This window comes from Idiomarina solivarensis, from assembly GCF_033052755.1.
In the GTDB taxonomy this organism is placed as follows: Bacteria; Pseudomonadota; Gammaproteobacteria; order Enterobacterales; family Alteromonadaceae; genus Idiomarina.
This window is the reverse complement of record NZ_JAVFHZ010000004.1, coordinates 57,672-172,666: the sequence shown is the minus strand read 5'-3', so window position 1 is coordinate 172,666 and position 114,995 is coordinate 57,672. Positions and strand designations below refer to the sequence as shown.

The 114,995-nt window shown below is 48.2% G+C and carries 106 protein-coding genes and 1 riboswitch (2 of these 107 cut by a window edge); of the genes, 65 read left to right on the top strand and 41 right to left on the bottom strand.

The window, feature by feature from the left end:
• The 18 genes from RBK99_RS08385 to RBK99_RS08300 form a co-directional block, all read left to right on the top strand.
• On the top strand, nucleotides 1-496 hold the 3' portion of the coding sequence (locus tag RBK99_RS08385) for an AMP-binding protein (protein WP_317504152.1). It extends 857 nt beyond the left edge of the window; only the last 496 of its 1,353 coding nucleotides appear in the window; the start codon falls outside the window, past its left edge; it ends in the stop codon at nucleotides 494-496.
• Nucleotides 497-504: 8 nt separating this feature from the next.
• The gene (locus RBK99_RS08380) at nucleotides 505-861 is read left to right on the top strand and encodes an ApeI family dehydratase (RefSeq protein ID WP_317504151.1); all 357 of its coding nucleotides are present in this window, start codon (nucleotides 505-507) and stop codon (nucleotides 859-861) included.
• Between the two features lies 1 nt (nucleotide 862).
• Entirely contained in the window at nucleotides 863-1,603 is a 741-nt protein-coding gene (locus RBK99_RS08375) for a glycosyltransferase family 2 protein (RefSeq protein ID WP_317504150.1), read from the top strand.
• Nucleotides 1,604-1,605: 2 nt separating this feature from the next.
• Complete coding sequence (locus RBK99_RS08370) at nucleotides 1,606-2,550, top strand: lysophospholipid acyltransferase family protein (RefSeq protein WP_317504149.1); 945 nt, start codon at nucleotides 1,606-1,608, stop codon at nucleotides 2,548-2,550.
• Nucleotide 2,551: 1 nt separating this feature from the next.
• The gene (locus tag RBK99_RS08365) at nucleotides 2,552-4,099 is read left to right on the top strand and encodes an HAL/PAL/TAL family ammonia-lyase (RefSeq protein WP_317504148.1); all 1,548 of its coding nucleotides are present in this window, start codon (nucleotides 2,552-2,554) and stop codon (nucleotides 4,097-4,099) included.
• Nucleotides 4,096-4,506, top strand: coding sequence for an acyl-CoA thioesterase (locus RBK99_RS08360; RefSeq protein WP_317504147.1), 411 nt, complete (start codon nucleotides 4,096-4,098; stop codon nucleotides 4,504-4,506). The genes RBK99_RS08365 and RBK99_RS08360 overlap by 4 nt, the downstream gene beginning before the upstream one ends.
• Nucleotides 4,503-5,033 carry a LolA family protein gene (locus RBK99_RS08355; RefSeq protein WP_317504146.1) on the top strand — a complete coding sequence of 177 codons (531 nt, stop codon included), beginning with the start codon at nucleotides 4,503-4,505 and terminating at the stop codon, nucleotides 5,031-5,033. Before RBK99_RS08360 ends, RBK99_RS08355 begins: the two co-directional genes overlap by 4 nt.
• Nucleotides 5,034-5,039: 6 nt before the next feature.
• Nucleotides 5,040-7,268 carry an MMPL family transporter gene (locus tag RBK99_RS08350; protein WP_317504145.1) on the top strand — a complete coding sequence of 743 codons (2,229 nt, stop codon included), beginning with the start codon at nucleotides 5,040-5,042 and terminating at the stop codon, nucleotides 7,266-7,268.
• Nucleotides 7,269-7,279: 11 nt separating this feature from the next.
• Nucleotides 7,280-8,515, top strand: coding sequence for an NAD(P)/FAD-dependent oxidoreductase (locus tag RBK99_RS08345; RefSeq protein ID WP_317504144.1), 1,236 nt, complete (start codon nucleotides 7,280-7,282; stop codon nucleotides 8,513-8,515).
• Nucleotides 8,506-9,099 (top strand): DUF3261 domain-containing protein, encoded by a 594-nt coding sequence (locus RBK99_RS08340; RefSeq protein ID WP_317504143.1) that lies wholly within the window; start codon nucleotides 8,506-8,508, stop codon nucleotides 9,097-9,099. The genes RBK99_RS08345 and RBK99_RS08340 overlap by 10 nt, the downstream gene beginning before the upstream one ends.
• Entirely contained in the window at nucleotides 9,080-10,282 is a 1,203-nt protein-coding gene (locus RBK99_RS08335) for a beta-ketoacyl-ACP synthase (protein ID WP_317504142.1), read from the top strand. The genes RBK99_RS08340 and RBK99_RS08335 overlap by 20 nt, the downstream gene beginning before the upstream one ends.
• Nucleotides 10,272-10,727: a hotdog family protein gene (locus tag RBK99_RS08330; RefSeq protein WP_317504141.1), complete on the top strand. Its 456-nt coding sequence runs from the start codon at nucleotides 10,272-10,274 to the stop codon at nucleotides 10,725-10,727. Before RBK99_RS08335 ends, RBK99_RS08330 begins: the two co-directional genes overlap by 11 nt.
• Before the next feature lie 16 nt (nucleotides 10,728-10,743).
• Nucleotides 10,744-11,472: a 3-oxoacyl-ACP reductase FabG gene (gene fabG / locus RBK99_RS08325; RefSeq protein ID WP_317504290.1), complete on the top strand. Its 729-nt coding sequence runs from the start codon at nucleotides 10,744-10,746 to the stop codon at nucleotides 11,470-11,472.
• Nucleotides 11,472-12,710 (top strand): beta-ketoacyl-ACP synthase, encoded by a 1,239-nt coding sequence (locus tag RBK99_RS08320; protein WP_317504140.1) that lies wholly within the window; start codon nucleotides 11,472-11,474, stop codon nucleotides 12,708-12,710. The genes fabG and RBK99_RS08320 overlap by 1 nt, the downstream gene beginning before the upstream one ends.
• 14 nt (nucleotides 12,711-12,724) lie before the next feature.
• The gene (locus tag RBK99_RS08315) at nucleotides 12,725-13,162 is read left to right on the top strand and encodes an excinuclease ABC subunit A (protein ID WP_317504139.1); all 438 of its coding nucleotides are present in this window, start codon (nucleotides 12,725-12,727) and stop codon (nucleotides 13,160-13,162) included.
• A gap of 11 nt (nucleotides 13,163-13,173) precedes the next feature.
• The gene (locus RBK99_RS08310) at nucleotides 13,174-15,312 is read left to right on the top strand and encodes a prolyl oligopeptidase family serine peptidase (protein ID WP_317504138.1); all 2,139 of its coding nucleotides are present in this window, start codon (nucleotides 13,174-13,176) and stop codon (nucleotides 15,310-15,312) included.
• Between the two features lie 133 nt (nucleotides 15,313-15,445).
• Complete coding sequence (locus RBK99_RS08305) at nucleotides 15,446-16,360, top strand: SPFH domain-containing protein (protein WP_317504137.1); 915 nt, start codon at nucleotides 15,446-15,448, stop codon at nucleotides 16,358-16,360.
• A complete protein-coding gene (locus tag RBK99_RS08300) occupies nucleotides 16,353-17,555 on the top strand; it encodes an EAL and HDOD domain-containing protein (RefSeq protein ID WP_317504136.1) in 1,203 nt (400 codons plus the stop codon). The genes RBK99_RS08305 and RBK99_RS08300 overlap by 8 nt, the downstream gene beginning before the upstream one ends.
• Here the strand turns inward: RBK99_RS08300 and RBK99_RS08295 are convergent.
• The 7 genes from RBK99_RS08295 to sufB are packed head-to-tail and all read right to left on the bottom strand — an operon-like array spanning nucleotide 17,552 to nucleotide 23,604.
• Entirely contained in the window at nucleotides 17,552-17,971 is a 420-nt protein-coding gene (locus RBK99_RS08295; RefSeq protein ID WP_317504135.1) for a SufE family protein, read from the bottom strand. The two genes, RBK99_RS08300 and RBK99_RS08295, sit on opposite strands and share 4 nt — an antisense overlap.
• A gap of 43 nt (nucleotides 17,972-18,014) precedes the next feature.
• Nucleotides 18,015-18,548, bottom strand: coding sequence for a putative Fe-S cluster assembly protein SufT (gene sufT, locus RBK99_RS08290; RefSeq protein ID WP_317504134.1), 534 nt, complete (start codon nucleotides 18,546-18,548; stop codon nucleotides 18,015-18,017).
• Between the two features lie 14 nt (nucleotides 18,549-18,562).
• Nucleotides 18,563-18,922: a HesB/IscA family protein gene (locus RBK99_RS08285; RefSeq protein ID WP_317504133.1), complete on the bottom strand. Its 360-nt coding sequence runs from the start codon at nucleotides 18,920-18,922 to the stop codon at nucleotides 18,563-18,565.
• A 16-nt stretch (nucleotides 18,923-18,938) separates the two neighbouring features.
• On the bottom strand, nucleotides 18,939-20,156 hold the full coding sequence (locus RBK99_RS08280; protein WP_317504132.1) for an aminotransferase class V-fold PLP-dependent enzyme: 1,218 nt from the start codon (nucleotides 20,154-20,156) through the stop codon (nucleotides 18,939-18,941).
• Nucleotides 20,153-21,403 carry a Fe-S cluster assembly protein SufD gene (sufD, locus tag RBK99_RS08275; protein ID WP_317504131.1) on the bottom strand — a complete coding sequence of 417 codons (1,251 nt, stop codon included), beginning with the start codon at nucleotides 21,401-21,403 and terminating at the stop codon, nucleotides 20,153-20,155. The genes RBK99_RS08280 and sufD overlap by 4 nt, the downstream gene beginning before the upstream one ends.
• Nucleotides 21,400-22,164: a Fe-S cluster assembly ATPase SufC gene (sufC, locus tag RBK99_RS08270; protein ID WP_317504130.1), complete on the bottom strand. Its 765-nt coding sequence runs from the start codon at nucleotides 22,162-22,164 to the stop codon at nucleotides 21,400-21,402. The genes sufD and sufC overlap by 4 nt, the downstream gene beginning before the upstream one ends.
• A gap of 3 nt (nucleotides 22,165-22,167) precedes the next feature.
• Nucleotides 22,168-23,604: a Fe-S cluster assembly protein SufB gene (gene sufB / locus RBK99_RS08265; protein WP_317504129.1), complete on the bottom strand. Its 1,437-nt coding sequence runs from the start codon at nucleotides 23,602-23,604 to the stop codon at nucleotides 22,168-22,170.
• 346 nt (nucleotides 23,605-23,950) lie between these two features.
• On the opposite strand from sufB, the gene RBK99_RS08260 reads away from it, so the two are divergent.
• Nucleotides 23,951-24,598, top strand: a complete 648-nt coding sequence (locus RBK99_RS08260) for a response regulator transcription factor (RefSeq protein ID WP_317504128.1) — start codon at nucleotides 23,951-23,953, stop codon at nucleotides 24,596-24,598.
• A gap of 7 nt (nucleotides 24,599-24,605) precedes the next feature.
• On the opposite strand, the gene RBK99_RS08255 is transcribed toward RBK99_RS08260, so the two are convergent.
• The 5 genes from RBK99_RS08255 to RBK99_RS08235 are packed head-to-tail and all read right to left on the bottom strand — an operon-like array spanning nucleotide 24,606 to nucleotide 28,114.
• Nucleotides 24,606-25,361 carry a CsgG/HfaB family protein gene (locus RBK99_RS08255; RefSeq protein ID WP_317504127.1) on the bottom strand — a complete coding sequence of 252 codons (756 nt, stop codon included), beginning with the start codon at nucleotides 25,359-25,361 and terminating at the stop codon, nucleotides 24,606-24,608.
• A gap of 14 nt (nucleotides 25,362-25,375) precedes the next feature.
• Complete coding sequence (locus RBK99_RS08250) at nucleotides 25,376-25,759, bottom strand: curli assembly protein CsgF (RefSeq protein ID WP_317504126.1); 384 nt, start codon at nucleotides 25,757-25,759, stop codon at nucleotides 25,376-25,378.
• Between the two features lie 11 nt (nucleotides 25,760-25,770).
• On the bottom strand, nucleotides 25,771-26,148 hold the full coding sequence (locus tag RBK99_RS08245) for a curli production assembly/transport protein CsgE (protein WP_317504125.1): 378 nt from the start codon (nucleotides 26,146-26,148) through the stop codon (nucleotides 25,771-25,773).
• Nucleotides 26,149-26,194: 46 nt separating this feature from the next.
• Nucleotides 26,195-27,682: a hypothetical protein gene (locus tag RBK99_RS08240; protein WP_317504124.1), complete on the bottom strand. Its 1,488-nt coding sequence runs from the start codon at nucleotides 27,680-27,682 to the stop codon at nucleotides 26,195-26,197.
• A 24-nt stretch (nucleotides 27,683-27,706) separates the two neighbouring features.
• Entirely contained in the window at nucleotides 27,707-28,114 is a 408-nt protein-coding gene (locus RBK99_RS08235) for a curlin subunit CsgB (protein ID WP_317504123.1), read from the bottom strand.
• Between the two features lie 316 nt (nucleotides 28,115-28,430).
• On the opposite strand from RBK99_RS08235, the gene RBK99_RS08230 reads away from it, so the two are divergent.
• Both RBK99_RS08230 and RBK99_RS08225 read left to right on the top strand, forming a co-directional pair.
• A complete protein-coding gene (locus tag RBK99_RS08230; RefSeq protein WP_317504122.1) occupies nucleotides 28,431-30,965 on the top strand; it encodes a S8 family serine peptidase in 2,535 nt (844 codons plus the stop codon).
• 81 nt (nucleotides 30,966-31,046) lie between these two features.
• Entirely contained in the window at nucleotides 31,047-31,526 is a 480-nt protein-coding gene (locus tag RBK99_RS08225) for a type II secretion system protein (RefSeq protein WP_317504121.1), read from the top strand.
• Between the two features lie 36 nt (nucleotides 31,527-31,562).
• On the opposite strand, the gene RBK99_RS08220 is transcribed toward RBK99_RS08225, so the two are convergent.
• Nucleotides 31,563-32,573 carry an isopenicillin N synthase family dioxygenase gene (locus RBK99_RS08220; RefSeq protein ID WP_317504120.1) on the bottom strand — a complete coding sequence of 337 codons (1,011 nt, stop codon included), beginning with the start codon at nucleotides 32,571-32,573 and terminating at the stop codon, nucleotides 31,563-31,565.
• Between the two features lie 151 nt (nucleotides 32,574-32,724).
• Between RBK99_RS08220 and RBK99_RS08215 the strand changes: the two genes are divergently transcribed.
• Nucleotides 32,725-33,441 carry a YebC/PmpR family DNA-binding transcriptional regulator gene (locus RBK99_RS08215; RefSeq protein WP_317504119.1) on the top strand — a complete coding sequence of 239 codons (717 nt, stop codon included), beginning with the start codon at nucleotides 32,725-32,727 and terminating at the stop codon, nucleotides 33,439-33,441.
• 73 nt (nucleotides 33,442-33,514) lie between these two features.
• Nucleotides 33,515-34,213 (top strand): OmpW/AlkL family protein, encoded by a 699-nt coding sequence (locus tag RBK99_RS08210; protein ID WP_317504118.1) that lies wholly within the window; start codon nucleotides 33,515-33,517, stop codon nucleotides 34,211-34,213.
• Nucleotides 34,214-34,257: 44 nt separating this feature from the next.
• On the opposite strand, the gene RBK99_RS08205 is transcribed toward RBK99_RS08210, so the two are convergent.
• The 5 genes from RBK99_RS08205 to RBK99_RS08185 are packed head-to-tail and all read right to left on the bottom strand — an operon-like array spanning nucleotide 34,258 to nucleotide 39,341.
• A complete protein-coding gene (locus tag RBK99_RS08205) occupies nucleotides 34,258-34,569 on the bottom strand; it encodes an ArsR/SmtB family transcription factor (RefSeq protein WP_317504117.1) in 312 nt (103 codons plus the stop codon).
• Between the two features lie 7 nt (nucleotides 34,570-34,576).
• The gene (locus RBK99_RS08200; protein ID WP_317504116.1) at nucleotides 34,577-34,795 is read right to left on the bottom strand and encodes a YgaP family membrane protein; all 219 of its coding nucleotides are present in this window, start codon (nucleotides 34,793-34,795) and stop codon (nucleotides 34,577-34,579) included.
• A 24-nt stretch (nucleotides 34,796-34,819) separates the two neighbouring features.
• Nucleotides 34,820-36,025: a hypothetical protein gene (locus RBK99_RS08195; protein WP_317504115.1), complete on the bottom strand. Its 1,206-nt coding sequence runs from the start codon at nucleotides 36,023-36,025 to the stop codon at nucleotides 34,820-34,822.
• On the bottom strand, nucleotides 36,025-36,828 hold the full coding sequence (locus tag RBK99_RS08190; RefSeq protein WP_317504114.1) for an outer membrane lipoprotein-sorting protein: 804 nt from the start codon (nucleotides 36,826-36,828) through the stop codon (nucleotides 36,025-36,027). Before RBK99_RS08190 ends, RBK99_RS08195 begins: the two co-directional genes overlap by 1 nt.
• On the bottom strand, nucleotides 36,825-39,341 hold the full coding sequence (locus RBK99_RS08185; RefSeq protein ID WP_317504113.1) for an efflux RND transporter permease subunit: 2,517 nt from the start codon (nucleotides 39,339-39,341) through the stop codon (nucleotides 36,825-36,827). Before RBK99_RS08185 ends, RBK99_RS08190 begins: the two co-directional genes overlap by 4 nt.
• A 97-nt stretch (nucleotides 39,342-39,438) precedes the next feature.
• On the opposite strand from RBK99_RS08185, the gene deoD reads away from it, so the two are divergent.
• Together deoD and RBK99_RS08175 are read left to right on the top strand one after the other, a co-directional pair.
• Nucleotides 39,439-40,149, top strand: coding sequence for a purine-nucleoside phosphorylase (gene deoD, locus RBK99_RS08180; RefSeq protein WP_317504112.1), 711 nt, complete (start codon nucleotides 39,439-39,441; stop codon nucleotides 40,147-40,149).
• Nucleotides 40,150-40,267: 118 nt separating this feature from the next.
• Nucleotides 40,268-42,694, top strand: coding sequence for a bacteriohemerythrin (locus RBK99_RS08175; protein WP_317504111.1), 2,427 nt, complete (start codon nucleotides 40,268-40,270; stop codon nucleotides 42,692-42,694).
• 11 nt (nucleotides 42,695-42,705) lie between these two features.
• On the opposite strand, the gene RBK99_RS08170 is transcribed toward RBK99_RS08175, so the two are convergent.
• The 6 genes from RBK99_RS08170 to RBK99_RS08145 all read right to left on the bottom strand — a co-directional run bounded on the left by RBK99_RS08170 (nucleotide 42,706) and on the right by RBK99_RS08145 (nucleotide 49,363).
• A complete protein-coding gene (locus RBK99_RS08170) occupies nucleotides 42,706-43,707 on the bottom strand; it encodes a malonyl CoA-ACP transacylase (RefSeq protein WP_317504110.1) in 1,002 nt (333 codons plus the stop codon).
• The gene (locus RBK99_RS08165) at nucleotides 43,704-45,890 is read right to left on the bottom strand and encodes a thiamine pyrophosphate-dependent enzyme (protein WP_317504109.1); all 2,187 of its coding nucleotides are present in this window, start codon (nucleotides 45,888-45,890) and stop codon (nucleotides 43,704-43,706) included. The genes RBK99_RS08170 and RBK99_RS08165 overlap by 4 nt, the downstream gene beginning before the upstream one ends.
• Before the next feature lie 14 nt (nucleotides 45,891-45,904).
• On the bottom strand, nucleotides 45,905-47,077 hold the full coding sequence (locus tag RBK99_RS08160; protein ID WP_317504108.1) for an acyl-CoA dehydrogenase: 1,173 nt from the start codon (nucleotides 47,075-47,077) through the stop codon (nucleotides 45,905-45,907).
• 19 nt (nucleotides 47,078-47,096) lie between these two features.
• A complete protein-coding gene (locus tag RBK99_RS08155) occupies nucleotides 47,097-47,786 on the bottom strand; it encodes a helix-turn-helix domain-containing protein (protein ID WP_317504107.1) in 690 nt (229 codons plus the stop codon).
• Between the two features lie 84 nt (nucleotides 47,787-47,870).
• Nucleotides 47,871-48,068 (bottom strand): 4Fe-4S binding protein, encoded by a 198-nt coding sequence (locus RBK99_RS08150; RefSeq protein WP_317504106.1) that lies wholly within the window; start codon nucleotides 48,066-48,068, stop codon nucleotides 47,871-47,873.
• Complete coding sequence (locus tag RBK99_RS08145) at nucleotides 48,065-49,363, bottom strand: peptidase U32 family protein (protein ID WP_317504105.1); 1,299 nt, start codon at nucleotides 49,361-49,363, stop codon at nucleotides 48,065-48,067. Before RBK99_RS08145 ends, RBK99_RS08150 begins: the two co-directional genes overlap by 4 nt.
• Nucleotides 49,364-49,519: 156 nt before the next feature.
• Nucleotides 49,520-49,660: riboswitch (molybdenum cofactor riboswitch) on the top strand.
• Here RBK99_RS08145 and moaA point away from each other — a divergent pair.
• The 9 genes from moaA (at nucleotide 49,649) to modC (ending at nucleotide 55,411) form a co-directional block, all read left to right on the top strand.
• Nucleotides 49,649-50,626, top strand: coding sequence for a GTP 3',8-cyclase MoaA (gene moaA / locus RBK99_RS08140; RefSeq protein WP_317504104.1), 978 nt, complete (start codon nucleotides 49,649-49,651; stop codon nucleotides 50,624-50,626). (Overlaps the previous riboswitch by 12 nt.)
• A 1-nt stretch (nucleotide 50,627) precedes the next feature.
• Complete coding sequence (gene mobA, locus RBK99_RS08135; protein WP_317504103.1) at nucleotides 50,628-51,203, top strand: molybdenum cofactor guanylyltransferase; 576 nt, start codon at nucleotides 50,628-50,630, stop codon at nucleotides 51,201-51,203.
• Nucleotides 51,190-51,696, top strand: a complete 507-nt coding sequence (locus RBK99_RS08130; protein ID WP_317504102.1) for a molybdenum cofactor synthesis domain-containing protein — start codon at nucleotides 51,190-51,192, stop codon at nucleotides 51,694-51,696. Before mobA ends, RBK99_RS08130 begins: the two co-directional genes overlap by 14 nt.
• Before the next feature lie 9 nt (nucleotides 51,697-51,705).
• A complete protein-coding gene (gene moaC, locus RBK99_RS08125) occupies nucleotides 51,706-52,194 on the top strand; it encodes a cyclic pyranopterin monophosphate synthase MoaC (protein WP_317504101.1) in 489 nt (162 codons plus the stop codon).
• A complete protein-coding gene (locus tag RBK99_RS08120) occupies nucleotides 52,191-52,436 on the top strand; it encodes a MoaD/ThiS family protein (RefSeq protein WP_317504100.1) in 246 nt (81 codons plus the stop codon). Before moaC ends, RBK99_RS08120 begins: the two co-directional genes overlap by 4 nt.
• 9 nt (nucleotides 52,437-52,445) lie before the next feature.
• Entirely contained in the window at nucleotides 52,446-52,904 is a 459-nt protein-coding gene (gene moaE / locus RBK99_RS08115; protein WP_317504099.1) for a molybdopterin synthase catalytic subunit MoaE, read from the top strand.
• Entirely contained in the window at nucleotides 52,886-53,647 is a 762-nt protein-coding gene (gene modA, locus RBK99_RS08110; RefSeq protein WP_317504098.1) for a molybdate ABC transporter substrate-binding protein, read from the top strand. The genes moaE and modA overlap by 19 nt, the downstream gene beginning before the upstream one ends.
• On the top strand, nucleotides 53,640-54,323 hold the full coding sequence (gene modB / locus RBK99_RS08105; protein WP_317504097.1) for a molybdate ABC transporter permease subunit: 684 nt from the start codon (nucleotides 53,640-53,642) through the stop codon (nucleotides 54,321-54,323). Before modA ends, modB begins: the two co-directional genes overlap by 8 nt.
• The gene (modC, locus tag RBK99_RS08100; RefSeq protein WP_317504096.1) at nucleotides 54,317-55,411 is read left to right on the top strand and encodes a molybdenum ABC transporter ATP-binding protein; all 1,095 of its coding nucleotides are present in this window, start codon (nucleotides 54,317-54,319) and stop codon (nucleotides 55,409-55,411) included. The genes modB and modC overlap by 7 nt, the downstream gene beginning before the upstream one ends.
• Here modC and RBK99_RS08095 read toward each other — a convergent pair.
• The 3 genes from RBK99_RS08095 to narL form a co-directional block, all read right to left on the bottom strand.
• Nucleotides 55,401-56,996 carry a thiamine pyrophosphate-binding protein gene (locus RBK99_RS08095; RefSeq protein ID WP_317504095.1) on the bottom strand — a complete coding sequence of 532 codons (1,596 nt, stop codon included), beginning with the start codon at nucleotides 56,994-56,996 and terminating at the stop codon, nucleotides 55,401-55,403. The genes modC and RBK99_RS08095 overlap by 11 nt on opposite strands.
• Before the next feature lie 65 nt (nucleotides 56,997-57,061).
• Nucleotides 57,062-58,291 (bottom strand): molybdopterin molybdotransferase MoeA, encoded by a 1,230-nt coding sequence (moeA, locus tag RBK99_RS08090; protein ID WP_317504094.1) that lies wholly within the window; start codon nucleotides 58,289-58,291, stop codon nucleotides 57,062-57,064.
• A gap of 2 nt (nucleotides 58,292-58,293) precedes the next feature.
• Nucleotides 58,294-58,941 (bottom strand): two-component system response regulator NarL, encoded by a 648-nt coding sequence (gene narL, locus RBK99_RS08085; protein WP_317504093.1) that lies wholly within the window; start codon nucleotides 58,939-58,941, stop codon nucleotides 58,294-58,296.
• A 222-nt stretch (nucleotides 58,942-59,163) separates the two neighbouring features.
• Here narL and RBK99_RS08080 point away from each other — a divergent pair, with 222 nt between their 5' ends.
• On the top strand, nucleotides 59,164-60,495 hold the full coding sequence (locus tag RBK99_RS08080) for an MFS transporter (RefSeq protein WP_317504092.1): 1,332 nt from the start codon (nucleotides 59,164-59,166) through the stop codon (nucleotides 60,493-60,495).
• 6 nt (nucleotides 60,496-60,501) lie between these two features.
• On the opposite strand, the gene RBK99_RS08075 is transcribed toward RBK99_RS08080, so the two are convergent.
• Nucleotides 60,502-62,298 carry an ATP-binding protein gene (locus RBK99_RS08075; RefSeq protein WP_317504091.1) on the bottom strand — a complete coding sequence of 599 codons (1,797 nt, stop codon included), beginning with the start codon at nucleotides 62,296-62,298 and terminating at the stop codon, nucleotides 60,502-60,504.
• Between the two features lie 313 nt (nucleotides 62,299-62,611).
• On the opposite strand from RBK99_RS08075, the gene RBK99_RS08070 reads away from it, so the two are divergent.
• The 6 genes from RBK99_RS08070 to tmpT all read left to right on the top strand — a co-directional run bounded on the left by RBK99_RS08070 (nucleotide 62,612) and on the right by tmpT (nucleotide 70,862).
• Nucleotides 62,612-66,331 (top strand): nitrate reductase subunit alpha, encoded by a 3,720-nt coding sequence (locus tag RBK99_RS08070; protein WP_317504090.1) that lies wholly within the window; start codon nucleotides 62,612-62,614, stop codon nucleotides 66,329-66,331.
• Nucleotides 66,332-66,351: 20 nt separating this feature from the next.
• The gene (gene narH, locus RBK99_RS08065; protein WP_317504089.1) at nucleotides 66,352-67,887 is read left to right on the top strand and encodes a nitrate reductase subunit beta; all 1,536 of its coding nucleotides are present in this window, start codon (nucleotides 66,352-66,354) and stop codon (nucleotides 67,885-67,887) included.
• A 5-nt stretch (nucleotides 67,888-67,892) separates the two neighbouring features.
• The gene (narJ, locus tag RBK99_RS08060; protein WP_317504088.1) at nucleotides 67,893-68,621 is read left to right on the top strand and encodes a nitrate reductase molybdenum cofactor assembly chaperone; all 729 of its coding nucleotides are present in this window, start codon (nucleotides 67,893-67,895) and stop codon (nucleotides 68,619-68,621) included.
• A gap of 10 nt (nucleotides 68,622-68,631) precedes the next feature.
• Nucleotides 68,632-69,354: a respiratory nitrate reductase subunit gamma gene (gene narI / locus RBK99_RS08055; RefSeq protein ID WP_317504087.1), complete on the top strand. Its 723-nt coding sequence runs from the start codon at nucleotides 68,632-68,634 to the stop codon at nucleotides 69,352-69,354.
• A gap of 38 nt (nucleotides 69,355-69,392) precedes the next feature.
• Nucleotides 69,393-70,160, top strand: a complete 768-nt coding sequence (locus RBK99_RS08050; RefSeq protein ID WP_317504086.1) for a peptidylprolyl isomerase — start codon at nucleotides 69,393-69,395, stop codon at nucleotides 70,158-70,160.
• Nucleotides 70,161-70,223: 63 nt separating this feature from the next.
• Complete coding sequence (tmpT, locus tag RBK99_RS08045; RefSeq protein ID WP_317504085.1) at nucleotides 70,224-70,862, top strand: thiopurine S-methyltransferase; 639 nt, start codon at nucleotides 70,224-70,226, stop codon at nucleotides 70,860-70,862.
• Here the strand turns inward: tmpT and RBK99_RS08040 are convergent.
• The 3 genes from RBK99_RS08040 to RBK99_RS08030 form a co-directional block, all read right to left on the bottom strand.
• Nucleotides 70,859-71,134 (bottom strand): hypothetical protein, encoded by a 276-nt coding sequence (locus RBK99_RS08040; protein WP_317504084.1) that lies wholly within the window; start codon nucleotides 71,132-71,134, stop codon nucleotides 70,859-70,861. The genes tmpT and RBK99_RS08040 overlap by 4 nt on opposite strands.
• Nucleotides 71,131-72,240, bottom strand: a complete 1,110-nt coding sequence (locus RBK99_RS08035) for a methyl-accepting chemotaxis protein (protein ID WP_317504083.1) — start codon at nucleotides 72,238-72,240, stop codon at nucleotides 71,131-71,133. Before RBK99_RS08035 ends, RBK99_RS08040 begins: the two co-directional genes overlap by 4 nt.
• A 61-nt stretch (nucleotides 72,241-72,301) precedes the next feature.
• Nucleotides 72,302-74,542, bottom strand: a complete 2,241-nt coding sequence (locus RBK99_RS08030; protein ID WP_317504082.1) for a nitric-oxide reductase large subunit — start codon at nucleotides 74,540-74,542, stop codon at nucleotides 72,302-72,304.
• Nucleotides 74,543-74,915: 373 nt separating this feature from the next.
• Between RBK99_RS08030 and nrdG the strand changes: the two genes are divergently transcribed.
• From nrdG to nhaD (RBK99_RS08005), 5 genes are all read left to right on the top strand, one after another.
• The gene (gene nrdG, locus RBK99_RS08025; protein WP_317504081.1) at nucleotides 74,916-75,389 is read left to right on the top strand and encodes an anaerobic ribonucleoside-triphosphate reductase activating protein; all 474 of its coding nucleotides are present in this window, start codon (nucleotides 74,916-74,918) and stop codon (nucleotides 75,387-75,389) included.
• A gap of 2 nt (nucleotides 75,390-75,391) precedes the next feature.
• Nucleotides 75,392-77,230, top strand: coding sequence for an anaerobic ribonucleoside-triphosphate reductase (gene nrdD / locus RBK99_RS08020; RefSeq protein ID WP_317504080.1), 1,839 nt, complete (start codon nucleotides 75,392-75,394; stop codon nucleotides 77,228-77,230).
• Between the two features lie 109 nt (nucleotides 77,231-77,339).
• Nucleotides 77,340-77,744, top strand: coding sequence for a ribonucleotide reductase subunit alpha (locus tag RBK99_RS08015; protein ID WP_317504079.1), 405 nt, complete (start codon nucleotides 77,340-77,342; stop codon nucleotides 77,742-77,744).
• 24 nt (nucleotides 77,745-77,768) lie between these two features.
• Nucleotides 77,769-79,202: a sodium:proton antiporter NhaD gene (gene nhaD, locus RBK99_RS08010; protein WP_317504078.1), complete on the top strand. Its 1,434-nt coding sequence runs from the start codon at nucleotides 77,769-77,771 to the stop codon at nucleotides 79,200-79,202.
• Nucleotides 79,203-79,583: 381 nt separating this feature from the next.
• Nucleotides 79,584-81,017, top strand: a complete 1,434-nt coding sequence (gene nhaD / locus RBK99_RS08005) for a sodium:proton antiporter NhaD (RefSeq protein ID WP_317504077.1) — start codon at nucleotides 79,584-79,586, stop codon at nucleotides 81,015-81,017.
• Nucleotides 81,018-81,410: 393 nt separating this feature from the next.
• Here the strand turns inward: nhaD (RBK99_RS08005) and hemN are convergent, their stop codons facing one another.
• Nucleotides 81,411-82,772 carry an oxygen-independent coproporphyrinogen III oxidase gene (hemN, locus tag RBK99_RS08000; protein ID WP_317504076.1) on the bottom strand — a complete coding sequence of 454 codons (1,362 nt, stop codon included), beginning with the start codon at nucleotides 82,770-82,772 and terminating at the stop codon, nucleotides 81,411-81,413.
• A gap of 34 nt (nucleotides 82,773-82,806) precedes the next feature.
• Nucleotides 82,807-83,304 carry a ubiquinone anaerobic biosynthesis accessory factor UbiT gene (gene ubiT / locus RBK99_RS07995; protein ID WP_317504075.1) on the bottom strand — a complete coding sequence of 166 codons (498 nt, stop codon included), beginning with the start codon at nucleotides 83,302-83,304 and terminating at the stop codon, nucleotides 82,807-82,809.
• Between the two features lie 94 nt (nucleotides 83,305-83,398).
• Here ubiT and ubiU point away from each other — a divergent pair, with 94 nt between their 5' ends.
• From ubiU to mog, 3 genes are read left to right on the top strand one after another with little or no spacing between them, the layout of a single operon-like run.
• Complete coding sequence (gene ubiU, locus RBK99_RS07990; protein WP_317504074.1) at nucleotides 83,399-84,391, top strand: ubiquinone anaerobic biosynthesis protein UbiU; 993 nt, start codon at nucleotides 83,399-83,401, stop codon at nucleotides 84,389-84,391.
• Between the two features lie 5 nt (nucleotides 84,392-84,396).
• Complete coding sequence (locus RBK99_RS07985; RefSeq protein WP_317504073.1) at nucleotides 84,397-85,269, top strand: U32 family peptidase; 873 nt, start codon at nucleotides 84,397-84,399, stop codon at nucleotides 85,267-85,269.
• A 23-nt stretch (nucleotides 85,270-85,292) separates the two neighbouring features.
• A complete protein-coding gene (gene mog, locus RBK99_RS07980) occupies nucleotides 85,293-85,832 on the top strand; it encodes a molybdopterin adenylyltransferase (RefSeq protein WP_317504072.1) in 540 nt (179 codons plus the stop codon).
• On the opposite strand, the gene RBK99_RS07975 is transcribed toward mog, so the two are convergent.
• Nucleotides 85,833-86,864, bottom strand: a complete 1,032-nt coding sequence (locus RBK99_RS07975) for a tellurite resistance/C4-dicarboxylate transporter family protein (protein ID WP_317504071.1) — start codon at nucleotides 86,862-86,864, stop codon at nucleotides 85,833-85,835.
• Between the two features lie 27 nt (nucleotides 86,865-86,891).
• On the bottom strand, nucleotides 86,892-89,561 hold the full coding sequence (locus tag RBK99_RS07970) for a nitrate/nitrite transporter (RefSeq protein WP_317504070.1): 2,670 nt from the start codon (nucleotides 89,559-89,561) through the stop codon (nucleotides 86,892-86,894).
• A 311-nt stretch (nucleotides 89,562-89,872) separates the two neighbouring features.
• Between RBK99_RS07970 and RBK99_RS07965 the strand changes: the two genes are divergently transcribed.
• Nucleotides 89,873-91,075 (top strand): NnrS family protein, encoded by a 1,203-nt coding sequence (locus RBK99_RS07965; RefSeq protein WP_317504289.1) that lies wholly within the window; start codon nucleotides 89,873-89,875, stop codon nucleotides 91,073-91,075.
• On the opposite strand, the gene RBK99_RS07960 is transcribed toward RBK99_RS07965, so the two are convergent.
• Genes RBK99_RS07960 through norR form a run of 3 tightly spaced genes read right to left on the bottom strand, consistent with a single transcriptional unit; the run spans nucleotide 91,072 to nucleotide 93,769 of the window.
• Complete coding sequence (locus RBK99_RS07960; RefSeq protein ID WP_317504069.1) at nucleotides 91,072-91,827, bottom strand: HesA/MoeB/ThiF family protein; 756 nt, start codon at nucleotides 91,825-91,827, stop codon at nucleotides 91,072-91,074. The two genes, RBK99_RS07965 and RBK99_RS07960, sit on opposite strands and share 4 nt — an antisense overlap.
• On the bottom strand, nucleotides 91,824-92,228 hold the full coding sequence (locus RBK99_RS07955; protein WP_317504068.1) for a YbaN family protein: 405 nt from the start codon (nucleotides 92,226-92,228) through the stop codon (nucleotides 91,824-91,826). Before RBK99_RS07955 ends, RBK99_RS07960 begins: the two co-directional genes overlap by 4 nt.
• Nucleotides 92,225-93,769, bottom strand: coding sequence for a nitric oxide reductase transcriptional regulator NorR (gene norR, locus RBK99_RS07950; protein ID WP_317504067.1), 1,545 nt, complete (start codon nucleotides 93,767-93,769; stop codon nucleotides 92,225-92,227). The genes RBK99_RS07955 and norR overlap by 4 nt, the downstream gene beginning before the upstream one ends.
• Before the next feature lie 185 nt (nucleotides 93,770-93,954).
• Between norR and RBK99_RS07945 the strand changes: the two genes are divergently transcribed.
• The 6 genes from RBK99_RS07945 to RBK99_RS07920 all read left to right on the top strand — a co-directional run bounded on the left by RBK99_RS07945 (nucleotide 93,955) and on the right by RBK99_RS07920 (nucleotide 101,833).
• Entirely contained in the window at nucleotides 93,955-94,494 is a 540-nt protein-coding gene (locus RBK99_RS07945) for a hemerythrin domain-containing protein (protein ID WP_317504066.1), read from the top strand.
• A gap of 222 nt (nucleotides 94,495-94,716) precedes the next feature.
• Nucleotides 94,717-97,380, top strand: coding sequence for a M14 family zinc carboxypeptidase (locus tag RBK99_RS07940; protein ID WP_317504065.1), 2,664 nt, complete (start codon nucleotides 94,717-94,719; stop codon nucleotides 97,378-97,380).
• A gap of 9 nt (nucleotides 97,381-97,389) precedes the next feature.
• Complete coding sequence (locus RBK99_RS07935; protein WP_317504064.1) at nucleotides 97,390-98,052, top strand: potassium channel family protein; 663 nt, start codon at nucleotides 97,390-97,392, stop codon at nucleotides 98,050-98,052.
• Nucleotides 98,049-99,419 carry a TrkH family potassium uptake protein gene (locus RBK99_RS07930; RefSeq protein ID WP_317504063.1) on the top strand — a complete coding sequence of 457 codons (1,371 nt, stop codon included), beginning with the start codon at nucleotides 98,049-98,051 and terminating at the stop codon, nucleotides 99,417-99,419. The genes RBK99_RS07935 and RBK99_RS07930 overlap by 4 nt, the downstream gene beginning before the upstream one ends.
• A gap of 58 nt (nucleotides 99,420-99,477) precedes the next feature.
• Complete coding sequence (locus RBK99_RS07925; RefSeq protein WP_317504062.1) at nucleotides 99,478-101,370, top strand: methyl-accepting chemotaxis protein; 1,893 nt, start codon at nucleotides 99,478-99,480, stop codon at nucleotides 101,368-101,370.
• 25 nt (nucleotides 101,371-101,395) lie between these two features.
• On the top strand, nucleotides 101,396-101,833 hold the full coding sequence (locus tag RBK99_RS07920; protein WP_317504061.1) for a DUF4399 domain-containing protein: 438 nt from the start codon (nucleotides 101,396-101,398) through the stop codon (nucleotides 101,831-101,833).
• Here the strand turns inward: RBK99_RS07920 and dinB are convergent.
• Nucleotides 101,830-102,900 carry a DNA polymerase IV gene (gene dinB, locus RBK99_RS07915; RefSeq protein WP_317504060.1) on the bottom strand — a complete coding sequence of 357 codons (1,071 nt, stop codon included), beginning with the start codon at nucleotides 102,898-102,900 and terminating at the stop codon, nucleotides 101,830-101,832. The genes RBK99_RS07920 and dinB overlap by 4 nt on opposite strands.
• An 84-nt stretch (nucleotides 102,901-102,984) precedes the next feature.
• Here dinB and RBK99_RS07910 point away from each other — a divergent pair, with 84 nt between their 5' ends.
• A complete protein-coding gene (locus RBK99_RS07910; protein ID WP_411161974.1) occupies nucleotides 102,985-103,413 on the top strand; it encodes a c-type cytochrome in 429 nt (142 codons plus the stop codon).
• A gap of 217 nt (nucleotides 103,414-103,630) precedes the next feature.
• Nucleotides 103,631-106,231, top strand: a complete 2,601-nt coding sequence (locus RBK99_RS07905; RefSeq protein ID WP_317504058.1) for a sensor domain-containing phosphodiesterase — start codon at nucleotides 103,631-103,633, stop codon at nucleotides 106,229-106,231.
• Between the two features lie 8 nt (nucleotides 106,232-106,239).
• On the opposite strand, the gene rep is transcribed toward RBK99_RS07905, so the two are convergent.
• Nucleotides 106,240-108,246 (bottom strand): DNA helicase Rep, encoded by a 2,007-nt coding sequence (gene rep / locus RBK99_RS07900; protein WP_317504057.1) that lies wholly within the window; start codon nucleotides 108,244-108,246, stop codon nucleotides 106,240-106,242.
• Between the two features lie 110 nt (nucleotides 108,247-108,356).
• On the opposite strand from rep, the gene RBK99_RS07895 reads away from it, so the two are divergent.
• From RBK99_RS07895 to RBK99_RS07885, 3 genes are all read left to right on the top strand, one after another.
• The gene (locus tag RBK99_RS07895) at nucleotides 108,357-108,602 is read left to right on the top strand and encodes an accessory factor UbiK family protein (RefSeq protein ID WP_317504056.1); all 246 of its coding nucleotides are present in this window, start codon (nucleotides 108,357-108,359) and stop codon (nucleotides 108,600-108,602) included.
• A gap of 9 nt (nucleotides 108,603-108,611) precedes the next feature.
• A complete protein-coding gene (locus RBK99_RS07890) occupies nucleotides 108,612-109,352 on the top strand; it encodes a ferredoxin--NADP reductase (protein ID WP_317504055.1) in 741 nt (246 codons plus the stop codon).
• 105 nt (nucleotides 109,353-109,457) lie between these two features.
• Complete coding sequence (locus RBK99_RS07885) at nucleotides 109,458-111,002, top strand: YifB family Mg chelatase-like AAA ATPase (protein WP_317504054.1); 1,545 nt, start codon at nucleotides 109,458-109,460, stop codon at nucleotides 111,000-111,002.
• 104 nt (nucleotides 111,003-111,106) lie between these two features.
• Here RBK99_RS07885 and ltaE read toward each other — a convergent pair whose 3' ends face one another.
• Nucleotides 111,107-112,120: a low-specificity L-threonine aldolase gene (ltaE, locus tag RBK99_RS07880; RefSeq protein WP_317504053.1), complete on the bottom strand. Its 1,014-nt coding sequence runs from the start codon at nucleotides 112,118-112,120 to the stop codon at nucleotides 111,107-111,109.
• A 129-nt stretch (nucleotides 112,121-112,249) separates the two neighbouring features.
• On the opposite strand from ltaE, the gene RBK99_RS07875 reads away from it, so the two are divergent.
• The 4 genes from RBK99_RS07875 to RBK99_RS07860 all read left to right on the top strand — a co-directional run.
• The gene (locus RBK99_RS07875; protein ID WP_317504052.1) at nucleotides 112,250-113,215 is read left to right on the top strand and encodes a PLP-dependent cysteine synthase family protein; all 966 of its coding nucleotides are present in this window, start codon (nucleotides 112,250-112,252) and stop codon (nucleotides 113,213-113,215) included.
• A gap of 29 nt (nucleotides 113,216-113,244) precedes the next feature.
• Nucleotides 113,245-114,417, top strand: a complete 1,173-nt coding sequence (locus RBK99_RS07870) for a cystathionine gamma-synthase (RefSeq protein WP_317504051.1) — start codon at nucleotides 113,245-113,247, stop codon at nucleotides 114,415-114,417.
• 201 nt (nucleotides 114,418-114,618) lie between these two features.
• Nucleotides 114,619-114,849, top strand: a complete 231-nt coding sequence (locus RBK99_RS07865) for a hypothetical protein (protein WP_317504050.1) — start codon at nucleotides 114,619-114,621, stop codon at nucleotides 114,847-114,849.
• 18 nt (nucleotides 114,850-114,867) lie between these two features.
• Nucleotides 114,868-114,995 carry the beginning of a VOC family protein gene (locus tag RBK99_RS07860; protein ID WP_317504049.1) on the top strand. The gene runs 304 nt beyond the window's last position, so only the first 128 of its 432 coding nucleotides appear in the window; its start codon is at nucleotides 114,868-114,870; its stop codon lies beyond the right edge, outside the window.

Sequence of the window (114,995 nt, the reverse complement as noted above, 5' to 3'; positions counted from 1 at the left end):
GGATAGCTTTACGCCTTTAGCCGGCGTTAACGTGAGTTGCGATGAAAACGGAAAGCTGGTTATTCAGTCGCCTTATCTTAATAACGCTAAGTCTTCTTATCTTACGGAAGATAAGGTTGAGCTTGAGGAACAGGGTGGCTTTCAACTGCTGGGACGTCAGGATCGGATTGCGAAGATTGCTGAAAAGCGGGTCTCATTAAACGAAGTTGAGGCGTTTGCGCTACGCCACGACTGGGTTGAGTCCGCAAAGGTCTGCGTGTTGCATAGCCCACGAGTTGAGTTGGGTCTGGTGTTGGTTTTAACGCCGAAAGGGAATGCTGAGCTAAATAGCCTGGGGCGGTTTAAAGCGCGACAGGAACTTCGTCACCATTTACTGCAGCGGTTCGATAAAGTGGTGGTACCTAAGCGTTTTCGCTACCGACAGCAGTTGCCGTACAATGACGCAGGAAAGATAACACAGGCCGATTTAATAGCGTTGTTCGAAAAGGATAAGTAAGGGCATTAATGCAGATTCATTTACCAGATTTTAGTCAGCTTTGTGAAAGCCGGAACGAGAATGATAAGCCGGTGCTAAAGGGCCTGTTCACATTGGCTTCTGACTGTGTTTATTTACAGGGGCATTTTCCGTCAGCACCTATTCTGCCGGGGGTTGCCCAACTGGAGTGGGTGGTTCAGCTGGCGGCCCGCTATTGGTCGACACCAACATCAATTCAGCGTATAGAAGTATTAAAGTTTAATGACATGATTTTACCTAATGCGACAGTCAGTCTTCTGATTGAAAGAAAACGCGACGACTGTCTTATCTTTAAATACACAGACGGTGATAAAGCATTGTCGTCCGGGCGCCTGGTAATAAATTAATATGTCCCAGTATTGTTTTCTTATTCCTATTTATAATCATGATAAGACCATTACGGCGACCATTGAAAGGCTGCTGCCTTATGAGCTTCCTATCATTATTGTTGATGACGGTTCAAATATCCATACCAAGGAGGTTCTGGCCATCTTGGCGGAAGAGCATAAGTCGCTTATCTTGTTGTACACATTACCTGAAAACAGGGGTAAAGGTGGTGCAGTTATGGCTGGGTTTCAGGTGGCTACTGAAGAAGGCTTTACCCACGCGTTGCAAATAGACGCTGACGGCCAGCACGACAGTGACGATATTCCAAAGTTCTTAGCCTTGTCTGAAGAACATCCGGGGGCGTTAATCAGTGGTCACCCTCAGTACGATGAAAGTATGCCAACCAGCCGACGCATTGGCCGCAAGATCACCCACTTTTGGGTGCATATCGAAACCTTATCGATGCAAATAAAAGATACAATGTGCGGCTTCAGGGTTTATCCGTTGTACCAGACGGTCGGCGTAATAAAGAACGGGCACATTGGCACACGCATGGATTTCGATATTGATATTATGGTTCGTTTATTTTGGGCTGGCACGCCGGTTCTATTTATCCCGACGAACGTGATTTACCCTCAAGGGGGGCAGTCACATTTCCGGGCTTTGCAGGACAACGTAAAAATTTCCTGGCTACACACCCGTTTATTTTTTGGCATGTTGCCGCGCATCCCTGTTTTGTTGTTTCGTAAATTCAGGACCTGAAGATGAGCGATAAGCACTGGGCGAAAAAAAAAGAGCGAGGAAGTTATTGGGGCATAGTGATTGTACTAAGAGCCTATCAATATGGTGGTCACTGGCTTATGCGCTTAGTTCTGGCTCCCGTCATCACCTATTTTTTCCTGACCGGAGGTACAGCTCGCAGAGCCTCATTGAATTTTTTGCAACGGGTACATCGATTTGCGCCACAGCAATCGCCTTTTGCCAAAACGCCTGGCTGGCGTCACAGTTGGTATCACTTTTGGCAATTTGGTCTGCACGCTTTAGCAAAAATTGATGCCTGGGTTGGAAGAGTTTCTAAAAGTCAGGTGCGAAACTGCGGTGATACTCACTTTGATGAGTTAGAAAAACAGCCACAGGGCGGCATTCTTATTGGTAGCCACTTGGGTAACCTGGAAGTTGCGCGGGCGCTGGCTTCCAAAAAATATACCCGGCGCATGAATGTGCTGGTGTTTACTCATCATGCACAGTCGTTTAATCGGGCTCTGAAAGAAGTGAATCCAAAGGTCGATATTGACCTAATTCAAGTGACCGAAATTGATATGGGTCTGACCATACTGCTGAAAGAGCGTATTGAACAAGGTGAGTTTGTGGTCATTGTGGGCGATCGTACTTCGGTGACTCAGCCCGGACAGACAGTTGAACAAGACTTTTTGGGTGAACCGGCTGATTTTGCCTTAGGCCCGTGGATATTAGCCAGTGTGCTAGAATGTCCTGTCTACTTTTTATTCTGCTTAAAAAACCCCGATGACGGACATTACGATTTGTATTTGAACTTTGCGTGTCAGCAGTTAAAACTGCCCCGTAAAAGCCGCAGAGAGGCTCTGCAACCGGTGCTGAAAGCCTACAGCGAAACAATGGAAAAATTAGCGATACGTTACCCGTATCAGTGGTTTAACTTTTTTGATTTTTGGAAAAAGGACAGTCAGTAGTATGACAACATCGATTATAGCCTTTGGTGGTCGCTCGCTGACCATTGAAGATGTGGTAGAGATAGCTAATGGCAACGCGCGGGTGGCCTTAAGTGATGCCCCCGAGTTTGTCGAAAAAGTCGATGCCGGTGTCCGTTTTCTGGATGAATTACTCGAGCAGGATGGCGTTATTTACGGGGTGACTACCGGCTATGGCGACAGCTGTACGGTATCGGTGCCGGAAAACCTGGTTAACGAGTTACCGATTCACCTTACGCGTTTTCACGGCTGTGGGCTGGGTGATATCTTTGACGAACAGGAAACCCGGGCCATTTTGGCGACCCGTCTGAGTTCTCTCGCACAAGGGTATTCGGGTGTCAGCTGGGAGCTATTGGAACGTTTGGTGCTTATGCTGAACGAAAACATGCTACCGCTTATTCCAAAAGAAGGCAGTGTAGGCGCCAGCGGTGATTTAACGCCGCTATCCTACATTGCTGGTGCGTTGATTGGTGAGCGTGATGTGCGCTTTCGCAATAAGGTCATGAACAGCGCAGAAGCGTTTCAGCTGCTGGATATGCCGGTTCATAAGCTGCGGCCAAAAGAAGGCCTGGCCATTATGAATGGCACTGCGGTAATGACCGCGTTGGCGTGTTTGGCGTGGGACCGGGCAGAGTATCTGACGCGGTTGTCGAGTAAAATTACCTCGCTGGCCAGCATCGCGCTGGACGGCAACAGCAACCACTTTGACGACTTACTGTTTGCGGTGAAGCCACACAAGGGGCAGCAGCAGGTGGCCAGCTGGATCCAGCGGGATTTGAACCATGTTAAGCACCCGAGAAACTCCTCACGCCTGCAGGACCGCTACTCTATTCGCTGCGCACCTCATATTATCGGTGTACTGAAAGACAGCCTGCCGTGGTTTAAAGACACTATAGAAAACGAACTTAATAGCGCGAATGACAACCCAATTATTGACGGGCTGGGCGAGCACGTCTTGCATGGCGGGCATTTTTACGGTGGCCATATCGCGATGGTTATGGACTCAATGAAGACCGCGGTGGCGAACCTGGCGGACCTGCACGATCGACAAATGGCGCTGTTGATGGATACCAAAATGAATCACGGTTTGCCGGCAAATTTGTCTGCAGCTGAAGGGCAACGTAAGGCGATTAACCATGGCTTTAAAGCGGTTCAAATTGGTTGCTCTGCCTGGACTGCCGAGGCGTTAAAACTGACTATGCCGGCCAGTGTTTTTTCACGCTCAACCGAGTGCCATAACCAGGACAAAGTGAGCATGGGAACCATTGCTGCCCGTGACTGTATCCGTATTCTTGAGTTAACTGAGCAAGTCGTGGTGTCGACCTTGCTGGCAGCTTATCAGGGAGTTGAGTTACGCCAGCAAACCGCAGCTCAACCGATGAGTCTGGCCTCAGGTGTGTCTGAAATAATGGAAAGTGTGGCTGAACAGTTTGATCTGCTGACGGAAGACCGTCCGCTGGAACCCGAACTGCGTTATTGGCTTACCCAGTTACGGTCAAAAGTCTGGAACTTGTATCAGGAGCCAGCATGAAACAGGCCAGCTTAATCATTGATGTTCCTTTTTTCGATGTCGACGCGATGCAGGTTGTCTGGCACGGACACTATATAAAGTACATCGAAATGGCGCGCAGCGAGTTATTACGCACCTTTGACTATGACTACCCAACCATGGAAGCCAACGGGCATTTATGGCCGATTGTGGATCTTCGCCTAAAGTACGTTGCGTCAGCAACTTACGGACAACACATTCGGGTCACTGCGATCCTAGTGGAGTGGGAGCACCGATTAAAAATAAACTATGAAATTCGCGGTGTTGAAAGCGGTGAATTGCTGACTAAAGCCACCAGTGTTCAGGTGGCAGTGTGCAAAGAAACACGTGAGATGCTGTTTGAGTCCCCCGACATTGTCTTTGAAAAACTGGGAGTGGAACGCTCATGAACCGCATTCTTGCTGTTCTATTTTTATTCGCGGTTTCATTGGCTTCGGCAGCCGAAGATAAGCTGACGACACAAGCGTTAGCGGCTCTTGCGCAACAGTCTGAGCCCTTACCGGTGTCGCTGCAGTTCCAACAAAAAAAGCACTTGTCCGGTCTGCCCCGGGTTTTGGTGAGTTCGGGGCAGTTGGATATTAGTAAAGATGAAATCATCTGGACAACCGAGCATCCGCAACAACAGCAGTTACGCATCAACCGTCAGGGTATCTTTGAACAAGGCAGCGACACGTCTATCAGTGGCAGCGAAACGGTTGCGATGCTGTTATTAGCGATTTTGCAGCAAGATGATGTGGTGCTTAAGCGGCTGTTTAAATTGTCCTTAAAACAGAACTGTGTGGTGATGACTCCAAAAGAAGAGGCATTAGGCAGTGTGATTGAAAAAATACACAGTTGCGGAACTGACAGCGTTGAGCTGGTGACGCTATTTGAACAAAGCGGCAACACCACCCGTATTGAGCTCAGCAAAAGGTAATATCAGATGATTCGTGCGCGAAGTTGGATAAAAGCTCGACTGTTGCTGGTCGCTGTTTTTTTTGTCGGTATTGCGGCGGCCCTTTTCATGCAGCTATCGAATACTCAGTGGAGCAGCAGTCTGGCGGATGCTTTACCTAATGAGGTATCCGACTTACAGCGCAGCTATTTAAACAGCCAGCAGCCGAGTGCGCAGCAACTTTTGCTGGGGTTTGAGTCGACACAATATTCTGAAGCTGAAATCCTGAGTGTTGTGCAGGAGCAATTAAACGTACTGCTCAATGCCGAGCCGACGATCCAACTGGCTGCAATGACAAACCCTAAGGCGGTGCTGTCCTTTTACCAGCAGCAGGCAGGGCGTTTAGCAACCCCCAATGACAGAGAAGCGCTCGCGAGCGTAAACTACGAAAAGCTGATACGCAGCGCAGAAGAAACCTTACAAAGCCCAACCCCTATTCTAATGCCATTGCAGCAGGATCCCTTGTTGTTGACGCAGCGCTTTGTGCAACAGTTACCTGACCTGATGCCGGGGTATAAAAGCCGCGATGGTCTATACACGCGGACGGCTAATGACATCCACCAGGTACTCCTGCCGCTGAGAATTGCCGGTGATGCGTTAAGTGTGACTCAGTCCGGGCAGTCAGTCCGGGTTCTTAATGCCTTTATCGATAAGGTTGGTGCGCAGTTGCCGGGCATTAATGTGTACCGCAGCGGGCTACTTTTTCATTCCGATGCGGCGGCGAAGCAGGCCAAACAAGAAATGACCTGGTTTGGCGGGTTATCGTTACTGCTGGTGTTGCTGTTACTACTCTGGGTGTTTCGCTCCGGGCAGCAGTTATTTTACACGTTGTTGTTGTTGGGAGTGTCTGCAGCCACCGGACTATTGGTCACATTATTGTTAAGTTCCCGGCCCCATGTGCTGATGTTAGTGTTCGCGACCAGCTTTATCGGGTTATGCATTGACTATGTTATTCATGGCTTTATTGCCCGTAGCTATGGAGCCAAGGCCTGGTCAGCATTGAAACCGGCTTTATGGCTAAGCGGTTTAACCACTATTGTCGGGTATTTGTTGCTGTTGCTGTTGCCACTTCCGTTGCTGCAGCAATTGGGCATTTTTATGGCCGCGGCTTTATTCACCGCAATTGTTCTGGTGTTGATGACGTTACCCTGGTTACCGCAGCCTCACGAAGCAACCCCTGGCTGGCAGCAATTTTGCCTTAGTATGACGATGCTTTATCGTCAAATGAGGCAGCCAACTACAACCCAATGGTTGAGCGTGATGTCGCTGACAACAGTGGGGCTGTTGGTCTGGTCTTTTACGGCGAATGACAATATCCGCCTACTGGCCAGTTCCCCGGACTCTTTATTGCAACAGGAAGAGCACCTGCGAAAAACGACCGACTTTTACTTGCAGCCCGATGTTATTCTGGTGGCAGGGGATACTCCTCAGCAAGCACTTGAGCGCACCGGTGAGCTACGTAGCGTTAACGGAAGCATTAGCCTGTATGACTACGTATTGCCTGTATCGACGCAACAAGAACTGCTGCAAAACCAGCAATTATTATTTAAAAGCCAGGCCGGGCAGGACTACCTTCAATGGCTGGGTATTGAGCAACCAGCCTTAGCCAATGACCCGCAACAACATCCATTACAGCACCAGTTTTTGTACCCAACAGACCAGGGTTGGATGAGTGTTGTCCGGCTGAAGCAGCCGTTTAATTCGGAAGATATTAGCGAAAGCCAGGGCCAAGTGGAGCACTTTAACCCTATTGAGCACGCCTCAAATGCGCTGACTGAGTATCGTCACTCCATGCAGTTATGGTTAGTGGCCTTGCTGGTTATTGCTTTGCCCATATTGGCGCTATTTTTACGTTCTCAGCAGGGTAACAGGCAGGGTTTTGAAGCCGCCTGGCAGGTGAGCTGTGTCATGACGTTGTCCGTGTCTACCTCTTTGCTACTAGCGCAGTTGATACAACCTCTGAACCTGTTTCACTTCATTGGAGCCATGTTTGTGCTCGTGCTCAGTATTGATTATGGCGTCTTTTGCGCCGGCCGAATGAGACGTGAACATGCGTTACAGGCAATTTACTTATCTGCTTTCACTACTATGGTAGCTTTTGGCGCGTTAAGCCTCAGTTCAACGCCTGCCATTGCTGCTTTTGGAATTATAGTGCTCATTGGGGTGTTGATGAGCGCTCTGTTCAGCCCGTTGATAATAGAGTCGCCGGATAGCTAAGGAAAGGAATCATGCAGGAATCGGTTTATGATGTCGTCATTATTGGTGCGGGGCCAGCAGGAGCAACTGCCGCGGCAATGCTGGCTAAGGCCGGGAAACGTGTGCTGGTGGTTGAGAAACAGCAGTTTCCCCGATTTTCCATCGGGGAAAGCTTACTGCCGCAATGTATGACTTTTATTGAAGAGGCGGGCTTACTGGATGCCGTGCTGGAGAACGCCGAGCGCTTGGGGTTCCAGTACAAAGCAGGCGCTGCCTTTTATCATAACGGCAATAAAGTCGACTTCGACTTTCGTAAGAAATCCAGCGCTGGTCCGGGCACCACTTATCAGGTAAAACGTGAGCACTTTGATCAACTGCTGGCGCAGGGAGCCGCAGAGAAAGGTGCTGAAATAAGGCATGGCGTCGCTCTGGAGGCCATTGATTTTAGCGACCCTGACGCGGTCAAATTGCATTTATCCAGTGCTGCCGGAGAATATGAAGCAAAGGCACGGTTTGTATTAGACGCCAGTGGCTTTGGACGCGTATTGCCTCGATTATTATCGCTAGAGTCGCCGTCGGATTTCCCGGTGAGACAAGCGGTTTTCTGCCATATAAAATCGGATCTCACCGGCGGAGAGTTTGACCGAACAAAAATTCTTATTACGGTGCATCCAACCTATCCCGACGTCTGGTATTGGCTCATTCCTTTTGCGGATGGCACAGCGAGTATTGGTGTGGTTGGCTCCGCTGACTACTTTGATGAGAATGACAGTGAAAAGGAAGCGTTGTGGAAGCTGGTCGCCGAAGAGCCGTATTTGCTTGAGATACTGGGAGACTACAGGGTCATTCGCGATGAACAGCGCATTACCGGCTATTCGGCCAATGTTAATCGTTTATTCGGGGAGCGTTATGCGCTTTTAGGTAACGCGGGTGAATTCCTGGATCCGGTCTTCTCTTCGGGCGTGACCATTGCAATGCAGTCTTCATCACTTGCTGTACCGCTGGTACTAAAAGAGCTGAATAACCAACCTCAGGACTGGCAGCGCCAATACAGTGACCCCTTACGTGTGGGTATTACAACCTTTCGTACTTTTGTAAAGGGTTGGTATGATACACGCTTTCAGGATGTCATTTTCTATCCAAACCAGCAACAACAGGTGAAAGAGATGATTTGCTCTATTTTGGCGGGTTATGCGTGGGACACGAATAATCCCTATGTTCAAAACAGTGAGCGGCGTTTAAACGTATTGGCGGAGCTATGCGGTTAGTCTCCCCCAAAGGCGTTACTGCGCTATTTCTGATCATGATAGTAGCCGGTTGTCAGTCTTTGGGCGGGCAGTCAGTTCAGGTGCCGGTTGCCGAAGGGCACTATCAGCTGCAGTACAGCTGGCCGAAAGCACCAGTACAGTTATGGCAGAAGGTGGAATGGCAAAAAGGAGAAGAACAGCGCACGTTTATGGTGTCGTCTGTTTTTGAGAGTGATCGCTTACTACTGGTTGCTCTGTCTCCTTTGGGTTACGAATTGTTTCGAAGCGGATTGAGTAACGCCAACGGGCTCACCTTTAAGGGCAGTAAAGTATTTAATGACTCGCGCCTGGCATTGCAGGTTTGGTCGGACTTACAGCTGGCGTTATGGCCACTTAAGAGCATTAACGCGAATTTGACCGGTGCGACTCTGCAAGCCTCTCAGAGTCGTCGTGAGATATGGCATAATGGTCAGTTGTTATGGTCATCCACTAATGAAAACAGGAATTTGCAGCGGGTGATTCAGAATAATCCAATGGGGTATCAATTGACAATAACCACCCTTGAGCACGAGCGATTAAAAACTGATGACAGTAACATTAAGTGAGCCCGGCGCGGTTTGCGCGCTTGGCCATAATTGTGAAACGTTATGGCGGGCGGCGCTCGCTGGGGATCAAGCCGGCCTGAAAGCGTCAGCCTTCGTCACTAATGACGGCACGTCGCTCTTTGCTGGCTCAGTAGCCGACTCAGTGCTGCCCGTTATTGATAGCCTGCCGGAAGCCATGCGCACTCGCAATAATCAGTTGGCCGTGGCAGCGTTAAAACAAATTGAGCAACCACTGCAGGCACTGATCCAGAAGGTAGGCTCTGATCGTGTTGCGGTGGTACTGGGCACCAGTACCTCTGGTATCGCCTCGGGCGAAGAAGCGCTGGCACACGATGAGACAGAGGGTGGCTTACCCGGCTCGTTTTACTATTCAATGCAAGAAATGCTGGCGCCCGCAGAATGCATCGCTACCTTAATGGGTATCACCGGGCCCGTTTACAGTATTTCTACGGCGTGCTCATCCAGTGCACGAACGTTTATGAGCGCACGCTCTTTGTTGCGACTGGGAGTTGTTGACGCGGTTGTGGTGGGTGGTGTTGATTCGCTTTGCCAGCTGACCTTAAACGGCTTTAAAGCGCTTGAGTCTACGTCTGCGGGTCGATGCAACCCCTTCAGTGCGAACCGGGACGGCATTACCATTGGAGAAGCTGCCGGACTTTTTATTGCAACCCGTGCGGAAGATAAGTTGCAAAGCTCGGCAGTGACCTTAACGGGCGCTTGTGCGACCTCAGACGCTCACCACATGTCTGCACCACATCCACAGGGGCGAGGAGCTCTGGGTGCGATGCAGGGCGCATTGGCGGATGCCGGAGTGACGGCTGAGCAACTGAGCTATATTAATTTGCATGGTACGGCCACACCGCTGAACGACCAGATGGAAGCTTATGCGGTGAATGAGCTAGGCGCCGCTAAGGTGCCGGCAAGTTCTACAAAGGCGCTCACGGGCCACACTTTAGGCGCTGCAGGCGCTATCGAAGCGGTATTTTGCTGGCTGGCGCTGGCGAAACAGAACGGATTACCGAAACACGTCTGGGACGGAGTAAAAGATTCTGAGATGGTGGATATTAACTTGTATGAAGGCGGTTTAGCTCACGCTATTGAACATTGTCTAAGCAACTCCTTTGCGTTTGGCGGCAACAATGTGTCTCTCGTTTTTAGTCGGAGGAATCCGCATGGCGCATAATTTAGATGAGCTTATAAAGCACCAGCCCCCAATGCGGCTGATTGATGAACTCTGTTGGGCAGAGCCTGGTAAAGGGCATTGCCAACTGACCGTCAGTAGCGACAACTTGTTTTACAGTGAGCGGTATCAGGGGCTACCAGCCCATGTCGGTATTGAACTCATGGCGCAAAGTATTGCGGCTATTGCTGGCTATCAACATAAAGCAGAAGGCGGAGAAATTAAGTTGGGCTTCTTACTGGGAAGCCGCAAATATCAGTGCGATGTTGACAGCTTTAAACTGGGTGAACAATACGATGTTTTTGTTGAAGAGCTGCATGCGGAGTCTTCAGGACTCAGTGTTTTTGAGTGTGACATTCGACACTGCAGTGAAGTAGTAGCAAAGGCCAGGCTGAACGTTTATCAGCCACCTGATGAAAGTGCTTTTATAGAGGAAAACTATGGTTAAACGTAAGGTTAAACCTATGACTGAACGCGTGCTTGTCACCGGTTCTGGTAAAGGAATTGGTCGGGCAATAGCTCTGCAATTGGCAAAAGACGGTTTTGATTTAGCCATTCACTGTCGTTCCGATAAAGCATCGGCTGAGCAAGTCGTTCAAGAAATTCGCGATTTAGGCCAGCAGGCATCTTTGCTAGTGTTTGATGTAAGCGACCGTGACGCCGCACGAACTGTAATTGAAAACGACATTGCAGACAATGGTGCTTATTACGGCGCGGTTTGTAACGCAGGCATTACCCGCGACGGTGCTTTTCCATCGTTGACCGAAGACGACTGGGACAGTGTGCTGCAAACCAACCTGGGTGGCTTCTATAACGTATTGCACCCACTCATTATGCCCATGATTCAGCAACGTCGTGGCGGCCGCGTGGTCACCATTGCATCGGTTTCCGGTATTGCCGGCAATCGGGGCCAGGTCAATTACAGTGCGTCCAAAGGTGGTGTTATTGCTGCTACAAAAGCGTTGTCGCTGGAATTAGCCAAACGCAAAATTACGGTTAACTGTGTGGCTCCCGGTCTCATCGAAACGGATATGACCGGAGGGCTTGAGCATGAAAAAGAGATTTTATCGATGATCCCCATGCGCCGTGCGGGTAAGCCCGAGGAAGTTGCCGGTTTGGTTGGTTATTTGTTTCAGCCCTCAGCAGCGTACATTACGCGTCAGGTTTTCTCGGTCAATGGTGGGTTGGTGTAATGAAGCGTGTGGTGGTAACAGGCATGGGCTGTTTGACGGCCTTCGGCGATAACTGGGCAAGCTTTCGGGCCCGGCTGGAAAGCGGCAAGAATGCCGTTGTTACTATGCCGGAATGGGAGCGTTTTGAAGGGCTTAACACCCGTCTGGCTGCCCCTATTCAGCCGGCTTTTAAAAAGCCGTCACATTACTCCCGCAAAGCAGTGCGCTCCATGAGTAATGTCAGCTTGATGGCGACCCGAGCGACTGAGCTGGCGTTAACCGATGCCGGGTTGCTGGATCACCCCTGCATTAGCGATGGTAACTGTGGCGTGGCCTATGGCTCTTCGACCGGCGACACTGATCAGATGAAAATTTTTGGCAATATGCTGGAAAACGGCGATATGACCGGGTTGAATGCCACTACGTATATTAAAAGCATGGGCCATACCACTGCTGTGAATTTGGGTGTCTTTTATGGTGTTAAAGGGCGGGTGCATACCACCAGTTCTGCTTGCACGTCGGCCTCTCAAGGCCTGGGGTACGCTTATGAGGCTATTCGTTACGGCCATCAAAAAGTGATGATAGCGGGCGGAGCAGAAGCGTTATGTCCTTCGGAAGCGGTGGTCTTCGACACGTTGTACGCGACCAGTACCTGCAATGATACGCCTGAAAACACCCCCAAGCCGTTTGATAAAAACCGTGATGGACTGGTTATTGGTGAGGGTGCAGGCACCTTTATTCTCGAAGAGCTGGATCATGCGTTAGACCGGGGGGCAACAATATACGCTGAGCTTATTGGTTTTGGCACCAATTCTGATGGCGCTCACGTGACTCAACCTACCGCGGAGACCATGGCGGTGGCGATGCAATTAGCGTTAAAGCAAGCACAGATTGAACCAAACACTGTCGGTTACGTGAATGCGCATGGCACGGCAACCGACAGAGGTGATGTCGCGGAATCGAACGCGACTGCAAGCGTATTTAAACGTGCGGTACCGATCAGTTCTCTGAAAAGTTATCTGGGTCATACTTTGGGTGCTTGCGGCACGATTGAAGCCTGGGCCAGCATTAATATGATGCGGGAGAACCGTTTCGCGCCGACATTGAATCTGACTGAGGTTGACCCGGAATGTGGTGATCTGGACTACATTACCGGGCAAGCGCGTGAACTGAATACAGACTATGTCATGACCAATAATTTTGCCTTTGGCGGCATAAACACGTCATTGATTTTTAAACGTTGGAATCACTCTAAATAATAAGGAAATAAGAAATGAAAAAGCTGTTTATTACTGCTGCCGTGTTACTAAGTTCAATGTTGTCACTGCAAGTTGAAGCGCGCGATGACCTGTTAACTCTGGAATTAAAGCCGGTTATGGAAAGCAGTAAAGCGAAAGAGGCACTGCTGGATGTGCCGGTTTACTTTGCCGGTCAGTCACACCCGGAAGTGACTGACTCAATGGGTGTTGTGACCACCAGCCGTAAAACCAACGCGTTAAATAAGTCGGACCGTGAAGCCTGTGAGTGGGTATTATTGTCTGCACTTAAAGTGTTGCAAGACAGTGCTCGTGATAACGGTTACGATGCTGTCATCAATATTAAATCGAACTATGAACATAATGAATTCAGTAGTGCTGAAGAATTTCAGTGTGGCGCAGGCTTTCTAATGGCAGGTGTCGCCTTAAAAGGTGAAGTAGTTAAGTTCAAATAAGGATAATAACAATGAAATATCTACTGGGAGCGGTAGCCGTCAGTTTGCTGACCGCCTGCTCACAAAATGTTAAAACAGAACAAGAGGCGAATACGCAATCTATGTCGTATCCGGAAACGCGTAAAGGTGATGTGACTGATACTTATTTTGGTACTGAAGTAGCAGACCCGTATCGCTGGTTAGAAGATGATCGCAGCGAAGAGACCGAAAACTGGGTTGAAGCGCAGAATGAAGTCACTTTTGCACATCTTGAGTCCATTCCTTATCGCGAGAAGATAGAAAAGCGTCTGACCGAATTATGGAACTACGAAAAAATCAGCGCACCGTTTAAAGAGGGTGACTACACCTACTTTTACAAAAACGACGGTTTGCAGGATCAGTACGTAGTGTACCGTAAAAAAGGTGATGAAGAGCCGGAAGTGTTTCTGGATCCTAATACGTTTAGTGAAGACGGCACCACTTCGCTGGCACAGCTGACTTTTTCTGATGATGGGTCGTTAGCGGCGTATTCAATCTCAGAAGGGGGTAGCGACTGGCGTAAAATCATTGTGATTGATGCCGAAACCAAGGAGCGTTTAGAAGATCCTTTAGTGGATGTGAAGTTTAGCGGCATTTCCTGGGTGGGTAACGAAGGCTTTTATTACTCTAGCTATGATAAGCCAGAGGGCAGTGAGCTGTCGGCTAAAACGGACCAGCATAAACTGTATTACCACGAGCTGGGCACCGACCAGTCTGAAGATAAGTTAGTGTTTGGCGGAACTGAGGCTGAGAAGCATCGCTACGTTGGTGGTTATGTCACCGATGACGACCGTTACCTGGTGATTTCAGCGGCAAACTCAACTTCTGGTAATAAACTTTTTATAAAAGACCTGACCGATGAAGACAGTGAGCTGGTTACTATTCTTGACCACACCGATTCTGACACTCGTGTACTGGATAACGATGGTTCAAAACTTTACTTGGTGACCAACTTAGATGCGCCAAATCAGCGTGTTGTGACGGTCGATGCCGGCAACCCAACTCCTGACAACTGGCAGGACTTTATTGCCGAAACTGAGAACGTGTTGAGTGTCTCAACGGGCGCGGGTTACATCTTTGCCGAGTATATGGTGGATGCGGTATCTAAGGTAGAGCAGTATGGCTACAACGGCGATATGGTGCGCGAAGTGCAGTTGCCCGGAGTAGGAAGTATTGGCGGCTTTTCTGGTAAAAAGAAAGCAGAAGATCTGTATTACACCTTTACTAACTACAGTACGCCATCAACGATTTATCAATTCGACCCGGATACCGGTAGCTCGGAAGTGTACGCTAAGTCGGGTGCCGATTTTGATTCTGAAAACTATGAATCAAAGCAGGTGTTCTACACCTCGAAAGACGGCACTAAAGTGCCCATGATCATCACCTACAAAAAGGGCACTAAGCTTGATGGCTCAAACCCAACCATTCTATATGGTTATGGTGGTTTCAATATTAGCCTGACACCATCGTTCAGTATCGCTAATGCCGCTTGGTTAGAAATGGGTGGTGTTTATGCGGTTGCTAACCTTCGTGGTGGTGGTGAGTACGGTAAAGACTGGCATAAAGCCGGCACTAAGATGCAAAAGCAGAACGTTTTTGATGACTTTATTGCCGCGGCTGAGTACTTGATTGATAAAGACTATACGTCACCGGAGCGGTTGGCCATTCGTGGCGGCTCGAATGGTGGTTTGTTGGTGGGTGCAGTAATGACTCAACGACCAGAGCTGTTTGCGGTTGCTTTACCTGCAGTGGGTGTTCTGGACATGCTGCGCTATCACACCTTCACTGCTGGCGCTGGCTGGGCATATGACTACGGCACAGCGAACGACAGCAAAGAAATGTTTGAATACTTGCTCGGCTATTCGCCAGTTCACAACGTGAAAGAAGGCGTTGCTTATCCGGCTACTCTGATCACTACCGGTGACCACGATGACCGTGTAGTGCCTGCGCATTCCTTTAAGTTTGCTGCGCAGCTTCAGGACAAAGCCGGGGGGAATAATCCTCAGCTTATCCGTATTGAAACCAACGCAGGGCATGGTGCGGGTACGCCCGTCTCAAAAACCATTGAGCAGTATTCCGATATCTTCGGCTTCACCCTGTATCACATGGGGTTTGAACAACTTCCCGAATAATCTCTGAAACGCAAAGGCTTTGCTATTGACTGGCTAGCCTTTGCGTGATTTTTCAGCAACTTTTTTCTCTTCCTGTTAATCTATATCCCCTTCGTTTCTCGTAATGAGAGCATTGCGTTAAAAGGATCGAATAATGACGAGCGACTTTAATATTATGTGGGCCGTGGCAGCTGTGATTGTCGTACTGTTGCTCATTGCGTCAGTGCGTATTGTGCCTCAACAAAACGTTTACCTGATCGAGTTATTTGGGCGCTATCGTCGGATGCTGGCTCCGGGCCTTAACTTTATTATTCCGCTTATTGAGCAAGTGGCTCATAAGCAATCAATGAGAACGCGTCAGCTTGACGTGGACGTGGAAACAAAGACAAATGATAATGTATTCGTCGTTGTCAGGGTTTCCGTGCAGTATCGAGTTAGCAATGAAGAAGCGGTTTATAATGCGTTTTATCAGCTGGAAAACCCCGAGTGGCAGATGCAGTCTTATGTATTTGATACGGTGCGCGCTCAAATTCCAAAGCAAAACCTGGACGCCGTTTTCGATAATAAAGATTCAATTTCCAAGGATGTTAAAGCTCAATTGCGAGATACCATGGAAGAGTATGGATTCGAAATTATCGCCTCATTGGTCACTGATATTGACCCAGATCAGTCAGTTAAAGATTCGATGAATCAAATTAATGCAGCGGAACGCGAGCGTCGCGCGGCCGAGCACAAGGCTGAAGCCGAGAAGATTATGCTAGTGAAGCAGGCCGAAGCGGATAAAGAATCTAAAATCTTGCAAGGTCAGGGTATCGCGGGTCAACGCTTAGCTATTGCCGAAGGCTTACGCGATTCCATTGCTATGGTCACCGATCAAGCAAATGATATAACCTCGAAAGATGTTATAGATTTGCTGAAGTTTACTAACTATGTCGATGTATTGGGCTCATTTGACACGGCCGGCAGTAAAGTCATTATGTTGCCGCAGCCGACAGGCCAGCTGGATTCATTATCATCCGATATTCTGAGTGCGATGGAAGCTGCTAAAGACAGTAAAAAAGATGCGTGAAACCTTTCCGTTACTGGCGGCTCAACCAATTTACGATCGCAAGAACCGATTTTATGCGGTTGAACTGCTTTATCGTAGTGCATTGAATTTGACGGCCGAAACCGTTGGAGACACGGCTGCGACCAGTGAAGTGGTCTTTAACCTGTGCGCCGGCATAACCACTCAGACAGAGCAGTACGATGCCACCGCGTTTATCAATGTGTCTACTGACTTTCTGATTTCTCAAAGCTTCCTGCCGATAGAACCCGACAAGGTGGTTATTGAGTTAGTCGAGCGCATTAAGCCGACCAGAGCAGTGATTAATGCGGTTGCGCGCTGGTACGAGAAAGGCTTTAGGTTTGCACTGGACGACTTCGAGTTCGACCCTGCCTGGGAACCTTTGCTGAAATATGCGTCATACATCAAAGTGGACGTATCGACCTTAACCCTGGAGCAGGCTAAAGCCTTTAAGCAAAAGCTGAGCGGATTCAAAGGGAAATGGTTGGCGGAGCGTGTCGAGGACGAAGTCACTAAGGACGCTTATGAGGCTTTGGGCTTTGAGTTGTTTCAAGGTTATTACTTTGCAAAACCAAAAGTGATTTACGGTACACGGCTGGAACCGTCTTCGTTGCAACTGGCCAAGGTGTTGTCCCTGTGTTTTGAAGATGAGCCAGACCTAACCGAACTGTCGAACGTGATATCGGAAGACCCTAAGCTCTCCGTCAGTTTACTGAAAATAGTGAACAGCCCGTTATACCCCACCGCAAGTCCTATCACCCGGGTTAAAGACGTCATTATGCGGTTGGGTATCGAGAAGCTCCGCCGGTGGATAGCGCTAATTGGCTCGGTATCGGCCAGTAGCCCTGAGGCGTCGCGTATGGTCTTAGTGCGGGCGCAAATGTGTTACGAACTGGCAAGAAGGCAGAACTCTCCTGATTTGGATCCGGATCAATGCTATTTCGTTGGTTTACTTTCTGGTATCGATATTATGTTAGGCGTGGATAAAGCGTGCTTTTTTGAAAAATTACCGTTGTCTGAAGAAACTAAAGCGGCGGTTGATAACTGTGCGGGTCCAATGGGAAGGTGCTTAAATATTGCGCTTAAACTGGAGCGGTTTATACAGATGAAAGAGCGGCTCGATAAAATTGAACCGCGTTTATTGGGCACTTACAACACCGTTTCCACTGATGTGCAGGAGCTGTTTAATACTCTCTAAGGTTGGGCTTGACGGGCTTTTGCTAGTTGCTGAACTTTCGCGACTATCGCTCGTAAACCATTGCCGCGGGTGGGTGTAATATGGTTTTCTAAATCCAGCTGAGCAAAGTAGTTATCGATATCAAACGCGAGTATCTGCTCCGGTGTTTTGTCATGGTAAGCGGCCATGACCAGCGTTAATAGACCCTGAACAATCACCGCGTCGCTATCCACATGCAGCAATAGCTTTCCGTCTTTTTCTTCACTAATAAGCCATACGTTACTTTGGCAACCCCGCACCAGATACTCATCTTTGTGCTGACTTTCCGGTAGGCCAGGCAGAGCTTTACCTAAATCAATGATGTATTGGTAGCGTTGCTCCCAATCGTCTAAGAACTCTAAATCATCAATGATTTCATCCGTACTGGGTAAATTCATGCTGGCAATAACCTTCAGTTGCTAATTAAAACGATAACTAATATTAAAAGAAAACACCGGCTTCAAGTTGAGCTTCTTCGCTCATCATGTCGCGCGACCAGGGGGGGTCAAAAACCAAATCAACGTTCACGTTTTTAACGTGAGGCACTAAAGAAACACGATACTCAACATCACCGACTAATACTGGTCCCATGCCACAGCCTGGAGCAGTAAGCGTCATATCAATAGTCACGACATGAGAGTCCTGATCAATCTCCACTTTGTAGATAAGCCCGAGCGACACTAGATTAATTGGAATTTCCGGATCGTAGATGGTTTCTAATGCATCCCAAACTTGCTGCTCAGAGATCTGCCCATCCGTCGGTGCTTCAAAGTCGAGCTTTTCCGGTTTACGGCCGATGGCATCAGCGTCAGTACCGTCAATGCGCAGCATATTCCCCTGAAAAGTAACCGTATAATTACCACCTAAATCCTGGGTGATATTAACAAACTCACCTTTAGGAATAACTTTGGGTTCACCCGTTGGTACGCGGCGCGCTTTAACTTCACGGGTGGTAGACACCATTTTCTGCTGCATAATCTAAAGTTCCGTTACTGCACGTTGAAGCTTTCGCCGCAACCACACTCATTGACAACATTCGGGTTGTTAAATTTTACAACGCCGTTGATCCCTTCTTTTACGTAATCAATTTCGGTATTACGCACCAGTTCGAGTGCATTAGGGGCAATCGCGACTTTGATATTGTCATTGATATCGACAACTTCATCGCCGTCTTCTATCGCGTCGACTGAATCAAGCACATAGGCATAGCCTGTGCAGCCACTTTGTTTAGTGGACAGACGAATGAGTTTGCCCGCTTCGCTTTGTAAGCGTGACTCAAAGTAACGCACGGCACTTTCTGTCATCGAGATTAACGATGAAGATGATGGTACAAATGTTTCTACAGACATGAGTCTCCTCCTGCCATCAGGCTAACATTAAACGAGCTTTGTTGATGCCTTCGAACAGCTTATCAACCTCGTCCAATGTATTGTAAATGGAAAATGACGCGCGCGCAGTACCCGGTACATTCAGGCGCTTCATTAATGGCTGCGCGCAGTGATCGCCGGTGCGAATCGCGATACCTTGTTTATCCAGCAAGAAGCCAATATCAGCCGGGTGTGCACCGTCTATAATAAAGCTTAGCACGCCAATTTTATTGGCTGCATGGCCAACAATGGTTAGGCCGTCCGTTTGCTCAGCTAATGTTGTCGCTTTTGCCAGTAGCGCGTTCTCGTGTGCCAGAATATCAGCGGTATCAAATTGTTGTAACCAATCAATTGCAGCAGCTAAGCCAATCGCGCCGGCGATATTCGGAGTGCCAGCCTCCAACCGGTTAGGTAACTCACCCCAGGTAGCGTCCTGATAGCTAACCGTCGCAATCATCTCGCCACCGACTAACCATACTGGCCAGTCTTTTAATACTTGGTAGCGGCCCCAGAGTACACCGATACCGGTAGGTCCGAATAGCTTGTGTCCGGAAAACGCGTAAAAGTCACAACCAACGTCCTGCACGTCAATAGGACCATGGGCAACGCCTTGTGCTCCGTCAATCATCACCAATGCATCTTTGGCCTTGGCTGCTGCGGTAAGCTCTTTAATTGGGTTAATAGTGCCCAGGGCATTTGAAATATGCGGCATAGAAACGAAAGCGGTCTTGTCACTTAGCAGGGCATGGAATTGCTCTATGTTGAGTGAGCCGTCTTCGTTAATGGGAACCACTTTTAAACTGGCACCAGAGCGTTTACACGCTTGTTGCCAGGTCACCAGGTTCGCGTGATGCTCCATTTCGGTAACCAGTACTTCATCACCGGCTTTTAGTCGTTGGGCAATTCCGTTGGCAACCAGGTTAATGCCTTCGGTTGTACCACTAGTCCAGATGACTTCTTCCTGACGGCTGGCGTGTATGTAGTCAGCCACGGTTTTGCGTGCGGCTTCGTAACGCCGAGTTGCTTCATCGGACAAGTAATGAGCGCCCCGGTGAACATTCGCGTTGCACTGAGTATAATAATCCGTCAACGCATTAATCACTGCCTGGGGCTTTTGCGTGGTGGCTGCGTTATCCAGATAAACCAGAGGTTTACCGTTCACCTGCCGGTGAAGTATCGGAAACTGCTCACGAATTTGTGCAACGTTCAGGCTCATTGCTTCTCCATCATGCTTTCAAACCGTGCTTTCAAAATAGGTTGCAGCCAGTCTGCCAACGCCTTATTTGGCATTTGGAAAACCATTTCCTGAACAAACCCGAAATTCAGCATAACCAATGCCTGTTGCCGGTCGATACCGCGTGTCAGCATGTAATACAAAGCTTCCTCATCGATTTCGGCTACGGTTGCGCCGTGGGCGCACTGGACATCGTCAGCGTATATCTCAAGCTCTGGCTTGGTATTGATTTGCGCACCACGGGTTAGCAGTAAGTTACGGTTATTCAGTTCAGCCAGGGTTTTTTGTGCATGGCGGTGAATATGAATGCGACCATTAAATACGGCTTTGGCTTTGTCGCCAATAATACCGCGAGCGTTTTCCTCTGTCGTTCCGTTAGGAGACGCGTGCTCTATGGTACTGTGCAAATCAAAATGTTGGCGTGGCGCTAGCAAATACACATTATTGAACTTGGCAAACGCGTGCTCGCCAGCGTGTTCAATATCCACATCTAAGCGCGTTAATTGGCTTCCATAGCCAATTAAAGTGCTGTTCATTTTGGCGTGGTCGTGAAGTTTAAAATGACTGCCACCAATATGAATGGCTTCGCCCTCGTGAAGCGCAAAGCGGTAATGCTCTAAACTTGCTTTTTCGGCTATATCGTATTCAGCAAACGCGGTGTTCAGGCTATTACCTGAGCCACTGCCGTGTTCGATAATAGTTGCCTGCGCGTTCTCACCCACACGCACCAGCGTACGCTGATGAGACTCGATGCCAGCAGACGCAAAGTTTACGATACGAATAGGCTGTTCGACTTTAGCACCGGCTTTAATATCAATGACAACGCCTTGCTGAGCTAATACGTCGTTGACCAGACCGAATAGATGGCGACTGGGCTTAACTTGTGCAAACAGTGCTTCTGCAGGCTCGCTGGGTGCTGCAAGTTCACTAATAGTGACCCCATCGGGCAGCTGAAGCTTGCTGATATCAGTATTGAGCTGGCCATCGACGAAGACCAGATCAAGGCTGTTAAGGCCTTCAATTAAAGGCGCTTCAGCCGTATTGTTGGCTGCGCTTGTTTTTAGCTGTAAGTCGGCAACAGGGTGCAAGGACGTATAGCGCCATGCTTCAGTACGGCGGGTAGGCCATTGCTGCTGCTTTAAGGTCGCCAGGGCTTGTGCCCGGACCGGAGATAGCCAATCGTCAACGGTCGAGGCACGCTCTAAAACGTGGTTTAACCATTGACTCATGCATCTGCTCCTTCTGCTTCGGCTTCCGCTAACCAGGCATAACCGGATGCTTCAACCTCTTTAGCCAGTTCAGGGCCGCCACTTTTCACAATCTTGCCTTTTGACAGAATGTGAACGTAGTCTGGTTGAATGTAGTCAAGCAAGCGTTGGTAGTGAGTAACGACGATGAAGCTGCGTTTACCATCGCGTTGGCTGTTGACACCATTCGCAACCACTTGCAAAGCATCAACATCGAGCCCGGAGTCCGATTCATCAAGAATGGCCAATTTAGGCTCCAGCATGATCAGCTGCATAATTTCGTTACGTTTTTTCTCACCGCCAGAAAAGCCCTCATTGACGCCGCGCTTTAAAAAGTCCAACGGCAGTTCAACTTGCTTGCATGCTTCTTTGGCTTTTTTCAGAAATTCGGCAGAACTTAAGGCACTTTCACCGCGTGCTTCACGCAACGCGTTAACCGATTCCTTCATAAATTCCATATTGCTAACGCCCGGAATTTCCACTGGGTATTGAAAAGCCAAGAACAGGCCAGCCTGAGCACGTTCTTCAACTTCCATCTCCAGCAGGTCTTTGCCTTCCATTTGAACGCTGCCGCTTTCTACTTCATAACCGTCACGGCCAGATAAAACATAACCCAGGGTACTTTTACCGGCACCATTAGGACCCATAATAGCGTGTACTTCACCGGGTTTTATTTCCAGATTCAGGCCTTTAAGAATCGTTGTTTCTTCTACACGTGCGTGCAGATCTTTAATAGATAGCATGTTTTACCCCACTGAACCTTCAAGACTGATTTCAAGCAACTTACCGGCTTCCACCGCAAACTCCATAGGCAGTTCACGGAACACTTCTTTACAGAAGCCATTTACAATCATTGAGACTGCTTTTTCAGGGTCCAGGCCTCGTTGCCGACATAAGAATAATTGATCGTCACTCACCTTAGAGGTGGTGGCTTCGTGCTCAACAATCGCGGTTGGATTGCTGCTTTCAATATACGGGAATGTGTGTGCACCGCACTGGTCGCCAATAAGTAGCGAGTCACATTCGGTAAAGTTACGTGCGCCTTCTGCACCAGGTCCCATGCGGACTAAGCCACGATAAGCGTTATTACTGCGACCGGCAGAAATACCTTTGGAAATGATGGTCGACTTGGTGTTTTTACCTAAATGAATCATTTTGGTGCCGGTATCGGCTTGCTGCTTACCGCGCGTTAAAGCAACTGAGTAGAACTCACCGACGCTGTTATCGCCCTTGAGAATACAGCTCGGATACTTCCAGGTAACCGCAGAGCCAGTCTCTACCTGAGTCCAGGAGATCTTCGCATTTTTCTCACACAGGCCGCGCTTGGTGACAAAGTTGTAAATTCCGCCTTTACCGTTTTCATCGCCGGGATACCAGTTCTGTACGGTCGAGTACTTAATTTCTGCGTCATCTAAAGCTACTAGCTCTACCACTGCGGCGTGCAACTGATTTTCGTCGCGCTGCGGAGCGGTACAACCTTCCAGATAACTTACGTGACTGCCTTCTTCGGCAACTATTAGCGTGCGCTCGAACTGACCGGTGTTCTGCTCATTAATTCGGAAGTACGTCGAGAGTTCCATAGGGCAGCGGACGCCTTTAGGGATATAGACAAACGAACCGTCAGTAAAGACTGCGCTGTTCAGCGCGGCAAAGAAATTATCGCCGCGTGGAACCACGGTACCCAAATACTTTTTAACCAGATCCGGGTATTTATGAAGAGCTTCGGAAATAGGGCAGAAAATAACGCCAGCTTCTTCCAGTTTTTCGCGGAACGTTGTTACCACGGAGACTGAGTCGAATACCGCATCAACGGCAACGCCCGCTAACATTTCCTGCTCATGCAGAGGAATACCCAGTTTTTCGTAGGTGCGCAGTAGCTCAGGATCAACCTCGTCTAACGACTTAGGTTTGTCTTTCATGCTCTTAGGCGCGGAATAATAGGAAATTGACTGGTAATCCACTCTTGGATAATCAACATGCGCCCAGTCGGGTTCTTCCATCTTAAGCCAAGTCCGATAAGCCTTTAAACGCCACTCGAGCATCCATTCAGGCTCTTCTTTAATGGCGGAGAGACGAGCAATAACGTCTTCGTCCAAACCAATTGGAAAAGTTTCTGACTCTATTTCTGAAACGAAGCCTGCATCGTATTTACGCGCAAGCGCCTGATCAATCTGTTCACTCATGATTTACCCACTCTAAAAGCTGCGGATGGGAATTTCGCCCGTTACTAGGCAATAGTATAAAATACCTGACTAAAACACTCAACTTTATCTGTTGACCGACATTATACGGGATTCCAGCCTTTTTGTCGCTTACTTCACCGACGGACGCTAAGGTTATCTCTTCTTTATACGGTTGGCGGGAATATTCAAAAATAGAACGGTTGTTACATTTTGTAACATGTTCTAGGCTGTAAAAACTTTCGGTACAAAAAGCAATCGTATATTATAAAGGGTCACATCATTCGTTGAAAAAATGTAATTTAAATAAACGATGTATCGAAGGTGTGTTTTAAGTTTAAGGGATGTTATGGCGCGTTTTACTCAGTTAGCTTTAATTGAACACCAACAGCGTACGCAAAACTTAGGGTTGCTTGCAGAATCCTTAGAAATCTCCGTTGTCCATCGCACCCTACCTGAGCTTATTGATAACCCTCCTGAACAAGAAACAATGGTGGCTTACTCACTCGGTTCAGAACAACTCTCCCGCTCAAACATTACCAATGAAATTGCTGCATTGACTAACACTTACCCACTGTTTTTAGTGAATGCGAAGAAGGACTCGATTCTCCCAAATCAGGCGTTAAACCTGGGAGCCAGAGGACTTATTTATGAAAATGATCACCTGGATAGGGTACTGACCGCCATAAAAGTGATTAGTCAGGGAGAACTGTATTACCCTCGTTCACTGCTTTCCGGTAAGATCGAAGAAATGATGCTGCGCCGGCAAGCTGGTGATGACTCCTTTACTACCGCCTCTCTTATCAATTCCTTAACACCGCAAGAGCTGAAGATTATTGAATTGGTCGCAACGGGCGCCCGCAATAAAGAAATTGCAGAGAAATTGAATATTAGTGCGCATACGGTAAAGACCCACTTGTCTTCTATTTTCCGAAAGACCGGAGCGCGCAACCGGGTGGAATTACTGAAATGGTCCAGTTACGCAACTTCGGTGTAACATTAAGTTAACTTTCAGAACGCCAATAACCCATTTGTTGTCCTTTCTCTATAAGCTCAACGAGCGCTTTCTCCATCGCGTGTTTTACTGATAACTGAACCGGTTCATTAGTAGAATAACCGCCTTCAAATTCAGCTAGACGGTTCAGAGAGACGTATCGGAAGAGGCCAGCGCGCAACTCTTGTGAAAACACTTTCTTGTTAGCTGATACCGAGAGCAGTACTTGCCCGGTATAGACATCTACTGCGCGGAGATAAATGGAGACTTGATCTTCCCGATAGAGCTCGGATAGCCCGATACCAAAATACTCAGCGCCGATTCCCCCGGTACTGACATTAGTGTCATAGCTGATAATTCCGCCTTCTAATAAGAGCCTGGCTTCACTTAACGGAGGAAGCTCTTTATTGTCACTGGAATTGTGGATCTTTCGTTCCGTCAGTAGATTTTGCAGATTTTCTCGTTCCATTGGCAGAAACCAACCCGATTCAAGCAGCATCTGTGTCAGCATCGATGTTGCTCCCTGGGTTACCGCTGTCGAAAAACTTGAAACATTCTCCTGCGGTTTGTATTGACCCGTTTGATCGCGAAATGCATAAACGGATACGGGAATGCGAGTTTTTGGTAAAGGGTTTTGCTTTAAGGACACCATCATTGAACTAGGGGCATCAATCTCTGCTGGTTTAACATTAATATCGGTCGGCTTAGGCACCAACGCACATCCAGTCATTACTAATGAGGCAATAATAGGAAGAACTTTACGCATTTTTATTCTCCCACTTATATTATTGGCATGGTGATAATGGTCTGCTCACCCGTTTCATTATGGGTGATATAGACAATCACGCTGCCATCAGGTTGACCAACGACTTCAACCGTATATTCCCCAGTATTATAGAGGCCTTCGACGATCTCACCGTCAGCAATACGACGTGTCAGTGAGTTAATGATATTTCGTTCTAGCGCCTCTCTGAACCGGTCAACAAAAGACCTGTCTGAATCGGGTGCTGTATGAGCATTCTGACTTTGAGCTTTTTGTAGTAAAAAATTTCCGTTTAACGGATTTCCGCCAAAACTTGGGTTGATTGGTTGATAAACAATTTCAGTTGCTGTTGCATTTGCTGCGACAAAAACACAACTGATGACAAGCCAACGTAATTTCATAGTCTTCGCCTTTAAAATGTATTGTTCTGCGGCGTATCAAATACGGAGTCTGCTTTTATGCGTGCGACTTCGTTAATACTGATAAGAATTGCTTGCTCGGCCAACTTTTTTACGTCGTTTTGACGCCGACCAAAATAGGTTTCAAATATTTTTTTGCGTTCCATCTCTACCCATAAACGGGTGCCTGCCTGCGGGTAAATTTGTTCGTGAATGACGACAGTAATCCCGTTAGTTGAAGGAATGTCACGCCAATAACTGGTGTAATAAAAGAAGAAGTCTTTACCGAAGCGAGATATGGTTCTATCTAACACCATTCCGCCAAGCTCGATTTCATCAGCTTGACTTATTGGGGTTAAAAGCAGCGCGAGTAATAGTATTTTTTTTAGCATAAAGAGTAAGAAAGCGGCTGCAAAAAGCAGCCGCTAACATAACAACTTAGTACTGGACAACAGTAGCGACGTTGTAGTCGCCTTGCTGATAGACGCTCATAACGTTACCGTTACTTGCTTGACCGCCGGTAACGACGTTGTAGTCACCAACCTGCTGTATATCAACGCTGCCGTTACTGCCTCCAACAACGAATGAACCTTCGTCGCCGGCAATAACGTTACTGTTACCTTCTTGGTAGAAGCTAATAAGGTTAGCATCGCCACCGATGATGGTATCGATTAAGTTGATGTCACCTTGCTGTTCAGAATCGATGGTATTTCCTGACGTTGTGCCAGCATCGTATGAGTAGGCTAATGTTACGTTGCCGTCACCCTCCTGACTAGACATAACATCGTTGTCGTCTCCGGCAATGACAATCTCTGCATTATTAGCATCACCGCGTTGACGGCTCTGAATGTCATTAGAAATGCCCTGCGCCGCTACACCATTGAAGTTATCATCACCTCGGCTGCTCACCATAATGTCATTTTGCTCGCCGTAAGATTCTCCTACTGCAATGTTGTTGTCGCCTAACTGCTCAAGCTCAACGTTATGCATGTCGCCTTCAGTTGCAAATACTGCGTAGTTATTATCACCGCGCTGATAGGCATCAATTAAATTGTCATTACCCACCATGCCGTTAGCGGCTTCAACAATGTTTGAGTTACCTTGTTGTTGCACCACGAGGAAATTAGCGTTCCCTTGTATCGGCTGAATTAAGAACTCGTTTGCTGAACCGTCTTGAAAGACATCAGCGAAGTTTTCGTTACCTTGCAAGTTCTCAGCAATAAAAATGTTGGAGGAACCAAACTGTTGGGCATAAACTTGGTTGTCGTCGCCATCGGCGCCAACCACGCCCGCTACGTTTCCATCGCCGCTTTGAATTGCTTCAAAGCTATTACGATCGCCTGTCGCATTAAAATAACCGGCTTCATTAAGTGAGCCAGACTGGTCACTCAGGAAGATATTGTCATTGCCACCGATTTGGAAGTTGCTCCAGTTGCTATCGCCAGATTGATAAATTTCCGCAGCATTATAGTCACCAGAAAGGTCAATGGATGCTTCGTTAGTTGCACCTGACTGTTCGGCAATTGCAGTGTTACCGTTGCCTTGAAGGACAATACCAATGGTATTTGAGGTGCCTTCTTGAAAGGCTGATAACCAGTTTTCGTTACCAACAACATCGGCATTCGAGATGTTCCAAAAACCCGATTGATCGCCCTCGACTACGTTAAAATCACCTGTTACGTAAGCGTAGGCTTCTTGCCAGTCGTCGAACTGGAGTAGTGAGGTGGTATTGCCTTCACCGTACTGATCTGCGTAAGCCCAATGCAAAAAACCGGCTTGCTCCACGTACATTTCGTTGCCAAGTTCAGTGGCACCGGTAGAGTCCTGGTTAACGACCGCAATGTGTGTATCGGCAGCAGCTCCACCGGCGAATGCAAGCGTTAGAGCAAGTGCGACAGCGCTTTTCTTAATGGTCATTTTAGACATGATTGTTCTCCATAATTATATTTATCAAAACTGCGTGATGGACATTTCTGCAGCAGAACCGGATTGTTGAATAGTGATGGCGTTGTTATTGCCAAGCTGTTGTAACTGAACGAGGTTGTTATCGCCCAGTTGCAAAATGACTGCTGAATTACCGCGTCCCGATTGTTCTGCCGTGACAGAATTATTGAACCCTTGCTGCTCCAGGCTAAGTGAATTTCCGAAACCTGACTGAACCAAATACGCATAATTTTGCTCACCTGACTGGATAACTGAAGTGAGGTTGTACGATCCGAGTTGAGCAATCTCTGCATGGTTTGCAAGGGCCTGCCGCTCCAGTAACCCTGCTAGTGCAACAGGTATGTCTTTTGCCACTCCGGGGAGTGAGACAAAGAGCAAAACCAGTGCTGCTAAAAGTTGTTTTTTGTAAGTCAAAGCGGAACACCTTTTGTTAATAATTCCGTTAACAAGAATAGGGCGTTGCTCAGCCTAAACAATCGTATGAAAGGGGTATTTTCAATTGATTATCTAGTGGGTTTTTGAATGTTAATATCTATAAATATCAAAGTTATATATATTTTTCTTCTTGCGTCAACACCAAACGGGCTAGTCCTTTCGTCGTATTTATAAGGTGAAAACTCAAAAATATATCTTTAGCGATACTATAACGTCAAAAATATGCTAGTTATTTTTTAGTGCTTTCACTTTTAGGCACGAAATACTTCGATAACAACAAAACAGAGGAAACAAAATGGCTAATATTAAAAAGTTAGTCATTGGTATTTCTATGGCGTTAGTCGCAGGCTCTTCAGTTGCGGCAACAGATAAGAAAGCTGATGATGATTCGTTGCTGGTCATGTTTAAACACTCAGTAACCAAGGAACAACGACAGGATTTAATCAGAAATGCAGGGGGGAGCTTACGAGCTTTAGATGACAGTGGTCGTGATTTGGCTATGCGACATATTGCTGATGGACGAATTGCAAAAGTTAGAGTGCGCAATGCGGCACAGCGTGATGCGCTCATAAAGCGTCTGTCTCAGCATCCGTTAGTCGAGGTCGCTGAACCGAACTATATTATCAGTATTAACGATCTTAAAGATTCACAATTTAATATTCTTGCGACCCCAAACGATCCTGGTTTTGGTGATATGTGGGCCCTGGAAAATACCGGACAAAGTGGTGGAACGCCGGGCGTTGATATTGATGCGCGTCCTGCATGGGATATTACTACTGGTGACAGCAACATCGTAATCGGTGTGATTGATAGTGGTGTTGATTATACCCACCCCGATTTAGCCGGAAATATGTGGGTTAACCCCGGCGAAGTTTGCGATAACGGTGAGGACGACGATGGCAACGGTGTCGTTGATGATTGTTATGGCTACTCTGCGGTCACCTCCACTGGCGATCCAATGGATCAGAACGGTCATGGGACTCATGTTGCAGGAACTATTGGTGCCAGTTCAAACAATAGTGCCGGGGTAGCGGGTGTTAATTGGGATGTGCAAATTATAGGCTGTCAGTTCCTTGATGCGGATGGCTTTGGTAGTACCGCAGCTGCTATTGAATGTATCGACTATATGACGAATTTAAAGGTCAATCATGGCGTTAATTTAGTGGCCACAAACAACTCCTGGGGCGGCGGTCCTTACTCAGAAACTTTGCGGACGGCGATTAGCGACAGCACTGACCAGGGTATTATGTTCATTACTGCCGCAGGAAACGACGGCATAGATGCTGATGTTACGCCAAGCTATCCTGGTAGTTATGATTTAGATGGTATTGTCAATGTCGCTAATACGACGCGTACAGACAGTATGTCAGACTCATCAACTTACGGCCTGGAATCGGTAGATTTAGGTGCGCCGGGTACAGAAATTCTCTCAACTTATCTGGATGGCGGTTATGCAACGGCGAGCGGTACCTCAATGGCGAGTCCGCACGTCGCCGGTGTTGCCGGTTTAATCTGGTCGATAGCACCTGACTTAACCATTGCGGAAGTTAAGCAAATTCTGATGGACTCGGGCGAGAGTATTCCTGCGTTATCGGGTAAAACCGTTTCTGGCAGACGATTGAATGCCCTAAGTGCTTTAGAAGCTTCCGATCCTGATCCAGCATTTCGCTTAACCCTTGCTCCTGCGATGCAGGAAATAGTGGCTGGCGACAGCACAACCTTAACTCTGGATGTTGGCAGTATTGCGGATTGGTCGGGTACCGTTGATTTAAGTGTTTCCTCCGACCCGCAAGTGGACGTTTCTTTGTCGGCAAATCAGGCTGGGCCAGGGGAAAGTGTTGATGTTCAGATGATTACGACGGACCAGACGCAATGGGGAGAGTACACCATAACCGTCACAGGTTCAGACGTTGAAACGGGTGAAATTACTCGTGAAGTCAGCTCTGCTGTGTATGTGTTGCCGCAAGGCCTGTCTGACTTCTATTACGAAGATACAGCTGGCGTTGATATCCCTGATGATGACAGTAACGGCATCACACGCATAATCAATGTGCCAGAAACCGGTATTGTATTTGGTGCTGATGTTAGTGTCGATATTACCCATACTTGGCAGGGTGACCTGATTGTCAGCTTAACATCACCGGAGGGAACAGAGCATGTGCTGCATGATCGTACCGGCGGTAGCGCGGACAATTTAGTCCAGAGCTGGTCTGTAGACAGCTTTAATGGTGAAAATATGTCTGGTGACTGGACATTGAATGTTTCAGATAATGCGGGTGCTGATACCGGCGTTCTGAATCATTGGTCGTTGACGTTATCCGCTGTTGAAGAGGAAGATGGTTTACCAGATGCCCCTGTTGCAGGCTTCGAGACTAGCGTTGATGATTTAACGGTAAGCTTTACCAATACTTCAACAGACAGTGATGGTGACATTGCTAGCTATTTCTGGGAATTCGGTGATGGAAGCACGTCTACGGAAGCAAATCCGATTTATGCTTATTCTGAAGCTGGCGTTTATGATGTGACGTTAACCGTTACGGACGCTGCTGAACTGTCAGATAATGTCACGCAATCGGTCAATGTGAGTATTACGGATATTGAGCTGAGCGTTTATCGTGCTACGCATTTACGTAATGACACAACCTTGGTTGATCTGCGTTGGACCGGAGCGGCTGGTGACGTTGATCTATACCGCGACGGAGAGTTCGTTGAAACGCTGAGTAACTCGGGCCGTTATCGCGACCGCTTTAAGTCGGACGGAAGTGATGTTGTTTATGAACTGTGTGAAGCTGGAACTCAAGCTTGTCAGTCAGCGACAGCAAGCTTTTAATGCAACATTGAATTAACAATTAATGTTGATGTATATTGGGCGCCGACGTTTTTGGGCGCCCTTTTTTTAGGACCACGGAAGATGAAAATCGCAAAAGGATTTACCTTAGTTGAGTTGATACTTGTTGTCGCCATACTGAGTATTATGGCAGTCGCGGCTTTACCTCAGTTTATTAATTTTTCATCAGACGCTGAACGGGGCCGAATAAAGGCACTCGCAGGGGCGTTAAAAAGTGCTACCGATATTGTCTATGCGAAAGCCAACGTAAAGAGTCTCCACGAAGCAGCGGTAACCTGTCTTGGCGGGAAGATAGATACGGCAACGGAAACCTGTCCGGATGGAGGATTATTAATTCACTTTGGTTATCCGGCCGCAAGCGAGAACGTACTTAAGCAGGTGATTACTTTGGATGATTGGGTGACATCCAGTGTTAGTGCTGGATTACCCGGCGGTATCCGAATTGCTGCTACAGATAAGGACATAACTGCGTGCTATGTACATTATGAAGAAGCGACCCTCGGTAGTGAAGCTGAAATAGAATTTAACACCGATGGCTGCTAGGCGATGGGCTTTGTCAGCGTTATACAGAGACACGGCTTAGCAAGAGCCGCACTCCGCTTTTTTGGAATAAAACCGCGCCGAGACATCCGGATGGGAGCGTTTCCTGCCCTTCATTACATTTTCTCCCACGTTATGTAGCAATGGGTTGTTCGGATCGCTGGTTGGCCCCTTGGCGTGCTTTGCTAACTTTGGAGGAAGCTTCAATACCGGAACTGATGCATCCAATTGGGCCGCCATGAAAAAGGCGGAAGAGTATCGGGTAATACCGGGTTTTGGGCTTGAGACCCGATGATTTGTCGCTTTTAAGTAACCGTTAGAGGCGAGCTCCAGTAGTTCACCAATATTGACCACAAACGCACCAGGACGAGGATCAACTCTATGCCATTGCTGCTGATATTCCACTTCCAGTCCACTGTTTTCGTCTTGCAACACTAAAGTGAGGTAGCCCGGATCTTTGTGTGCCCCAACGCCTTGCCCGGAAGATTCTGAGCTGCCGGGATATTTGATAAGCTTAGTGTGACGATAGGGACCTTTATCAACCGTTTTTGCGAGTGCATTGGCTGGCTGCCCTAAGCTTTCACATAATGCTTCTAATAGCTGCATTGACACTTCGGTTAGCTTATCCTGCCAGGTTAAAAGCTCTGCTTTCATAGCGGGCAGTTGCTGCGGCCATTGGTTAGGTCCAATAAGGTTTTGCCACTCATGGACCGTCGTTGAACGCTCCATTGCCGGTAATTCGTCCATAATATCAAATTGTTCGCGACGATCGCGTTTACCTGCTGTTAACTCCGAATAGTTAGCCGAGTACCCGCGGAAATGTGGTGAGTGAATCATTTGAACTCGCTCCTTCGCATCACCGTCAAGCCGGAAAAAGGCTTTGGTCATGTCCAATATTTTCACTTGCTCTGTCAGCGAAATTCCGTGGTCTTCTAAGTAAAAAAAGCCGACGTCACGCGCCGCTTTACCGAGCTCGGCAATAAAATCCTCACGCTCAGTGGCACTAAGATAGAGCTTTCGCATTGATAATACAGGTATCGGGCTTCTCATAACGGACTCAACTGGTTATTGCTGCGGTGGAGTTTACGCTGCTTGCTTGCGGCAACTGAAGAATCAAAATGTTCTATGGTAGATGTGTTGGCTATATTGAGGCGGCTGTGTAGAATTACCGCCTTATTCTTTTAAACATGAGATAACGAAAATGGGTCGCGCCTATCAAAACCGAAAAGAGTCTATGGCAAAAACGGCGAATGCAAAAAGCAAAGTCTACAGTCGTTACGGCCGCGAAATTTATGTTTGCGCTAAGCAAGGGGGCACTGACCCCGACGGTAACCTGGCACTGCGAGGACTGATAGACAGAGCAAAGAAAGACCAGGTCCCTGCGCATGTTATCGAAAAAGCCATCGACAAGGCTCAGGGTGGCGCGGGTGAAGACTTTTCTCCGGCACGTTATGAAGGTTATGGCCCAGGCAATTGCATGGTTATTGTTGACTGTTTAACGGATAACCCGAACCGGACGTTTGGCGATGTGCGTAACTGCTTTACCAAAAGTAAATCTAAAATAGGGGCTCAGGGCAGTGTTGCTCACTCCTTTGATCATTGTGCTATTTTTGCTTTCAAGCATGAAAGTGAAGACGAAGTGCTAGAAGCCTTAATGGAAGCTGATGTTGATGTCACGGATGTTGAGCACGAAGATGGACTGGTGACGGTATTTGCGCCTCATACAGAATACGCCGCAGCTCGTCAGGCACTCACAAGCGCTTTTCCTGAGGTTGATTTTGAGGCTGATGAAATTCAATTTTTGCCACAGGTAACCACCAGCATCAACGACGATGATCAGCCTATGTTTGAGCGTTTAATGGATATGTTGAACGACTTGGACGATGTTCAAAATATTTACCACAACGCCGAACAATAGATTGATATAGATCAACTCAGTCAATTAATAAACCTTATAAGCTTTATGGGTATTCATTAACAAGGAGTTACCCATGAAGCTTAAAGCGTTGTCTTGTGGTGTATTGTTAGGGTTGTTAAGTACCTCCGCATTAGCAAATGATTTTTCTATTAATGTTGGTGCTATCTCTGTCATGCCGGATGATAGCAGCCGTCATCTCAACGTAGTTGAAACGGTTGCTGGCCTACCTGAGAACAGTACCGGTGTTGGCGTGAATACTAATACCCAGCTTGGTCTGACGTTCGATTATGCGTTAACCAACAGCTGGACGTTAGAGTTAGTTGCAGCAACGCCGTTTAGCCATGATATTACCGGAACAGGTGCATTAGCCGGACTAAAAATAGGTAAAACGCAGCATTTACCGCCGACCTTGTTGGCTCAGTATCACTTTGACCTGAATAGCGATACCTTTAAGCCTTTTGTTGGCGTGGGAGTTAACTACACGGCTTTTTTCGATGAGCAAGTTGATCCGCAGTTGCGGTCCACATTGGACGCACTGGGTGTTGTTACTGATAGCGACGATGTTTCGCTGGCACTGAAAAACAGCTGGGGCTACGCGTTACAGGCTGGTGTTAATGTTAAGCTTAGCGAAGATTGGGGTCTGCATTTTATGGTTAGCCGCATGGATATTGATACCACCGGTGATGTTCGCGTTAACGGCACGACCATTGAAAGCGTTGATGTTGATATCGACCCCTATGTTGCTATGGCTGGCGTTCGCTATTCGTTCTAGTGTCCTTCCAGAAACTTTTGCGCCGCCCTATAGGTGGCGCTTTTTTAAAGCGACGGACAAAACTTATGTTTCAGTAACTTCATGAAAGCTTCGGTGTCCGGATCTTTTATGGAGTAATACACGGTCTGAGATTCTTTACGTATGGTGACCAAGTCTTGTTGGCGAAGTACCGCCAGGTGCTGCGAAAAAGCCGACGGACTTAAGTCGAAGTGTTGATGGAGCTCACCGACGCTTTGTTCGCCCAAAGCTAATCGACATAAAATTTGTAACCGGTGAGGATTACCTAAAGAGCGCAGGAAGCTTGCGGCATTCTGCGCTTCTTCCTGAAGCATCTCTTGTGATTCAGTAGCACTCATAGCGTCTTTATTTTCCTGCTTTTTCTAACTCACGCTCTGTTTTTAACCCTAAAACTTTTTTCATAAAAATGCTTGCAGGACAAAAACCAGTGAAAGATTGTTGAAATAAGTTTGCGCCAACAAATACCGTTAGCCATATCCAATTGGGGTGAACCCAGTAAGTTAACGCCAAGGACAACAATACCATAAAGCCGGCAAAGGCGGTTAAAGCTCTTTCGACACTCATTGTAAAACTCCTTCAGTTTTCGTATTAAAATGCATACCGCATCCGCAGATAGGCATTGTTGTTTTCAGTGAATTGTCCAAAGAAAGTATCTGAACGCTCACGGAAAAATAAGTTGAAACCAGCGCTAAAGGACCAGTTATCGTCAATACGATAATCTACTGTCGGGCGTAGGTAGCCGTCGTTCTGGTTGGGTGAAACGAAAGCGAATAATGACAGAGTGAGATCGTCGCGCTCGTCGCGCCAGGTTAAGCGTGTGGTCAATACAGTTCGAGTTTGCGCGTCACCTTTTTCAACGTAAGCCTGAAAGCCACCGGTAAAACGGGTAAACAGCTCTTGCTCATAACCTATTAATGCGCGCCAGTGATCGGCTTCTTTATGGCTATTATGGTGCGCCACTTCTGTATTAATAATGCCTGGGCCTAAGGTTCGTCGAACGGAGGCGCCCACGACAGTTAAGCGGCCGAAGGTGGGCTGATAATCTTCAGTAACCGTTTCAGGACTTTTGGTAAAACCATCGTAACCATAAAGGGCGTATTCAACACCGTTGTGATTGCGGAACAGCCTCAGGGCATATTCGTCGCGCTGGGGCTCAATGAATGTAACGCTAGGGTCATAGCCCGTTAACGCGCCTTTTAAGGGACTAAAGTAGGAGATACGTTTGCCGTTAATGTAATTGTCAGGGTCAAACTCAGGGCTCCAGACAAAATCGACGTTAAAAAGTGAAAAGTAGCTGGTGACTCGCAAAGCATCCGACGGCGCTTTCAAATACTCCTGATCGCGGCCAGTGAAAAACGATTGCCAGTCTTTTGGGAACATATCGTTCAGAAACAGATAGTCCCCGGTACCCCAGGTAAGAACCTGACGACCGACTTTTATATCGGTATTTTCAAATACCGTAAACTGCGCGTTTAACTCCCGAATTTGTCCGTGCCAGGTTTCATCAAAGCCGTCATACCAGCCGTCGGCTTTTACTGTCCAGGTAATATCTTTCCAGCGCTCGTCAAAACCCAATTGCAGTCGAGGTTCAGCAATAGACAGACGCTTGTGATAGGGGGAGGATTCAAACCGTCCGCCTATTGCCGCCTCAACAAAACCGTAGACATTAATGCCCTCGTCTTGTTCCGTAACCCAGCTCGATTCCCATTGCTCGTCTTGCCACGTGTCCTGTGCCGCCGCGCTGCACGCAATAGCAAATAAAACTGTAAAGGTTAAAATATTTCTGTGTGACATTACTGCTCTCTCAAGGTTAACCATTCAACTGGTGGATTACGCAAGCTACGTTCACTGAAAATACTGTCGGGTAAGCCAATGTTGTAAGTAATAAAACGGAACTGCATTTCAGTATTACCGCCGCCATTGAGGTCTGAGATACGTGAGTGAGTAACGGTCGGATGGCCTTGAATAGTTTCGATTTTTAGTACTTCCATTTTCCGGTAGGCTTCACCACTGTCGTTATAAAAAGTGCTTTCTACTGGTAGCATGTGTTCTTTGTTGATGACCACGTGGTAGTAGGCAAACTCGACATTGCCCGGGGTTTTGGGCGTGCCTTTCAACACGTATTGGTTGTCGGTTTCTGATAAAATTTCATAATTATCTAAAGCCGTGTCGCGGCCGGAAACATCCTCATAGAAAAAGTGTGATCCAACAAAAGAAGTGCGCTTGTCTCCAGCAGAGATACGTTTAACCAAATCCAAATCGGGTAAATATAACCAACGGTCGTCATCGCTGTTCACCTGCTTTACTACCCGGAACACCGTGTCGCGGACATCGGCGGGGCGAGAGAAAAACACCATTAAATCTTGTACACCACCGTCGGTCTTATCTTTACGCAGAATCGTAAACTGGCGCAATTGCTGTCTCCCTTGACTGTCGGTGATGATCATACGAGCAGCACTGCGCCCGTCGTCACCAGCGTAATAGGCATTAAGCTCTGCTTGTTCAACAATGTCACGGGCGCTTTTTTCTGCCCCCAGAGTATGACCGCTAAGCAGCAAAAAGGCGGTAGATACCACCGTTAGAAATACTGTTTTCATGACTGACCTCCACGAAAGATTAGGCGGCTAAAGGTTGTCATAACCGCCGGAAGCATAATAAGTGTCACTATGGCGGATATCGCCATAATGCTGGCTAAAAACAGACCCACTGTGATGTAAGGAACCAGGGGGGCGAATAACAATGGCGTAAAGCCAATAGCAATTACGATAGCGTTGCGGGAAATAGCCCGGGCGGGCTCATCAAACAGAATAACCAAGGTATCTTTCCAGTTTCCTGTTTGCTGAAAAGTTGCCCGGGTGCGCTCAATAAAGTGAATAGCGAAATCTACTGACAGTCCGAGTGTCAGCGACGACAACACAGCAATAGGCATGTCGTAGTCTTTTCCCACCCATCCGATAAGTCCGTAAATGAAGGCAATAGTGAGACTGAGCGGTAACATCGCCAACACACCGAATATCACTGAACGGAACAGCAGCACCATCATGATAAAGACCGCAATAAAGGCACTGATAAGGCTGTCTAACATGCCTTCGACCATCGCTTCTTGCCAGACAACATTAAGGTAAGCCTTGCCTGCCCAATCCATTTCTATATTGTCCGGCAATGGGTGTTTTGCCAGATAACTATCGACGGTGTTGACTACTTCGGTGACATGCTGATTATCACCGCTAGTCAGTTGTAGCCACACTAAACTCTGTTGATAGTCCGGAGTAACAAAGTGCCAAAGATCCTGAGGCCGGTGCGATGATTGATATTGCAGTAAGGTTTGGGCAACACCATTTGCATTATCGGGAAGCTCATAGTCCTTTTCTCTACCGGAACGCAATTCGCGATTGACGGTTTTTACCACATCGGTGAGGCTGTTGGACTTGCCTACCAGCCCCGTTGTCTGCAAATACCTTTGTAATTCACTCATGTACGAGAGCAGCTCGGGGCTTTGGAACACCTTACTTTTTGAATTCAGTTGTTCCAGTTCAGTCATTAGCGACTCTAATGGCTTAAGCTCATTTGCATCGACGCTAAAGAGCAAGTCGTCTACAGCAATAATCCACTGATTAAAACGAACATCTTGTTTCGCCAGTAACTCGTTTAAAACCTGACGCGAGTGCCCTGACAGAACAGGGCTGTTGAGAGTGTTCTGCACCGCATCGCGCGCTTTGCTATCAACATCCAGAGTACTTTTAAATACCATGTAGGCGTTATAAGTCCCGGCAAAATGCTTGTTCAAAACCCTGTCGGCAACGCGTATCTCGTGTCCGGGTTTAAACCAGCGAACCGGGTTATCGTTAATGGTAATTTGCTGAATTCCGTACCACGAGAAGACAAGAATCACTAAAAAGAAGGCAATCCATAGTTTGGCATGACGAGCGGCCAGGTCACCCATTTTTTGCAGCCAACCTGTTTTATGTTCGTCGTGAGTAAGCTGAGAAAAGCCTTCCAGTGTTGTTGGTTTAAGGGCAGAAATGTACGCCGGTACAAAAAGAACGGTAATAACAAAAGCCAGTAAAATACCGGAGCCAACGAAAGCGCCAAATACCTGTACTGGCGGGATGGGCGTCAGCATGAGGGAATAAAATCCAACCGCTGAGGTTATCGAGGTAAATAGCATAGGTTTGAATAAATGGCTTAATACGGCTTTAATTGTGTCCTTTGCGTTGCCGTTTTGCTTATAGCGGTCGGAAAATTCCGACATGATATGGACGGAGTCGACTACCGCTATCGGCATCAGGAAAATGGCGATCATTGAGGACATAATGTGTACGGTAAAGCCCAGAGCAATCAATGACCCCATGGTAATGAGTACGGTCGCAACCGCGACAATCATTGCTGCACTGATAAAACGCACGTTACGGAAGAAAAACCAAAGCAAGGCAAAGATAACCAGCCCGGCTATTGGCGCTGAAATACCCATCTGCACAAACATTTCAGAACCAAATTGGTCTTCAGCGACAGGTAAACCCGTGATGTACCATTCATCTTGTCCTTTTAGTGTCTCGGTTTTTTCTCGTAATTTTTCTGCCAGAGCATAGCTTTGATTTTTATCGCGAATGGGCACGTATATAGCGGCAGCCTTGGCATCACCGGCAACAATGGTGTTGTAAAGCAAGGGTAAGTCTTCCACTTGCTGCTTGATGTACTGTGCCTCGGCGTCATTTTCCGGTGGTTGTTTCATCATCCATTCAAAGCGAATGGTGCCTGGGCTTTTCTGAGTTATATTGTCGACATTCGCCAGTGACATCAGGTCATCGCTGATAACTCCGTCGAGTGATTCGGCGTAGTTAGAGAGGGTATGTAAATCGGTCAGCGTCTGTTTGTTGTAGACGCCATTGTTATTAACAACACCGACAACAATCATGTCATGCATGGAAAAGGTTTGTTTGACCTGATTATGAAAAAGGCGCTGAGGATTATTATCCGGCAGCATGTTCTCCGGATCGGTATCGATAGTAATGGACGGTATAAAAGCCGTAATGGCAATAGTGATCAGCGTCAATAACCAGAAGACGCTTTTGCGGTAACCTGTTGCCAATTTCATGATGACATCGATCATGTTAATTCCGTATTATCTAATTTAGAATAAAGCGAAATATAATCGATTATTTCTGATTTGTCACCTTTCTCGTTTTAAAAATGACAGGATGATTCCTATGACCACTCCCCATATTTCGGCTAAGGTCGGCGACTTTGCTGAGCTGTGCCTGTTTCCGGGTGATCCATTAAGGGCAAAACATATTGCTGAGACGCATTTGAGTCATGCTGAACTGATTAGTGATACACGGAATATGCTTGCCTTTACCGGTCAGTTTCGCGGTACTCCGGTGTCTGTCATGGGCTCTGGAATGGGTATGCCGTCCTGTACTCTGTACGCGCAGGAACTATTTCAACATTTTGGCGTTGAGCGCTTAGTTCGTGTTGGCAGCTGTGGCGCCGTATCGCCGAACCTTAGCTTGAGTGACCTGGTTGTGGCTCAGGGGGCTTGCACCGACTCAGCAATTAACCGGCGTTTGTTTGGTGGCTATGACTTTGCCCCCATCGCTGACTACACACTTCTAAGTGAGTTTGTTGGCTACTGTCAAAAGAAAAACCAACCGGTGGCGGTGGGTAATGTGTTCTCAACCGACTGCTTCTATCACCCCGATAAGAAGCTGGAATCCAGGCTGGAGGCTATGAATGTGTTGGCTTTGGATATGGAAGCGGCGGCGCTTTATGCCATTGCGGCCATTCATAAGAAGCAGGCACTGGCGGTTATGACCGTGTCGGATGAAATAAGAACAGGAAATGGGTTGTCGGCTAACGAAAGACAAACCGCGTTTAATAAAATGACCGAAATGACCTTGGAGAGTTTGCTGGTTTCTTGATCGTAATCAAGTTTTAATTACCTAGTCAGTAATAACCCTTTATTTCATGTGACTAATGTCGATAAACAGGCAAAATGACGCGTTTGTGGTTGCAGACTTTGCCTGTAGTGGAGTGGTTATGAAGTGGCTCGATTGGTTAACTCGCCCTGTCCAGAAGTTGTTTAATTTACTGAGCTTTAGAAGAAAATTCGGTTTCATCGGATTCTTATTGTTCCTTCCGGTTATTGTGTTGAGCGCCTTAATGGTCAATGACTCGTTGGATAAAGCCCATCAAGTTGAGCAAAAACAGCAGGTCTCTCAGTATTGGTCTGAGTTTCGGGGATTGTTAGAGCATATTGCGATGCACCGGGGCATGACCGGAAGCGACGCACAGCGGGGGGAATTTTCAAATGAAATTAACCGTTCGGTGCAGGCGGTTAACCGCCATTTAAGTTCGCTTGAGGCGTTGCAAAAGAAACATGGTTTTCTATCAGCTGCAGACATTGCTCAACTAAGCAGGGAGTGGCAACAACTCAACGGTTCTACAGGGCAATTTAAGCGACATTCTGAGTTACTTAATTACACCAAATCCCTATTAAAAAAACTCAGCACACACTCACAGCAGCTACTGGAAAGTGATTTAGCCAGTCTTTACCTTGCACGGTTAGCGGTGGAAGAACTCCCCCAATTAGTTGAATACAGCGGCCGCTTAAGAGGTCTGGGGGCACAATGGTTAAGTGGGCAGGGTAGCGCAGAGCTGCAACAGACGGTCACAACCTTAAGTTATGTATTAGAAAGCCAGGTTGAGGACTTTGTCGGTATCGTAAAGAATTTATCCGAGGAAACAAACAATAGCGCTCTGTTGAAACAAGCTGAAGCCGCTGAACAGCAACTCACGCTATTTAGTGAGACGGCTTCGCGTCGATTGTTGAACCGCCAAATGGCAGCGGGCGATTTTTTCCGGGAAGGCACTGCAGCCATAGGGGCTCTATTTGGTTTCTATGACAGCGTCATTCCTGCCTACCAAAACAGGCTAGAACAACGCGCTGCTAAACTAGACAGCATCGTCTGGACCAATATTGCGCTGCTGCTGGGCGTTTTGCTGCTACAATTGCTGCTCTTCACAAGCTTGTATTTGGGTATTCGCCGGGCTGTCTCCGCGAATATCGAAATGGCTAAGCAGTTGGCTAATGGCGACCTGAACAGCCTGGGCACTACAGAGGGCAACGATGAACTTTCAAAAATCACCTACTACTTAAATTCGGTCGCCATAGAAACCAGTTATTCAGTCGATGCTATACGTAAGTCGAGCGACGGCATGGACCGGCTGGGTGATGGAAACTACCAAGCCATAAAAGAATTGGCCGAGCGTGCTAAAGCCCAGGCGGCACAAATGCAAAGTGCCGCTGCGGCGGTAGAGCAAATGACTGCTGCAATTAGTGAAGTGTCGGAATCGACGCAAAAGGCGGCGACGGAGGCAGATAACACTTTAGTGTCGGCGCGAAATGGTCAGCAGGTGGTTGATACCATGGTCGCTGCTATTCAACAATTAGAGCAGGAAGTGTCGGAGTCTCAGCAAGTCATAAAAACCTTGTCGGAAGACAGCCAGGCCATCTCGAAGATCCTGCTGACCATTAACGACATTGCCGATCAGACGAATTTGCTGGCGCTGAATGCCGCGATTGAGGCAGCCCGAGCTGGAGAGTCCGGGCGTGGATTCGCTGTGGTTGCTGATGAAGTCAGACAATTGGCGCAGCGGGTACAGGCATCAACCGGCGAAATACAAAATGTGATTGGTCGGCTTGAAACCAACACCAATAATGCCGTTCACTCTATGGAACGCAATAAAACACTGGCTGGTGAAAACGTGGAGCAGGCGAACAAGGCATCAAATTCGTTAACAGACATTGTTGAAAATGTCGGTGTTATTAATGATTTAAATATTCAGATAGCCTCCGCAGCGGAAGAGCAGTCAGCGGTGACTATGAATATCCAGGAGAACATCAACTCGCTGTCAGAAAGTGCCAGAGTTGTGGATGAACGCTCGCAGGAAGCATTAGAAAGCTCTGCCCAGTTAACGACGTTAGGCGGTGAGATTAAATCCCTGGGTGATCGCTATTACATTGAAGAGGACGTTATAGAGCGGCGTCTATCGGAACAGGATGTCCTGATTGAATGGTCATCGAAACTCGATGTGGGAATTGAAGAAATTAACCGTCAGCATCAGCGTTTAATTTACATTGCTAATGAGCTGTACCGACTGAAGCTTCGGGATGGTGATCAGCACGCGCTGCAACGTCTGGTGGACTCCTTAATAAACTACACAGCAACGCACTTTAACTACGAAGAGTTGCTGATGGAACGGAACGGCTATCCCGACTTAGAAAACCATAAACTGAAACACCGCGACTTAGTGCAGGACGTGATGCGGTTCAAGCATCGGGTTGATAACCACGAGGACGTGATTGATGAGTTGCTGGAGTTTGTTAAAGCCTGGCTAATGAATCACATTATGAAAAGCGATATGGCGTACAAAGGGCATCTGAACAGCAAAGGTATTCGCTAATCGTTACCGTATTATAGCCCCAGGCTAATCACAGGGGCTTTTTCACTTTCCTGTCTATGAACAAAGTCGTCTTTATTGGAAAGGTTACGCCAGTTTGCGGCCACCAGGCTTTGTCCGGTGGCACCGCCCAGGCTGTTACCAGGTCCCAGCAGCAATAATTTATCAGGAGCAAACTCTCTTAACGCAACGGTAATGGCTTTAGTGTAGTCGTAATACTCGGTTACCTGATGGCCAAAGGTGTAGTTTTGCAGTGCATTCAAATCACATCCGGGCGGCTCCCAAATGACACCCCGACCATCTATCAATGGGAGTTCGGGCTGTCGGAAATAGTGCGAGTTCCATACCGCTAATGCTTGTTCTGATGCTGCTTTCATTAGCGGCGAATGGAACGCCGCATGGCCAGGCAGAATCATAGGGAAACGGTCATCGACCGGCTCCAACGCTTTACTGGCTGCGTTAATTGCGTTCTCAGTGCCCGCCAGCAATACGTAGCCACCGTAACGAATCGATAAGAACAATTCTCCGGCATGTTTCATCAGTAATTGACTTACTGCCTGTTCCCGCGTTTTGTCCGGTTGCCATTGTTCGTTCATTACGGGGTAGATCAGTTGCGCGCCTTCAGCTTCCGCGGTGCGCTTTGCCATATCGGTGACAATCGACATTGCGTTATCAGCTTTCCATACACCGGCGCAGGCCAGAGCGGTATACCAACCCATAGAATTTCCGGTAACGGCAACAATCTCGTACTCTTCCGGGTTGACCGTTTTAAAGTCGGCATAACCAGCGGCAAAAATTAAAGCGGCGGAGTTCTCCGGCTTTAAATGCAATCGGCGATCAAATTTACTTTTTTGGTCCAGTTCGGAAACGCTAAGCAGTCCTTCGTTTTCCCGAACCTTGTCCAGGCTGGAAATAAGCCTATTTTGCTGTGGCAAATGGCGGTGGCTGATAGAGCCTAACTCAGGCTTGTTGTAACCACCACGACCGGGACAGACGATAACGGCAGTTTGTTTCATTGGCCTAAATGCTCCTGTAAATAATTAAGAATATCCGCCTTTCCGGGCAGTACTTTATAAGCGGCGGAACCCAAAGGAATAAAGCTGTCTTTAGCGGTAATGCGATCAATACGCTGCCAGTCACTCTGGTGTTCATGCAGGGCTGTGAATAGCTCTTCACTTAATGACCCCCGGTTGCGACACTCATCGACAATGAGAATGTGCTTTGTTGAACCAATCGCATCTATGATTTTCTCAATGTCCAATGGAACTAAGTAACGCAAATCGAGAATGCGAATGCGCTTTTCACAGGACAGTTCCTGGCACGCCTGTCGACTTAAGTAATAGCCGTTACCATAGGTGATGATGACCAGTTCGTCGCCTTCACCATAGTGAGCCGGTTCACCCAAAGCGGGCAGAGGAGTATTTGCCTGCGGAAATTCACGCAGCCAGCCTTTATCACCCTCTTCAAGCAAATCCCGAGTCATGTAAAGCGCTATGGGTTCTAAGAAGATCACCAAGCGCTTTTGGCAATGAGCCAGTTGCACGGCCTGTCGCATCATTAATACGGCGTCGTATCCGTTCGATGGGCACATAACAATAACGCCCGGAATGTCGCGGAACACGGCAAAAGAGTTGTCATTGTGAAAGTGGCCACCAAACCCTTTTTGATAGGCAAGGCCGGCAATACGAAGCACCATGCCGTTGTGATACTGACCATTAGAGAAAAAGGGCAAGGTTGCAGCTTCGCCTCGGATTTGGTCTTCGGCATTGTGCACGTAAGCCAAAAATTGTATTTCCGGTATGGGTAGAAAACCTTGTTGAGCCATACCCATCGCCAGCCCAAGAATGCTTTGTTCATCCAGTAAGGTGTTGACTACACGGTTTGCACCAAATTGCTCAACCAAATGGTGAGTCACATGATAAACGCCGCCTTTTTTCGCGACATCCTCACCAAACACCACCGTGTTCTGATAGCGGGCCAATATTTCATGCAGTGCCCAGTTGATCATCTTACCTAAGGGTTGAGGCTTTTTTATGTTGTGTTTGTCGAAGGCGAACAGCGCTTGCTGTTGTTTATTATCGAGCGCGTCAGCGTCATTGCACTGGGTTTTCGGAATAATAGAGGCCATGACCGAATCTGCCGATTCGAGCCGCGGACGGCTGGAGGCTTCGGCTCCGACTCTATGAATACGTTGTAACCAACAGTGTGCTTTTTCCGCCAATTCAGCACCAGAACACGCACCACGCTCTATAACCTGAGCGGCAGTTTGTAACAGCACATCCGTTTCAAAGCTTTGCTCTATCGACTCAGTGCTTCGGTAGGCAACCTCGGCGTCGGCACCCGCATGCCCGAAAAAGCGCTGCGTTTTTAAATGCAAAATAGCGGGTTTTCGTGTGCGCCTGATATATTCGGCCGCCTGACAGGCTACTGCGTATGATTCACTGACATTGGCACCGTCTGCAAAGTAATACCGTATTGACGGGTAATTCTGAAGTTGCTGAGCGGTCCAACCATGGGGTGTCGATGTAGAAATGCCGATGCCATTGTCTTCGCAGACGTAAAGTATCGGCATTGGCATGCCCTGGTACGCGCTCCAGCCGGTGGCATTAAGTGCGCCTACGGCAGTGGAGTGGTTTGCAGAGGCATCACCAAAGTTACACAGCACAATAGCATCGTGCGGCCAGTGGCCTTCTTGTTTGAGTCGTTTGCTTAATCCAATAGCGTAGGCGGTGCCCATGGCTTTGGGTAAATGCGACGCAATGGTGGAGGTTTGCGGTGGTATATTCAGCGCTAAACTGCCCAGTACTTTGTGGCGACCGCCGGAGATTGGGTCATCACTGGATGCGCAGAACGACAGCATTAAGTCATACAAAGAGTGCGCACCGTCGGACTGTTTGGCGCGTTGCAAGAAAAAGGCCCCGCTTCGGTAGTGCAGGAACGCGGGGTCGGTTATCCGCAGTGCTGCCGCAATGGCTGCATTACCTTCGTGCCCGGCACTGCCAATGGTATAGAAGCTTTTGCCTTGTTTTTGCAAACGTCGTGATTCTATATCGGTGAACCGGCTGAGCACCTGACTGTGAAACAGAGCAAATAAATCGGCATCACTTAAGCTGGAAGGGTGCGATGCAGGCGCAGGTAAGTCTTCCTGCGCCAGTCGCTCCATGAAGTCCTGTTGCCAGCCCTCAATATCGCAACGCATGGTAACCCTCGCTATTAAAACGCAGGAATGTCGGTCTGAGAACGACCTAAAATCAGCGCGTGAATATCGTGGGTACCCTCGTAGGTATTCACCGCTTCTAAGTTCATTACATGGCGAATAACGTGGTACTCGTCGGCAATGCCGTTGCCACCGTGCATGTCTCTCGCCTGACGGGCAATGTCCAGTGCTTTGCCGCAGCTGTTACGTTTAATCAGCGAGATGGCAATGGGGCTCAGAGTGCCGTTATCGAGCTCACGACCGGCCTGTAAGCAACCCAGTAAGCCCAGACTGATTTCGGTTTGCATGTCGGCCAATTTTTTCTGTATTAACTGGTTAGCCGCCAGTGGACGACCAAACTGGCTGCGTTCTAACGTATACTGTCGCGCTGCGTGCCAACAGAATTCTGCCGCACCCAGCGAGCCCCAGGCTATGCCGTAACGGGCTTTATTGAGGCAGCTAAAGGGGCCTTTTAGACCTTTCACTTCCGGGAAAATATGGTCTTCTGAAACTTCTACACCGTCCATGACTATTTCGCCGGTTATGGACGCGCGCAGAGAGAATTTACCGTCAATTTTCGGTGCGCTCAGACCTTTCATACCTTTTTCCAGCACAAAGCCTCTAATTTCACCGTCAAGTTTCGCCCAGACCACGAATACGTCGGCGATAGGCGAGTTGGTTATCCACATTTTTGAACCCGACAGCACGTAACCGTTATCAGTGCGCCTGGCGGTGGTGCGCATACTGGCGGGGTCTGAGCCGGAGTCCGGTTCTGTTAAACCAAAACAACCAACCCATTCGCCGGTTGCCAGTTTCGGTAAGTATTTTTTACGCTGTGCTTCACTGCCAAACGTGTAAATAGGGTGCATGACTAAAGAGGACTGAACACTCATGGCACTGCGGTAGCCGCTGTCGACACGCTCAATTTCGCGGGCAATAAGACCGTAACTAACGTGGTTTACACCGCTGCCGCCGTATTCTTCTGGTAAAGTTGCGCCTAATAGACCCATCTCACCCAGCTCGTTCATAATATTGCGATCAAAGTTCTCGTTGCGGTTGGCTTCCAGCACGCGCGGCATGAGCTTTTCCTGAGCATACTGATGAGCGCTTTGCTGAATCATTTTCTCTTCATCGGACAAAGCGTTTTGCCAGTTGAGAGGATCGGACCAATTAAAACCAGCGGATGACATGTAACCTCCTGAAATAGCGTTATGCGACGCGGCGCTCTAAGGCATTTAAATTGTTAATGGTCAAAATAGACTGCTTGGTATCGATAAGGGATTGCTCCTTTAACGAGGTAAAAATACGACTGACGGTTTCAACAGCCAAACCCAGATAGTTGGCAATGTCCGTCCGTGTCATTGGCAGTCGGTATTCATTGCGAGACAAGCCATGTTGATGCATATGCGTACTGATTGAAAGCAAAAAAGCGATGACTTTTTGTTCAGCGCTGGTATTCACGACGTTGAGGTAGTGCTTACTGCAGTTGGCTAAGCGCCGACTCATTAGCTGCAGGAGATTATTTTCGACTTTGGGCAGCTCTTGAGCGAAGAGTTTATTTAATTTAATTTCGCAGAGCATCGAGGTCTCTAACGTTTCGCAGTAGGTGGCGGCTTTACCGCTGGCCAAGGCTTCCAGACCGACAATATCGCCCACCAGGTGGAAACTGGTGATTTGCTGCTTGCCATTGCTGTCTATGGTGTAGCATTTGACTGAACCGCTTTTTATGGCAAATACCGAGTTCAGGGCGCGATCTTCGCTATAAACCACGCTGCGCTTATTATAAAGGTGTGGCTCGCGGCTACTTTTGTCGAGAATTTCAACGTCGCTGGGAATTAAGCCCGCCGGGACGCAAATCGATTGCATACTGCATTGGCTGCATTGAATTGGGGTACGCATAGTCATCTCATCTACTGAATTATTGATCTGGTTCACTATACAAAACCCTCCTGATGATTTATCTACCTCTAAAGAGAGAGGCCGTTACCTCTTTGCTTGTAGAATGTCGACGGCTTCAACCGGACAGACCACGTAACAGTTGGGCGTATCGTAATAACCTTCGCACTCTACGCACTTGTCCTGATTCACTTCGTAAATACTGTCGCCCATAGCAATAGCCTCGGTTGGGCACTCTGGCTCGCAAATATCACAGTTAATACAACTCTCGTTAATGACAATCATGCCACTTTTCTCACCGCTGTTTCTTTGACTAGAAAACAATAAGGAATGTCGTTCGCCTCTATCGTGACTGGCGTCTGTATTTTTACTTGGTAGCCTGAGCCGGGTGCCCGGATCATGGCTTCGTCTTTCACTGACTCCATGCGCGCTAACTGAAACCGATAATTTCCTTTCGGCGTCATTAGCAATAGATCGTCACCAATAGAGAATCCATTTTTCACCGCCACTGAGTAAATTGACTGGCTGTTTTCGGAACCATGCAGTTGACCCACTAGGATATGTTCGCCTTCACTGTGCGAACGTTCGTAGTTTTGCAGATCTTGTGGGGTATGACGTTGCAGGAAGCCAGCGGTAAATCCGCGGTTGGCCATACCGTTTAACTCGTTCAGCAGTTCGGTATTAAAGGGTTTACCGGCAATAGCGTCGTCAATTGCGCGGCGGTAGACCTGAGCGGTTCGTGCAATGTAATAGTCTGATTTGGTACGGCCCTCAATTTTTAGCGAGTGCACGCCCATTTCAACCAAGTCGTTGACGTACTCTACAGCACGCAGATCTTTGGAGTTCATAATATAGGAACCGTGCTGGTCTTCATCCAGTAGCATCAAGTCCTGTGGTTGTTTGGGATCACCAAGAAGTACCGGCTCATATTGACCGACCGCATTTTCCTTAGCTTCGTGAACTTCGTAACCCCAACGGCACGCATTGGTACAGGCGCCCTGATTTGGGTCGCGCTTGTTCATATAACCTGATAGCAGGCAGCGGCCGGAATAAGCCATACATAAAGCACCATGAACAAAGACTTCAATCTCAATACCCGGCACCTGCTGGCGCATTTCTGCAATTTCTTTTAAGCCGAGCTCGCGCGACAAAATAACGCGTTCAATGCCTTGTTGTTGCCAGAATTTCAGTGCGGCCCAGTTAATGGTATTGGCTTGTACGGATAAATGCAGGGGTTGTTGCGGGAAATTCTGCTGCAGCAGCATGACCACACCCGGGTCAGAAACAATCAGCGCATCGGGCTTCATTTCGACAATGGTGCGTATGTGATCAACAAAGTTCGTCAATTTGGCGTTATGCGGCGCAATGTTGACCACAACGTAAAAGCGCTTTCCCTGTTGGTGGGCTTCGTTAATGCTTTCACCTAAATTCTTCAGGGTAAAACTGTTGTTGCGTACTCTTAGACTGTAACGGGGTTCGCCGGCATAAACGGCATCCGCACCATAAGCAAAGGCCATGCGCATAGCATCGGGGCTACCGGCAGGGCAAAGCAATTCGGGACGGAAATAAGCGGCTGACATAAAACACCTGTTTGACCAAAGTGGCGGCAAAGATTAGCAGAATTTTCATAAGCAAAAGTTGATGCATATCAAGGGCTGTGGCGCACAAATACCCCCTTAGTGGTAGTTTGGGCCCTCTCTTCAAGGGAATTTCGCTCTATAGCGGGCTCTACTAAGCTGTGCACACTACGCCGAGCTACCGGCTCTAAGCCCTTTCGTTAAGGGTATGAACGGTACGCCGTGGCAATTCAGCCACCAGGGTGCTCTTGGAAACGACAGTACCTCCCGAACTTGGAAAGGTGTGATATGCAACAACTAAAAGATCGCTTCAAGCGTCGCTTTACCTATTTGCGTCTGTCATTGACTGAAAGCTGCAACTTCCGCTGTGATTATTGCTTGCCCGATGGCCCCGACTGCAGCTCTCGTAAATATGAAATCACCCTGCCGGAAGTACGTCGTTTGGTAACCGCTTTCGCCAAACTGGGCACGACCAAAATTCGTTTAACGGGTGGTGAGCCTTGCCTGCGTAAAGATCTCACTGACATTATCGCCACCTGTAAGTCCGTACCGGGCATTGAGAAAGTCGCTATTACCACTAACGGTTATCGCATGAAGCGCGACTTACCCGCGTGGCGCGATGCGGGACTGGACGCAATTAATGTGAGCGTCGACAGTCTTGACCCCAGCACTTTCCATTTGGTGACCGGACAAAACAAGTTGCCGGAAATTATTGAAGGTATCGATCAGGCGGTTGATATGGATTTTGCCAAGGTAAAGGTCAACACAGTGCTGTTAAAACAATACAACGGTGGTGAGCTACCCGAATTTCTGAAGTTTATTAAAGACCGAAACGTGGCACTGCGCTTTATTGAGCTGATGCGTACCACCGACAATACGGAGTACTATAAGCGTCATCATGTGAGCGGCGATACCATTAAACAAGAGCTTCTGTCCGACGGCTGGTCCCTTACCTCAAAGGCCGACAATGCAGGTCCTGCGCAAGAGTTTGCACACCCTGATTATAAAGGAAAAATGGGGCTGATCATGCCGTATAGCAAAGACTTTTGTGATGACTGTAACCGCTTGCGTGTTTCCAGTCTGGGTCAACTGTTCTTGTGCTTGTTTACCGAACAGCATCAGGACATTCGCAAGTACTTGCAAAGTGATGATCCTGAACCGTTAATCAACGCGCTGCAGGACAACATCATGCTTAAAAAAGCAACTCATGGCCTGCACGAGAATAACAGCGGAGCGACACGCCATCTGGCGATGATAGGTGGTTAACATGTCGAGTGCTTCTTTCAGTTGTATTCTGCTGGCTGGCGGACGTTCTTCACGTATGGGGCAGGATAAAGCTTTGTTGCGTTTCGGTTCGGTCAGTTTGCTGGAGCACATGCAGACTAAATTGTCAGATCTTGGCTGCCAGGACATTCTTATCAGTCGCAATCAGCCGGGCTTCATCTCTGACATTATTCCCGAACAAGGACCTCTTTCAGGCTTACACGCCTGCCTTGCACATTGCCAGTTTAACAAAGTACTGGTGGTGCCGGTGGATATGCCGGCGTTAACCGCGACTACCTTGCTGCCACTGCTGAACGTGGAAGCGTCAGCGGCTTATTATCGGGACTGTGCGCTGCCTTGTGTGCTAACAAACAGCAGCGAGTTGCAGGCAGACATAAACCAGCAATTGGCCGTTGATAATGGCCGACGTTCGGTTTTTGCCTTACTGCAAAGGCTCAATGCAACGGCCTTACCGTGTCACCACGAAGCGCAACTTATCAATACCAATACCCCACAACAATGGTCGCAATTATGTCAAATTCAGGACCAGACTCAGGAGTGGAAGCATGAAAGCCAATAAATCATTTAAACCGCTGAATATTGCTGTCGTGACTTTCTCCGACAAACGCAAGCGGGCGGATGACAGCACCGGCGACCTACTGCAGCAACTGATAGAAAATGATGGGCACAAGGTCACCGAACGCAAGGTCTTGCCGCACGACAAGTACCGGATTCGGGCATTGATCAGTCAGTGGATAGCTGACGAAGATATTCAGGTTGTGGTAACCAACGGGGGCACTGGGTTTGCGGTAGATAATGTAACGCAAGATGCTCTGATGCCGTTGCTGGACCGGCATATTGACGGGTTCGGGGAGTTGTTCAGGCAGCTTTCTTTTGCTGATATCGGCACATCCAGTATGCAGTCACGCGCTTTTGCTGGACTCGCAAACCGAACCTTAGTGGCGTCAGTACCGGGCTCTGGCGGCGCTGCACAATTGGCCTGGGATAACTTGCTGGGCCCGCAGCTGGATTCCCGGCAGGGCCCCTGTAACTTCGTTGGCCATCTATCTTAAGGAAAAATTATGAGTGAATTAACCCATCTGAATCAGCAGGGTGAAGCCCATATGGTGGATGTTGCTGACAAGGCCACAACCACACGCATAGCGGTGGCGCAAAGCAGGTTACGCAGTCGTACCGACGTTATTGAACTGCTGGAAGCGGCCGCTGCAAAAAAAGGCGATGTTCTGGCTACTGCTCGTATTGCGGGCATTATGGCCGCTAAAAAGTGCAGTGAACTGATTCCTCTGTGTCATCCGCTGGCCTTAACTAAAGTCACTATCGACTTTGAGCTTGATCGCGACAAAGGGGAAGTTCGCATTCAGAGCTTATGCAAGGTGACGGGAACGACAGGGGTAGAAATGGAAGCACTAACAGCGGCTTCGGTTGCTGCTTTGACCGTCTACGATATGTGCAAGGCGGTGGATCCGGCAATGGTGATTACTGATACCTGTCTGCTGGAAAAAGAAGGCGGCAAAAGAGGCCACTGGACCAGAGGAGGTACGCCACTGTGATAACCGTAAAATTTTTTGCTGTCTTGCGGGAGCGCCTGGGACTGGCTGAAACGCAGATTAATGCGGATGTCGGTACGGTGCAAGAGTTGGTGCAGGTGTTAAAGCTGCAGTCCGACCGCTACGCCAAAGAGCTGGAGCGTTATCAGTTGCTTTGTGCCGTTAACCAGAACTTATTGCCGCTAAGTACCGAAGTGAAAGATGGTGATGAAGTGGCGCTGTTTCCACCGGTCACCGGCGGCTAGGGGTCATTGATGAGTATCTATGTTCGGGTTCAGTCGGAAGATTTTGATTTAGCCGCGGAGTACCAGCGCCTTGCACAGAACCACCATTGCGGTGCGGTGGTGACGTTTACGGGGTTAGTTCGGGATTTTGCCGAAGGCGGCTTGTGTGGTCTTGAGCTTGAGCATTACCCGGGAATGACTGAAAAGGCGTTAACTGCCATTGCGGAAGAGGCCGGGGAGCGCTGGAATCTTAAAGGGGTCACGGTGATTCATCGAGTCGGTTATCTGGCTCTGAATGAACAAATTGTTATGGTGGCGGTTGCCAGCGGACACCGTCAGGCAGCGTTCTCAGGGGCTAGCTTTATTATGGATTACTTAAAAACACAGGCGCCATTTTGGAAGAAAGAACACACAGAATCAGGTGAGCACTGGGTAGAAGCTAAGGAAAGTGATCAACAAGCCGCGAAGCAATGGAGTCAGCAGCAGTGAGACTCTGGATGTTGTCCTTGTTGTTGTTATCGTCGTCGGTATGGGCGGTGGATCTGACCATAGCCGCCGCATCCAGTTATCGACCCTTGTTGACGGAGCTGGCAGCAGAGTTTGAGCAACGAGAGGGTGTTTCATTGCGTCTGGTGTTTGCCTCCTCGGGCAAGCTGGCTACGCAAGTTCAGCATGGCGCGCCGTACGATCTCTATTTTTCTGCCGATGACAATTACCTTCAGCATTTACAGCAAGCTGGTTATTTAAGCGGTGATGCGATCACCGACGGTTATGGGCAGTTGGTTTTGTGGAGCGCTAAAGCTGGAACGCTGCCCGACTCCGTTGAGCAATTGGCGGGGATGAAGTCTGTGACTCTGGCCATAGCACAGCCGCGTCATGCGCCTTTCGGTAAGGCGGCGATGCACTTTTTAGAAGGCCATCAGCTTGCCGATGCTGTTCAGGGGCAATTGGTTTACGCGGAAAATGTCGCTCAGGCGGCACAAATGGCGTTAACCGGTGCGGCGGATATGGCGTTAGTTGCGCTCTCGGTACTACCGGTTGAGCAACGCAATAACAACCAGATGCTGCTATTGCACATGACCGATAACTTTTTATTAAAGCAGTCTCATGCGGTGCTGAAGCGGGCAAAGAATAAAACGCTGGCAAAACAGTTTAGCCAGTTCACGCAACTGCAGGAGTTTGATCAACTCAAACGGAAGCATGGATTAATAACAGGAACCACCAATGAGTAGTGCCGACTGGCAGGCTGTTGTATTAACCCTCCAGTTAGGAGCGTTCAGTACAATTATTTTATTGCTACTGGCAACCCCCATTGCCTGGTGGCTGGCAAATCAACGCAGCTGGCTGGCGGCTCCGGTTCAGGCAATCGTGGCTTTGCCGCTGGTATTGCCACCAACGGTACTGGGTTTCTATCTGTTAATCTGGCTAGGGCCTAACGGCTTTATTGGTTCCACGCTGGAATCCTGGGGCTTAAATCACCTGGCGTTCAGTTTCGAAGGCATTCTCATCGGTTCGGTTATTTATTCCTTACCTTTTGCGGTGCAACCACTGGTTGAATCTTTTCGGCAACTGGGCAAAGAGCCTCTGGATGTTGCGGCAACCTTGGGTGCCGGATGGTGGCGACGTTTCTGGACCATAGTATTGCCGTCCTGCCAGGGTGGGTTCTTAATTGCGGCGACACTGAGCTTTGCTCATACCTTAGGTGAATTCGGCGTTATTTTGATGTTGGGCGGGAGCATTCCCGGAGAAACGCAAGTTCTCTCGGTGCTCATTTACGACCACGCTGAAGCGATGAATTACGATGCTGCCGAACGGCTGTCTCTTGGGTTGTTACTTTTTGCCTTTACCGTCCTGGTCGCCGTTTACGCCTGGCAGAAAAGAACTCTGAGTCGAGGCCGATTATGCTAACGGTCAATATTGAACAGCGGCAAGGCGATTTTTGTCTACAACTGGCGCACAGCTTCGCCGACGACCGGGTAACCGCAATTTTCGGTCCTTCAGGCTGTGGTAAAAGCACCTTACTACGTGCTATTGCTGGTTTAACGCAAGGGTTGAAGGGCAGTGTACGCTGGCGTGATGCAGTCTGGCATTCGCGCAAGTGCCGCTTAAATCCGGAAAAGCGGGGTTTGGCTCTGGTGTTTCAACAGGCTCATTTGTTTACCACGATGTCAGTTGAAAATAACTTACGCTACGGCATGCCAAAGCGTGTCGATGAAAATGAACTGACGATTGGCTTTGCTGAAATTGTCGATATGTTGTCGCTGCAGGAATTATTGCAGCGCAAGCCCGAGCAGCTTTCCGGAGGACAGCAACAGCGTGTCGCTATTGGTCGGGCGTTGCTGTCACAGCCTCAGTTACTGTTGCTCGATGAACCGATGAATGGTTTGGATGCCGCGGCGAAAAAACAAATTTTGACCGACTTGCGGCGCATACAGACCCGCTTTCGTCTACCCATGCTACTAGTGTCGCATCATGTTGAGGAAGTGGTGCAGCTGGCTGATGACGTGGTGATCATGGCCGAAGGGAAAATGCTCTCCAGTGGTACATTGCAGACTCAAATTGATTCATTAGCAGGGCACAGTGAAGGACCATTGTCGGTATTATCAGTAACGCCTCCAGACAAGCTGACAGGCCGATTCAATGCGGCCGATGAGTTGCTTGCCTGGCAGTTAGCGGATCAACAACTTTGGTTACCGGTAAATGCTGCGATCGATGCGGCTGGTGCGACGGCAAAGAGTCGGGCAGGGCGGTTACTTGTGTGGGCACGTGATGTCAGTATTGCGACTGAATACTTGCCTAATACCTCGCTAACGAATCAAATTGCCGCACGCATTATTGATTTTGAGCCTGCTAAGCATATTGCTGAAACGGTCGTTGTCTTGACGGTTGGTGATGAAATATTACGGGCATTGGTGACCAACGCGTCCGTGAAACGCTTGAACTTACAACTGCAACAACAGGTTTACGCTTCATTTAAAGCGGCGGCTATGCATTAAGAAAACGGTAGGCAAAGCGGTTAAGCCTTTCGGTTCGTGTATTTGCCCCTAACTCAATTTCAATAAAAGACACTTTCTTTGTTTGTGCTAACGCCTGTTCAATGGCGTCCTCAAGTTGCTGATGTTGATTTACAGAATAGTAGTCGCAGTTCATGCTTTGGCTCAGTTGCTGGTAATTCCAGCCGTTCAGGTTGGTGCACTCAAGCTGAGGAGAAAAAGCCTGGATCATGTCCCAGCAGCGATTATTGAAGAGCACAATAATGGGGGCATACCCGTGTCGCTGAAAATGACCCAACTCCAGCCCGGTCATCAGAAAGGCGCCATCGCCAACCAACACCATCGGGCGCATTCCGGTCGCTGCCTGAATGCCGTAAGCAGCGGGAATTGCATAGCCCATAGACGCGTAGTAGGCGGGCGCAAGGCAAAGACTGGGCTCAGCCTGCAGCGAGGCAAAAAGACAATCTCCGACATCGGTAACAAAGGGAACGACCTGTTCACTCTCGGTCAGTTGTTGGTGAATGGTTCGCATAACATTGTCGGCATTAAAGGTATCGTCATAGGAACAATTGGCAATTGCTACATCAGAATAGTGATACGCTGGCAGGCTGCTTTGCTCCAATTTACGGAATAGCTTATCGAGCCGCACATGGTGGTAAGCACTTTTCTCAATATGACAATGATTTTGCTGGATATCGACCAGCTTTTCGCTGCTAAAAAGCGGGTTATGGGCGGCAAAATTACTATCGGTGCGAATAACTCCTGCGGCTATGATCAAATCGGACTGCTGTAAAAGTTGATACGTTTGAGTGTCGGCGTCATCAAGAAAAATACCAGCGAAATTAGGGTGTGTGTGATCAATCACAGCACGACCAAGAAAGGTGGTGATAATCGGAATGCCGGTATTGCTGCTAAAGCTCTCCAATGCAGCAGAAGCATTAAAGCGGCGCACATCAATACCGGCTAGAATGACCGGCTTTTCAGCTTTGCTTAAACGTTTCCTGAGCTGTGTGGATAGGCTGGCCAACTCCGTATCCGGCATGTCCGGCAAGGCCATGATCTTCGCCGGTTTCACGGTGAAGTCGAAGGCGCTCCGCGCAACTTCGATTAATACCGGTCGAGAGTATTTACGGCAGGCACTCAATGCTTTTTGCAGTTGTTCGGTTGCGGTTGCCGGCGTGTTAATGCGCACTTGGCAACACGTCACTTGCTCGTAGATGAGCCGTTGCGAGTCAACCTGCTTAGCCTGATGGTGAATGCTTAAGCCACGGTCAATTTCTTTTTGATCTGGAAACCCCGCAATGACAATCAGTGGAACATGCTCTTCATAAGCTTGGGCAACTGAGTTAACGGCGTTGAGCGCACCTGCACCATAGGTGAGAAACACCGCGGCAGGGCGGTTGCAAATTCGAGCCGCTGCATCTGCGCAGAAAGTAATGGCAGGCTCGTGGCTGAGGTAATGAAACGGCATGCGTTGGCGACTTTGAATGTCGGCCAGTAACGGCAGAATAAAATCGCCCGGAATACCGAACAGTTCGTTTATCCCCAGTTCTTCAAGTTGATCTAATAGTACGTCTGTAAATTTCATGGACACCCTCCCCGAAGGAACAGTGTCCATGTTTTGAGTCAGACTGAATTGATGCTAATCAATATTTATCGCAACAGCGTGGAAAAGGGTAGAACGGTCACTTCCTCACCGGCTTTTACCGTGTCGCGTTCTTGTTCCAGTCGAATAAAGCAGTTGGCGCGTCGAAACGTGCTGAGCACTGCTGAGCTTTGTGAGCCCGCGCTACTGACTGTCAGTTGTCCCGCCTTATTTTGCTCAAGCCAGCCACGCTGGAAATCGGCGCGGCCCGGGCGTTTTTTCAAACCTTCTGCGGCAACTGCCTGATAAGCGTCACTGCTGATGTGTTTTTCGCCGGCCAGATGCTTCAACACCGGTTGAGCCAATTGGTCCATCGTCACCGCAGCGGCGACCGGGTTGCCCGGCAAACCAAAGAACCAGGTGTTTTTCAGCTTACCAAAGGCAAAAGGTTTACCGGGCTTCATAGCCACTTTCCAGAAAGAAACAGAGCCCAGTTGTTCTAATGCCATTTTAGTAAAGTCAGCATCGCCCACTGAAACACCGCCGCTGGTAATAACAGCATCGCAACTTTGTGTCGCATCTTCTAATGCCTGGCTAATAGCGTCTAAATCATCATTGAGACGCCCCAGGTTCACAACGTCAACGCCCAGTTTTTCTAGCATGGCGATTAATAAATAGCGATTGCTGTCATAAATTTGTCCACTTTTTAGTTTGTCGCCCGGTGCAACTAATTCGTCGCCCGTTGAGAACACGGCCACTTTGGGTTTACGAAAAACGGCCACTTCAGCAATGCCGAGTGATGCCAGTAAACCAATGTCGACAGCACTTAGGCGGGTACCGGTAGGAATCACTTCTTCGCCTAACGCAATATCACTGCCGCGGCGGCGAATGTTGTCATTTTCCGGAACGTCTTGTAACACGGTAATTTCACTATGGTCCGAATTGGCTTCGGTATTTTCCTGAATAACAACAGCATCCATGGAATTGGGTATGGGGGCGCCAGTCATAATACGAACACAACCGTTTTCTGGTATGTCGTCGTTAAAAGGGTGGCCTGCGGCCGCAACCCCAACAACTGTTAAACTAGCGCCTTTGCTGGCTTCACTGCTGCGTACGGCGTAACCGTCCATTGCTGAATTGTCGTAACCGGGTACATCCAATGTTGAATTCACGGGGCGGTTCACAATGCGCCCCAGCGCTTGCGGCAGTTCCACCGTTTCTTTGTCGGTTATTTTTGAAACGGTATTGAGCATGTTCTCTAGTGCCTGCTCAACAGGCATTAGCGACGGGTTACTCATATCTATTCACCTTGTTGATTGACCATCCAGACTGCGGCTTCAACACGGGAGCGCAAGCCCAGCTTTTTCAATAAGTGTTTAACGTGAACCTTAACCGTGCCATCGGAAATATCCAGTTCGCGGGCAATGACTTTGTTGCTCATGCCTTTGGCAATTAAGCTTAAAATTTCATGTTCACGGTTGGTTAAAGTGCTTAATTGAGACGTTGCCGATTGGGTCGGTTGACGTAAAGCCGTTGCCAGTATTTCGGTAATGGCTTCACTTAACACCATTTTTCCGGTAACGGCACGGTGGATCTGTTCCAACAGCAGCTCGGGCTCCATATCTTTTAGTAGGTAGCCATCCGCACCATTGGTAATCGCTGCAACGACATCGTCATCGGCATCACTGACTGTGAGCATAATAATGCGCGAGGTGACTCCGGAGTCTCTGAGTCTTTTGAGGGTTTCTATGCCATCCATGCCATGCATGTTGAGATCAAGAACAATAAGATCAGGATCATGCTCTACTGCTAAAAGCAGAGCATCAGGTCCATTGCTGGCCTCTGCAACAACGGTCATGTCATCTTCCATTGCAATCAGCTGCTTTAGTCCTTTTCGCAGCAGTGGATGATCGTCCACTAGCATAATGCTGGCCGCTTCGGTTGTCATAGTTTTCTCCCTTGTTGGTTTAACTCGATTAGTTTGACATAGCTCGTGTATAAATTCAGCGCACATAAGCGGAACTTACACCTTTGAGTAAAAAATTTACCCAAAAATAGGTAGCGCGTTACCCAATAATAGCTCTAAAAGTAACTCTTGATGTGAGTTGTATCTGATTTGGGTTAGTAGCAAAGTCATCAGTTACTGAATAACACAGATTAAAACGGTTTTATGGATAAAGCTTCGGTTACCAACTCACTAAGCGACTTGCACGGGAACCTCGGTTCTCACGCACTTTTGCGATGGTTAACGCTGGGCGCTTTACTGCTTGGTGTGACGTTTTGGGGCAGCTGGAGTGTTATTGTGGTGCTGCTGGCAAAATCAAACGCTGAGTTAAGTGCCAGTCAGTTGATGTCGCTAGTGGCGATAGCTGGCGGCAGTGGAGCAGCCTCGCGTTTGCTGGGAACTCTGGTTGTTAATCGACTGGGGCGTTGGATGCCGGCTGTCATCGCAATGATTATGTTTATGGTCAGTGCTGACAGCTTTGTGCAGTTTTCGGCAACCGAAGTCACTTACTCAATGCTGGCGCTGTTGGCTGCTATGTCAGGTATAGGATGCATGATGTTTGCGCCGGCGTTTGAGTTAACTCGCCAGTCTAAAACGTCGTTAAATTTACCGTTATCTATGAGTGTGGTTATTGGCATGACCATATTCTCGTTGTTCTTGGCGCAGCTAGCGGTACCTCTGTTGGCAACCTGGCCGTTAGGAAGCATAGACTCATCGCTCGTGCTGGAACGCAGTAGCGGTAATTTCTTTGCACGCGTTGATGAAGGCAGGCATATTCTGTTAAACAGCTTTAGCTGTGTCTGGGCTGCCTTGTTTGCTATAGCGGCTGTTTTGAGTGTCGGCGCCGCTGTGTTGTCCCACGACCAGCCGTCATTGCCTAAAGTAAGGGTAAGAAAACTTCTGACTCAGAATGGACACGTCTGGTACTGCAGTATTCTCTACAACATGACCTTTGGTAGTTTTATTGGTTTTGCTATGGCATTGCCATTGGTGCTGGAGCTTGTGTTTGGTTACAGCACCTTAATTTTGGTGTGGATGGGGCCTTTTATCGCACTTCTGGCCCGCCCCTTCGGTCGTTGGTTGGCCGGAATTTTCGGGGGCGCTCTGGTGACGCAAATTAGTTTAGTGCTCATGATGGTATTTGGCGCAATTGCGGGGCGTTATATGTACTTTGCTCAGCATGGTCAAACCGAGCTGTACTTTGAGCCTTTCTTTATGAGTATGCTGGGTCTTATTTTTACCAGTGCGCTGGGGAACGGCTCCGTGGTGGTTACTATGACCAAAGTTTTCCCTCGCATTTATACACATCGGGTATTAATTTGGGCCGGTACTATCGCCATGCTGGGAGCTGTTTACTTGCCGCTGCGTTTTGCCTGGGCGTTAAAGTCGCAAAGTATCGACACCGTTTACATCGACTTTATCGTTTTCTACGTGATAGGGCTTTTTCTCAATGGTGTTATTTATTTGCGCCGGCATGGGCAGTTTTATAATCCATAGCGATTTTTACTGCAGCAGATAGTCCGGAGTAAAGGTAAATAAGACCTCGGTACCGCCGTCGTCCAGTCGTGACATCGTAATCTCACCAGCTAAATTGCGGCTGCGCTCCTGCATAATGGCTAATCCATAGTGATTCACTTTTTCAGCATTTTCCGGTAAGCCCACACCATCATCGGTGATGCGAAGCTCGACGTCCTGCCCACCGGGTTGTGACAAGCTGATTTGAACCTGACTGCCCTGACTATGATTCACTGCGTTTTGACTGGCTTCACGAATAATCTGCAATAAGTGAATTTCTTCGTGTGGCGCTAACGGGATATTATTCAGACGATAGTCGAGGTGAATGGACATATCACTTTGCTCGGTTAACTGCTTAACTGTGGTTTGCAACGCGTTATAAAGCCCTGAGCCGTCCACTTTTAAGCGGAACGTTGTGAGCAGCTCACGCAATTGGCGATAAGCGGAGTTCAGGCCTTCCCGCAGCTCACTGCTGACATCATCAATGGTCGCTTTATCATTCTTTTCAATGCCCTTGTGCAATCGTGTGACTTGTATTTTTAGATAGGATAGGGCTTGTGCCAGGGAATCATGAAGCTCTCGGGCAATCACCGTGCGTTCGTGCATTAGAGCCAATCTGCGGACTTGCTCTTCTTCGGACTTCAGGCTTTGTGATAAGGCCAACTGATCAGCGGTTGAACTCATCAGTTGCTGCTGCCAGGTCGCCAGCGGTTGATTTTGTTCACAACGCACAATGAGCACGCCGTAATCATGGTCTTCCCGTTTTAACACAAAACGGTAAACAAGCTTGTCCTCAATAACGGATGCACCTGGTCCGGCCTTAATACAGGTGGCACAGCTGATTGCTGCACAAGGCTCATGTGAATTGGGGCGTGGCTGTAATTGCAAGAACGGACGGCTGCCTTCTTCGGTCAAAAGGCACAACTCAATGTCTTCAACTTCGCCCACTTCGTAGAGCTTCTCTATGACTTCCTGGTAATTATTGTAATCGTAACTGTGAACAATAATAGAGCGGGCGGTATCGTACAAAAAGGACAGTACTTTATTTTTACGCGACAATTCTTGAGTTTGTTGCTCTACCCGCCGTTCGAGGCCACCGTAAAAATAACTGACGGTTTCTGACATTTTATTCATGGTGCGGGACAGATGACCAATTTCGTCGTCGTTATCTATTTTTGACTTGGCCGTAAAGTCACCCTGGCCCAGTCGTTTGGAAACCGATAGCAGGTGCATAAGGGGCTGGTCAATTTTGCGCTTAAGGACAGTGAGTAGAAAGAAAAAGATAGCGACAATGACAAACGAAGCTAGCGCCAGGGCACTCCGAACCGTCTCCATTCGCTTTTCTGAATGTTGCTGTAACTGACCCACCAGAGTATCAAGCTGGTTAACGTAATTATCGATGGCCTTACTTTGCGCAACGGATAAGTTGCCGAACCCTTGTGTGGCTATCTCAGATTGTAAGCGCTGCCACTCGTTTCGGGCTTCTTGGCCTAACTGTTGGACATTGCCGCCCGCTTTTACTAAATGACGATTCAGGAGCCGCTGCTCCCATAATGCTTCTATGTTCTCTGCCGTTTGCTTTGCCTGAGCGGTTTCGCCGTTAGATAACTGAAACGCAAATTTATAGGCTTTCATGCGGTGCGAACCGGCCACGTTGATCAATTCAGCATCCTGCTCTGATTTTTCCAGCAGCCAAAATGCCGACAGCGACGAGGCACTGGCCACGATCACGATAAGCGCAAGCGATATTCTGAAGACATTAATAATAGAGGCGTTGCGTATCATTCCAAACCATATTCAGGATAACAAAACAGGTACATCATATAGCATTTTCAAAGAGGGAAACAACAAGCGATAACTTTGGGCTACCTCTTTTTTACCACTTTTCAAGATAACTAATAATCAATCGCAATTAGACTAATAAAACTCCTTAGAAATCAATCTATACGGACTAAACTAATATACCCCCTTAGTGGTAGTTTTTAATATATATCAAAGAGTTAAGGGTTTTTAGCTGCTGGCAAGTCGGCTCAGAATCGCGCACACTTCTGCTCACGTATTTATTAGTTAGTGTTAGACGTGGACTGGGAGTCTAATTATGAGTCGTCTGCTTGAAAAACTGCGTTTCTTTAAAACGCAAAAGCAACCATTTTCGGATGGACATGGTGTTACTACCGATGAAGACCGGACGTGGGAACAAAGTTACCGCCAGCGTTGGCAACACGATAAAGTCGTGCGCTCAACGCACGGGGTTAACTGTACCGGTTCCTGCAGCTGGAAAATTTATGTCAAAGATGGTTTGGTGACCTGGGAAACCCAGCAAACCGATTATCCAAGAACTCGGCCTGACTTGCCAAACCATGAACCTCGTGGGTGCCCCCGGGGTGCTAGCTATTCCTGGTATATTTACAGTGCTAACCGCCTGAAGTATCCAAAAGTACGTCAGCAGCTAATGACGTTATGGCGTGAAGCTAAAGAACAACATAAAGACCCGGTCAAAGCCTGGGAATCTATCGTTACCGATCCTAAAAAAGCCAAAAGCTACAAAGAAGCGCGCGGCATGGGTGGTTTTATCCGTGCAGACTGGAAAGAAGTGAATGAAATTATCGCGGCCTCTAACGTCTACACGGCTAAAGAATATGGGCCGGATCGTATCAGTGGTTTCTCACCGATTCCTGCGATGTCGATGGTGTCATACGCCGCTGGCGCGCGTTACTTGTCCTTAATTGGCGCAAACTGTCTGAGTTTCTACGACTGGTACTGTGACTTGCCTCCGTCATCACCACAGGTATGGGGCGAGCAAACAGACGTACCGGAGTCAGCCGACTGGTATAACTCCAACTACATCATTGCCTGGGGTTCTAACGTACCGCAAACTCGCACACCGGATGCGCACTTCTTTACTGAAGTTCGTTATAAAGGAACGAAAACCTGTGTTATTACACCGGATTATTCAGAAGCTTCTAAGTTTGGTGATACCTGGTTAGCACCTCGTCAGGGTACGGATTCTGCATTGGCAATGGCTTTTGGTCACGTCATCCTGAAAGAGTTCTACGTCAACAAACAAAGCCAGTATTTCCACGACTACGTCACTCGCTACACCGACATGCCCATGCTGGTCATGCTGGAGCCGGGCGAGAAAGTATTGAACCAAGGCCGTTTCTTACGCGCCGCCGATTTGGTCGATAACCTGGGTGAAGAAAACAACCCAGACTGGAAAACCATTGCAGTTAACGGTAAAGACCAGCGCCTGACCAGCCCTAACGGCTCCATCGGCTATCGCTGGGGACAATCGGGCAAGTGGAACCTGGAACAAAAAGATAAAGACGGCGATGTCGAATTACAATTGTCACTGAAAGACAATAACGACGAGATTGTCGAAGTGGGCTTCCCATACTTTGGCAGCGCGCCACACGAATATGAGTATTTCCAGCACACTGAGCACGACGAAGTTCAGATCCGTAAAGTGCCGGTGAAGAAAGTCGAATTAGCCAATGGCGAAACCGCTTATGTGGCAACGGTATTTGATTTGATGCTGGCGCAATACGGTGTTGATAACGGTGTCAATGACGAAAACCGTGCGAAAGACTACAACGATGACGTTCCTTACACGCCAGCATGGCAAGAACACATTACCGGTGTAAAGCCAGCCGATGTGATCCGTATTGCCACTGAGTTTGGTCGTAATGCCGACAAAACCAAAGGTCGTTCAATGATCATTGTGGGTGCCGGTGTTAACCACTGGTATCACATGGATATGAGCTATCGCGGCATGATCAACATGCTGATGATGTGTGGTTGTGTGGGTCAATCCGGTGGTGGCTGGGCGCACTATGTGGGTCAGGAAAAATTGCGTCCGCAGACGGGTTGGACACCTCTGGCCTTTGGTCTGGACTGGCAGCGTCCGCCACGTCACATGAACGGTACCTCGTTCTTCTACAATCACTCGAGCCAGTGGCGCTACGAGAAGCTGGACATGAGTGAAATTGTGTCGCCGTTGGCGAACAAAAATAAATGGCAGAGTACCATTTTAGATTACAACACGCGTGCTGAACGCATGGGTTGGTTGCCATCGGCACCACAGCTGAGCCAAAACCCGTTACGTATCGCTGAAGCGGCTAAAGCCGCGGGTAAAGACGTAAAAGAGTATTTGGTTGAGCAGCTTAAAAGTGGTGATGTCCGCTTTGCCTGTGAACAGCCCGATGATCCGAAAAATTTCCCTCGTAGCATGTTTATCTGGCGCTCAAACTTGTTGGGCTCTTCAGGTAAAGGTCACGAGTACATGCTGAAGCACTTACTCGGCACCAAGCATGGTTTGTTGGGTAAGGATTTAGGCGAGTTTGGTGGTAAGAAGCCGGAAGATGTTGAGTGGGTTGATGAAGCGCCAGAAGGCAAAATTGACTTGTTGACCACGCTTGATTTCCGTATGTCGACGACTTGCCTGTATTCAGACATCGTTCTGCCAACGGCGACCTGGTATGAAAAAGACGACATGAATACCTCGGACATGCATCCGTTTATTCACCCATTAACGGCAGCGGTTGACCCGGTTTGGGAAGCGCGCAGTGACTGGGATATTTTCAAAGGTATCGCGAAAGAGTTCTCTCGTGCGAGTGTCGGTCATTTGGGTGTCGAACAAGATGTGGTTACGGTACCACTGCAGCACGACTCTCCCGGAGAGCTGGCACAGCCATACGGTGGTAAAGCCTGGTGGAAAGGTGAATGTGAAGCCATTCCGGGCAAAACCATGCCGAACATCACCGTGGTCGAACGTGACTATCCGAACACCTATAACCGTTTCACCTCGCTGGGTCCGCTAATGGACGAGCTGGGCAACGGTGGTAAAGGCATTAACTGGGATACCAAAGAAGAAGTTGAGTTTCTCGGTAAGTTAAACCGCAAGCACGTTGAAGAAGGCATTAATAAAGGGCGTCCTAAAATTGAATCCGCGATTGATGCATGTGAAACCATCTTGTCGCTGGCGCCTGAAACCAATGGTCATGTGGCGGTGAAAGCCTGGGCTGCGCTGGGCAAACTGACGGGGCGGGATCATACCCATTTGGCCAAGCCGAAAGAGGAAGAGAAGATCCGCTTCCGCGATATTGTCGCGCAGCCTCGTAAGATCATCTCTTCACCAACCTGGTCAGGTCTGGAAGATGAGCATGTATCGTACAACGCCGGTTACACCAACGTTCATGAACTGATCCCATGGCGCACCATTACGGGTCGTCAACAGTTCTATCAGGACCATGAGTGGATGCGTGACTTTGGCGAAACCTTATGTGCGTATAAGCCGCCAATTAACCTGAAAACGGTTGCTCCGGTATTGAACAAGCGCAAAAACGGCAATAAAGAGATTGTTCTGAACTGGATCACGCCACACCAGAAGTGGGGTATCCACAGTACTTACTCTGACAACCTGTTAATGCAGACCTTGTCGCGTGGCGGACCTATTGTATGGCTCAGTGAAGTGGACGCGAAGGCCGCGGGCATTGAAGACAACGACTGGATGGATATTTTCAACGTGAACGGCGCAATCTGTGCCCGTGCCGTGGTATCGCAGCGAGTGCCTGAAGGTATGAGCATGATGTATCACGCACAGGAACGTATCTTGAATATGCCGGGTTCTGAGTTAACCGGTACCCGTGGGGGTATTCACAACTCAGTCACGCGTGTGGTTATGAAGCCGACCCATATGATCGGCGGCTACGCACAACAAGCCTATGGCTTTAACTATTACGGGACAGTTGGCTGTAACCGCGATGAATTCGTGGTGGTCCGCAAGATGGACAAAGTCGACTTCCTGGACACTGAATAATTCGGAGTGGGGACAACACGATGAAAGTAAGAGCTCAAATTGGCATGGTGCTGAATTTGGACAAGTGTATCGGCTGTCATACTTGCTCCATCACCTGCAAAAACGTCTGGACCTCGCGTGAAGGGGTCGAGTATGCCTGGTTCAACAACGTTGAAACCAAGCCGGGCATTGGTTTCCCGAAAGAATGGGAAAATCAGGATAAATGGAACGGCGGCTGGTCACGCAATAAAAAGGGCAACCTGGAGCTGAAAATTGGTAGCAAACGCCGCGTGCTGGCGAACATTTTCGGTAACCCGGACTTGCCTGAAATTGACGACTATTACGAGCCGTTCGATTTTGACTACCAACATCTGCACACGGCTAAGCCGAGTAAACATCAGCCGACCGCACGTCCGCGCTCGCTGATTACCGGCAAGCGTATGGAAAAGGTTGAATGGGGTCCGAACTGGGAAGAGATTCTGGGGACTGAATTCGAGAAGCGGAAAAAAGACAAGAACTTCGACGATGTGGTGCAAAAAGACATGTACGGTCAGTTTGAAAAGACCTTCATGATGTATTTGCCTCGTTTGTGCGAACACTGCCTGAACCCGGCCTGTGTCGCGGCTTGTCCTTCAGGCGCTATCTACAAGCGTGAAGAAGACGGTATTGTTCTGATTGATCAGGACAAGTGTCGTGGCTGGCGGATGTGTGTTTCTGGTTGTCCGTATAAGAAAATTTACTATAACTGGAAAACCGGTAAATCAGAAAAATGTACGTTCTGTTACCCAAGGATTGAAGCCGGTCAACCGACTACCTGTTCTGAAACTTGTGTGGGTCGTATCCGTTACTTAGGCGTGTTGCTGTATGATGCCGACCGCATTGAAGAAGCGGCAAACACACCGAACGAGCAGGATCTGTACGAAGAACAGCTGGGTATCTTCCTGGATCCTCATGATCCAGAAGTACAAGAAGCGGCACGCAAGGAAGGCATTGCCGAGAACTGGATTGCAGCGGCTCAGCGTTCGCCCGTGTACATGATGGCAATGCAATGGAAAGTGGCACTGCCACTGCACCCTGAATACCGCACCTTACCGATGGTTTGGTATGTGCCACCACTGTCGCCTATTCAAAGCGCGGTAGAAGCGGGTCACGTCGGCATGGACGGTGAAATTCCAGATCTGAAGTCACTGCGTATTCCACTGCGTTATCTGGCTAACCTTCTGACCGCCGGCGATGAAAAGCCGATTGTTCGGGCACTGGAGCGGATGATTGCGATGCGTTCTTATAAACGCTCGGAACATGTCGACGGTGTTGAAGACTTAGCGGTACTGGAACAGGTTGGACTGACCAAGAATCAGGTGGAAGAAATGTACCGTTACATGGCGTTGGCGGATTATGAAGACCGCTTTGTCATTCCGACCAGCCACCGCGCTTACGCCGAAAATGCCTATGACGTTAAAGGCGGCTGTGGCTTCAGTTTCGGCAACGGCTGTAGCGACGGAAACAACGACGTGAACTTGTTTGGTGCTAAAAAGCAGACGGTTCGTCAAGTCATCCCTGTGACCATGAAGGAGTAATCAGCATGCAGGTATTACAAGTGATTTCTTTTTTGCTGGATTACCCCAAACCCGAGCTTTTAGAAGCTCGGGCGGAGTTAGAGCAACTGATTCAACAGTCGCCTTTAGGCGCTGACGATAAGGCAGCGTTGGAAGCCTTTATTGAACACCGAGCCAATATGTCCTTAATGGACTGGCAGTCGGAATACGATGGCTTGTTTGAGCGGGGCCGTGCATTGTCGCTGCTTTTGTTCGAACACGTACATGGTGAGTCTCGCGATCGTGGTCAGGCGATGGTGAACTTGATGAACCAGTATAAAACCGCGGGCCTTGAGCTGGACGTTAAAGAGCTGCCGGATTATATCCCTTTGTACCTTGAGTTTTTATCCACTCAGGGCGATGAAAATGCGCGTCTGGGCTTAGAGGAAGTGGCTCATATCCTGGCCTTACTCACCGCAAGACTGGAGCAGCGTGGTAGTAATTACTCACTGTTGTTCCAGACACTGCTCAGCATTTCTGGTGTGCAGATAGACCTGGATGATGTCCGCCAGCAGATCGCTAATGAAAAACGCGATGACACCAGTAAAGAGCTGGACAAAGTGTGGGAAGAAGAGGCCGTTACCTTCGCGGGTAATGACCAGATGCAAGGTTGTCCAACCGCGCAGAACCGTCCATCAGAGGGTCAGCGCCGGGATCAATACGTGCCATTGAACACCGACGATTTAGCACAGCCGCGTAAAGTGTCGGGTATTTGAGGAGATTACCATGAGCTATCTAAATATGTTGGCCTTCGGCATATACCCTTTTATTGCCCTGGCTGTCTTTTTTATCGGAACCTGGATCCGCTACGACCGTGAACAGTACACCTGGAAAACGTCGTCGAGCCAAATGTTAGAAAGTAAACAGCTGCGTAAGGGCAGTCTGCCGTTCCATATTGGTATTCTGGGTATCTTTTTTGGTCACCTGGTCGGCTTGTTGATGCCCAAACCCGTTTGGCACCTATTAGGTGTGAGTAGTGAGATGAAGCAATGGATTGCTATTATAGCCGGCGGTATTTTTGGGTTAATTTGCTTGTATGGTCTGGCTATCTTAATTAACCGTCGTATGAGCAATGTTCGGGTTCGGGCCACCAGTAGCCTGATGGATATTCTACTGCTGTGGTTTTTACTGTTACAGCTGGCTTTAGGTTTGATTTCAATTTATTACTCCGTCAGCCATGTTGTTCATGGTGCCGAAGGCGAAAAAGCGGGGGTCATGTTGATGTTAATGACCTGGGCTCAGAATATTTTCACGCTGGACCCTATTGAAGCGGTAGCGGCTATCAGTAACCCTCAAATTGAGTGGGTATTTAAGTTGCACGTGTTTATCGGAATGACCATTTTCTTAATCTTTCCGTTTACCCGGTTGGTTCATATGTTCAGTGCACCAATACAGTACTTGGGACGTCAGCATCAGATAGTGCGTAAACGTTTCGCTCGTCAGCTTTAGGTTTATCGAGAGGGGCAACCCTCTCAAGGAAGGTCGTTATGATACAAGTGAATCAAGTAGAAATTGCGGAGAAAGAGATACTGGCCGAAATGCAGTATCACCCGGCCGATAGCCATGAACAGGCTATGGCGCAAGCCGCTGAGGCTTTGGTTATTGGCGAGTTGTTCAAACAGCGGGCAAAAGAGTTAGGCATTGAAGTGCTGGATGATGCGTCACAAGGCAGTGAAGATGACTTCATTGAAAGGCTGATTGAACGTGAAGTCGACCGTCCAGAAGCCGACGACCAGTTTTGTCAGCAGTACTATGAACAAAACCCGGAGCGCTTTAAAACATCCCCTATTGTTGAAGCTCGTCACATTTTGTTAGCAGCGGCGCCAGACGATGATTTGGAGCGGGTGAATGCAAAACGTATGGCTGAGCAGCTTATTCAGCAATTGCAGGAAGGCGATGACTTGGGTCAGCTTGCGCGCCAGTACTCTTCATGTCCGTCAAAGGAAACCGATGGGAATCTTGGACAGTTGAGTAAAGGCCAGACGGTTCCCGAGTTTGAGCGTCAACTGTTTACAGCTGAAGAAGGTCTGGTGAAATACCCGATAGAAACCCGGTACGGATTTCATGTGGTGTCGGTTGATCATAAGATTGAAGGCAAGCCGTTACCCTATGACGCAGTAAAAGACAAAATTGCTGAGTATCTTGAAGAGAAGGTGCATCGCAAAGCCGTTTCTCAGTATATTCAGGCATTGGCTAATGAGGCCAATATTAAAGGCTTCGATTTTGCTAATACGGGCTCACCTTTACTGCAATAAGCAGCACTACTTTTGATACTATGGCACCCAAATGGGTGCCTTTTTATTTTTTGGAGTAAGACAATGGAAGCCGTATTTTGGCATGATCGTTGGAAAAATCAGCAAATTGGCTTTCATCAGCCGAACACTCATGAATTATTGCTTAAGTATTTTTCAGGTGTTGTGAAACCGGGAGCAAAAGTATTTGTGCCATTATGCGGCAAATCAAAGGATATGCTGTGGTTATTAGAAAAGGGCTATCGTGTTTTCGGTATTGAATTGAGTGAACTGGCGGTAAAGCAGTTCTTTGAAGAGAACCAGCTAACGCCCACGGTGACCACACGAGGAAACTTCAAGGAATACGCACAGGATGAACTAGTGATATGGGTTGGCGACTTTTTCGAACTGGCTAATAGTGACCTGGCTGACATTGATGCCTGGTATGACCGTGCCGCGATGATCGCTTTACCGCCAGAAATGCGGCAACGTTACGTTCAGCAGCTGTGTCAGCAATTACCGCAACAAGCTAAAGGTTTGTTAATTACCTTACAGTACCCCGATGGCTTCCGTGAGGGGCCGCCGTTCTCCGTCTCCGAAGGGGAAGTGGAAATCGGTTACGGTCAGCGTTTTAGCGTCGAACAATTGGAGTCCGCTGGAAGTACGGTGAATGGAATACAATCCGGCGATGACTCAGTTGCCGAGCAAGTATATAAGCTGGATTAATTCATTAACTTATTACGCTGTAAGATCTTCTCTGTGCGGCGCGCTAGTTTTTCCATAAACACTAAATCGGCCAATGTTGGCTCTGCCAATTCATTATCGAGGTCTGCCTGCCATTGGCTGACCTCAGCATCCAGCATTTCCATCATCTTTTTCGAACACCCACGACAAATGCCCTGGCACATGTCTGCTTCTTTCAGGCCAAAGGGAATATGCTGGCGAATAACACCGAGTAACTGATACATGGCCGTTTTGGTATCGGGTTTACGCGTCATTTTTCCTCCAGTAAGTTCTCCGACATGTTCTGGATGTGTTGATTAACTTCGCGGTTGTACTGCTCCATTTCTTCGAGTTTCATTTGCGCCAGTTTGCGGTCATCTGTTTTGATCGCATCGACAACGGCTTGTGCGCACAAATGTACTTGATCGTGAGGCGCTTCAATTGCCTGATAACTTGCGTGTGATTTAAAGCGCTCGCGGAACAACTCTGAGTAATACCAACGGGCGATGCCGCATTCGTCAGAGTCAACGACATTACAATCGTGAGCAGCCAAGGTGCCTAAGTAAACGCGGTAAACGTCCATTCGCAATTGCATTTCTTCAATATTGGCCAGTTCAATTTGAGCCAGTAACGCACTGTTGGAAATGCTACCGGTAAGCTGCTTAATGTGTTGATTTTCATCAGCCAGCGATTCTAGATAACGCTTGGTTGAATCGATATTGTCACGGGTTGTCTGGATAGCTTCAACACTGCGGGAATGACTTAAATCAACGCCCTGAACGATTTGTTCAACTTTGTCGTTAATCCTGTCGGTTAACTCGGTTGTGCGTTGAGACAACGAGCGGACTTCATTAGCGACAACGGTGAAGCCGCGACCATGTTCTCCGGCCCGAGCCGCTTCAATATTGGCGTTTAAACTGAGTAAGTTGGTAGTCTCTGCAACACCACGAACATCGCCGCTGGTTTGCTCAATTTCTTTAGTGTGACTTTTCAACGAGGCAATACTGCCTGAGGTTGATTCAATATCATTAACGATAGCACCCAGGTTGCCTACCACGGCTGCCATTGTTGACTCACCCGTCTGGTTGTTTTCGTCAATGGTTAAAATGGTTTCGCGCTCACGTTGAAGCAAGTCACTTAATCGGGCGAACGTATTTTGATAGCCAGCCAGAGACTCGGTGAAGTTTTCGATAAACCCGAACCGTTGTTGGTAGTCGCTGAGCTCTTTTTCTTGTTGAGACAGGGTTTGGTTGGCCGCTTCCAGCTGTTGAGTTAACTGAGAATTTTCGTTCTCCAGTTGAGTAATACGACGTTGCAGTAGCTGCTGGGCGTCGGAGCATTGATGGCGGCGGATAAAACCCAATTTTTCAATCAGTTGCATTGAGTTTCCTTCAAATTTGAATGCAGGCCTCTGCGGTTGGCAGAGGCCTGACTGGTTGGGGTTACACAGATTTGTGCTTTAACCCTTTTACGACTTGCCAGCTGATGCCTAAGGCGCCGACGATGAAGACCATGTCACCCACGGTACGGAACCAACGTAGGTTCTGAAGCAGAGGCTGTTGCATGAAGGCTTCACTGCGGGCGTACCACAAACCTTCAGTCGCAGCTGCGTAGAACTGGATGAAGCCGACTGGTAGCAAGCTGGTGAAGAGCATCAGTGCCAGACCAATGTTCATGGTCCAGAAGGCCATTTTCATCAGTTTCTCGTCGAACTGCAGGTTCGGACGAATGTAGCGCAGTATTAGCAGTACAAAGCCCAGTGCCAGGAAGCCGTACACACCGAATAAAGCTGCGTGTGCGTGAGTTGGCGTGGTGTTCAGACCTTGTACGTAGTACAGCGAAATAGGCGGGTTTATCATAAAGCCTAGTACGCCGGCGCCGAGCATGTTCCAGAACGCAACGGCAACGAAACACAGTAATGGCCACTTAAGGCGTTGCATCCAGTCTGCACGTTTTTGCAGGCTGTAGTTTTCCCAGGCTTCATAGCCCAACACGATAAGCGGCACCACTTCCAGAGCAGAGAAGGTTGCACCAACCGCCATGACCGGGGTGGTAGTACCTGCAAAGTAGAGATGGTGGAAAGTACCCGGTACGCCACCCAACATGAACAACGACGCTGAAGCAAGCGCAGCAACAGTAGCCATACGTCGGGAGACCAGTCCCATGCTATGGAAAATGAAGGCTAGTGAGGCAGTGGCAAATACTTCAAAGAAGCCTTCTACCCATAGGTGAACAATCCACCAGCGCCAGTATTCCATGATAGAAATGTGAGTACGCTCTCCGTAGAAGAAGCCGGCACCGTAGAACAGGCCAATAGCAACAACAGAAGCAGTAAATAAAGCCAGTAAGTTCTTGTCGCCTTTGGTTTTAAATGCACCGACAACACAGCGCATCATGAGTATTAGCCAGAAAACGATACCGAGGAACTTACCAATCTGCCACAGACGACCTAAATCGACGTATTCATAGCCCTGGTGACCTAACCAGAAGTTCAGGTGTTCAGGCATGATTTGCGCTATGGCTAACCAGTTACCGATAAAGGTACCTGCGACAACCAGAACCAATGCCCAGAACAGGATGTCGACACCCAGTTTCTGATACTTAGGATCTTTACCACCGTTAATAATCGGGGCAAGGAAGAGCCCTGCAGACAGGAATCCGGTCGCGATCCAGAACATAGCAGCCTGAATATGCCAGGTGCGGGTGAGTGAGTAGGGGAACCACTCGGAAATATTAATACCGTAGAATTCTTGTCCTTCTACTGTGTAGTGCGCGGTAAGACCACCCATTAACACCTGGAAAGTGAACAGAGCAACAACGATAAACAAATATTTGCCCAAGGCTTTTTGCGATGGAGTCAGCTTAACCTTAGCAATAGGATCATGCTCTGGCGCAACCAGTTCCTCTTCTTCTTTGTCGCGTAAGAATGCCCACGCCCAAATTAAGAAACCAATACCGGCAATTAACAGAATAACACTGACAATTGACCAGATAATGTTTTCTGCGCTTGGCACGTTATCTATCAATGTTTCATGTGGCCAGTTGTTGGTATAGGTGATGTCTGCACCAGGACGCTCAGTAGCAGCTGCCCATGCTGTCCAGAAAAAGAAGTCATTCATTACCGCGCGGCGAGCTTCCGAAGGCAGAGTGTTTTCCTTCATTGCATAGCTTACGCGAGTAGGACGAAGCTCCGGGTCATCGCTGAACAGTTTTGAGTAGTACTCACCGGTTTGCTCAATAGCCTGGATGCGTCGTTCACTAAGAATAACGGTGTCTGAGGCTTTGTCGTAGGCGTTGGTGCGATACTCTTCCTTAAGTTCGTACTCAAGTTGGTTCTGTTGTACACCAGTAAGCTGTTCATAAGGCTTATCGAAGACTTCGTGGGCGCGAATGTCTAACCAGGCTAGCAACTCACGGTGTAGCCAGTCAGCTGTCCAGTCAGGGGCTTGATAAGCACCATGTCCCCAAATGGAACCGAGCTGCATGCCGCCAACCGACTGCCAGGCTGTTTGTCCATCTAAAACCGATTCCTCGGTTGCAATTACGTTACCATTAGTACTCATGAACTTATCCGGAATAGGCGGAGCCTCCCGGTAAACTTCCGTTCCAAAATACCCTAAAACGCCAAAGGTAATTGCAAGAACTGCAATTAGTGTCCACCAAAGCTTACGATACCCGGCCATTGTTGACCTCCTTGATGCTGAACAGCTTCATGTTGTTACTCCATAGGTTTATGAACAGAGAATTTCGATTAATTCACTATGCGCTGACCTAATAGCAATATTGAGGCCATAATTTAACTAATTGATTATTATTAGAAATATATTCATAAGGGTTCTAATGACTGAGTTTTGCTAGGTTGTTTTCACTGTTAGGGTTAAAAGTACCTTAAAGGTTATTTATACCCTAAAAGAGGTATTGCTTCGGAGTAATTGGGCGAATGCTTCTTTCTGCTTAAACCTTGAGCGGGATCAAAGCACTCTTAGCAGAGTCTCCTATGCTAGAAACACAATATGTAGTGCTTAGTTTTAAATAATTAACGATATATGGTGTTTTATGCCGGTTTACCCTACAAGCTTACATTACAGTGCGGAGCAAATTGTCTGGCAGGAGGTTCCTGGAAAGGTTGCCTTAGCGTACACCATTACCGGCTGCCCGGTTGGCTGTAAAGGTTGTCATAGCGTCGATAGCTGGCCTGTGGGAAGCGGTTCGCCGTTGACCCGCGAGCATTTGGCAACGCAGCTGCAAAAATACCATGGACTCATCAGTTGCGTTTTATTTCTGGGCGGTGAATGGCAGCCCGCAGCACTACTCAAATTACTAAAGCAAGTAAGAAATGAAGGCTTAGAGACTTGCCTATATACCGGCTATGAAAATGTCTTACTGACGCTTCGTGAACAACTGACTTATTTGAAAACAGGGCCTTGGATCGCATCCCGGGGAGGGCTGGAAAGTCCAACGACCAACCAACGCTTTTATGATTTACGGACACAGCAGTTATTGAACTGCGAGTTTCAAACAGGAGAATAATTATGTTGCGCTTAAACGAAGAACAAGTCACTGGCAAAGTCGATTTCATTCATGAGTATCTGCACGCACAAAACGCGGCTGACGGCTCTAAAATGGATGCAAACGCCAACGTCACACAAAAGAATATAGCAACGCTTGAAGCCGAATTAATGAAAGACTTCTTTGTGCAAGTTAACCGCAAACAGGTCAGCAATAAAATTAGTGAGCTTTTTGGTCATGATTTGGCGAAAGAGTATGTTCGTCAAATTGAAGATCACGAAATTTACGTACACGACGAGACCAGCCTGAAACCCTACTGTGTTTCGGTCACCATGTACCCATTTTTACGTGACGGCTTAACCAAGCTTGGCGGCGAATCTCTGGCGCCTAAGCATTTGGAGTCATTCTGTGGGACTTTTGTTAATTTTGTTTTTGCCGTCAGTTCGCAGTTTGCCGGTGCTGTGGCTACGGTCGAGTTTTTAACTTATTTCGATTACTTCGCCCGCAAAGACTACGGTGACGACTATTTAAACACCCACCGTCACCAAATAGAAAATCACCTACAACACGTGGTTTATGCGCTGAATCAGCCTGCGGCGGCGCGGGGTTACCAGAGTGTGTTCTGGAACATTTCTATTTACGACCAGCATTACTTTGAGAGCATGTTTGGCGAATTTGTCTTCCCAGCCGATTTCACTAAACCCGAGTGGGAGTCAGTGAGCGCATTACAGGACTTCTTCCTGGACTGGTTTAATAAGGAACGGGAGAAAACTATTTTGACTTTCCCAGTCGTGACAGTAGCCATGCTGACAAATGAAGGGAAATGCAAAGACCAGATGTTTGCCGAAAAAATAGCTGGCGAAATGGCAAACGGGAATTCTTTCTTTGTTTATTTATCTGATAATGCCGACTCGTTAGCGTCGTGTTGCCGACTACGTAGCGAAATTAGCGACAATACGTTTTCTTATACCTTGGGTGCCGGTGGGGTTGCGACAGGCTCCATTAATGTTATCACCATGAATATGAATCGACTGGTGCAGGATGGCCGGGACTTAGAGGTAGAAATCAGAAAAATCCATAAATATCAGGTGGCTTACAGAAAGCTGATGGAAGAATACAAAGAAGCGGGTCTGTTAACGGTGTATGACGCGGGCTTTATTACTCTGGACAAGCAGTTTCTGACGATTGGCATTAACGGCATGGTTGAAGCGGCGGAATCGCAAGGCATTACTGCAGGGAATAATTCGGGCTATAAAGACTTTGTGCAGAGCCATTTGAAAGTGATTTATGACGCTAATAAAGAGGCTAAAAAAGAGTACGGTTATATGTTCAACACCGAGTTTGTACCAGCCGAAAACTTAGGTGTTAAAAACGCCAAATGGGATAAGGCGGACGGATATCAGGTAAGCCGTGACTGCTACAACTCGTATTTTTATGCGGTAGAAGACGATGATGCCAACGCGCTGGATAAGTTTGTGCTTCATGGTAAAGAGCTTATCGAGTATCTGGATGGGGGATCAGCGCTGCATTTAAATATGGATGAAAAACTGAATACCTCAGGCTATTTGTCATTACTCAATATTGCGGCAAAAACAGGGTGTAATTACTTCTGCATTAACGTCAAAATCACCATTTGTAATGCCTGTGAGCAGATTGATAAACGCACCTTAAGTGAATGCTCCAGTTGTGGTTCTGCGGACATTGATTATGGCACCCGGGTTATTGGCTATCTAAAACGCGTGTCGGCATTCAGTGCGGGCCGCCGTAAAGAACACCATTTGCGTCACTACCACCGCAAGCAGCCTGCAGAGGTTGCTGTGGGGGCTGCTCAGGCCAATATCGGTCTGCGTAAAGCCAGTTAAAATACCGCAAAGTACCCACAAAGAGGGAGTTGATCTCCCTCTTTTTTCACGCCTTAAATTTGTGCCTTTATGCTATTCTCCGCGCACTTCCGGAAATTTAGGTGAAGCCATGGAAATCAATAGCTATAAAGACTTTATCAACGCAGCAAAACAACAACACGAGCCACAACGCTTGTTGTTTGTACTGGCAAAAGCGCAGCTCCCCGAGCAACCGACGGACAATCAGAAAAAGCAATTCGAAACACAGGAAGGCGGCACCTTAGAGCCGGTACTGTGTGTCGACAAATTGCCCGAAGAAGTTGAGGACTTTTCTGCTCTGGTGGAAGAATCTAAACGTACGGATATTGATTGGGACATCGCGTTTATTAGCGCAATGGACGGTCGCGGAGGTCATCCAATTTCAAGTGACGAAGCCAGCCAACCATTGGAAATGATGGTGCAGCAAATTCAGGCCGGCATGATAAAACACTTTTTAACCATTAACCGACAAGGAGAGTTGGTGCAGTTACTGTAGAGGGAAACTGCGCCCTATGCGGCCATGACAAAATTTCTGACTACCGTTATTTCACTGTTTTTTTCGGTATCGGCACTGGCGGCAGAGTCCGCCTCCTCTCCTATTGATTTAACCCAGTCTACCGTTGGCTACACCGCCCTTATTATCTTTGTTCTTGCGTATATACTGGTCATGGGCGAAGAAAAGCTCCATATGCGAAAGTCAAAACCGGTGTTGGTTGCTGCGGGCCTTATCTGGATTTTAATTGGCTGGGTGTATACCGGTGAGCAGGCTGCGGTCGCAGAATCCGCGTTCCGTCATAACCTACTGGAATTTGCAGAGTTGATGCTCTTTCTGTTGGTGGCAATGACTTATATAAACGCAATGGAAGAGCGCCGGCTATTCGATGCATTACGAGCCTGGTTACTGAAAAAGGGCTTCAGTTACCGCAAATTGTTCTGGATAACCGGTATTCTGGCCTTCTTTATTTCCCCCGTTGCAGATAACTTAACCACAGCACTATTGATGTGCGCGGTGGTGATGAAAGTGGCTCAGGATGACAAAAAGTTTGTGGCTTTATGTTGTGTCAGCATTGTAATTGCCGCTAACGCGGGCGGGGCCTTTAGTCCCTTTGGTGACATCACCACGTTAATGGTCTGGCAGGCCGGCCAGGTGACGTTTACCGAGTTTCTGCGTCTGTTCTTGCCATCGGTCGTAAATTACTTAGTACCAGCAATTGTGATGAGCTTCTTTATTGAGAATAAGAAGCCAACCACACTGCATACCGAAGTTGAGTTGAAACGCGGCGCATTACGCATTACTGCGTTATTTCTGCTGACGGTGGCCACTGCTGTTACCTGTCACATATGGCTGCATTTACCGCCGGTACTGGGCATGATGATGGGACTGGGCTATTTGCAGTTCTTTGGCTATTTCTTGCGAATGACCTTACCGGGTTCTCTGGCTCGTAAGAGAGCAATGGCGGAAAGGACCGGTGACCAGAAACGTTTAGAGCAATTGGGTAGTGTGGTGCCTTTTGATGTGTTCAGCCGGGTTTCGCGTGCGGAATGGGACACGCTGTTGTTCTTCTACGGCATTGTGCTGTGCGTTGGTGGGCTTGGTTTTATGGGCTACCTGAGCCTGCTTTCAGAAACACTTTACGGTGGAATGAGTGCGACCATGGCAAACAGCATTCTCGGTATCGTTTCTGCGGTAATCGATAACATACCGGTGATGTTTGCCGTACTGTCGATGGATCCAGAAATGTCCCATGGTCAGTGGCTGTTAATTACCCTAACCGCCGGAACTGGTGGTAGTTTGCTGTCCATAGGTTCAGCGGCGGGTGTGGCTTTAATGGGCCAGGCCAGAGGCTACTATACTTTTGCTTCACATTTAAAATGGACGCCGGTCATAGCACTGGGCTACATAGCCAGTATTCTGCTTCACCTCTGGCTAAACGAAGCTACTTTCCATATCTAGCGTGGCCGGTGAGAGAAAGGACTCTCTTGCGGTTAAGGCTTCCACCTCAGAGAGGCGCCTGCAAGTACGTCCCTGTAAGGCTTGGGTGGCGCCATCCCTGGCGCCACACACTCTCTGAGGTGGAAGCCCTAACCATTCGACGCCCTTCCTTATTTCCCTCTGACTATCGTGTCGAATGAAGCTCGCTAAAGTGGCAAAAAATGCTTACAGAAAAGTTTTCAATTTCCCGATTTAAGTAGCTCTCATAATTCAACTTTCGTGGTAATCTCCGCGCGAAAATTCCTGCCGGAATCGTCAAACACTGTTAACCCTTAATCACCACTCAACAAGGAGAGTTGGTGCGGTTTATCCACTGAGTGTGAACTGCACTGAAAAAACGCTATGAAAAAAATGCTGTTTACCGTGATTTCGCTGTTGTTTTCGGTATCAGTACTGGCTGCAGAACCTTCTGCTGACCGTATCGATTTGACTTCCTCGACGGTCGGCTATGCCGCTATCGTCATTTTCATTCTTGCTTATATCCTGGTAATGGGTGAAGAAAAACTGCATATGCGCAAGTCCAAACCGGTGCTGGTAGCGGCGGGGGTTATCTGGATATTGATAGGCTTTGTTTACAGTGGCAATAACGCAGTGCTTGCAGAAGAGGCGTTTCGGGAGAATCTGCTGAAGTTTGCTGAGCTGATGCTGTTTTTGCTGGTGGCAATGACGTACATCAACGCGCTGGAAGAGCGGCGTTTATTCGATGTGCTCAGTGCCTGGCTGCTTAAGAAGGGATTTACTTACCGTAAATTATTCTGGATAACGGGCTTATTAGCGTTTCTCATCTCACCTATTGCCGATAACCTGACCACTGCGCTGTTGATGTCGGCTGTGGTGATGAAAGTAGCGGAGGGCAATAAGAAGTTTATTGCGCTGTGCTGTTCGAGCATTGTTATTGCCGTTAACGCCGCCGGTTCGTTTAGCCCGTTCGGTGACATTACGACGCTGATGGTATGGCAATCAGGAAAGGTGGATTTCACTGAGTTTTTGCAGCTGTTCTTGCCGGCGTTGGTCAATTACCTCATTCCTGCCGTTATTATGAGTTTCTTTATTGAGAACAAAAGCCCGGCAACACTGCACAGCGAGGTGGAACTTAAGCGTGGTGCGTTGCGTATTACTTTCCTGTTTTTGCTGACCGTAGCGACAGCCGTGTTCTGCCATATTTGGCTGCACTTGCCGCCGGTGCTCGGCATGATGATGGGTCTGGGGTATTTGCAATTTTTCGGTTATTTCCTGCGGATGACTCTGCCCGGTTCACTTGCGCGGAAAAGAGCCATGGCTGAACGCGAGGGGGACCAGAAGCGTCTGGAGCAACTGGGTAGCGTCGTGCCGTTTGATGTCTTCAGCCGAGTTTCGCGAGCAGAATGGGATACATTGTTATTTTTCTATGGAATTGTTTTATGTGTCGGCGGCTTAGGTTTTATGGGTTACCTGGGCTTACTGTCTCAGTCTCTGTATGGCAATTTAGATCCGACGATAGCCAACAGTATTCTCGGGGTTATCTCTGCTGTTATTGATAATATTCCGGTGATGTTTGCGGTGCTTTCAATGGATCCTGACATGTCCACGGGGCACTGGCTATTGATTACATTGGCCTGCTGTACCGGTGGTAGTTTGCTGTCGATGGGTTCAGCGTCTGGTGTGGCATTAATGGGCCAGGCCAGAGGGTATTACACCTTTATGTCCCACCTAAAATGGACACCAGTTATAGCAATAGGCTACGCAGCCAGCATCCTACTCCACCTCTGGCTAAACAAAGCCACTTTCCTCAGCTAGGGGTAAGGAAAAGGCTCTCTCGGAAAAGGACTGTTGTGCTCAGAGAGACGCCGTGAACCCATCCCTGGGGGCTTGAGTGGCGCCATCCTTGGCGCCACACACTCTCTGAGCACAACAGTCCTTTCCCTCAACGCCTTCCCCTGTTGCCCTAAAGCTTGTCGGAGGCCTTTTAATTGCACTCGCTTTTCGGGTGCTGCCGTTTAGCGCTCTACTAAGGTTAGCTTTCTGAAGTCAGCTGATAGAGGTAACCCGGTCGCAGTATGCGCCGGGGAGAGCCTAAGAAAGTGTGTGGCGCCAAGGATGGCGCCACCCAAGCCCTACAGGGAAGTACTTGCGGGCGTCTTTCTTAGGCTCTCCCCAAGCGTATGAAGACCGGGTTACCGCCCCCAGCCGCTAGACGACTTTGGAGTAGCGGTTTTGGCCGTGATCGAGGTATTCGTCGAAGCAGGCGCAGATGCTGCGTACCCAGAGGCGACCTAAGTCGGTAACGCGCAGCTTTTTATCTGATACGTCAACTAGGCCATCTTCTATAAAAGGCTTCAGTAATGGGATACTTTCGGCGAAATGTGCCCAAAAATCGTCGATATTCCATTCGGCCTTAAAGGCTTCAATATCGAGCTCGAAGTGGCAAATCACCTGAGAAATAAGTGCGGCGCGCAATTTGTCTTCGTCGGTTAGTGCCATACCCTTGATAATAGGCTTCTTGTCGCTATCAATCATTTTGTAGTATTCGGGCAGTTCCTTTTCGTGTTGCCAGAGTACGCCATTAACCTGGCTGATTGAAGAAACGCCAAGGCCTAATAATGCGTCTTGCCCGTCGGTGGTGTAGCCCTGAAAGTTACGCTGTAAGCGACCTTCACGCTGAGCAATGGCTAGTCCGTCATCCCTTTTCGCGAAATGGTCCATACCAATAAACTGATAACCGGCTTCGCTCAGCTGTGTAATGGCCTGTTCCAGTAAACTCAGTTTAACGGACGGCTGTGGAATGGATTCTTCCGGTATCTTTTTCTGGCCAGCAAAGCGTTGTGGTAAGTGTGCATAGCTAAATACAGAGATCCGATCCGGATCCATCTCAATCACTTGCTCAATCGACTTTCTGAAGGTTTCAGGGCGTTGATACGGCAGGCCATAGATTAAGTCTAAGTTAATCGATTCAAACCCCAGCTCTTTACTTAATTCAAGCTGGTGTGCAATCAAATCGACATCTTGTACACGGTTAATGGCTATTTGAACTTTCTTGTCGAAATCCTGCACGCCATAACTCACACGGTTGAAACCTAAAGCTCTTAAATGCCGAAGCTTTTCGTCGCTGCAACTGCGCGGATCTATCTCAATGCTCACTTCCGGGTTGCTGACGAACGTAAAGTTCTGATGAACCAAGTCCATTAAGCGGGTCAGCTGTTGCTCGGTCAAAAAGGTTGGGGTGCCGCCACCCAGATGAATCTGGCGAATTTTTTTGTCTTTCACCATAGGCTGATACATCGCCATTTCCCGAGCGAGGTAATCAAGGTACTTATCGGCTTTATGTTGGTGGCGGGTAATGACCTTATTGCAGCCGCAGTAGTAGCAAAGTTTATGACAAAAAGGTAAGTGCAAATACAAACACAGCCCGTTATTTGAGTCTTTCAATGCAGCTTCAATACGACTTTCTGAAAATTGTTCGGAAAGCATCAATGCCGTAGGGTAAGACGTATAACGAGGCCCATTAATATTGTATTTTTCAATTAATTCTTTATCCCAGGTAACTGCACTCATAATACCCTCTTGACCTTCGTCAAAAACTATTTAATTAACTTGAGGGTATTGTTTCACCTTTTTCTTTATAAATAAAATCGCTAAGTCGGTCGCCTATTAAAAATAAAGGCTTTGGTAGCTTTTGATTTACCTCAATAGTGTCTAGGAAGTTCTTTAAATGTAACCCTAATTCGGTATTGCCTTTTACCATTAACTTTCTGTTAAAAAATAAAGTGTCAGGGTCAACCTTGCCATAGATCAACAAAAGTAGTGCGTCACCATCAGCTGAGAGCTGTACATCGTACTTGTCCTGGCTTTTAAGTGTTTTTATCTGGTTGTCTGTTAACGTAAAAAAGAGTGATAAATCAATATCTTTCACTTTTATTTCTATGACTTTACCAGAAATAAAATCGAGATCGCCGGCAATAATCTCTTCTTTGAATAAACGGTTTAATAATTGTTCTGAGCCAAAGTTAATAATTGTTTCTGGTATTAATTTATTTATTGGCTGAATTATTTTAGGTATAGAAGATACCCAATTGTTGGTATTCATTTTTTGCTCCATAGATAACAACAAAACTAAAGACTTGGGCACTATAATAAATAAACAAATAAGGCGCTACCAAATAGTTAAATAGAGGTTTCAGATGGAATTACTGTGTCCGGCCGGAAGTATCCCTGCGTTAAAAGCGGCTGTAGAAAATGGTGCCGATGCGGTTTATGTGGGGCTAAAGGATGAGACTAATGCGCGCCACTTTGCCGGTCTGAATTTAAACCAGATGAAGCTATCGGAAGCAGCGGATTATGTGCATAAGCATGGGAGAAAGTTGCACGTGGCCATTAATACCTTTGCGCACGCTAACAGCTGGGAAAAATGGCGACAGGCTGTTGATGATGCTGTACTGGCGGGTGCTGACGTATTAATTATCGCTGACTTGGCGGTGTTGGCATACGCGGCTGAACGGTATCCGAAAATTGAGCGACACTTGTCGGTGCAGGCCTCTGCGACCAACGCCGGTGCTATTCGGTTTTATCAGCAGTTTGGTGTTTCACGGGTGGTCTTGCCGCGGGTTTTGTCTATGCAGCAGGTACGAGCGCTGGCTCGCACCACAGAGGTGGAGCTGGAAGTATTTGCCTTTGGTAGTTTGTGCATTATGGCGGAAGGGCGGTGTTATTTGAGTTCGTATTTGACCGGGGAGTCGCCGAATACGGCCGGTGCCTGCTCACCTGCCGCTTTCGTAGAGTGGGACGAACAGGATAATAAGCTGGAGTCTCGATTGAACGGCGTATTAATCGATCGGTTTGATGAAAATGAAAAGGCGGGTTATCCCACGCTCTGCAAAGGAAGATTCTCTGTTGATGATGAGGTTTACAACGTATTGGAAGAACCCACGAGTCTCAACACCCTAAGTTTGCTTCCACAGCTTTATAAAGAAGGTATTGCCTCGTTAAAAATTGAGGGGAGGCAGCGGAGTCCGGCGTATGTTGCGCAAATTACCCGAGTGTGGCGACAGGCTATTGATGCCGTCATGGCGGACCCCGACAACTTTGAAGTCGCAGATAACTGGAACTCGGTTCTGGCCTCACTTTCTGAGGGCAGTCAAACTACGCTTGGCGCGTATCACCGGAAATGGAAATAGCCAATATGAAGTTTTCCTTAGGGCCTATCCTGTATTTTTGGCCTAAACAACAGGTCTTCGATTTTTATCAGCAAGCGGCGGAGTCCGATGTCGAGCATGTGTATCTCGGCGAAACCGTTTGTAGCAAGCGACGCGAGCTAAAGCTGGATGATTATCTCGCCATAGCTCATATGCTAAGAGAAGCCGGAAAAAAGGTGACGTTGTCGACAATGACGCTGCTAGAGGCGCCCGCGGAGTTGAGAGAGTTGGGGAAATACTGCGACAACGGTGACTTTGATGTTGAAGCGAATGATGTCAGTGCCATTAACCTATTGCAGGAGCAGGGGCTGAGTTTTACCGCCGGGCCTGCTATCAATATCTATAATCATCAGAGTTTACGGCGTTTAATTGATATGGGCATGAACCGTTGGGTCGCGCCCTTTGAATTGTCCCGGGACTGGCTACAGGATATTTTGCAACAAAACCTGATCAATACCGTGAGAGACTGCTTTGAAGTCGAAGTGTTTTCATTTGGTCATATGCCATTGGCTTGGTCGGGTCGCTGTTTTACCGCCCGCTCTGAAAACCGGCCGAAAGATCAGTGCGAACTGTGCTGTATTAAATACCCGCAAGGTCGCGAAGTTAAAAGCCAGGAAGGTCAGCAAGTGTTTGTGCTTAATGGTATTCAGACACAATCCGGCACACGTTATAACCTGATAAATCAGTTATCCAGTATGAACGGGCTGGTTGATATTGTTCGTATTAGCCCACAGCCCGAAGGAACTTTTGACTGGTTACAGCGTTTTCGTAACAATGTTGACGGTGAACACGCTATCAAGCTCGACAGCAGAGAAAGTAACGGCTATTGGTTGCAACTTGCCGGATTAGCCACAGCGTAAATACACAACAATAAAGGACAGTTATGTCAGACGCAATCGCAAAAATTGGTGTACTAACGGTCAGCGACAGAGCCAGTGCCGGGGTGTACGAAGACATTTCCGGACAAGCTATCAAAGACACCTTAAGCGACTATTTAACCTCGGAGTGGCAGGCTGAGTACCGGGTTATTGCCGATGAGCAGCCGGTAATTGAATCGACCATAAAAGACTTAGTGGATAAAGAAGGCTGCTGTCTGGTGGTGACAACCGGTGGTACCGGGCCGGCCAAACGCGATGTGACACCAGAGGCGACTGAAGCTGTGTGTGACCGGATGATGCCGGGCTTTGGTGAGTTGATGCGGCAGGAGTCACTAAAATACGTGCCTACCGCTATTTTGTCGCGCCAGACGGCTGGCCTTCGCGGCTCTGCCTTAATTATTAACTTACCGGGTAAGCCCAAAGCCATTCGGCAGTGCCTGGACGCCGTTTTTCCAGCTGTACCTTATTGTATCGACCTGATGGACGGACCTTATTTGGAATGCGACGAATCAGTCATTAAACCGTTCCGCCCTAAAAGTAAGTAATTACGCTTTCTGCCGGAGCCGTAGCAGGCTTCGGCACAGTCCAGTAAACGTCACTCCCCAGACCAACAAAGCGATGTAAAAGAAGGTTGTGGGTAATGTGTATAAGAACGAGAACTCCATAGCCTGCAACATCACATAAGTGGAAGCGGAATACATCCCCAGCGGGAAGACTGCACCCCAGTAAAGTGGGTCGTAGGTCAGCGGGAACCGTTTAATAATATGTCGCCACACACCAAGAATAAGCAGCATAGGGATCCACCAGCTTCCGGTAGCCCAGTAAAAAATAGTGAAGCCTTTAATAAAGGGAGCCAGACTTTCTAGAAAAGGCGCGTTCGGCGAGTTGATGATGAGTAATGATCCGGCCAGCGTTGATATGGCCATTGCCCCCATATTGATCCAGTAGGGTGGTGCCAGATCGCTGGGCACGAACTTGAAAAAGGTGTAGCGATAGAAAATCAGTGACATCATCCAGATGTAGAGCATGCCACCCCACAACCACATGGATAACGCCAGAAAGTTGAGCTCAAGCCGCCAGGGCTGCGAGGTCTGACTGGCCAAGTGGGCACTGAGTACGGCGACCGCCTGCGTTGCAACCACCGCCAGAAGCCAGGCGCCGCTAATACCTTTGTCGAGTGTGGGCTTATCGCGGCGGACGGTCAGTGCGGTAAATACGGTGTAGGTGAGAAGCGCCCAGAGTAATAACGAGAGCGTCCAGGCTATGAAGGCCAACCAATAATAGCCGTACAAAACCATTAGTTGGCTGCCAACGAGGCCTGTACCTGCGACGACCGTAAAAAAGGCGGGTCCCTTATTATGACTGATTAAATCTTCTGTGAAGTCTTTAGTAAATCGCAAGGCCCGATAACTGTAAAGAAAAGTCAGAATAATCCAGCTGACGCAGGATATGAAAAATAAAGTTTGGGCAATAAAAGGCCATCGCTGCTGGTGTGCAGCAATGGCGATGATTCCTGTGGCCATCACCAGTCCAAAGTAGGCTGGTGACAGGTTTTTAGTTTTGCTTAACAAACTCATATCGTTTTGTGATTTAAGCCCTCGAACTTAGCAAGGATCCGGCGCATTCTTACGAGAGTAGAACCACCAGGTTATCACACCGCAAATAGCGTAGAACACGATAAAGCTCAATAAAGCGGCGGATACACTGCCGGTTAAACTGATGGAGGAACCATAAGCCTTCGGAATAAAGAAGCCGCCATAAGCTGCTATGGCAGATATAAAGCCAATAACCGCTGCCGATTCCTTATTGCCCTGCTTCATCGCTTCTTCTGTATCGCCCAGTTCCCGTTTGCGCTGATTTAGGAAAATAACGGGTACCATCCGGAAGGTGGAGCCGTTACCAATACCGGTCGCTATAAACAGCACCATAAAGGCTCCGAAGAAGCCCCAGAAGTTGCCCTCAGTACCGGCAATTGGCAGGAAGTACATAACACCTGCAACACCGATGATCATGAGTATAAAGTTCCAGAAGGTAACGCGTGCGCCGCCCAACTTGTCTGCGACAATGCCGCCGAGTGGCCTTGCCAGAGCACCCACTAGCGGGCCCAGGAAAGCGTAGGCTGTTGGGTCAACTTGTGGGAACAACATACCTGACAATAGAGGGAAGCCTGCAGCGAAGCCAATAAAGCTGCCGAAGGTGCCCAAATAAAGGACACACATGATCCAGTTGTGAGTGCGCTTGAAAATAACCGCTTGATCACTGAACGACGCTTTCGCTGAAGAAATATCATTCATGCCAAACCAGGCCGCAATGGAGCCGACAATAATTAACGGTACCCATAGGAAAGCCGCGTTTTGTAGCCATACTTCCTGACCGGCATTAGCCCCTTCCTGAATTATCAGCGGGTCACCTTCAATGCCGCCGAACACACTAGCAGCAATAACCAATGGCGCCAGTAACTGCATGCCAGACACACCCAGGTTACCCAGGCCCGCATTCATACCCAGGGCACCACCTTTTTCTTTTTGCGGATAGAAAAAGCTGATGTTGGACATACTAGAGGAGAAGTTGCCACCACCGAAGCCGCACAGCAGTGCAAGAATTAACATAACCATGTAAGAAGTTTCGGTGTTTTGCACGGCAAAACCGATCCAGATACAAGGCAGTAGCAGGGATGCGGTTGATATCGCGGTCCAGCGCCGGCCCCCGAATATTGGCACCATAAAACTGTAGAATATGCGTAAGGTTGCGCCGGACAATGCTGGCAACGCGGCTAACCAAAATAGCTGATTAGAGCTATAGGGAAAGCCCAGTTGGGGCATCTTAACCACCAGAATACTCCAGATAGTCCAGACTGCGAACGCTAAGAACAGGTTCGGTATGGAAATCCACAGGTTCCGGGTGGCAATGCGCTTACCCTTTTCTTCCCAGAAAGTTTTGTCCTCCGGACGCCAGTCATCCAGTACCATGGAGTTCGGTGTAGAGAACTCTGGCAGATCGCGCTCTTCACGATCTTCGCGGCATTCAACGCGCTCGGCTCTGACAATCGCAAAGTGCATCCACGCAAGCGCAGCTGCGGCAATAACAAATAACAGCATAAAGCTGCTTTGCCATACACCAACAACATCGTTTAGCATACCGAAAGTGAGTGGTAGCAAGAAGCCGCCAAAACCACCGATCATGCCGACGACACCACCAACAGCTCCGACATTTTTGGGATAGTAAACTGGAATGTGTTTGAACACCGCTGCTTTACCCAGAGACATGAAGAAGCCCAGGGCAAAGGTGAGAAACACAAAGCCGACTAAGGTTATTTCAAAATGAAAGTTATAAGTTTGGTCTACGCCTTTAACGGCGTATTCGGTGCTGGGGTAACTGAGCAAAAAGGTGCAAATGACCGATGCAATAAAGGTCCAGTACATGACTCTACGTGCACCGTACTTGTCCGACATCCAGCCACCTAAGACGCGGAATAATGATGCGGGAATGGTGTAGAGTGCCGCAATCATACCGGCAGTTTTTATATCGAGTTCGTAAACGCCGATAAGGTAATGCGGTAGCCATAGGGCTAATGCGACAAAGGCACCAAAAACGAAAAAGTAGTAAAGCGAAAAACGCCAAACTCGGACATCACCTAAAGGGGACAACTGCTCCCAAAAGCCTTTTTGCTGGAGCTCCTGACGGTTCTCCTTTAGTGGGTCTTCTTTCGCTAAGAAAAGGAACACAATACCAGCAATAGCCAGTACGGTTGCGTAAATTTGCGCTGTACCTTGCCAACCAAGGGCTATGAGCAGGAAAGGTGCGCCAAAATTGGTGACCGCAGAACCAACATTACCGGCTCCAAAAATGCCCAATGCGGTGCCTTGCTTCTCTTTAACATCGTTAAACCAGGCGGCAGTATAGGTGACACCGACAATGAATGAACCACCGGCCAGGCCAACACCCAATGCAGCAATCAGTAACATAATGTAGCTGTTGGCAAAGGTGAGTAAATAGACACAGGCTGCGGTCAGCAGCATTAAAATGCTGAAGACTTTGCGGCCACCATATCGGTCGGTCCAGATACCGAGAAACATCCGGCTGATAGACCCCGTTAATACTGGAGTCGCCATTAACAAGCCCAACTGAGTGTCAGTGAGGTTAAAGTCAGCTTTTATCTGAATGCCGATGATTGAAAAGATGGTCCAGACCGCAAAACAAAGCGTGAACGCTAAAGTTGAAACCGCTAGCGCTCTGTTGCGTTGGCCACCTGTGACTGACAGGGGTTGGTTCATGAAAGACCTCCAGTTAGATCCGTTAAGTCAGATAGCTAAACTTTACTGTTAACTGCAACAAAATGCTTTACTATCAAAAGGCTAGGGATAATAAGTTGGTTCTGATAATGCTACTTTAAGGGTAGTTTTCAGTTGGCTTCCAAAGCCTGTCTAAAAAGCATTAACTACCCTTTTGTGGGTAGTTTTTTCTGCGGAAGTAATGGTGGAATCAACTAAGGGGTACTAACTTATTTTCGCTAAGAAATAGTCGAATTCCTGATAAATAAAAGGTATATTACAAATGTACCTTTAAATAGTGAGCGGTGATAATGATGCAGATCACAAACAAACAAAACGAAGAGCAGTTAACTCCCATTCTGCGCCAGGCCTTTCGACCGCTATTTTTGCTAGGAGCTGGATTTAGCGCAATAGCCATGTTGCTGTGGGGGCTCGCCCTGGCCGGAAAGCTTAATTTGCCGGTGTACGGCAATATTATGTTCTGGCACAGCCATGAAATGCTATTTGGTTTTGTGGTGGCTATTGTACTGGGCTTTTTGCTTACCGCAGTGCAAAACTGGACTGGGCTAAGAGCACCACACGGTAATACGTTACTCATTCTTACCGTGTTGTGGGCAGCCGCACGGCTAGGCTTATTGTTTGGCAGCGAGTTGCCCTGGTGGCTGGTGGTGGCCGTTGATATCAGCCTTCTGCCAGTGGCTGCCGTTCTGTTTGGGCGGATGGTATTAAAGGTCAATCAGACCCGAAACTTATTTTTTGTGCCTATTTTGTTGTTACTTTCCGTCTGTAACCTGCTGATGCATTACGGTCTGCAGTTTGGTTATTATCATATTCAGGTGCTGGGTGCGTACAACGCGGTATTTTTGGTGACTTTATTAATGGCCATTATTGGCGGCCGGGTACTGCCCATGTTTACTGCCAACGGCACTATGACACCTAAAGTCCAACCCATCGTCTGGCTTGACCGTATTGCTTTGGGAAGCCTATGGCTTGTTTTCGCTGTTCACTTCTTAAATCTCCACGCGATTTTACCCAGTCAGGTAATGGCCATCTTGTTTTCCATTGCTGCTTTGTCAACCGCGATACGAGTCGCGCGTTGGAAAATCTGGATAACCTGGCGGGTGCCGCTATTGTGGTCGCTGCATATTGCCTATTGGTTTATTCCGGTTGGTTTGGCGCTATTCGCACTGCGTTATGCAGGTTTTGAGTTGACGCAAAGCATTGCTCTGCACGCATTAACGGCGGGCGCTATGGGCAGTATGATCTTAAGTATGATTGCCCGCGTGTCTCTGGGGCACAGTGGTCGTCCGTTACAGCCTAAGTTAATTATGACGGGTGCCTTCTTATTGGTACTGATTTCCGCATTAACCCGGGTGTTTTTAATGTGGTTAGTCCCTGAAATGGCCAGCCAATGGTTAATGTTTAGTACGCTGGCCTGGGCTTTAGCTTACGGCATTTATGTTGTGGTTTATTTTAAGGTTTTGACCACACCGCGTGCGGACGGAAGCCCCGGTTAAGTTTTACTGCAGTGAGGGCAATCCGGGTGCCGCTGAATATTAAACCGCTGCCAGTCACTGTGCAGCGCGTCAAACAGTAACACTGATGAATACAGCGGCTGGCCGATACCAGCCGCTATTTTTATGGCTTCTACGGCCTGCATGGTGCCCACTACGCCAACTAAAGGGGACAGGACACCCGCTTCGGTGCAGCTCAGTTGTTGTTCTCCAAAAAACTGACTGTAACAAGCGTAGCAGGGCGAATCCTTTTGCATGGAGAAGCTGGCAATTTGACCTTCAAAGCGAATGGCTGACCCAGAAACTAAAGGTGTTCTATTATTCAGGCAAGCTTTATTGATGTTATTACGTGTTTCCAGATTGTCGCAGCAGTCGACAATCATTGTGGCCTCTGCCGCTAACTTGTTGAGCAAGTCGCTGTCCGCCCTTAACGGTATGACGGTAATATCAGCTTCGCTATTCAGTTGAGTCAGTTGTTCGCGCGCTTGCTCGGCTTTATTTTTGCCGATACTACTCTCGGTAAACAGGATCTGACGTTGCAGGTTATGACTGTCTACCTCATCGTCATCAACTAAAGTGAGTCGACCCATGCCGGCAGCCGCTAAATAAGGTGCAACCGCACAACCTAATCCGCCCATCCCAATGATCACCACATGGGCGTTTAGCAGTTTTTCCTGACCTTCCAAATCCATAGCGGGTAAAGCTATATGTCGGTTGTACTTCAGCATCTGCTGGTGAGATAAGGTTTTACTCATAATGAGTTCCCATTATTTTCAGGTGCGAATTCGGGACGGGTTGCCAGCCAGTAACCGACGGTCATTAATACGATGCCAACAAGCCCTTTTAACCAGGCAGGAACCTGCGGGACCAATAGCCACAAGACAAGGTAGCCCGTGGCCATCATAATTAGCGCTATTACTTTTGAACGGCGTTTGATGACGCGGTTGTCGCGCCAGGCTCGTATATCCGGTCCGTACTTTGGGTGGTTGATTAACCAGGCTTCCAGACGAGGCCAGCCTTTGCTGGCCGCCCACAGTGCGGCAATAAGAAACGGAACGGTTGGCATCACCGGCAGAGCTATGCCAATGAGTCCCAGCAACACAAAAAACAATGCTACGGTGCGCCAAACCAGTCTAACTAATAATTCCCGGGTCATGACTTCATTCCCAGTCTGCCAGCCATTTTGTGCAGATTGCTAGCGTCCAGCTGTAAATCTTTAGCGGCTTGGCTCCAACTGTTGTTGTGCCGGCTGAGTGCTGCTTCTATCATTTTCCGCTGAGTATAGTTTACGGCCTCTTTCATCGAGACATTTTGCACCGGAAAATCATTGGCAGTCGTTGTATTGTCAGAAGCCGTGGGAACAGAAAGCGGAAGCTGAACATCCAAATCCAGCATTTCCGGCTCTATGGTCGCGATATCGGTTTTCTCTACCCCTTGGCTTAGAAGCTTTATTGCGGCACGGCTGATGACATGCTCAAGTTCGCGCACGTTACCCGGCCACTGGTATTGTTGTATGGCCAGTTCGGCCTCAGCCGACAAGCGAAGTGCGCGAAGTCCAAGACGTGCTCGATTCAGTTCAAGAAAATGACCCGCCAGAATAGACACGTCGTCGCCGCGCTCGCGCAGTGGTGGAATAGGTAACGGGTAGACCGAAAGACGATGGTATAAATCGGCCCGAAACGTTTCGTTACTGACCTGCTGGCGCAAATTACGGTTGGTTGCTGCTATGAGCCGAACGTCGACTTTGCGGTATTTGTCTGAACCCAGCCGTTGAATTTCACCGTTCTGTAGTACTCTGAGTAATTTAGCCTGTATGGATAATGGCAACTCCCCAACTTCATCCAGAAACAAAGTGCCCCCGTGTGCCGCTTCAAAGCGCCCGGAACGGTCACTGGTTGCGCCTGAAAAGGCGCCTTTTACATGGCCGAAAAGCTCACTTTCGGCCAGCGATTCGGGCAACGCTGCGCAGTTGACGTAAATCAGTGGCATATCGTTTCGTTGAGATAATAAATGCAGTTCGCGGGCAAAGAGCTCCTTGCCGACCCCGGTTTCGCCCAGCAGTAACACCGGTAAATCTGCACTGGCAACTACACGAAGCTCTTTGAGAACGTTTTCTATCGCCTTACTCTGACCAATAATTTCAGAATCATTGGTTTCGGTCGCACCTGCTTGCGGCATGCTGCGCTGTTGCCCCTGGCGCAGGGCTCTGACGTTTTGCTCTAACTGACCAATACGAACAGCTGTTTCAACAAATAAGCTGAACTTTTGCAATTCCAGTATGGAGTTATCGGTAAAAGTACCCGGCTGGAGAGCGTCAAGGGTGAGTACGCCCCAGCATTTATTTTCCAGATACAAGCTAATGCCCATACAGTCATGCACCGGCAGTGCGTCACCCGGCTGCCCGGCTAAAAGTCCGTCATAAGGGTCGGGCAGGGATGAGTCGTGCTCGAATCTGACGGGACTGCGGGATGCTAGTAAGGCCGCCAGACGCGGGTGCTGAGCCACAACGAAGCGGCGACCCAGAGCTTCACGAACTAAGCCCTGAATGGCGACGGGTTGCAGCACTTCGTTATCCAGTTTCAGTAACACCACTGCGCCACAGTTGAAATGACGGCGTAAGGTGTTGACCAAATTTTGTAAACGAACGGCGGCAGGCTGCTCAGTAAGCAGGTCTGCTAATAGACTTTCTTGCAACATGGTTAAATTGACTGCCCAGGTTAAAAAGACCCTTATTGGTTGGGTTGATAGTACCTTGGCGCCTCGGAGAGTCAATAATCACAATGGGGTAGAAGCTGGCCTGTTTGTTGCAAACAACTTCCATAACGAAAAAGTTGGCCGTTCAATACGGATAGAAATTCTAATTAGCGAACAGGAGTTATCCCATGAATACTTTAAATGAACGTTTACAGGCAGCTGAGCAGAAATGGCAGGACGCGACACCACAGGAGTTGGTCGAGCATATTTATTTGCGTTTTCATCAGTGCCATCGCGACCAATTGCCTGAGTTGAAGCAGTTAGCCATGCGCGTCGAAGAAGTTCACGGCGACCATGCTGACGCACCTATTGGCCTGGCAGAACACTTAGACAATATGTTGCAGGAGCTGGAAAGCCATATGATGAAAGAAGAGCAAATTCTTTTCCCTATGCTGTCGCGGGGCGTTTATCCCGGTGGGCCAATTTCAGTGATGGAAGAAGAGCATGTTCAACATGAGGGTGAGATCAATAAAATTGATGAGTTGACCAACAACTTAACACTGCCAGAAGGTGCTTGTGGTACATGGACTGCACTTTACAACGGTCTGAAAGAGCTGCAAGACGATTTACGCGAGCATATCCACCTGGAAAACAATGTACTTTTTGTTGAGAAGAAAGCCGCGGCACCAGTGCACGGTAAAGATTTTTGCTGTGGATCTTGTCAGTAGCCCTGCTGGATGTACATTCCGTTTTCCAAATACCGACGGCTCTCCGCCCTGGTTGGCGGCGAGCCCGACGTCATTATGGCCGTTATTAGCGCGGTTCATTGAGCCTTTTTATTTTTAGCGCCTAAATTGCGCTTCACTTCCTCTGTTCAAGCTTTTACATTAGGGAGACATAACAAAAACCCTAAGCACTGTTTAACGGTGCATAAAACAGCAGGAATGAAGATGCGCAGTCTCAAATTAGCGGCACTGCTAGCCGCCTCTTGGTTGGTTATGCCAACTCACGCACAGCAGCTTTCCGGCGAAAGCTCATTACTTCCCGAAGCCAACTACAGAGATTCAGCAGTGACTGTTGAGCAGGTTTTGGGTTATCCGATTGGCAGCAGAATAACCAGTCCGGCGGACATGAGCCGTTATTTTGAAGCGCTTAAGCAGGCGTACCCTAATCAAGTAAAGCTGCTCGAGTATGGTGAAAGCTGGGAAGGCCGACCGTTGCATTACGCGGTTATCTCCAGTGAAGAAAATATAGCGGACTTTGATGGCTTTATTAAGGGAATGCAGGCTTTAGCCGACCCGCGAAAAACCGATAGCGATAAGGCGGAGCAGTTAATTGAACAGCTGCCCGGTAGTATCTGGCTGTCTTACGGCGTTCATGGCAATGAAATTTCATCACCGGAAGCGGCTATGATGACGGCCTACCATTTATTGCATGATCAGCGTGAGCAAACTCAAAGTTGGCTAGACAATACTCTTGTCTTTATCGATCCGTTGCAAAACCCTGATGGTCGCGCACGTTTTATCGATCGCTACTACATGACTGTCGGGTTGGAACATTCAGCTGACCGCCGCAGCGCAGAGCACAATGAGCCCTGGCCAAGCGGACGTACGAACCATTACCTGTTTGATATGAACCGGGACTGGATAGCGCTGACCCAGCCGGAAATCAGCGGGCAAATCGATGCGTTACTAAAATACTATCCCTTGGTGTTTGTTGATTTGCACGAAATGGGCGGTGACTCTACCTATTATTTCACGCCTGAAGCCCGTCCTTATAATCCATTGATTACCGAAGCACAGCGCGAAACACTGAACTGGATTGGTAAAAATAACGGCCAGTGGTTCGATAAAAAGGGATTTGATTACTTCACCCGGGAAATTTTCGATGCTTTTTATCCGGGGTATGGTGCCAGTTGGCCGCTGTATCACGGGTCAGTGGCTATGACTTATGAAATGGCTTCTGCTCGTGGGCATCGGTTTAAGCGTGAAGACGGCGAAATCTTAACTTACGCTGATGGTGTGCAGCAGCATTTTATTGCGTCACTTTCAACCATTCAAACAGTGTCTGAGCGTCGCGAAGCCTTGCTACAAAAGTTGTGGGAATACCGCAAGTCAGCGATTGAAGCCGGCGAAGACGGCGAAGTTCGCTCATTAATTCTGCCGGCTAGCGACGACCCGGCAGGCGCACGTAAATTAGCGTCGTTACTGGTTGAGCAAGGCGCCGAGGTTCAGCAAGCGGAACACGCCTTTGATGTGTGTGGAAGGGATTATAAAGCGGGTGCCTATATCATCGATATGGCCCAACCGGCATACCGGCTAATACGCACGTTAATGGATAAACAAGTGGACATGGCCGATGACTTTCTTGCGGAGCAGGAACAGCGTCGTAAGAATAACCTCCCGGATCAGATTTATGATGTAACCGGTTGGTCATTACCCTTGATGTTTAATATTGAAAGCCATGCGTGCGATGACCTGCCCGATGTTGCCACTGCGTTTGTCAACGAGGGGCGGATTAAGCCGGGCAAAGTGATAAATCCCGACGCCGAAGTTGCCTTTTTGGTTCGCTGGGGAGACATGAATGCCGGTCGTTTCCTGACGGCGGCTTTGCGCGAAGGGCTTGAAGTGCGTCAGAGTGAATTGGCTTTTACTCATACCAATGCGGGTACATTCCCAAGCGGATCACTTATTCTGACTCGTGCCGCTAACGAGGGCGATTTACCAGAAAAGCTTAAGAAACTGGCGGCAGAATCGGGCGCGATCATTGAAGGCGTCGATTCAAGCTGGATAACCGAAGGTCCGAACTTTGGTTCGCACAACGTCATTGAATTAGAAGCACCGAACATCGCTATGGCTTGGGATGAACCGGTCAGTGCTTATAATGCCGGGCACACACGCTTTGTTATTGAGCACCAGATGGGGTATCCGGTAACGGCCATTCGCACCATGCAACTCATCCAGAACGATCTCGATGGCCTGGATGTGCTTATTTTGCCTGAAGGCGGTTACGCCGATGTGTTTAACGACCAAATGGTAGAAAAACTTCAGCAGTGGGTGTCGGGCGGTGGTGTCTTGCTGACTCTCGGTAATGCATCGGCCTGGGCTGTCGAAGCGGGATTATTGGATACTAAGCTGGAACGGAAAGTGCCGGAAGAAGGCGTTACCAAGCTCCCTGAAGAAGTCAAAGTGGATGGTAAAATCATCGAGAACCGTGAACAGTTCTTAACCGAAATTAAGCCTCATGGAGCGGATCCAGACTGGGTGCCTGGTGCACTATTAAACGCTAAAGTCGATACCGCACACTGGTTGAGCGCAGGCGTTAAACCGCAAGTGGTCAGTATTTATAACGGCAACGATGTGTTCTCGCCTATTGATATCAGTCACGGCCGCAACATCGCCTGGTTCGCAGATAGAGAAAACATGCTTGCCAGCGGCTTCTTATGGGATGATATTGCTCGGCAACTGCCTTACAAACCATTGTTAATTTGGCAGCCGACCGGCAAGGGGATGATTATCAGCTTCACTCAGGAACCCACGTATCGTGCCTACATGGACGGCTTAAACACCTTGCTGATGAATGCGCTGTTTCTGGCACCGGCAAAAGCAGAATAGGAGTTTGATATGGCCCAGTTTGGGATTATCGGTCTGGGGCGTTTCGGCGCCCGGACGTCATTGGAGTTACTGGAACTCGGACATGAGGTTATTGGCATTGATTCCAACGAAAAATCGGTTGAAGAGCTGGCAGATAAGCTCACTCATTCAGCCATCTGTGATGTTACTGATGAAAAGGCCTTACAAGAGCTCGATTTGTCGAATTGCGATGTGGTGTTGGTTGCTATTGGTGAAGACTTACAAGCAAGCTTGTTGTGTGTTTTGCATTTAAAGACTATTGGTGTCGAAAAGATCTGGGCGAAAGCAACCTCTAAGTCACACCATCAAATTTTATCGAAGCTGGGTGTCACTCGTATTATTCATCCTGAAGAAGAAATGGGGATACGTGTTGCGCAGGCGCTGAACTACCCGATGGTCAATGAATATATGTCGCTTGGGCATAACTGGTTCTGCGTCGAAATTGCTTTAGGTGAGAACCTTAAAGGCAAAACGTTAAAAGATATTTCGCCTGATAACACCGACAACTTTCACTTATTGTTATTGAAAAGGCGCGATGATGTCACCATCACCCCGAGCTTGGAAATAACCATAGAAGGAAACGAAACTCTGGTTATGGCGGGTAGCTTAAAAGCATTGAAATCGAGCGCACCGAAGTTGGCTGAAGAGTCATGAAGCAATGGTTACCCTCTTTTTTGATGGTGTATACCAGAGCCAGACGGAGTCAGCATAAGAAGTTTAAAGCGAGCCCTCCTGTTGTTCTGGCAGGTGGCTTCTTACTCTTAATTTTGTTCGGGGCTTTGCTGCTAAAACTGCCCTTTGCCACCGTTGAGTCGATTGGGTGGTTGGACAGTTTATTCACTGCGGCTTCCGCGGTAACGGTCACAGGCTTGGTGGTGGTGGACACTGGACAAGCATTTACTCCCTTTGGACTCACGGTTATTGCTGTCTTAATTCAAATGGGCGGCATTGGGTTCATGACATTTGCTATTTTAGCGGTGATGTCTATGGGTGGAAATATTGGTATTAGCTACCAGCTTGTCGCTAAAGAGGCAATGCAGCAGACCAGCCTAAAAAACATTGCGCGAACGGCCCGGACTGTTTTTTATCTCGCTTTAATTGTCGAGCTACTGGGAACGGTCGTTTTGACAATGACCTGGTGGGGAGAATTCGGTTTTTGGCGCGCGCTGGGGGAAGCGGTCTTCTATTCAATTTCCGCATTTAATAATGCCGGCTTTGGGCTTTCAGCGAATAGTTTAAGTGATTATGTGGGCAGTATCCCCGTTAATATTGTCGTCACCTTTATGTTTATCGTTGGTGGTTTAGGTTTTTCCGTATTGATGAATGTATTTGAGAAGAGACACTGGCATCAGTTTTCGGTCTATACCCGCAGTATTCTCATTGCAACACTCGTTATCAATCTACTTTCTGCTGTTATATTTTGGTTATTGGAACACAACAATCCAAATACTCTGGGAACATTATCAACGCTACAGCAGACTCTGGCATCCTGGTTTCAGGCAACAACACCGCGAACGGCAGGATTTAATACCGTTGATATCGGCCAGTTAAATGAATCGACATCGATGTACATGATGCTGCTTATGTTTATTGGTGGTGGCTCAATGAGTACCGGGGGAGGTATCAAGCTCGGCACGTTTATTGTGTTGATGATGGCAACTTACGCGTTTTTAAGACGACGAGAGCATGTGACACTGATGCAGCGGAGTATTGAGCAGCAAATGGTGATGAAGGCGCTGGCTGTTTCGATGATTACCTTACTAATTGCTTTTCTTGGCATCTTTTTCCTAATGATTTTGAATCCGCTGCCGTTTATAGATGTAAGCTTTGAAGTTTTATCAGCGTTAGCGACAGTCGGACTGTCACGAGGAATTACTGGTGAATTGACAGAAGTGAGCCAAGTGCTAGTGATTTTTCTCATGTTTGCCGGACGGGTCGGACCTTTAACCCTGGTTTACTTTTTAACGACCCCCCATAGGAAGCGGGTGCGTTATCCAAAAACAGAAGTGCAAGTGGGATAATTAAATAAAAACAATCTCACACTGAGATCATAAAAAGAGAATAAGAGATGCTCCCGAGATGCTTAAAAAATTAAAGTTTACGCATAAAGTGATTATTGTTGCGTCATTAATACTGGTACTTGTGCTGGGTGTTTTTACGTTGACCAACTTTTTGCAGATGTCCACTCAGACGCGCACTAATTTGCAGCATCAAATGGGGGCTTTGTCTGACTCAGTATCAAACAATATTTCGCAATGGTTTAACGATCGCATGAGCATTGTGCAGGCAACTGCTGATGTCTATAGCGTTAATGATTCGACGAGTCGCGCATTAGAGCGAGTACAGCAGTCGAAAGCAGCCGGCAATTTTAAAAATGTCTATTATGGGCTCATTGACGGCACTTTCCTGCTGGATGACCCCAGTATTGATTTGCCCGATGACTACGATGCCCGCAGCCGTCCCTGGTATCAACTGGCGGTGGAAGCGGGTCAGCCGACTTATACGGTTCCGTACATTGATGTCACAACCAATGAGCTAACAATTACCGCTGTGGTTCCGATGCGCCGTGGCGGAACTTTAGTTGGGGTTGCCGGTGGCGATATGATGCTGGATGAAATTTCGAGTATCGTTAATGACATTGATTTTATGGGCCTTGGATTTGCTTTTCTGGTCAGCGGCGACCGCAATATTTTGGTGCACCCAAATGAAAAGTGGATAGAAAAATCGGTCAATGACTACATTGGACAGTCGGTATCTCTCACGCCGGAATTATCTGAGTACAGTATTGGCGAAACTGAACAATTGGTCTCCTTCCATAAAATAGAAGGGATCCAAGGGGTTGATTGGTATTTGGGCGTTGTTATTAACCGGGACGAAGCCTACAGTAATGTTTCCACATTTGCCTGGACAGCCGTTATTTACCTGGCCATTGGCATTATCGCCGTGGTGGTATCTTTAACCTGGCTGCTACGGTTACTGCTTAAACCATTAAGACGCCTAAATGAAGCGGTGACGGATATGGCTCGTGGGGAAGGCGACTTAACCCAGCGCTTGCCGGTGGAGTCGGATGATGAGTTTGGCCTGGTTTCACGCCGCATGAATGAATTTATTGAAAAAATTCAGCAGGCTTTACTTGAAGTGAATGCCGCCGCCCAACAAGTGGAAGGTAACATTCGCAGTATGGTTAAAGCGAACGATGACTCAATGGACATTGGTAGCGAGCAAGCCGGCAAAGCTAGTTCGGTTGCAACGGCAATTAACGAACTGGGTGCCAGCGCCGGTGAAATTGCTGAAAATGCCGCGAAAGCGTCGGAACAAGCAAGTGCTGGTACCGAAAAAGCGTCTTCAGCGAGAGATTCGCTGCAACATAACCGGCAGCAAATTCAGCACTTATCAGAGCGAATGGATGCATCCAGTCAGGCAATTCACACACTGGATGAGGACACGCAAAATATCGGTAAGATTATCGAAGTGATTAAAGGCATTACCGAACAAACCAACTTGCTGGCGCTTAATGCCGCTATTGAAGCGGCAAGAGCGGGTGAAGCGGGTCGTGGTTTTGCTGTAGTCGCCGATGAAGTGCGCAACCTCGCACAACGAACCTCGTCGTCGGCAGCTGAAGTTGAATCAATGATAGAGCGCGTCCGGGCCGGTACCCGCAGCGTAGTTGAAGTCATTAAGGAAAGTCAGGAAATCAGTAATGCGTGCGTATTGAGTGCCGAAGAGTCGGCTGAGCATATGTCTGAAATCAGCGGTATCATTGCGAGTATCGATGACGTCAATCATTCGGTAGCCTCAGCAACTGAACAGCAGACGTCAGTGATCCAAACACTGGATCGTGACATTATGGATATCAGCAGTATGAACGATCAGAGTGTCAGCAATCTAAATAATACCAAGCAGGCTTGCCGTGAATTAAATACGGCTTTTGAACGCTTGGAACAATTGGTGACACAGTTTAAACTGAATTGATTGATATCAATGATTGGAGAAAATTATGAATAAAGCATGGATGATTGGCGCCTTAGCAATGCTGGGCGGCCCTGTTCTGGCAACAGCACAGGCAGCAGAAGCAGAACGTACAGAAGCAACACAGGATGCGCAGGCTTATATCATTTCCCCGCAAGACGGAGAAGTGGTTGGTCAAACGTTTAAAGTGAAATTTGGCTTAACTGGCATGGGTGTCGCGCCGGCGGGTGTTGATGTAAAGCACACCGGGCATCATCATTTGCTGATTGATAAAGATGAATTGCCAGCGATGAACCAACCAATGGGTGGCGATGTTATCCACTTTGGTGGTGGCCAGACAGAAACAACAGTGACTTTAGAACCAGGCAAACACACGTTGCAATTAATCCTGGGTGATAAAAGCCATATACCGCATAACCCGGCAGTTGTTTCTAAAAAAATTACTGTTACGGTTAAAAAGGACTAATCCAGCTCGAGCTCGAGCTGTAACTGTTCGTTGGGGTCAGGTAGTGCTGCACTGATCCCCAACAACCGCACTCCTTTTCCTTGCCCGCGCTGCCAGGCTTCATCCAGTAACTGGTAAAACAAGCTGGGTGAAATAAACTGGGAACTACGTGAAACTGTCGTTTGGGAAAAATCAGAAAACTTCAGTTTGAGGGTTTGGCTACGAATAGGCTGCTCTCGCCAATGCGAAATTTTCATTCGTTGGCGCAGTTTCGGTAATAAATTGTCCTGAACATAAGCTTGTGCCGTTGATTCCAGCCGCATGTCGGTGCTTAACGTTTGCTCAACGCCCACGCTTTTCCGAACGCGCTCAGTCACCACTTCTCGGCGGTCCCGGCCGTGACAGCGCTCAAATAAAACGTACCCGGCCTTTTCACCAAGAATAGCCTGCAGTTGCTGTAGTTCAATGTTTTGTATGTCTTTACCAGCGGTAAGTCCGTGATTGGTCAATACCTGCTGACTTTTAGGACCTACGCCTGGAATTTGTTTCAGTTTTAAACCCGCAATGTAATCCATGACTTCCGACGGGTGGACAACAAACTGACCATCGGGCTTGCGCTCTTCACTGGCTATTTTTGCCACCATCTTCTGGTTAGAAATACCCGCTGACCCTGTTATTCCAAGCGTTTTAATTTGTTCCCGCACAAAGTTCATTGCCAGAGTGGCACTGCCGCGGAAAGCTTCCAGGTGGGTTAAATCAAGGTAAAACTCGTCAATAGACGCAGGCTCAATGCGTGGCGTCAGCTCATGTAAAATATCGAGAACCTGGTTTGACAGTTCACGATAGTAATTACCATCGGGTCGTATAAAAGTTAACTGCGGACACAAGCGTCTGGCATGGCTGCCAGGCATTGCGCTTTTTACGCCGAACTGGCGAGCCAGATAATTTGCGGTGGCGACAACGCCGCGGTCACCTCCACCACCCACTGCAAATGGGCGAGTTTTAAGGCTTGGATCGCGTAATTCTTCCGCAGAAGCAAAGAAAGCGTCCAGATCCAGCAAAGCTATTTTGCGAGCAATTTCAGCCAAGTGTTTATCCTTTGCACATTTGTGGTTATAATCGCATCCACTAACTGGGCGTGCAAGAACACCAGCCATTTGTAGGAGAAACCAGTGAGAGTTATGAATTCATTTTTTGTTAAGAGCGTTTTGGGTACTGTTTCAATGTTTTTTGCACTGGGCCTGAGTGCCGCATCCGTGCAGGATAATATGTCACGCGAAGCAATAGCCGAGCGTATTGAGCCGATAGGCGAGAATTACGTGGCTGGTGAAAGCGCTGCTGCTGAAGAAAGTAGCAGTGGTCCTCGCTCTGGTGAACAGGTATACAATACTTACTGTACCGCTTGCCACACCAGTGGTGTGATGGGTGCGCCTAAAAAAGGCAATGCGGCCGATTGGAAACCACGCCTGGATCAAGGTATGGAAACGGTATTGAAACATGCAATGGAAGGGTTCAATGCTATGCCGCCGATGGGTACCTGTAGTGACTGCTCAAAAGAAGAAATTCAAGCCGCAATTGATTACATGATTAAAGGTACCTAAGTAAACGAACGTTTTGTTAAAAAGGCTGCCAATTGGCAGCCTTTTTTTATGTCAATTGACGTTATCTTTTTGTTGAAACGTTGCATTCGAATTATTTTTGAACAGTTCTTTTCTATTTTTTCACACAGGTCTATACTGTACGACTGTTATTAATACTAACAAGTGTTAAAAAAATGTGTCTTCGGTAAGAGGTGTCAGTGAAGAAGGGTAAGCCTGAATGACAGGCCGTAAGGTTAGCAAGGAACAGGTTCAGGAATTACAGACTGAAAATGAACGCTTGCAAAAAGTCATAACCCGCTTAAAGGGTTTGACACAAAAATACCGGTCGGCAGAAGTCGTGCAAAAAGCGCTGTTCCGAATTTCGGAACTGGCGGCTTCTGCGCGAGAGATGGGTAATTTTTATCAATCTCTGCATACCATTATTGGCGAGCTGATGTACGCCAGAAACTTCTATATTTGCCTGTATGAACCGCAAGAAGAGTTAGTCGACTTTGTTTACTTTGTTGATGAAATCGATCAGGACACCTTATTTGAGCGCATTCCCATTGAACAGCTAAGTCGAGGGTTGACGGGTTATGTACTAAAAAAAGGTCAGTCACTTTTATGCCCGCCTGAAGTGTATCAACGTTTGATCGAAAATAGCGAAATTGAAGGGTTGGGAGCAGAACATCAGGACTGGCTCGGGGTTCCGTTAAAACGAGGCGACGTGACTATTGGGGTGATGGTTGTTCAAAGTTACAGTGCCGATGTGCGTTATGACACTTCTGATGAAGACTTGCTAACATTCGTTTCGCAGCACGTGGTCAACGCATTAGAGCGGCTCAAACAGCGCGACTTGATGCAGAGCGAGATAGAGCATCAGACAGCTGAGCTACGGCACGCCAACGAAAGTCTAATGAGTGAAATTACCATTCGCGAACGCGCGGAACAGCAGACCTCGGTGCTGTTCGCAATTTCAGAACTGACCAATACCTCTGACGATATGAATGCGTTCTACCGACAACTGCACAGGCAGATCGGTAAGCTGATCCACGCTGATAACTTTTATGTCGCCTTACTATCGGATGACAAGAAATTTCTACACTTTCCTTATCACGTGGATGAAACGGGTGCCAAAGCGGAACGTCGTAGAGTGGGCAAAGGCCTGACTGAGTACGTGATTAAGAAACGAGAGCCTGAGTTCATCAATGCGGCGGTACGACAAAAACTGCTGAAAAAGAATGAAATCGAACTCGGCTATGGTGGAATGAAGTTAGCTAAGCAGTGGCTGGGCAGCCCGTTAATGATGAATGGTCAGGTGTTTGGTGTTATAGCGGTTCAAACCTATGACGGTGACTTCTTATATCAGAACGATGATTTAGAGCTGCTGAATTTCGTTTCGCAGCATGTTGCGGTCGCTATCGACAGGAAACGCTCAGCAGAAGAAATTCAGCGAGTGAATCAGTTTCTTGAAAAGAAAGTAGCAGAGCGCACCGAAGAGCTGGTGTCGGAAATAGAACGTCGTAAAAAAACGGAATCAAACCTATTTCACGCTGCGCACCACGATAACCTGACGGGTTTACCGAATCGCATTTTATTCAATGAACGGTTGCAGCAGGCCGTAGCTCACAAGCGACGGCACCCCGAGCATCATTTCGCGGTGCTGTTTGTTGATCTTGACCGTTTTAAAAATATTAATGACACCCTCGGTCACTCCGCTGGTGATGAATTCTTGCTGGAAGTCAGTAAGCGCATTGGTGATTGTGTGCGTGACAACGACATGGTTGCACGATTAGGTGGCGACGAATTTGTTATTCTTCTGGACACCATTACCAGTATTGAGGATGCCAAAGACGTTGCCAAAAGAATGATTCAACAAATGAGCGAACCATTCCAGCTGAATGGTCAGGAACATTACTCAGGCGCCAGTATTGGTATTGCCGAATGTCTTGAGGAAACGGACTCAGCTGAGCGTTTGTTGCGCGATGCCGATGCCGCGATGTATCAGGCTAAAGGTATGGGGCGTGGTCGTTACGTATTATTTGACGATAGTATGCATGAAACTCTGGTCGACAGTGTTCGTAAAGAGACGGCGCTGCGTCATGCCAAGGTTGATAAAGACTTTGCTGTTAATTATCAACCTATCGTGGACTTAACCACAGGCGACGTGAAAGCGGTAGAAGCCAAGCTCATGTGGGAAGATCCCCGTTACAGCTTTGACAGTGAGGAGCTCTTACCCTTGGCTGAGCGGACAGGCCTTATCGTGAAACTCGACCGTTTTGTTTTGCGCACAGCAAGCCGTTGGTTAATCGACAACAGTGTGAGTGCAGAGACGCGTTTACACCTTAACTTATCGGTGAGACATTTATTAAAGACCAGCCACTTGAATGAGTTAGTTAACATTGTAATGGATAGTGGTGCCAAACCAGAAAATATCGCGCTAGAGTTCGATGAAACTGACCTTGTCAAAGACGGCAGGCGAGTACTGGCCAGCTTAAGGCGTTTGTCTGAGTTTGGTTTTACCTTAGTGATAGATAACTTTGGGAGCGGCTCGGGACCACTTCAGTTCCTTTACAACTTCCCGTTCACGGTCTTAAAACTAGACCATCATTACATTGCCCGCTTAAGCAGCAATAACCGAGCTCAGGCTATGCTCAAGCATATTGTAACGTTGTGTCATGAACTGAATATTGAGGTTTATGCCGACGGTCTGGAAACACAAGGGCAAAAAGATGAGGTTGAAAAGCAGGGCGTTGTTATCGGGCAAGGCAGTTTTATTGATGAGAATTACGAGAATCGTGTAGTAAAAGATGACGACAGCAGTTTCGTTTGTGCATAACGGTTCAATTACTTTAGCGCGTTTTTAAGCATCTCCAGCCCCTGGCTTCTCTGCTCTTCTCGTTCCTCATCCGATTTTTGTTTACGATGTTCCCACTCTAAATCGTCCTGTGGTAACTCTAACAGAAAGCGACTGGGCTGAGGCTCGGTTTTCTCGCCAAACTGGCGGCGTTCTTTCGCCATAGTGAACACTAACTTATGCTGGGCTCGGGTAATGCCTACGTAGGCCAGGCGTCGTTCTTCTTCAATGTTGTTTTCATCAATACTGCTTTGGTGTGGCAGTAAGCCTTCTTCCATACCGACCAAAAATACGTGCGGAAACTCCAGACCTTTGGAGGCGTGCAGCGTCATCAGTTGCACCTGTTCAAACTGCTCATCGTCTTCATTGCGGGACATCATATCGCGTAGTGACAAGCGGCTGACCACCTGATCTAATGCCATAGGTTCATGTTCGGCGTCGCCTTTAAGCATATCGGATACCCAACGGTGCAGCTCGTACACGTTTTTAATTCGCATTTCGGCCGCTTTGGCACTGGGGCTTTGCTCAAACAGCCAGTCTTCGTAACCAATGTCGCTAAGCAATTGTCTGACCGCATCGTTGGCGTCCTCCTGATGATCGGATTGTCGAGCCAGGGTATCAATCATGTTGCGGAACACATCCACATGTTGGAAAACCCCCGTGCTGAGTTGTGTTTTTAAATGGGGCGACTGGCAGGCTTCAAATAAACTGCAACCGAGCTCCTGCGATAATCGCCCGATACGCTCAACGGTTTGAGGACCAATGCCGCGTCGTGGTGTATTAATTATTCTCAAAAATGCAGTGTCGTCGGTTGGGTTCACCAGCAACCGAAGGTACGCCATAATATCTTTCACTTCAGCACGGGCAAAAAACGACTGGCCACCAGTTATTTTATAAGGAATGCGGTTGTTCATCAGCGCCTTTTCAAACAAGCGTGATTGATGGTTGCCTCGATATAAAATGGCAAAGTGGTGATAGGGTGTTTTGCGTAAGAAGCGTTGTTTCACAATTTCGGCAATCACGCGTTCGGCTTCGTGCTCTTCGTTACGACCAAAAATAACGCTTATTGGTTCTCCGTACTGCATTTCGGAGAACAATTTTTTCTCAAACACGTGCGGATTGTTTTCAATGAGAATGTTCGCTGCTTTCAATATTCGGCCGTGCGAACGGTAATTTTGCTCCAGCTTCACGACTTCCAGACTGGGAAAGTCCTGTTTCAATAAGGCCAGATTTTTTGGCTGCGCACCGCGCCAGGAGTAAATGGACTGGTCGTCGTCACCCACTACGGTAAAGCGGGCGCGTTCGCCCACCAGCAATTTAACCAGTTGATACTGACTGGTGTTGGTGTCCTGATACTCGTCCACCAGCAGGTACTGAAACTTTTTTTGCCAGCGGGCGCGGGCGTTTTCATTGGTTGCCAGCAATAAGGTCGGCAGACGAATGAGATCATCGAAGTCGACTGCGTTACAGGCACTGAGATTATTTTGGTATTGCTGGTACACCTGCGCAAAAGCGCTTTCCTGCTCGTTACCGGCTTTTTGCAACGCCTGCTCCGGCGATAGCATGGCATTCTTCCAATGCCCAATTTGGTGTTGGCAGGCTTGAATCAGGGCCTTATCGCCCTCAAATACATCTTCAGTAAGGGCGTTTAGCAGGGCATAAGTATCCTGGTCGTCAAACAAGGAAAAGCCGGGCTTGAAGCCTAGCGTGCTGAGTTCGCGCCGGATAATATTCAGCCCCAGAGTATGGAAGGTGCACACGGTTAAGCCGCGCAGCTGCGCTTTAGGCAAAGTTTGCGCGATACGCTCTTTCATCTCTTTGGCAGCTTTATTGGTAAAGGTTACCGCGCCAATTTGCCGCGCGGTATAAATTTGCTGACGGATCAGATAGGCAATTTTCTCGGTGATCACCCGAGTTTTACCACTACCGGCGCCGGCAAGCACCAATAATGGACCTTGGATGTAGTGTACAGCCTGGTTCTGGCGATCGTTCAGCATGGGCGCCGCAGAGTTCCTGATTCGTGAAAAAGCCGATAAGAAGCTCGGATTTTACCTGAATCTCCTGCTAAGCTAAATGAATTAGCAACGATTTACACAAAGAGAGACTTATGGACAACAAAACCATTGAAAACATTGCTCGTCAAATTAACGACAACATGCCAGCTGGTGTAAAAGAATTGGCTGGAAATATGGAGCAGCGTGTCAAACAGACCTTGCAGTCACAGCTGTCGAAACTGGATTTAGTCACCCGCGAAGAGCTGGACGTGCAGCAGCAAATGCTGTTGCGCCTGCGTGAGCGCGTTGAACTGCTAGAAAAAGAACTGGAAGCGACCAAGAACCAAAACAAGGAATAAGTCAGCCGTATGATCCAATGGATTAGTGGAAAAGTGGTCGAGAATTACCGTTGGAGTTCCGGCGTTTTCAGTTTGAGAGTAGTGGCTGAGCCGTTTGATTTTAAAGCCGGGCAGTTTGTGCGCTTAGGCCTGAATATAGGTGGTGAGCAGTTATTGCGCGCGTATTCGCTTGCCAGCGCGCCGGGCGAAGCCATACTGGATTTTGTGATTGCCAAAGTGGAAGATGGCGAAGTGAGCACACGGCTAGCTCAGCTAAAACCTGGTGACGATGTTAACATCACCCAGCCCGCCGGGGGCTTCTTCACACTGGACGAAGTGCCCGAGGGCGATAGTTTGTGGATGCTTTCAACCGGCACCGGCATTGGCCCGTTCATTTCTATGCTGAGAACTGAAAAGCCCTGGGAACGTTTTAAACGCATTAATTTGGTGCACGGCGTTCGTCTGGCCGAGGATCTGGTTTATCAGGATCAAGTTGAACAGTGGCAACAAGAATACCCTGGGCAACTTGGCTACCAGCCAGTGATAACCCGTGAAAACATTCCAGGCGCATTCTCAGCACGCATACCGGAATTGATTAGCTCAGGTCAACTGAGCGATGCGCTCGAAACGCCGTTAGGTACCAGCGCACAAGTCATGCTTTGTGGTAACCCCGACATGATAAAAGAGTCACGCGCCGCGCTGGCGGAATTAGGGCTTGCCAAAAATACCCGGCGCAAACCCGGCAACGTGACGTCTGAAAATTACTGGTAACTTGGCCAAAGGTGCAATTTCTACTCTGGAGAGGTGTCATTAGCTTACAGACAGTACCATAACCACGATTTATAGTGACGCCGTTGTTCAGTCATGGAGAGACAGATGGCGTTAGCGCGAGTTTATACGCGGGCATTGATAGGCATTCATGCGCCGGAAATTCGGGTTGAGGTGGATCTGGCAAGGGGAATGCCAGGATTTACTATGGTGGGTATGCCGGCTACCACTGTTAAGGAAGCGCGCGACCGGGTTAAAACTGCGTTGATGAACGCGGGGTTTGAGTATCCGCCCGCCACGCGTATTACAGTGAACTTGTCACCGGCGGATATTCCGAAAACCGGTGCGCGTTACGATCTAGCCATAGCCGTGGGAATATTGGCGGCATCGGGACAAATACCGGATACTATTTTAGAGCAGGCAGAATTTTACGGAGAGCTGGCATTAACCGGTGAGCTTCGCGCTGTAAATGGCTTAATTCCAGCTTTACTCGCTTGTCGTAGCAAAAAGCGTCAGGCGTTTGTGCCCGTTGCTAACCAGCAGGAAGCTGGGTTAGTGAGGGAGCAAAAGAGTTGGCTGGCGGCAGATTTAGTGGGTGTTTATGAGCATCTGCATGATCATCAGCCACTGAGGGGATCAAAGCCGATAGATTGGGCAAAGGCGTCATCGGGTGGTGACGGTGATTTAGCTGAAGTCGTAGGGCAGCAGCAAGCTAAGCGAGCTTTGCTATTGTCTGCTGCAGGTAAACATCACTTGTTGTTTGTTGGGCCACCCGGAACTGGCAAAACGATGCTGGCACAAAGACTAAGTAGCATATTGCCGCCATTGACCGAGCAGGAAGCTATGGAAATTGCGGCGGTGAAGTCCGTGTCTTTTGATTACCATCATGCAGATTTGACCCGACGTGAATTGCGATCACCTCACCATACTTGTACTGCTGCCGCATTAGTTGGAGGGGGAGCGGGTAATTCTGTTCGTCCAGGGGAAATATCCTTAGCAAACAATGCTTTGCTCTTCCTTGATGAGCTTCCTGAGTTCAGTCGACATGTGCTGGACTGCTTACGTGAACCGCTTGAAAGTGGCGAAATCACCATTAACCGCGCCGGGTACAACGTGAAATTTCCGGCCAATTTTCAGCTGGTGTGCGCGCTGAATCCTTCGCCTTGTGGTCAATTCGATGGTTCCCTAGCTAACTGCCGTTCCACCCCGGATCAAATCCTAAAGTATTTAAACAAGTTATCGGGTCCGCTACTCGATCGCATTGATATACAGGTAATGGTGCCGCGGGAAACTGGGTCTATGAGTTTAAACGGTGCTGCTACGAAAACGACTGAACCCATGACGTCTGCGCAAGCAAAAAGCTTAGTTGAAAAAGCCCGCAAACGGCAAATTGAACGTCAGGGGTGCCTGAACAGTGAAATAAAGCCAAAAGCGCTGAAGCAAGTATGCGAGCTGTCAGATAAAACAGAAGCGTTTTTAGCAAAAGCCTCAGAAAAAATGAAACTGTCTCACCGGGCGTATCATCGCACCTTACGTTTGGCCCGGACTATTGCTGATTTAGCAGACAGCAACACCATAGAACAGCAGCACTTGGCCGAAGCCCTCAATTACCGAGCCCTCGATCGGCTGATTGATCAGGTTCAGAGCTTGTAACCTGATGCTATTGCATCAGGTGCGGTCTATTCGCCGTAATCTATGTGTAAATAATAATCTGTAGTGGAATGTCCGACACCTCACCTGACGTAAATAACGTCAGGCTACTGGAGCCACTGCTTAAACAGCTCGACAAAACGCTCCAGTTGTTCTCGGCTAACATCCAGATGGCATACCAGGCGAAGCTTTTGTCCGCCGGGCAGTTTAATGTCATGTTCAGACATCAGTTGACGTAGGCCTTCGGCTGGCAAAGACTCGGGCAAATCAATAAAGGTCATGTTGGTACCGGAGTAGTGAACCTGAGCGTCAGTGCCTGCCAGTACGCACGAAAGCCGCTCCGCCAACCACTTCGCGTTGTCATGGTCGTCCTGAATGCGCTCAAACTGGTGCGTTAACGCGTAATCAATGGCAACAGCCACAAAGCCTGCTTGACGCATGCCCCCGCCAACCATTTTGCGCCAACGTCGGGCGCGGGCGATAAGTTCTTTTGAGCCGGCCAGTAACGAACCAATCGGGGCGCCTAAGCCTTTTGAACAACACAAAGACACACTGTCAAAAGGTGCGGCAAGCTCAGCCATGCTGCGACCACTGGCGATAGCGGCATTAGGCAAGCGGGCGCCATCTAAGTGCATTGATAAACCATTTTGGTCGGCCAGAATCCGGGCTTTGTCAAAATAGGCCTGATCTATTAACTGTCCACCGTGGGTATTTTCAAAGGCCAGCAACCGGGTGATAGGAAAGTGTGGGTCATTGGGTTTTATCCGTTGTTTAATGGTGTCCAGCGACAACGTACCGTCTAGCTCCACTTCTACCGTCTGCGGTACTATGCTACCTAAAACCGCAGCGCCACCGGCTTCATACCGGTAAGTATGATACTCCTGGCCCACAATATATTCTTCGCCATTGCGGCAGTGGCTCATTAGTCCCAGCAGATTACTTTGGGTACCGGAACTGCATAACAAGGCATCTTCTTTGCCGAGTAGCTCTGCGACACGCTTTTCCAACGCATTAATAGAAGGGTCTTCACCATACACATCGTCGCCGACTTTGGCGTCGGCAATAGCGGTGCGCATAGCAGCGCTTGGAAGGGTAACGGTATCACTGCGTAAATCCAGCATAACAGCCTCATCTGGGGGTTAGTTATAACAACTATCATCCGGTTCTAAGCCCTAAGGTTGTTTAGCGAGCTCAGTCAAGGGATAATGGCCTAATATTGAACCAGACACTCGACAACAAAGCGAGCCAATATGAAAGTTTTTAATAATGTAATAGAAATGATCGGTAATACCCCAATGGTGAAAGTCACCAACATGGATACCGGCCCGTGTGAGCTGTATTTAAAACTCGAGCTACAAAACCCTGGCGGCTCTATCAAAGACCGAATTGCGGTAGAAATGGTTGAGCAAGCAGAAAAACAAGGCAAGCTGAAGCCGGGCGATACCATTATTGAAGCAACCGCAGGTAATACTGGCTTGGGTTTGGCGCTAGTGGCTGCGGGTAAAGGCTACCCGCTGAAAATTGTCATGCCGGACAAAATGAGTCAGGAAAAAGTGAATAACCTGCGCGCCATGGGTGCTGAAGTTGTGCAAACGCGCTCTGATGTACAAAAAGGCCATCCTGAGTACTACCAGGATATGGCCGCCCGCATGGCTGAAGAAAACGGCTACTACTATGTAAACCAATTTGAAAATCCGGCAAACGTTGACGCTCACTATAAAACCACGGGCCCTGAAATTTGGGAGCAAATGGATGGCAAACTGGATGCGTTTGTCTGTGGTGTTGGTTCAGGCGGTACTTTGACCGGTGTTGGCCGTTATTTACGCGAACAAAACAGCCAGGTGGACTTGGTCCTGGCGGATCCAGCCGGTTCTATTCTGGAGCCACTGGTTAATCGCAACGAAGAAGTGGAAGCGGGCAGCTGGCTTGCGGAAGGCATTGGGGAAGACTTTATCCCAACCATTTGTGATCTTAAATTGGCTAATACTGCGTTTGCTATCTCTGATAAAGAAGGTATGCAAACCGCGCGTAAGGTCCTGGAAAAAGAAGGCGTTATGGTCGGCTCTTCCAGTGGCTACTTAATTGCCGCGGCGTTGCGTTATTGCCAACAACAAACTGAACCAAAACGTGTCGTTACCCTGGCATGCGATACCGGTAACCGGTACTTATCCAAGCTGTTTAATGACGACTGGATGCGTTCTCAAAACTTGCTGTAATACTTGTTGTAAATAAAGGAGCCTGAATCATGGCCGACGAAAAGACAATGAAATTCGCGACGCGCGCCATTCACGGCGGGCAGTCTCCGGAGCCCGTTACCGGTGCGGTAATGCCTCCTATTTTTACCAGTTCGACCTATGCTCAGGAAAGTCCGGGCCAGCACAAAGGTTTTGAATATTCGCGCTCACACAACCCGACGCGCTTTGCGTGGGAGCGTTCGGTAGCTTCGTTGGAAGGCGGTAAGCAGGGTTTGGCTTTTGCCTCAGGCATGGCGGCAACCGCGACAATTTTAGAGTTGCTTGATAGCGGCGATCACATTGTAGCTATGGATGACCTTTACGGTGGCAGTTTCCGTTTGTTTGATAAAGTCCGTGGTCGCTCGGCGGGTTTGCAGTTCTCCTATGTAGACTTAGCTGACTTGAACGAAGTTGAAGCCAGCATCAAAGACAACACCCGCATGATTTGGGTCGAAACACCAAGTAACCCCATGCTGAAGCTGGTCGATATTGAAGCCATTGTAAAACTGGCGAAGCAGAAGAACCCAGACATTATTGTCGTGGTGGATAACACCTTTGCTACGCCGTTTAACCAGCGTCCGCTGGAAATGGGTGCGGACATGGTCATGCACTCAGCGACCAAATACTTAAACGGCCATTCTGATATGGTTGGTGGTATTGCGGTTGTTGGTGACAACGACGACTTGGTCGAGCGCATGTTGTTCTTACAGAACTCGGCCGGTGCTATTGCAGGACCGTTTGACTCTTATCTTGCCTTGCGTGGGGTGAAAACCCTGGCATTACGCATGCGCCATCACAATGAAGCGGCTATGGAACTGGCTAAGTGGCTTGAGCAACATCCTAAAGTTGAAAAAGTCATTTATCCGGGCCTTGAAAGCCACCCTCAGCACGAGTTGGCGAAAAAGCAGATGCAGGGCTTTGGCGGTATGATTTCTATTTTGCTGAAAGGCGATTTGGAAGCCGCGCGCAAATTCCTTGAGTCAGTAGAAGTCTTTGCGTTAGCGGAAAGCCTGGGTGGTGTTGAATCTTTGATTGAGCATCCGGCTATTATGACGCATGCCTCGGTTCCAAAAGAGAATCGTGAAAAGCTCGGCATTCTCGATAACTTTGTAAGGGTATCAGTTGGTATTGAAGATCTGGACGATTTGAAAGCCGACTTAGACAAGGCGCTGAACGCGTTTTAATCGTTACTAACGATTAAAAGTATAACGCTTAATATAGAAAACCGGCCTTTTGGCCGGTTTTTTTCTTTTTATTTCAACAATTTATACAAAATTTTACACTTTCGTCATAATTCAGTAGAGTTAGCCTAGTCAGTAAAAACTGATCGAAAACAAAAAATAAGAACGCAAAAGCGTTGAATAAATAACGAGAAGGAAAGACTTATGCTATTGAGCCTCATGGTACTCCAAGGACTCGTAGCCGCTTTATTGTTTTACACTTTAGTGGGCCAGTATCAGAAGCAACCACTGTGGAATTTATTAGCGGTGTTAACCGCAGGCTTTATTCCGCCGGTGAACTGGGCACTATTGGTGTTCGCTATTGGTGTCAGAATGTGGCGTCGCTCGCCTCAAACCGACACAGCACAAAACATAACGGCAAAACTCAGTCATTAATGCAGGCAATTTAGTCGTATGTCAGATACAACCAACGTAAGACCTTTTCATTTAGCCATTCCTGTCAGTTCGTTGGAAAATGCCCGGGCGTTTTATGGTGAGGTGCTTGGGCTCTCTCAAGGACGCAGTAGCGACGAATGGATAGA

What these genes read in the sequence shown, in the direction of transcription:
- RBK99_RS08380 (WP_317504151.1), top strand. Translation starts at nt 505, where the DNA reads ATGCAGATTCATTTACCAGATTTTAGTCAGCTTTGTGAAAGCCGGAAC.
- RBK99_RS08375 (WP_317504150.1), top strand. Translation starts at nt 863, where the DNA reads ATGTCCCAGTATTGTTTTCTTATTCCTATTTATAATCATGATAAGACC.
- RBK99_RS08370 (WP_317504149.1), top strand. Translation starts at nt 1,606, where the DNA reads ATGAGCGATAAGCACTGGGCGAAAAAAAAAGAGCGAGGAAGTTATTGG.
- RBK99_RS08365 (WP_317504148.1), top strand. Translation starts at nt 2,552, where the DNA reads ATGACAACATCGATTATAGCCTTTGGTGGTCGCTCGCTGACCATTGAA.
- RBK99_RS08360 (WP_317504147.1), top strand. Translation starts at nt 4,096, where the DNA reads ATGAAACAGGCCAGCTTAATCATTGATGTTCCTTTTTTCGATGTCGAC.
- RBK99_RS08355 (WP_317504146.1), top strand. Translation starts at nt 4,503, where the DNA reads ATGAACCGCATTCTTGCTGTTCTATTTTTATTCGCGGTTTCATTGGCT.
- RBK99_RS08350 (WP_317504145.1), top strand. Translation starts at nt 5,040, where the DNA reads ATGATTCGTGCGCGAAGTTGGATAAAAGCTCGACTGTTGCTGGTCGCT.
- RBK99_RS08345 (WP_317504144.1), top strand. Translation starts at nt 7,280, where the DNA reads ATGCAGGAATCGGTTTATGATGTCGTCATTATTGGTGCGGGGCCAGCA.
- RBK99_RS08340 (WP_317504143.1), top strand. Translation starts at nt 8,506, where the DNA reads ATGCGGTTAGTCTCCCCCAAAGGCGTTACTGCGCTATTTCTGATCATG.
- RBK99_RS08335 (WP_317504142.1), top strand. Translation starts at nt 9,080, where the DNA reads ATGACAGTAACATTAAGTGAGCCCGGCGCGGTTTGCGCGCTTGGCCAT.
- RBK99_RS08330 (WP_317504141.1), top strand. Translation starts at nt 10,272, where the DNA reads ATGGCGCATAATTTAGATGAGCTTATAAAGCACCAGCCCCCAATGCGG.
- fabG (WP_317504290.1), top strand. Translation starts at nt 10,744, where the DNA reads ATGACTGAACGCGTGCTTGTCACCGGTTCTGGTAAAGGAATTGGTCGG.
- RBK99_RS08320 (WP_317504140.1), top strand. Translation starts at nt 11,472, where the DNA reads ATGAAGCGTGTGGTGGTAACAGGCATGGGCTGTTTGACGGCCTTCGGC.
- RBK99_RS08315 (WP_317504139.1), top strand. Translation starts at nt 12,725, where the DNA reads ATGAAAAAGCTGTTTATTACTGCTGCCGTGTTACTAAGTTCAATGTTG.
- RBK99_RS08310 (WP_317504138.1), top strand. Translation starts at nt 13,174, where the DNA reads ATGAAATATCTACTGGGAGCGGTAGCCGTCAGTTTGCTGACCGCCTGC.
- RBK99_RS08305 (WP_317504137.1), top strand. Translation starts at nt 15,446, where the DNA reads ATGACGAGCGACTTTAATATTATGTGGGCCGTGGCAGCTGTGATTGTC.
- RBK99_RS08300 (WP_317504136.1), top strand. Translation starts at nt 16,353, where the DNA reads ATGCGTGAAACCTTTCCGTTACTGGCGGCTCAACCAATTTACGATCGC.
- RBK99_RS08295 (WP_317504135.1), bottom strand. Translation starts at nt 17,971, where the DNA reads ATGAATTTACCCAGTACGGATGAAATCATTGATGATTTAGAGTTCTTA.
- sufT (WP_317504134.1), bottom strand. Translation starts at nt 18,548, where the DNA reads ATGCAGCAGAAAATGGTGTCTACCACCCGTGAAGTTAAAGCGCGCCGC.
- RBK99_RS08285 (WP_317504133.1), bottom strand. Translation starts at nt 18,922, where the DNA reads ATGTCTGTAGAAACATTTGTACCATCATCTTCATCGTTAATCTCGATG.
- RBK99_RS08280 (WP_317504132.1), bottom strand. Translation starts at nt 20,156, where the DNA reads ATGAGCCTGAACGTTGCACAAATTCGTGAGCAGTTTCCGATACTTCAC.
- sufD (WP_317504131.1), bottom strand. Translation starts at nt 21,403, where the DNA reads ATGAGTCAATGGTTAAACCACGTTTTAGAGCGTGCCTCGACCGTTGAC.
- sufC (WP_317504130.1), bottom strand. Translation starts at nt 22,164, where the DNA reads ATGCTATCTATTAAAGATCTGCACGCACGTGTAGAAGAAACAACGATT.
- sufB (WP_317504129.1), bottom strand. Translation starts at nt 23,604, where the DNA reads ATGAGTGAACAGATTGATCAGGCGCTTGCGCGTAAATACGATGCAGGC.
- RBK99_RS08260 (WP_317504128.1), top strand. Translation starts at nt 23,951, where the DNA reads ATGGCGCGTTTTACTCAGTTAGCTTTAATTGAACACCAACAGCGTACG.
- RBK99_RS08255 (WP_317504127.1), bottom strand. Translation starts at nt 25,361, where the DNA reads ATGCGTAAAGTTCTTCCTATTATTGCCTCATTAGTAATGACTGGATGT.
- RBK99_RS08250 (WP_317504126.1), bottom strand. Translation starts at nt 25,759, where the DNA reads ATGAAATTACGTTGGCTTGTCATCAGTTGTGTTTTTGTCGCAGCAAAT.
- RBK99_RS08245 (WP_317504125.1), bottom strand. Translation starts at nt 26,148, where the DNA reads ATGCTAAAAAAAATACTATTACTCGCGCTGCTTTTAACCCCAATAAGT.
- RBK99_RS08240 (WP_317504124.1), bottom strand. Translation starts at nt 27,682, where the DNA reads ATGTCTAAAATGACCATTAAGAAAAGCGCTGTCGCACTTGCTCTAACG.
- RBK99_RS08230 (WP_317504122.1), top strand. Translation starts at nt 28,431, where the DNA reads ATGGCTAATATTAAAAAGTTAGTCATTGGTATTTCTATGGCGTTAGTC.
- RBK99_RS08225 (WP_317504121.1), top strand. Translation starts at nt 31,047, where the DNA reads ATGAAAATCGCAAAAGGATTTACCTTAGTTGAGTTGATACTTGTTGTC.
- RBK99_RS08220 (WP_317504120.1), bottom strand. Translation starts at nt 32,573, where the DNA reads ATGAGAAGCCCGATACCTGTATTATCAATGCGAAAGCTCTATCTTAGT.
- RBK99_RS08215 (WP_317504119.1), top strand. Translation starts at nt 32,725, where the DNA reads ATGGGTCGCGCCTATCAAAACCGAAAAGAGTCTATGGCAAAAACGGCG.
- RBK99_RS08210 (WP_317504118.1), top strand. Translation starts at nt 33,515, where the DNA reads ATGAAGCTTAAAGCGTTGTCTTGTGGTGTATTGTTAGGGTTGTTAAGT.
- RBK99_RS08205 (WP_317504117.1), bottom strand. Translation starts at nt 34,569, where the DNA reads ATGAGTGCTACTGAATCACAAGAGATGCTTCAGGAAGAAGCGCAGAAT.
- RBK99_RS08200 (WP_317504116.1), bottom strand. Translation starts at nt 34,795, where the DNA reads ATGAGTGTCGAAAGAGCTTTAACCGCCTTTGCCGGCTTTATGGTATTG.
- RBK99_RS08195 (WP_317504115.1), bottom strand. Translation starts at nt 36,025, where the DNA reads ATGTCACACAGAAATATTTTAACCTTTACAGTTTTATTTGCTATTGCG.
- RBK99_RS08190 (WP_317504114.1), bottom strand. Translation starts at nt 36,828, where the DNA reads ATGAAAACAGTATTTCTAACGGTGGTATCTACCGCCTTTTTGCTGCTT.
- RBK99_RS08185 (WP_317504113.1), bottom strand. Translation starts at nt 39,341, where the DNA reads ATGATCGATGTCATCATGAAATTGGCAACAGGTTACCGCAAAAGCGTC.
- deoD (WP_317504112.1), top strand. Translation starts at nt 39,439, where the DNA reads ATGACCACTCCCCATATTTCGGCTAAGGTCGGCGACTTTGCTGAGCTG.
- RBK99_RS08175 (WP_317504111.1), top strand. Translation starts at nt 40,268, where the DNA reads ATGAAGTGGCTCGATTGGTTAACTCGCCCTGTCCAGAAGTTGTTTAAT.
- RBK99_RS08170 (WP_317504110.1), bottom strand. Translation starts at nt 43,707, where the DNA reads ATGAAACAAACTGCCGTTATCGTCTGTCCCGGTCGTGGTGGTTACAAC.
- RBK99_RS08165 (WP_317504109.1), bottom strand. Translation starts at nt 45,890, where the DNA reads ATGCGTTGCGATATTGAGGGCTGGCAACAGGACTTCATGGAGCGACTG.
- RBK99_RS08160 (WP_317504108.1), bottom strand. Translation starts at nt 47,077, where the DNA reads ATGTCATCCGCTGGTTTTAATTGGTCCGATCCTCTCAACTGGCAAAAC.
- RBK99_RS08155 (WP_317504107.1), bottom strand. Translation starts at nt 47,786, where the DNA reads ATGCGTACCCCAATTCAATGCAGCCAATGCAGTATGCAATCGATTTGC.
- RBK99_RS08150 (WP_317504106.1), bottom strand. Translation starts at nt 48,068, where the DNA reads ATGATTGTCATTAACGAGAGTTGTATTAACTGTGATATTTGCGAGCCA.
- RBK99_RS08145 (WP_317504105.1), bottom strand. Translation starts at nt 49,363, where the DNA reads ATGTCAGCCGCTTATTTCCGTCCCGAATTGCTTTGCCCTGCCGGTAGC.
- moaA (WP_317504104.1), top strand. Translation starts at nt 49,649, where the DNA reads ATGCAACAACTAAAAGATCGCTTCAAGCGTCGCTTTACCTATTTGCGT.
- mobA (WP_317504103.1), top strand. Translation starts at nt 50,628, where the DNA reads ATGTCGAGTGCTTCTTTCAGTTGTATTCTGCTGGCTGGCGGACGTTCT.
- RBK99_RS08130 (WP_317504102.1), top strand. Translation starts at nt 51,190, where the DNA reads ATGAAAGCCAATAAATCATTTAAACCGCTGAATATTGCTGTCGTGACT.
- moaC (WP_317504101.1), top strand. Translation starts at nt 51,706, where the DNA reads ATGAGTGAATTAACCCATCTGAATCAGCAGGGTGAAGCCCATATGGTG.
- moaE (WP_317504099.1), top strand. Translation starts at nt 52,446, where the DNA reads ATGAGTATCTATGTTCGGGTTCAGTCGGAAGATTTTGATTTAGCCGCG.
- modA (WP_317504098.1), top strand. Translation starts at nt 52,886, where the DNA reads ATGGAGTCAGCAGCAGTGAGACTCTGGATGTTGTCCTTGTTGTTGTTA.
- modB (WP_317504097.1), top strand. Translation starts at nt 53,640, where the DNA reads ATGAGTAGTGCCGACTGGCAGGCTGTTGTATTAACCCTCCAGTTAGGA.
- modC (WP_317504096.1), top strand. Translation starts at nt 54,317, where the DNA reads ATGCTAACGGTCAATATTGAACAGCGGCAAGGCGATTTTTGTCTACAA.
- RBK99_RS08095 (WP_317504095.1), bottom strand. Translation starts at nt 56,996, where the DNA reads ATGAAATTTACAGACGTACTATTAGATCAACTTGAAGAACTGGGGATA.
- moeA (WP_317504094.1), bottom strand. Translation starts at nt 58,291, where the DNA reads ATGAGTAACCCGTCGCTAATGCCTGTTGAGCAGGCACTAGAGAACATG.
- narL (WP_317504093.1), bottom strand. Translation starts at nt 58,941, where the DNA reads ATGACAACCGAAGCGGCCAGCATTATGCTAGTGGACGATCATCCACTG.
- RBK99_RS08080 (WP_317504092.1), top strand. Translation starts at nt 59,164, where the DNA reads ATGGATAAAGCTTCGGTTACCAACTCACTAAGCGACTTGCACGGGAAC.
- RBK99_RS08075 (WP_317504091.1), bottom strand. Translation starts at nt 62,298, where the DNA reads ATGATACGCAACGCCTCTATTATTAATGTCTTCAGAATATCGCTTGCG.
- RBK99_RS08070 (WP_317504090.1), top strand. Translation starts at nt 62,612, where the DNA reads ATGAGTCGTCTGCTTGAAAAACTGCGTTTCTTTAAAACGCAAAAGCAA.
- narH (WP_317504089.1), top strand. Translation starts at nt 66,352, where the DNA reads ATGAAAGTAAGAGCTCAAATTGGCATGGTGCTGAATTTGGACAAGTGT.
- narJ (WP_317504088.1), top strand. Translation starts at nt 67,893, where the DNA reads ATGCAGGTATTACAAGTGATTTCTTTTTTGCTGGATTACCCCAAACCC.
- narI (WP_317504087.1), top strand. Translation starts at nt 68,632, where the DNA reads ATGAGCTATCTAAATATGTTGGCCTTCGGCATATACCCTTTTATTGCC.
- RBK99_RS08050 (WP_317504086.1), top strand. Translation starts at nt 69,393, where the DNA reads ATGATACAAGTGAATCAAGTAGAAATTGCGGAGAAAGAGATACTGGCC.
- tmpT (WP_317504085.1), top strand. Translation starts at nt 70,224, where the DNA reads ATGGAAGCCGTATTTTGGCATGATCGTTGGAAAAATCAGCAAATTGGC.
- RBK99_RS08040 (WP_317504084.1), bottom strand. Translation starts at nt 71,134, where the DNA reads ATGACGCGTAAACCCGATACCAAAACGGCCATGTATCAGTTACTCGGT.
- RBK99_RS08035 (WP_317504083.1), bottom strand. Translation starts at nt 72,240, where the DNA reads ATGCAACTGATTGAAAAATTGGGTTTTATCCGCCGCCATCAATGCTCC.
- RBK99_RS08030 (WP_317504082.1), bottom strand. Translation starts at nt 74,542, where the DNA reads ATGGCCGGGTATCGTAAGCTTTGGTGGACACTAATTGCAGTTCTTGCA.
- nrdG (WP_317504081.1), top strand. Translation starts at nt 74,916, where the DNA reads ATGCCGGTTTACCCTACAAGCTTACATTACAGTGCGGAGCAAATTGTC.
- nrdD (WP_317504080.1), top strand. Translation starts at nt 75,392, where the DNA reads ATGTTGCGCTTAAACGAAGAACAAGTCACTGGCAAAGTCGATTTCATT.
- RBK99_RS08015 (WP_317504079.1), top strand. Translation starts at nt 77,340, where the DNA reads ATGGAAATCAATAGCTATAAAGACTTTATCAACGCAGCAAAACAACAA.
- nhaD (WP_317504078.1), top strand. Translation starts at nt 77,769, where the DNA reads ATGACAAAATTTCTGACTACCGTTATTTCACTGTTTTTTTCGGTATCG.
- nhaD (WP_317504077.1), top strand. Translation starts at nt 79,584, where the DNA reads ATGAAAAAAATGCTGTTTACCGTGATTTCGCTGTTGTTTTCGGTATCA.
- hemN (WP_317504076.1), bottom strand. Translation starts at nt 82,772, where the DNA reads ATGAGTGCAGTTACCTGGGATAAAGAATTAATTGAAAAATACAATATT.
- ubiT (WP_317504075.1), bottom strand. Translation starts at nt 83,304, where the DNA reads ATGAATACCAACAATTGGGTATCTTCTATACCTAAAATAATTCAGCCA.
- ubiU (WP_317504074.1), top strand. Translation starts at nt 83,399, where the DNA reads ATGGAATTACTGTGTCCGGCCGGAAGTATCCCTGCGTTAAAAGCGGCT.
- RBK99_RS07985 (WP_317504073.1), top strand. Translation starts at nt 84,397, where the DNA reads ATGAAGTTTTCCTTAGGGCCTATCCTGTATTTTTGGCCTAAACAACAG.
- mog (WP_317504072.1), top strand. Translation starts at nt 85,293, where the DNA reads ATGTCAGACGCAATCGCAAAAATTGGTGTACTAACGGTCAGCGACAGA.
- RBK99_RS07975 (WP_317504071.1), bottom strand. Translation starts at nt 86,864, where the DNA reads ATGAGTTTGTTAAGCAAAACTAAAAACCTGTCACCAGCCTACTTTGGA.
- RBK99_RS07970 (WP_317504070.1), bottom strand. Translation starts at nt 89,561, where the DNA reads ATGAACCAACCCCTGTCAGTCACAGGTGGCCAACGCAACAGAGCGCTA.
- RBK99_RS07965 (WP_317504289.1), top strand. Translation starts at nt 89,873, where the DNA reads ATGCAGATCACAAACAAACAAAACGAAGAGCAGTTAACTCCCATTCTG.
- RBK99_RS07960 (WP_317504069.1), bottom strand. Translation starts at nt 91,827, where the DNA reads ATGAGTAAAACCTTATCTCACCAGCAGATGCTGAAGTACAACCGACAT.
- RBK99_RS07955 (WP_317504068.1), bottom strand. Translation starts at nt 92,228, where the DNA reads ATGACCCGGGAATTATTAGTTAGACTGGTTTGGCGCACCGTAGCATTG.
- norR (WP_317504067.1), bottom strand. Translation starts at nt 93,769, where the DNA reads ATGTTGCAAGAAAGTCTATTAGCAGACCTGCTTACTGAGCAGCCTGCC.
- RBK99_RS07945 (WP_317504066.1), top strand. Translation starts at nt 93,955, where the DNA reads ATGAATACTTTAAATGAACGTTTACAGGCAGCTGAGCAGAAATGGCAG.
- RBK99_RS07940 (WP_317504065.1), top strand. Translation starts at nt 94,717, where the DNA reads ATGCGCAGTCTCAAATTAGCGGCACTGCTAGCCGCCTCTTGGTTGGTT.
- RBK99_RS07935 (WP_317504064.1), top strand. Translation starts at nt 97,390, where the DNA reads ATGGCCCAGTTTGGGATTATCGGTCTGGGGCGTTTCGGCGCCCGGACG.
- RBK99_RS07930 (WP_317504063.1), top strand. Translation starts at nt 98,049, where the DNA reads ATGAAGCAATGGTTACCCTCTTTTTTGATGGTGTATACCAGAGCCAGA.
- RBK99_RS07925 (WP_317504062.1), top strand. Translation starts at nt 99,478, where the DNA reads ATGCTTAAAAAATTAAAGTTTACGCATAAAGTGATTATTGTTGCGTCA.
- RBK99_RS07920 (WP_317504061.1), top strand. Translation starts at nt 101,396, where the DNA reads ATGAATAAAGCATGGATGATTGGCGCCTTAGCAATGCTGGGCGGCCCT.
- RBK99_RS07905 (WP_317504058.1), top strand. Translation starts at nt 103,631, where the DNA reads ATGACAGGCCGTAAGGTTAGCAAGGAACAGGTTCAGGAATTACAGACT.
- rep (WP_317504057.1), bottom strand. Translation starts at nt 108,246, where the DNA reads ATGCTGAACGATCGCCAGAACCAGGCTGTACACTACATCCAAGGTCCA.
- RBK99_RS07895 (WP_317504056.1), top strand. Translation starts at nt 108,357, where the DNA reads ATGGACAACAAAACCATTGAAAACATTGCTCGTCAAATTAACGACAAC.
- RBK99_RS07890 (WP_317504055.1), top strand. Translation starts at nt 108,612, where the DNA reads ATGATCCAATGGATTAGTGGAAAAGTGGTCGAGAATTACCGTTGGAGT.
- RBK99_RS07885 (WP_317504054.1), top strand. Translation starts at nt 109,458, where the DNA reads ATGGCGTTAGCGCGAGTTTATACGCGGGCATTGATAGGCATTCATGCG.
- ltaE (WP_317504053.1), bottom strand. Translation starts at nt 112,120, where the DNA reads ATGCTGGATTTACGCAGTGATACCGTTACCCTTCCAAGCGCTGCTATG.
- RBK99_RS07875 (WP_317504052.1), top strand. Translation starts at nt 112,250, where the DNA reads ATGAAAGTTTTTAATAATGTAATAGAAATGATCGGTAATACCCCAATG.
- RBK99_RS07870 (WP_317504051.1), top strand. Translation starts at nt 113,245, where the DNA reads ATGGCCGACGAAAAGACAATGAAATTCGCGACGCGCGCCATTCACGGC.
- RBK99_RS07865 (WP_317504050.1), top strand. Translation starts at nt 114,619, where the DNA reads ATGCTATTGAGCCTCATGGTACTCCAAGGACTCGTAGCCGCTTTATTG.